We start from the raw sequence: 115343 nt of genomic DNA on the forward strand, positions 1-115343 counted from the left end.
AAACTCATCATTGTTGACCAGTTCAATAATATGTGAGACCCTACTCTCATCTAGCTTGTCAAAAATATCATCTAAGAGCAAAATTGGTGTCACATTGCATTGCTGTTTGATAAATTCAAATTGCGCTAATTTTAAAGCAATTAAATATGATTTTTGTTGCCCTTGAGAACCAAATTTTTTAATAGGATAATCCCCGATTTCAAAACTTAAATCGTCTTTATGAATTCCTGAAGTGGTATATTGAGTAATTTTATCTTTATCTATAGATTTCGCCAGAAGATCTATCATTGAAAAATCCTGAAGCTGACTTCGATATTTTAAATCTACGTGTTCTTTATCCCCAGAAATTATTTGGTATTTCTCATTAAAAATAGGGATAAAAGCTTCTAAAAATGAATTTCTAACTTCATAAATTCTCGTTCCAAAATCGGCTAACTGTTCATCATAAACACTCAGGTTAAGAGCATCAAAAGTTCGATTGGCTGCAAAATACTTCAACAAAGCATTTCGCTGACTCAATACTTTATTATAAAAAATCAAGTCTTTGAGGTAACTTTTATTTTGTTGAGAAATTACACCGTCGATAAATTTACGTCGAGTCTCACTACCTTCAGTCACTAAGTCTCTGTCAGCAGGAGAAATGATCACTAATGGCAATTGTCCTATATGCTCGGAAAATTTCTCATAGCTCTTTCCATTTCTTTTTAAAACTTTTTTTTGACCTCGCTTCAAGCTACAAACAATCTTCTCAATTCGATCATTTAGAAAATAATCTCCTTCTACCATAAAAAAACCTTCACCATGCTTGATATTCTGTATTGCAACAGAATTAAAGTAACTTTTAGCAAATGACAAATAATAAATGGCATCTAGAACATTGGTTTTCCCCACACCATTATCACCCACAAAACAATTTATTTTCTCTTGAAAATCAAAGGATTGGGAATCAATATTTTTAAAATTAACTAAAGAAAGCTTCTGTAAATACATCAATAATAATTGGGTTAGAAAAGGATTCGCAAATTATTGAAAATTTAGCGAATTATACGCTTTTAAAATCCAATTAAAAAAACTATTTTTGTCGGCACTAATTTATTAAGCAAACATGGCTACATACAAGAAAAAAGGACACAAACCTACAGATAAAGGAGACCAACAAAGAGTTGATGAATCACAAAGTACTACTGCAGAAGTATTCAATATCTTAGATGATACCGCTAGTAAATCGGAACAATGGATCGAAAAAAATAGTAAACCATTATTTTATGGTTTGGTAATCATCGTTGTTTTGGGATTAGGGTTATTGGCTTATAATAAATTTGTTACAGAGCCTGCTGAATTAGCAGCTTCCAATGAATTGGCTTTTCCAAGAAAATATTTTAACGATGCCTCTGTTGCAGGTTCATCAATCGATTCTTTATTGAATTTAGGGTTAGAGGGTGCAGATGGAAAATATGGTTTTGTAGACATTGCCGTAAAATTTAGTGGAACAAAAGCCGGAAACTTAGCCAACTATTATGCAGGAGTTTCGTATTTACAATTAAAGGAATATGACAAAGCCATCGAATATTTAGAGAAATTTAATTCTGATGATGCGCTATTAGGTCCTGTTGCTTTAGGTGCAATGGGTGATGCATTTGCAGACATCAACCAGCCAGAACAAGCACTGGAATACTATACCAAAGCAGCAAACCTCAGAGACAACGAGTTTACAACTCCTTTATTTTTAGAAAAAGCGGGCTTTATTGCATTGGAATTAAAAGAATTTGCAAAAGCTGAATCGTTGTTTTCTAAAATTAAAGCAAAATATTCAAAATCAGAGCAAGGCACCAATGTAGACAAATACATCAATGCTGCAAAATATGCTGAATAGTCGTTCAGAAACAATTGCAAAAGTAATTGTGACAGAGTACTAGAAAACTTAAAAAATGGCAACAACCAATTTATCATCCTACGATAAAGCAACCATCCCAAATGCGAAACCATTTCGATTTGGGATGGTTGTTTCTGAATGGAATCCAGAAATTACTAAAAACCTCGAAAAGGGAGCTTTGGAAGCTTTTATTGACTGTGGTGTTTTAAAAGAAAATATTATTTCTTGGGAGGTTCCCGGAAGTTTCGAACTGGTGTATGGATGTAAAAAAATGATTGAATCAGAAAAGGTAGATGCAATCATTGCAATTGGAAATGTGATTCAAGGAGAGACAAAGCACTTCGATTTTGTCTGTGAAGGAGTTACCCAAGGAATTGTGGATCTAAACCTCAAATACGATGTCCCTGTGATTTTCTGTGTTCTTACTGACAACACCAAACAACAATCTATTGATAGATCTGGAGGGAAATTGGGAAACAAAGGAATTGAATGTGCTGTGGCAGCAATCAAAATGGCAGCAATCAAAAATGGAACCCTAAAAGGGAAGCCAATCGGTTTTTAACAAAACCCAAAAAATCCTCGCTTTCTTTTCTCAACATTTTCTGAAAAATCGCTTTTAATTCTGTAAATTTGAAAAGCACTTTCAATTGGTATAAAAATTGATTCAGGTCAATGAAGTATAGCAATTAAAACAAAGATTATGGGATTTTTCAAAAGAACAAACAAAAAATTTGACTATCAACCTCGGTACTACAAAGGAGAAGGAAATCCTTTTAAGATTGAGCACAAACTAGATCAATTTAGAAATACAACAGGTAAAAACAAAGGGTTAAAATCAAAATTTTCTGATGCTCTCGAAGAACTAAAATCTCCCGACAAAAGGGTAAATAAAAACCTCATCATCATTATTTGTATTTTGACTTTTATCTTTTTGTATATTATCGATTTCGATTTATCAATTTTTCTAAAAAATTAATGTCAGATATAATTCAACTTTTACCAGATCACGTGGCCAATCAAATTGCTGCAGGAGAAGTAGTACAAAGACCTTCCTCTGTTGTAAAAGAGTTGTTGGAAAATGCGATTGATGCTGGTGCAAATTCAATAAAATTACTCTTAAAAGACGCAGGCAAAACCCTCATTCAAGTGATTGATGATGGAAAAGGAATGAGTACTACCGACGCTCGTTTGTGTTTTGAACGCCATGCAACCTCCAAGATTCAAAAAGCAGAAGATTTATTCAACCTAAATACCAAAGGGTTTCGCGGGGAAGCTTTGGCTTCTATAGCAGCAATTGCACATGTAGCTCTTAAAACCAAAGAAGATAGCGACGAACTAGGAAGTGAAATCAAAATTGAAGGAAGTAAGATCGTTTCACAGGAATTTGTTGCCACAGCTACAGGAACCAGTTTGGCTGTAAAGAACTTATTTTACAACATTCCTGCAAGAAGAAATTTTCTGAAATCGGATACGATAGAGACGCGTCATATTATTGATGAATTTCAGCGAGTAGCTTTGGCACATCCTGGGATTTCTTTTTTACTACATCACAACAACAATGAAGTATACAACTTACGAGCAAGCAATCTAAGAAAACGGATTGTAGCCATTTTTGGTTCGAAAATGAATGAAAAATTGGTTCCCATTGAAGAAAAAACTGACCTAATTACCATTCAAGGTTTTATTACAAAACCCGAATTTGCAAAGAAAAAAAGAGGGGAACAGTTCTTCTTTGTCAATGAGCGTTTTATCAAGAGTTCCTATTTAAACCATGCTGTTGTCAATGCATTTGATGGACTTTTAGAACACTCAAGTCATCCCTCCTATTTTCTGTATTTATCGGTCCCCCCGAGTAGTATTGACATCAACATTCACCCAACCAAAACAGAAATTAAGTTTGACAACGAAAAAGCCTTGTACGCTATTTTAAGAGCCACTATAAAGCACAGTTTAGGGCAATACAATGTGGCACCCGTTTTGGACTTCAACAGAGATGCAAACTTAGACGTTCCCTACAAATTTAATGGAAAAACGGGCACTTCTACTCCAAAAATCACTGTAGACCCCGACTTCAATCCTTTCAAGGAAGAAGTACATAAAGAGCAAAAAAAACCTTATTATAAAGAAAAAACTACCGAAAGTTGGGAATCTTTATACACTCATATAGAGGTTGAAAGTAAAGAATCCAATCAAGAGACTTTATTTGTTGGGGACTCCCAAAAAGAAACGGGTAAAACCATACAAATACAGCGAAAATATATTTTAAGTGCCATCAAATCGGGTGTGGTACTAATCAGTCAATCCTATGCACATCAACGGATTTTATACGAAGATTTTTTAGAGAGTATTACGGTAAAGGAAGCCAACAGTCAACAGCTACTATTCCCTGTAAACATTCAATTAATTTCCTCAGAAATTGAAATTATCTATTCTTTAAAAAACGAATTAGAAAACGCAGGTTTTTCTTTTGGTGAATTTACAAAAACAAACGTAATCATTAAAGGAATTCCGGTTTCAGTGACCGAAAGTCAAATCACCGTGATTCTAGAAGAACTCATTCGCGATATCGATTTGGAGGTCCCTGACGCTAGTTTTAGTCATTTTGACCTGATGGCAAAATCATTTTCAAAAACATTGGCAATCAAAACAGGAAGCATATTATCGGAAGTAGAACAAGAAAATCTTGTGAACGATCTATTTTCTTGTAAAGAACCGAGTATTTCTCCTTTTGGAAAATCAACTTTTAAAACCTTGACTCTAAAAGAAATTGATATCATTTTCAATAAGTAAACTATGGGAAACGTTACAGATGCAATCAAACACATCATCATTATCAATGTCATTTTATTTGTTGCACCGCAGCTTTTAAATTTAGACCTTACCAACATGCTTGCCTTGCATTTTCCAGATAACGAACATTTTGGTTTTTGGCAATATGTAACAAGTATGTTCATGCATGGGAGTATTGGGCATATTCTATTTAATATGTATGGTCTTTGGGCATTTGGAACACCTTTAGAACAAATGTGGGGAAAAAAGAAGTTCATTTTCTTTTATTTTTCAGCGGGTATCGGAGCAGGAATCATTTATACCTTAGTCAATTATTACCAATTCAATACAGCCTTTGAAAAGCTGATCGAATTGGGTTCTAGCAAAGCTGAAATTATGGAATTGATGAACCCAACACTGATCTATCAAAATGAATACTTACAAACGGTAAACTCTCTCTACAATACCTCTGCCTTGGGTGCTTCAGGTGCTGTATATGGGATATTAGTTGCTTTTGGTTTGTATTTTAAAAATGCTAAATTGGCTTTGATCTTTTTCCCTGTTCCAATCGCTGCAAAATATTTTATCCCCTTGATGATTTTTGGAGATCTATTCTTTGGAATGACCAAGTACTCTGTTGGTAATATTGCTCATTTCGCTCATGTTGGGGGAGCTGTTGTTGGATTTGTAATTGCCTTGGTATTGGAAGAAAAATCAATTTAAAGTATTTTAAAATGAGCTTGATAGACAATTTGCAACAAAAATATAAAGAATCAAATACCTTAGAAAAACTCATTTATTTACATGTAGGTGTTTTTCTTTTTTCAATTTTTTTTGATGTAGTTCAAGGGTTATACAATGGGCAAACGAATTGGCTCATTCAATGGTTTTCCTTAGACTCGAGTACCGATACCTTTCTGTCAAAACCGTGGTCGATTGTTTCTTACGGCTTTTTACATGCCGATTTCATTCATCTTTTAATGAATATGATCGTATTATACTACATCGGAAATCTTTTTGTCGAATATTTTACCCAAAAACAATTGCTTACTTTTTATCTTTTGGGAACTATTTTTGGCGGATTATTATTTATCGTTAGCCACAATTACTTTCCTTTTTTTGAGGGAAGACAATCCGTCCTAGTAGGTGCTTCCGCAGGAATTTCTGCAATCTTTATAGGAATCACAACTCATATGCCAAATTATCAATTAAAACTAAGGTTTATCGGTTTTGTAAAACTGTGGTATTTGGCAGGGTTTTGGATTCTTTTGGATTTTATTGGTTTGACTGGAGACAATGCTGGTGGACATTTTGCACATCTTGGCGGAGCTCTTTTCGGATATGTATACATCAGTCAAGCATCAAATAAAAGTGGGGGAATGTTGAATTTACTTTGGGCTATCTTTCAGAAGAAAGACAAACCTTTAAGAACTGTATATAAATCCGATAAAAAAAAGAAAAAAACAGCAAGAAACACCTCCTTCAATCAAAAACAAATTGATACAATTTTAGATAAAATCAGCAAATCGGGATATGATACGCTTTCAAAAGCTGAAAAAGATTTTTTATTCAAACAAGGAAAACAATAAATCCTCATGAAAAACTTATCCTTTTTCGACAAACTCATTTATTTACTCAATTCAATCTTAGCAATACTGTTGCTATTGTCGTATCTCCTTCCCTTTATTTCCCCAAAAAACATTCCTGTTTTGGCTGTTTTAAGTCTTTTAGTTCCAGTGTTCATAATCATCAACCTCTTGTTTGCAATTTATTGGTTGGTAAAACTTAAAAAACAAGTCTTACTCTCCACAATCGCTTTGATAATTGGACTTGTTTTCTCGGCTCCCTTTTATAAAATTTCTGAAAAAAATTCAGCTTTTAATTCGGATATAAAAGTGATGAGCTATAATGTAAAATCTTTTGATTGGTTTTATTCAACTAAAGAAAAGAAGGCTGAGAAAAACGGATTTGAGTTTATTTCCAAAGAAAACCCTGATCTTCTTTTAATTCAAGAATACTATCAATCGAGTAAAATTCAACTTAAATTTCCTTATAAGTATATCAAAATACACCAAAATAGCAGCAATTTTGGAATGGCGATCTATTCAAAATTTAAAATCATCAACTCAGGTTCTTTAGAATTAAAAAACACCAACAACAATATTATTTTTGTAGATGTACTAAAAGAAAAGGATACGATTCGAATCTACAATCTACACCTAGAATCATTGAAAATAAAGCCAAATGAGGAAAACTTTGGAGAAGAAAATTCAGAAAAACTAATTAAAAGAATTGAAACTTCATTTGAAAAACAAGCCGATCAAACAGCGTTGTTTTTAAGTCATCAAAAAAATTGGAAGGGGAAACAAATTATTGGTGGCGATTTTAACAACACCGCTTATTCATGGGTCTACAATCAGATCGTTAAAAACAAAAAAGATGCATTTGTTGACGCTGGAAAAGGCTTTGGAAAAACCTACAATTATTTTTTTCCAACAAGAATTGACTTTATAGTTACCGATTCAACAGCAATCATTAATAAATTTGAGACAGCTTCTGTAAGCTATTCAGACCACTTCCCGATTCTATCTAAAATTAGTTGGCCTAATTAGTTCTTTTTTTTGAACGCGTTTTAAATGCAAATGATTGATTGGGTTGATTCCTAGTCCAGAAATGTTTTTGTTGGTAAAACGAACTGCTTCGTCATAGTACAAAGGGATCACAGGTGCAGACTCCATCATTAAGCTGTCCATTTTCTGATACAGTCGATGGCGATTTTTGGTATGGATGGTTGCTACAGCCTTTTCATACAAGGAATCAAAAGTATCATTTTTATAATGGGTATAATTCGGTCCGTTTGGTGAAAAGTTTTTACTGTGATAAATGAATAAATAATTTTCTGCATCAGGATAGTCGGCAACCCAACTTCCTCTGAATATACTCAATTGCCCATTCGCTTTTTGTTCTCTTAATGTTGAAGGAGGCATGACGTCTATAGCCACTTCCAATCCTACTTTTTGCATTTCCCGTTGAATAAATTCACACAAATCTAAATATTGACTATCGGTGCTTATGGTGATCTTAGGATTTTGATTCCCCGATTGCAATTTATAAGCATCAATCAATTGCTTTGCTTTTTGGGGCTGATAGCTATATCCTTCCATATGATTGAACGAAGGCAAGCCTTTAGGGATAAAGCCATTTAAAGCAGGTGTTCCAATTCCATTTCTCAGATATAAAATCATTTTTTCTTTATCAAAACCATAGTTCATTGCTTTTCTTATGAGCAATGAATTGGCCTCTTCTTCTTCAGCATCCATATACACTCCTAAATATTCTGTGTTCAAATAAGGGCTTCTGAGCATATCTATTTGTGCTGCGTAATTGGGTTGTAATATTCCATTTTTAGTCAACAAATCATCTTTGTAAGAATTATCGATACTATTTAAAAAATCGAGATTCCCCTGGATAAATTGTAAAAACTCACTCTGTTTGTCAGGCAAAAAAGTGATAGCCACCGCCTCTAGATATGGCAACTGAACTCCTGTTTCACTATACTCAAAGTAATGATGATTCTTCCTAAATACCAATTTGATATTTTCTTTCCATAGTTTGAAACGAAAAGGACCTGTTCCTATTGGGTTAGCTCTAAAAGTATCTCCAAAAAAATCAATCGCTTCTTTGGGAACTACCGAACAATATTTCATGGTCAATAGACTTAAAAAAGGAGGAAATGGTTCTTTGAGTTGAACCTGAAATGTACTATCGTTTTTTGCAGAAAAATCAGTGACAAATTCTAACACCCACTTCCCTGGTGAAGCTATTTCTGGATCGAGTAATCGTTGAAAAGAATACTCAAAATCTTTGGCAACTACATTTCTAGTACTGTCTTTACCAAATAAGGCATGTTGATGAAAAAAAACATCCTTTCTCAAGTGAAATTCATAATTCTTCCCGTCTTCAGAAATGGTCCAATTGGCAGCAATATCAGGAATTACTTGTAAGGAATCGTCTAACTGAACCAATCCATTAAAGAGCTGATTAGTAGCCCAAATCGTCCTTAAATCTTTAGAAAATGCGGGATCCAAGGTATTGATGTTTCGGTGTTCATTGTATTTAAACACTTGCGAATCATTAAATTTTTGTGACTCCCGCTCACAAGAAATCAAACTGATAAGAATTGATATTAAAAATACCGTTCTATTTTTCAAATCCATACCCTCTTTCTACTTTACAAATTCTTAATTGGTATTTCTGATACCACTTCTCTCTTCCTACTAATCGTACTTCAGTATGTTCTACATTATTTTTCCATGCAGTAATGGCCTCTAAGCTTTCCCAATATGAAACCGTAATCCCAATTTCACTTCTAGCTGACTCAATACCTAAATACCCTTTTTGTTGCTTTGCAAGTTGCTCCATTCGTTCAGCAGTCACGGCATAACCTTCAATATCATCGGACATCAACGTAGAAAAAATTACTGCATAATAAGGTGGTTTTAAATGATCTACAAGCATAAATTGAAGTAGGTTTTTGTTTCAGTTATTAAAAACGCATGAGCAAAATATTGCATCCCTTTTAAGTTCTTTTTTATTGCACACATAAATGATAGCACTTTAAAAATTAATTCCCTACAAGTGGACTTTCCGTTCTAAAAATCATCAATAAAAGTGTAAATTTGCAAAGCATAAATGTACACCAATGGATGCAGATAAAAAAGTAGCATTTTATACTTTAGGATGTAAATTAAACTTTTCTGAAACTTCTACTATAGCTAGAAATTTTATTAGCGAGGGTTTTAAGCGCGTAGAATTTGAAGAAAAAGCAGACATCTATGTGATCAATACCTGCTCCGTTACAGACAATGCAGACAAACGTTTTAAAGCGATTGTTAAAAATGCATTGAAGAAAAATGAGGAAGCTTTTTTAATTGCAGTAGGCTGTTATGCACAGCTCAAACCCAAAGAATTAGCCGCTGTAGATGGTGTTGATTTGGTGTTGGGCGCAACCGAAAAATTCAATGTAACGAGCTATATCAATGATTTGACAAAAAATCAGGTGGGCGAAGTACATTCCTGTGAAATTTCTGATGCCGATTTTTATGTAGGTTCCTACTCCTTTGGCGATAGAACCCGTGCCTTTTTGAAAGTTCAAGATGGTTGCGATTATAAGTGCACCTATTGTACCATTCCTTTAGCTCGAGGTATTTCAAGATCTGACACCTTAGAAAATGTTGTCCAAAATGCTACAACCATTTCCAAAAAAGGGATCAAAGAAATTGTTTTAACAGGAGTCAATATTGGTGATTATGGAAAAGGAGAATTTGGCAATAAAAAACACGAACACACCTTTTTAGAACTCGTACAAAAGTTAGATACAATCGAGGGAATTCACCGTCTCAGAATCTCTTCTATAGAACCCAATTTACTTACAGATGATACCATCGATTTTGTTTCAGAATCACAGAGTTTTGTTCCTCATTTTCACATTCCATTACAATCGGGGAGCGACGAGCTTCTTAAGAAAATGAAACGTCGCTATCAAACAAACCTCTATACTAACAGAGTCACAAAGATCAAAAAAACCATGCCCAATGCCTGTATTGGAGTAGATGTAATTGTGGGCTTCCTAGCGAAACAGAGGAATTGTTCTTAGAAACTTACAACTATCTCAATAGTCTTGATATTTCTTATTTACATGTCTTTACCTACTCGGAAAGACCCAATACAGAAGCTGCCGAATTTGAAGGTATTGTACCCAAAAAAGTTCGCGCTAAACGCAGTAAAATGTTACGCGGTTTATCGGCAAAAATGAGAAGAGCTTTTTATGAATCTCAATTAGGAAACACATTAACGGTCCTTTTTGAAAGTGAAAACAAAGAAGGCTACATCCATGGCTTTACAGAAAATTATGTAAAAGTAAAAGCTCCTGGGATCCTGAATTGGTCAACACTCTGCAGGAAGTTTATTTAACTGAAATTGACGAGGACGGATTGGTTCGTTTTCAATTTGTAGAAAAAAAGGTCAATTCACTGATTTAAAACCAACTACTAGACACTTTCTGTTAAAATAAATCTTAGATTTTAATAAAGTAACACTTGTATCTCCAAACATCCACGAAGAAATCTTTCTAAAAGTTTAACTTTTAGGTAGACTGATTATTTTGTAAGTTTATGTCATCAAAAAAAAACTAAAATGCAAAAATCAACGCGTCTTTTTTCCTTTTTGGGAATTCTTCTTATCGGCTTTTTATGTATCAAAGCTGTTGAAAATAAAGAACCTAAAAATACGAGTGAAAAATATGAAATTCAGGCTTTAAAATTACCCAAAAATCTAAATCTTGCAGGAGAACGAGTTCCCATAGAACGCCAGGATATTAGAGAGCGAATGGACAGAGAATTATTGGTGAATACCTATTGGCAATCCAATGGGTTGTTGTTACTAAAAAGAGCAAACAAATACTTTCCAATATTGGAACCCCTGTTAAAAAAATATGGCATCCCAGATGATTTTAAATATCTAGCGGTAGCAGAAAGCGCGCTCATTGACGAAACTTCTTCAGCAGGTGCAGCAGGCATGTGGCATTTTATGAAAAGTACTGGAAAAGAATATGGCCTCGAAATTAACAGCAATGTAGACGAACGCTACAATATTGAAAAATCGACAAAAGTAGCAGCAGAGTACTTACTAAAATCAAAAGAAAAATTAGGCTCCTGGACTTTAGCTGCTGCAGCTTATAACGCAGGAAATCAAGGAGTTTCAAGAAGATTAGAAACTCAAGGAGTAACTAGTTATTACGATGCATTGTTGCCTGACGAAACAGAACGATATGTTTTTAGAATAATAGCTTTAAAAGAGGTGTTGTCTCATCCAAAAAAATACGGTTTTAAATTTGAGGAAGAAGATCTTTATCCCTTAGAAAAAACAAAAATAGTACAAGTAGATACTGCAATTACAAACATCGCTCTCTTTGCCAAAGGGTTTGGCACCAATTATAAAGAATTAAAAAAACACAATTCTTGGTTGAGAGAAAACAAGCTGAACAATAAGTCTAGAAAAATATACCAAATTAAAATACCCCAAAAGTAATGGGCATAAAAAAGCCTGCAAATTGCAGGCTTTCTCATTAAAAATTAACTAAGTATATATTAAATTACTTTTACATTTACTGCGTTTAATCCTTTTCTTCCATCTTGTAAGTCAAATTCAACTTCGTCATTCTCACGAATTTCGTCAATTAAACCTGAAACATGTACAAAATGTTCTTTGTCTGTTCCTTCTTCTGTGATAAATCCAAATCCTTTAGATTCATTGAAAAATTTTACGGTACCTTTATTCATTATAAAAAATTATTGTGTTGCTAATTTAATTACTAACAACGTTTTATTAAGTTGCAAATATAATATCAAAAAAATTAATAACAAAAAAAATATTCTTAATATTTCAAAAACACCTCTTAAAACCTACTAACTAGGGCTTTAGCCTCTAAAAAATCGGCAAGTATCGCTTCAAAAATATCTTTTACAGACGCAATTTGATCAATAATTCCAGCAATTTGTCCAATTTCTAACTCGCCGTTCTCCAAATCACCTTCAAACATTCCTTTTTTAGCACGTGCTCTCCCTAAATATGTTCTAAGTTCTTCAACACTTGCGTTTTGCTCATAGAGACTTTGAAGTTGATTGTAAAAAGCATTTTTAATCAGTCTTACTGGGGCTAATTCTTTTAAGGTCAATTGAGTATCTCCGTCTTTAACATCCAAGATAGATTGTTTAAAGTTTTGATGTGCAGAGGACTCAAAACTTGCTGCAAACCGACTACCAATTTGAACACCATCGGCACCTAAAACCATTGCCGCCAACATTCCTTTCCCAGTCGCAATTCCTCCTGCTGCAATCACTGGGATATTCGTTTGTTGTTTCACCATCGGAATTAAGGCAAACGTTGTGGTTTCTTCTCTCCCATTATGTCCTCCAGCTTCAAAGCCTTCACAGACTACAGCATCAACTCCTGCATCTTCTGCCTTCATCGCAAACTTTACTGAACTTACAACATGGACAACCGTAACTCCTTTCTGCTTTAAAAAAGAAGTCCATATTTTTGGATTTCCTGCGGAAGTAAAAACAATCTTCACCTCCTCATCAATCAAAATATCCATAATTTTTTCGATGTCTGGATAGAGCATCGGCACATTAACTCCAAAAGGTTTATTAGTCGCTTTTTTACATTTTTGAATATGCTCTCTTAGCACTTCTGGATACATAGAACCTGCACCAATCAATCCCAATCCTCCTGCATTGGAAACTGCCGAAGCCAATCTCCATCCCGAAATCCAGACCATCCCTCCTTGAACTATAGGATATTGAATGTTAAATAATTGAGTGATTGCTGTATTCATTATTTTTTACCAATTTAAGATGTCATCGTTGCTAAAGGTTTGAAATTTTCTAATTCAAATAACAACTAATTGAAGAGCAATAAAGAATAAAATTATATAAATTTTCACTATTGAATCTTAAAAAACATGGGAAATCTCCTACAAAATTACGAAATTACTCCAGAACCTAACAATTCTTCTTGCTGGTACCAAGCCACAAACTGTCCTTCCTGAATAGCAGACTGGTTGTTTTCAAAAGAAACAAATAATCCTTTTTCTGCCTTATACAAAAAGGCTTTTTCCAAAGCTTGTCGATAGCGAATTCTCGCTTCTACAACCATGGTCTCCCCTTGTTTCAATTGCAAGTCTTCTCGAATCCAATGAATTTCTTCGTTAGAAACAAACAACACCTTACGATAGAGTCCTTTATGATTTTTCCCCTCACCGGTATAAATCACATTTTCTACCACATCGGTTTCTATCACATACAAGGCTTCCTTAGTACCTCCCACATTCAAGCCTTTTCGTTGTCCTTTGGTAAAATAATGCGCCCCTTGGTGCTCCCCTACTCGTTTTCCGTCTGATTGTTGATACGAAAACTTGGTCGCCAAATAGGTCAACTCAGCTTCTAGATCTTCAAAAATTGGAATGGATGCTGAATAGGCGGGATGTTCTGAAGGAATTTGAAGGATTAGCCCTTCTTTAGGTTGTAATTTTTGTTGTAAAAAATCAGGCAAGCGGACTTTCCCAATAAAACACAACCCTTGTGAATCCTTCTTTTCTGCCGTAATCAAGTCTGCTTTTTTTGCAATTTCTCTCACTTGAGGCTTGGTCAATTCACCTATTGGAAACAGTGCTTTTGTAAGTTGCTCTTGAGACAATTGACATAAAAAATAGGATTGATCTTTGTTCTTATCTTTTCCTGCCAAAAGTTTGTAGATCGGTTTTCCATCAATGTGTTCTTCTCCTTTTCTACAATAATGACCTGTAGCCACATAGTCAGCACCCAACTTTAAAGCAATGTCCATAAAAACATCAAACTTAATTTCACGATTGCACAGAATATCTGGATTTGGAGTTCTCCCTTTCTCGTATTCATCGAACATATAGTCAACAATTCGTTCTTTATATTGCGCGCTTAGATCCACTACTTGAAAAGGAATCTCCAGTTTTTCTGCCACAATCATTGCATCATTACTATCTTCTAGCCATGGGCATTCATTGGAGATGGTTACAGAATCATCATGCCAGTTTTTCATAAAAAGGCCGATCACTTCATATCCTTGTTCCTTTAATAAATAGGCAGTAACACTACTGTCTACCCCACCAGAAAGACCAACTACAACTCGTTTCATTCTCTATTTTTATGGTTGCAAATGTACAAAGAACTATCTATTTTTATGAGAAGAATACATGCAACTTTGACCTCAAAAAAAGCAAGCACAGTACCCTGATAATTCTGAGAAATCTTTTTATATTTATCTGTAGAATGGGAATCCATTGAATCATGTCGAAATTAAAGTCTCTTTTTTTAGTTGATCAACTCAACAATATGAAAACTCCGAAAAGGGTAAACCGAGAAAGAGTTTCTCATTTGGTATTAGAAAATCCAGAGTTATTTAAGGAATTGATTGCTATTACTTTTAAAGTCGACAATCAGGTTTCTATCAAAGCCGCTTGGATTTTAGAATGGATTTGCAAGCATCATCATTTAGAATGGATGCTTCCTCATTTAGATGAATTTTCAACGAAAATTTCAACTTTGCGTTTTGATAGTTCAATACGAGCTTGCGCTAAAATTTGCGAACTAATTGCAACAGCCTATTTTTCAAAGAGCAAAAATGCCTTTCAAGAAAAACTTACCCAAACTCATATAGATTCAATAATTGAGACTGGATTTGACTGGCTGATAAGCCCACAAAAAATTGCTGTAAGAGCCTATACAATGACCGTATTGTATTTATTTGGGTTGAAAAATGATTGGATACATCCAGAACTTTCTCATCTAATAAGCACCAAAATCATCCATGAGGGCAAGGGATGTAAAGCTCGTGGAAAACAGGTGTTGGATTTGATAGAAAAGCACTCAGCCCTTTAATCTCAATTATGATTTAACTCATAAAAAAGAAAAAATTTTGTGTATAAATTTGTTTTTAAATATCATAAAATGAATACAAATACAACAATTAAAAACCCATTAAATGTTAATAAAACTTCAAAATTAGCCTTTATAAACTGCGTCAATACTTATGTTGAAAAAGAAAAAGAAAATTCAATTGGTATTTCACTTTTTTATATCATGGTCGGAAGTGGAATTGCTTCAATAACTGCAGCATTGGCAGTTGAAGGAGATGTTTCGATGCCAATTCTTATCACAGCTGCTGTTTTATCCATGGGAACAAATGTATGTGTACTGGGGCAGCTTCCTTTTAAAATTTCAACTTGGTCTTTTATCGTCAGTGTGATTGTTAATGTTTTCTTGCTGGTGTATCAAATCGCTTAACAAAGGTCAGATGCTAATTTAGCATCATTTTTTCAAACTACAGAATTGGGCTTATTAGTTAATATTTTCAAAAAAAGCATAAAAGAGATGTTACGAGCACTCTCTTTTGCTTTCAATGCTTTTTCTCCAACAAAAAGTTCATCCAAAGTAGACATCCATAATTCTAACCATTTTTCAAAATGCTTTTGAGTGATGGTGTAATTATTTTTGACATCTAGCTCTACATGTACTTGCATCGGATTTCCTTTGTATTTTTTTTTAAAGAATAAATTTGTTTCCCAAAAATCAGTTAATTTTTCAAGATGAACCTCCCACTCATGCTCTGGAATTGCCTTCAGAAAAATGGGCCCTATGAATGCATCCTCTTTAATCTTATTGTAGAATGTTTTCACTAATACTGAAATTTCAGTTCTATCTTCAATAGTATTCATAATCCTATATCTATTTTTAAAATTTAAAAATATATCTTTGAAACATAGAATTTCATGACCTGAATCATAATGATCAACGAACAGCTTTTACTCAAATTTGGGGCTCAAATAAAAGAGTATTCAAAAAATGAACTTATTTTTTCTGAAAATGAAAATGCCCGAAACTATTTTCAAATATTAAAAGGGATCGTGAAAATGAATAACTACAATGACCGTGGTAAAGAGTTTATACAAGGGATCTTCTACAAACAACAAAGTTTTGGTGAGTCTCCGCTTTTTATCAATGTAAAATATCCAGCTAATGCTACTGCAATATCAGACACACATATTTATATTTTACCAAAAAAAAAATTATTTGGTCTCCTGTATGAAAAACCTGAAATTCATCTTGAAATCACCAGAAGCTTAGCGAAAAAACTGTATTATAAGGCAATTATAGCGTCAGAAATATCTAGTCAAGAACCTGAACATAGAGTCCTTCGATTTTTTGATTACTTGAAAAATGATGTCTATAAAATAGGAGGAAAATTTACTTTAAAAATTGAATATACACGACAGCAAATTGCAGACATATTGGGCTTACGCGTTGAAACAATAATCCGGGTTATAAAAAACTTAGAAAAGAAAAATGAACTACAAATTATTAAACGAAAAGTTTTTAGATAAAACATAGTTATATACGCTTTCAAATTTTTATTTTTGCCTCTAACAACAGAATTAAAAAATGAGTCTTACACAATTAAATGCCATCTCTCCTATTGATGGCCGTTACAGAAATAAAATAGCACCCTTAGCAGACTACTTTTCAGAAGAAGCGCTTATAAAATACAGAGTTCGTGTCGAAGTCGAATATTTTATTGCACTCTGTGAAATTCCATTGCCTCAACTAGCAGACTTCGAGGTGTCACTTTTTGGTGAATTGCGAAAAATTTACACCGATTTTACCACAGAAGATGCGCAAAAAATAAAAGACATTGAAAAAGTAACCAACCACGATGTAAAAGCGGTTGAGTATTTTATCAAAGAAAAATTTGACGGCCTTCAGTTAGAAAAATACAAAGAGTTTATCCATTTCGGGTTGACTTCTCAAGACATTAACAATACTGCCATTCCCCTTTCTATAAAAGAGGCCATGGATGATGTCTATACACCTCATTATTTAGAAGTTGTTGAACGACTAGAGAAATTGGTCATTGAATGGAAAGACATCTCTATGTTGGCAAGAACGCATGGTCAACCAGCATCTCCAACTAGATTAGGAAAAGAGATTGAAGTATTTGTTGTGCGATTGAAAGAACAATTCAAGTTTTTAAAAACCATTCCTAATGCGGCTAAATTTGGAGGAGCAACAGGAAATTTCAATGCCCATAAAGTCGCCTATAAAGACATCGATTGGAAAGCCTTTGGAAGTGCTTTTGTTCAAGAAAAACTTGGCTTACATCATTCTTTTCCAACGACCCAAATAGAACATTACGACCATATGGCAGCAATGTTTGACACTCTAAAACGTTTGAACACCATTATCATTGATTTAAATCGAGATTTTTGGACCTATGTTTCGATGGATTATTTCAAACAAAAAATCAAAGCAGGTGAAGTTGGATCTTCTGCCATGCCGCACAAAGTAAATCCAATTGATTTTGAAAATTCTGAAGGGAATTTAGGAATTGCAAATGCAATTTTCGAGCATCTTTCTGCAAAATTACCTGTTTCTCGTTTGCAAAGAGACTTGACTGATAGTACTGTATTGCGAAATGTTGGGGTGCCTTTTGGACATACCATAATTGCCTATACTTCTACTTTAAAAGGTTTGAATAAATTGTTACTAAACCAGGAAAAGTTTGCACAGGACCTAGAAAATAACTGGGCTGTAGTTGCAGAAGCCATTCAGACTATTTTACGAAGAGAAGCGTATCCAAATCCATATGAAGCTTTAAAGGGATTGACCAGAACCAATGAAAGAATCAATCAGCAATCCATTGCTAATTTTATTGATACCTTAGAGGTTTCAATAGCTATCAAAGAAGAGTTGAAAGCGATTACACCCGCAAATTATACCGGAATCTAATGAAAACAATAAGTCTCTTTTTAGCATTCTTAACTCTCTTTGCGGCATGTAAATCGGATATCAAGGACAACTCTGACCAATTTAAAATAGGTGTTTTTGAAATTCCTGCAGGCAAGGGGTTTGTCAAAGAAACTATTATTCGAAAAGACAGCATCCAAATTAGTCAACATGGGACTGAAATTGATACATTATCCATCGAATGGAAAAATAATTTTTTCTATACCTTACGCTACCTAAATCCAAAGACAGATTTACAGAAAGATCCAATGTTTATTCAAATAAATAAGATTTACGAAAATGCATATGATTTTACAGTAAAAATTGGATTTTCGAAGTTTTCTAAAAAAGGAACCCTCTATAAAATAAAATAAAATGGAGCTATTTTTACAAGCAGATACTTGGATTGCACTTTTAACTTTAACCTTTTTAGAAATTGTTCTAGGAATCGACAATATTATTTTTATTTCGATTGCTGCCAATAAACTTCCCAAGGAGAAAAGAAAAAGAGCCACCAATATTGGACTTGTATTAGCAATGGTCTTACGGATCATTTTGTTATTTGGAATTTCATACATCATTGCAATGAAAGCGCCATTCTGGACCATCGACCTCCCTTGGATTCAAGCTGGTATTACTGGCCAAAGTTTGATCTTATTTGTCGGAGGAATTTTTCTACTCTACAAGAGTACTCAAGAGATTCATCATAAAGTAGAGGGAAAGCAAGAGGATCTCGAAAACAGCAAGCCCCAAAAAGGCTACACCTTAAAACAAGCGGTTCTTCAAATCACCCTCATCAACATTGTCTTTTCATTTGATTCAATTTTAACAGCAGTGGGTATGACCAACGGAATCAATGGTGCAATGCCCATCATGGTGGTTTCCGTCATTTTATCTATGGGAATTATGTTGTTGTTTGCAAATCCTGTTGGAGAATTCGTTAGCAAACATCCTACCATACAAATGCTAGGTTTGGCATTTTTAATTCTTATCGCCTTTATGCTTATTGCTGAAGGAGCACATCTCTCTCATGCCAATATTTTAGGACAAACTGTTGGAATCATCCCAAAGGGGTATTTGTATTTTGCAATTGCCTTTTCGTTGGGGGTTGAAATGTTGAACATGAAAATTCGAAAAAAATAGGATTATTAGAACATTCAAAAAACATAGCGTCCTTTTCTTACTATTGGTATTATTTACTCCAATAGCAATTCAATCGTTTCATGCTTTTGAAGACCACGAACAAGAGGTTTGCATTTCTAAAATTGACCAACACCTACATCAAGAAAAAAATGATTGTCATGATTTTCATTGGAATTCGATAACCTATACTAGTCTTTTCCATGACCATGAAAAGGAGCTTCCAATAAAATTTTACCGTTCTGTCTTTACAAACAAGAATTCACATTTTCATCCCGTAGGTCTTTTTAAAAGAAAATCCAGAGGACCACCGTATTTTATTGTTTAGTCACACTTTTTTTACTAATACAATACAATAATATTTATGAAAACATATCTACAACTCCTATTCATACTAGGATATATTTCTTTGAATGCTCAAAATAGTATTTCAGGAACAATAACCGATACCCACAAGAGTCCTCTTTTTGGCGTTGAAATTTACAGCACGCTATTACACAAAGGGACAACAACAGATACCCAAGGAAACTTTAGTTTTAAAGAGATTCCACATGGAAATATCGATCTAACGATTCGATATTTAGGATACAAAACTGTTCAGAAAAAAATCAGCACTACGAATCACAATAAACATCTAGACATCATCTTAGAAGAAAGTCCCTTTGAGATTGATGAAATCATCATCGCTACACCATTCAATAAGTTACAATCAGAAAATGTAATGAAAGTAGAACGATTGACTGCGAAGTCACTTCAGAAAATGGGAGCCACTACCCTAATCGAAGGGCTCTCTCAAATTGCAGGTGTGTCACAAATTTCAACAGGAAGCGCAATTGGGAAACCGGTTATTCGAGGTCTAAGTGGTAACCGCGTTTTAGTTTATACACAAGGGATACGACTAGAAAATCAACAATTCGGAGACGAACATGGTTTGGGAATTAATGAAGCTGGAGTGAGCAGTATTGAAGTCATCAAAGGCCCAGCATCTCTACTTTATGGTTCGGATGCTTTGGGAGGAGTATTATATATAAATCCTGAAAAATATGCGTTCGCCAATCAAACAGAATTTTTGGCAAATAATCGCTTTTTCAGCAATACACTTGGAGCAAATACTTCTTTAGCAGCAAAGCTTTCCAAAGAAAATTGGAAGTTTTTAGCAAGAGGAACCCGTTCTATCCATTCCGACTATGCAATTCCAAATGGAAAACGGGTTACAAATACTCGTTTTCAAGAAGTCGATTTCAAATCGGGTATAGGATATGCAAAGAATAGATTTTCTACTGATTTTAGATACAATTACAACCGATCAAAGCTAGGCATCACGGAAGGGATTTCCCAACAATCTAAAAGTAGAACCCTTTTGACTCCTTACCAACAAATAGACAATCATATTGCAAGCTTGCACAACCATGTCTTTTTCAAAGATTCCAAATTGGACATCGATCTTGGATACACAAATAATATCAGAAAAGAATTTGAGGCAGAAGGCGAAAATGCTGCCCTCGATATGAAACTGAGCACACTGAGCTATCATCTTAAATATCACTATCCAAAAATTGGAAATGTAGAACTACTTACTGGTATTCAAGGACTGCAACAAACTAATAGAAACTTTGGCGAAGAACTATTGATTCCAAATGCTGATGTCAATGATTTTGGAATCTTTACAACAGGAAATTATTCTTGGAATACAAACACCCTCCAAGCTGGAATTCGTTTTGACAATCGAAATATCAGTACCGAGAGACATGAGGTTGTTCATGATGATGAAGTGCACGTGTTTGCCCCTATTCAAAACTCCTATGATAATTTCACAAGTTCTGTTGGGTTTAAAACAAATCTTCAAGAAAACACAATCTTGAGAATCAACTTGGCTTCTGGTTTTAGAGGCCCCAATTTAGCAGAGTTAACCTCCAATGGAATTCACCATGGAACCAACCGATATGAAATTGGGAACGCAGAATTGAAGAAAGAAAAAAACAGACAAATAGATGTATCGGTGGCATATACATCAGATCATTTTGAATGGTTTGTCAACGGATTTCACAATAGTATCATCAATTATATTTTCATAGCCCCTACTGGAGAAATAGAAGATGGAAGTCCCGTATTTACTTATATTCAAGAGGATGCCAACTTGTACGGTGGAGAAATCGGCTTTCATTTACATCCACATCCGGCAGACTGGCTACATTTGGAAAGCAATTTTGAAACCGTTATCGGAAAACAAAAAAGTGGGGTATATTTGCCACTAATTCCTGCAAACTCATGGACCAATACTTTTCGTGTAGAATTTACAGAAACCAGAAGAGTGAAAAACACCTATGCTTCCATAAGTCTTCAAACGGTATTTTCTCAAAAAAATAGCAATACTTTTGAGACATCAACTTCTGGATATGATCTTTTAAACTTGAGTTTTGGAGGAGATTTCACCATTCATAAAATCAAATTCAACTCCTCGATTGCAATTAACAATGTTTTTAACACATCCTATATCAATCATTTGTCACGATTGAAAATTGATAGAATTCAAAATCAAGCTAGGAATCTTGTTCTCAGTATCAATATCAACTATTAGCTTTAGTCATACGTATTCGTTGTAAACACACAAAATAAATTAAAGTACAACGTTTATTACTTTGTACTTTAATTTCTTTTTATCAATTTTTAAATCCAAAAAGGTTATTTTTGTAATTGTAAAAATATGTGCTATTTTAAGCTAGTTTTTAACTCTTAAACATGCTCAATACTAAAGCATTTTAATGTCTAAACTACCCAAAAAGCACCAATTCATAGACCTCTCCGATTATGGGAGGCCAATCGCTAGAGTGATTGCAAATTCATTAAAAAACACCAAATTTACACCCGTCGATGTAACCATCGCTTTTGTCATTTCGGGTTTGATAGGGATCTACTGTATTACTAAAGAATATTTCTGGCTGGCTGCTTTTTTCCTAATTTTCAAATCCATTCTAGATGCTGCCGATGGAGAATTGGCTCGTATTAAAAAAACACCCTCTTATACTGGTCGTTTTTTGGACTCGGTTTCAGACATCATTCTCAACTTTATTATTTTTATGACACTTTGGATGGAAACTGAAGTCAGTATCTTTATGACTTTACTCGCATTTTTCGGGATTCAATTGCAAGGAACCTTATACAATTATTACTATGTGATATTGAGAAACCGATTTGAGGGAGATACAACCAGTCGTATCTTTGAAGATAAAACACCAAGTGCACTCCTGGAGAAAAACAAAAAAATGTAACCATTTTATTCTTTTTGTATAAGCTCCTTTATGGAGTTTTTGACAAAATTATTTATGCCTTAGACAAAAATGCATCCAAAGGAGAACCATTTCCAAATTGGTTAATGACCTCAATTTCTACTTTTGGACTGGGCTTTCAGTTACTTCTTATCAGTTTAATGTTGGTCATGGGACTCAAAGCATTGATCATTCCGTTTTTTATAGGATATTCAGTGTTGGTCTTTGTGTTTATAGGAATTCGAAAAATCTTCTATTAATACACATACTTTGTTTTTTTCAAGCGACTCAATACAATAAAAGAAGCGACAAAAAAGAGTGCCAAAGACAGCACACTCCATTGCATAGAACCCGTTAAAGAGTACAAAAACCCATAGACAAAAGTTCCCAAGACAATCGCGATTTTTTCTGTCACATCATAAAAACTAAAGAAAGTTGCATGATCTTCCGTTTTTGGCAACAATTTTGAATAGGTGGATCTAGTTAAAGACTGAATAGCCCCTAAAACCAATCCCAATAAACCTCCTAATCCATAGAAATACAAATCTACATTTGGGAGTTCTTTATGAAGTAAGAAGGCACAAAAACAAACGAGAATCCATATGGAAATGGTAATTTTTAAAGCGGTAAAATTTCCATATTTATTTGAAATTCTAGAAAAAATAGTGGCTCCCAAAATAGCTATCACTTGAATTAAGACAACAGTAACAATCAAACTTATCGCTCCCAATCCTAATTCTGAGGAACCAAAAATAGTAGCTAATAAAATAATGGTTTGTACACCGATGCTTAGCAGAAAAAAAGCAATTAAAAACCCCTTTAAAGTAGGTAAGGTTTTAATTTCAGTCCAAACAATTTTTAACTCTTTGAAACCTTTCCAAATATAATCTTTCTCTGGTTTTTTTTGAAAGGTGTTGTTGGGCAAAACCTTAAAGGTGATTTGAGCAAAACCAATCCACCAAAGCCCTACCATGACAAAAGATATTCTTGAAGCATAGGCCTCAGTGATTCCAAACATGTCATGATACAAAATCATGATTAAATTGATTACCAATAAGATAACAGAGCCTGTATAACCATAAACAAATCCTTTGGCACTAACTCGATCTTGATCTTCAGGAAATGCTACTTCGGGCAAATAAGAGTTGTAAAACACCACACTAGACCAAAAACCAATACTCGCAAAGAAAGTAAATACAATACCGATCCAAATAGTGTCTATACTTTCAAAAAAGTAGAGACTCATTACAGAAACAGCACCTATGGTACAGAATATTTTTAAAAATTGCTTTTTATTTCCAGTATAATCGGCGATTGCAGACAAAATGGGTGACATAAATGCCACCACCAAAAATGAAAAAGACAAGGTATAACTGTATAAGGCATCTGGATGCTCCCAATCAATCCCTAAAAAAGAAACTACTTTATCGCTCGTTATTCCTGAATAATACAGGGGAAAAACCGCAGTGCTGATGACTAACGAATAGACTGAATTTGCCCAATCGTAAAAAGCCCATCCGTTGATTAATTTCTTATCTCCTATTTGTAACATATCCTTTGCTTTAAAATAAAATGCCGTTCAAACTATCTTGAACGGCATACAATATAGTGAAAGTATTTTTCTTATTTATTTGAGAATCCTTTCGCTTGTGCGTTGTACTTCTCAGCCAAGACTTTTGCAGTGGGTAAATAATTTTTCAACGTTTGAATTCTTGTTTCATTTGAAGGGTGTGTACTTAAAAATTCTGGAGTTGCGTTAGCGCCTTCTTGTTTGCTCATTCGCACCCAAACCTCTGCAGCTTCAGCACCTTGATATCCCGCCATCAACATAAACACCAAGCCTAATTTATCAGCTTCTGTTTCGTGTGTTCTACTAAAAGATAACATCCCTACTTGTGAACTGATACCATAAGCAGAATTCCATATTGCTTGTTTTTTTGGATCATCTTTTGAACTTGCTAAGGCTACTAAAACCGCTCCTATTTGTTGACCGTAAGTAGACGTCATTCTTTCTTGACCATGTTTTGCAAAAGCATGTGCTACCTCATGCCCCATAACAGCTGCAATCCCATTTTCATTTTCACAAAAGGGTAAAATACCCGTATAAAAGACCACCTTTCCTCCTAGCAAACACCATGCATTGACCGTTTTATCTTCAACTAAATTAAATTCCCATTGATACGAATTCGCTTCGGCAATCATATTGTTTGCACGCATAAAACGATCTACAGCCATTGATACTTTTTGACCAACATCTTTAATTTGTTTGGTCATCACAGTGTTATTTGACACTTTGTTTTCTTTTAAAAAACCTTGGTATTGCGAAAAACTAGCGGGCAAAACCTGAGCATCACTAACTAAATTTACCCGACTTCTTCCTGTAATTGGTACAGTAGAGCACTCGCTAAAGAGAAAGAGGGTAAGAAGTAAAAAAAGATTTTTATTCATTTTATTATTTTTCAAAGATTAATTTTTATAAAAATACATATTCTCTAGATTCGCTAATAATTATTCATGTTAAAATCTTATATTGGTTGAATCAATTTGACTGATATCATTGTTTTTGTAATTTGTAAACAGCACAAACGACAGATTGTAAAACGCAATCCATTTGATCGCAAACCTTTTAAAAAAGTATCATGAAGAACAGCATCATCCTAGTATTCCTTATCTCATTAATGAGCTGCACAACAACTGCTCAAAAAAAAGAAACTCACAAAACCTATCCAATTCAAAAAACAAATTCAGAATGGAAAAAAGAACTGACCGAAATGCAGTATTATGTATTGCGTCAATCAGGCACAGAAAGAGCTTTTACGAGTCCGTTAAATAAAGTCTACAAACAAGGAGTCTATCTGTGTGCTGCATGCAAAACACCTTTGTATGCATCCGAACATAAATTTGATTCAGGATCTGGGTGGCCCTCTTTTGACAGAGCGATTGAAGAAAATGTACGTTTCGATGTAGACTATAAAATTGGCTATGCAAGGACAGAATTAAAATGTGCAACATGTGGTGGACATCTAGGACATTCTTTTGACGATGGTCCCCAAAAAACTACAGGAAAAAGACATTGTATCAATGGAGCTGCATTGGAATTTATACCAAAAGAATAATAAATCTTATTTTTGAAAAAAACTCGTGAAAAAACTAATTAGAAAACCCCAGAGGTTCTTTTTTGGATGCATACCGATATTTCTATTAATTGCTATTTTAAGTGGAGATCGTTCCATTAGTGTTCATTTATTCGACTTGTATTTCATGCTCTCCATTAGGAGTATTAGCCTCTTTTCTTCTTACCTTTTTTTATTAATAGGATTGGATTATTCGGTATTGTATTGGATCGAAAGACCTCCCCAAAAAACACTCTCAGCCCTCCATATTTTTCTGCAAATTATCGCAATCATTCCTTATCTAATTGCCGTATATTTTACCTATAAAAATGTGGACCTTACAGACCATCCGTTGTTTTCATTCGTAGATTTCAATACTGTACTACTTCTATCATTCACTGTCTTTTTAGTCTCAATTTTGGTACATCTCCTTAATTTTTTGATCAGTATTTTTGTAAAGAAATGAGTGCCAAAAAACTGCTTTTAAATTACAAACAACTAAACACGAATTCTTATATTTGTGGTTCCAAAAAAAGAAGACCCATTATGTTTAATAATTTAAGCGATAAGCTAGATAAAGCCTTACACACCCTTAAAGGGCATGGTAAGATTACAGAAGTAAACGTTGCAGAAACCTTGAAAGAAGTTCGAAGAGCTCTTTTAGATGCCGATGTAAACTTTAAAATCGCCAAAGAATTTACCAAAAACGTACAAACAAAAGCCCTTGGTCAAGATGTCCTAACCACATTAAACCCAGGACAGTTAATGGTCAAACTTGTCAAAGACGAGTTGATTGATTTAATGGGAGGTGAAACTGTAGGACTTCATATGGGAGGATCACCAACGGTGATTTTAATGTCTGGTTTACAAGGCTCTGGAAAAACCACCTTTTCTGGAAAATTAGCAAATTACTTAAAAACAAAAAAATCAAAAGAGGTACTCTTAGTAGGTTGTGACGTATATAGACCTGCGGCAATCAATCAGTTACAAGTAGTTGGAGAACAAATTGGTGTTGAAGTATATGCTGAAGTTGGCAACAACAATCCGATAGAAATTTCTCAAAACGCCATCAAACATGCAAAAGCGAATGGAAAAAATGTGGTGATCATTGATACCGCCGGACGTTTGGCTGTTGATGATGAAATGATGACTGAGATTTCCAACATTCACAGCGCCATTAGTCCACAAGAAACTTTATTTGTTGTTGATGCAATGACGGGTCAGGATGCTGTAAATACAGCCAAAGCCTTTAATGATATCTTAAATTTTGACGGAGTTATTCTAACAAAATTAGATGGTGATACTCGTGGTGGTGCAGCATTAACGATTAAAACGGTTGTCAATAAACCTATCAAATTTATTGGGACTGGAGAAAAAATGGACGCCATTGATATTTTCTATCCAGAAAGAATGGCAGATCGTATTCTTGGAATGGGAGATGTAGTCTCTTTAGTAGAAAGAGCCCAAGAACAATATGATGAGGAAGAAGCGAGAAAAATTCAGAAAAAAATTGCTAAAAATCAATTTGGTTTCGATGACTTTTTAAGTCAAATTCAGCAAATCAAAAAAATGGGGAGTATGAAAGATTTGATAGGCATGATTCCCGGTGCTGGTAAAGCAATGAAGGATGTAGATATCGATGATGATGCTTTTAAAGGAATTGAAGCAATTATCCACTCGATGACACCTTTGGAAAGAAGTGTTCCTTCAACCATCAATGTGAGTAGAAAGACAAGAATCGCAAAAGGTTCTGGAACCACAATTCAGGCTGTAAATCAGTTAATGAAACAATTTGATCAAATGAGCAAAATGATGAAAATGATGCAAAGTGGTGGTGGAAAGAAAATGATGCAGATGATGAAAGGCATGAAATAATTGTACTTTCAACTTTTTAAAAAAGTTCATTTCAAAAAGAACATAAATAGTAATTGGTAGTTCATAACTACAATTGAAAACGATACAGAATGATTTTATTAGACGGAAAAAAAACAGCAGCAGACATTAAAGAGGAAATCGCATTGGAAGTGAGCGCTCTCAAAGACAATGGTAAAAAAACACCTCACTTGGCTGCTATTATTGTTGGAAACAACGGCGCAAGCATCACCTACGTTAACGCTAAGGTAAAAGCTTGTGAACGTGTTGGTTTTAAATCTACCCTGATCCGTTTGAATGAAGACACTACCGAAGAAGAATTGTTAAATGAAATTGGCATTTTAAATATTGATAACGACATTGATGGCTTTATTGTTCAATTGCCCTTACCGAGTCATATTGACGAACAAAAAATATTAATGGCAGTAGACCCAAACAAAGATGTAGATGGGTTTCATCCTACAAATGTTGGTAAAATGGCTTTGAATTTACCTACTTTTATTTCTGCCACTCCATATGGAATTTTAGAATTATTAGAAAGGTACGAAGTTGAAACTTCTGGAAAACATGTAGTCGTTTTAGGTAGGAGCCATATTGTTGGTAGCCCAATGAGTATTTTACTGGCTCAAAAAAGAAAAGTTGGTAACGCTACCGTGACCATGTGTCATAGTAGAACTAAAAACTTAAAAGAAATTACGCTTCAAGCAGACATTATTGTTGCTGCAATTGGAATTCCTGAATTTTTAAAGGCTGATATGGTCAAAGATCATGTAACGGTGATTGATGTTGGAATTACACGAGTGGCCGATACTTCCAAAAAAAGTGGATATCGATTATTAGGGGATGTCGCTTTTGACGAAGTTTCTAAAAAATCAGATTTTATCACTCCAGTTCCTAGTGGTGTAGGTCCTATGACTATTGCTATGTTATTAAAAAACACTTTACTGGCTTGCGAAAGAGCTCATAATTAACAATCAAATCATTTTTCCTATATTGTGACAAACAATATATCTGAATCTTGAGTGATTTTTTTTTAAAAGAAAACAGCAACTTTACGCCATTTACTTCACAGCATCTGTGGATGATTCTCTTATGCATTGTCTTAGGGGCTGTCCTCATCCTATGGACCAAAAAACAAAAGGAAGCCAACCAAATACGGATTGGAAATATCATTACATTCTCAATTAGCCTTACGGTGATTTTTGGGACATTGTTAAAAATATATCAAAAAGACTTTAACTATCAAGAAGATTTACCTCTGCACTTATGTAGTTTTTTAGCCTTAATTATCCCGATACTTTCCATCACTAGAAAATATGTATTGTATGAAATTTTCTTGTTCCTTATTTTAGGGGGCACCTTACAATCAATTATTACACCCGATGATTACAATTATTTAAACTTTCCGTTTTTTAGATACTGGTTTGTTCATGCCGGATTGGTGATTTTTATGTTTTTTGCAACCGTTATTTATAAAATGAATCCCACTATCAAAAGTGTGGGGAAATCATTTTTAGGAATGCAAGTCTATATGATTTTGATGTTTGTGCTGAATTTCTTTTTAGGTTCCAATTATTTTTTCACCAACAGGAAACCAAATGCAGCAACCGCTTTGGATCTTTTTGGCGAGTGGCCTCAATACGTTTTTGTAGTAGAAGCATTGGTAATTCCGTACTTTTTATTGCTGTATCTTCCCTTTTATTTGACCAAAAAAAGGTCAAACGCTTCTTGAGGGAGCAAAATCACAACAAAAACACATGTAAGCTTCCCCTCCAAAAAAACACTACAGCACACTCATTTTTCAATAGAGCATCCCGCAGATCTGCTTAAAAAGGAAGGTTTTTTACTTTTTTTCGGGCTTGTACAAGGGTTACCGGTGTTATGCCACGTTATTTCAATTTAATGTTTCCTTCTTTATAAGATATTCCCTTACTTTTATTGCTACTAAAAAGACTAGAATTAAAAAAAGAATTATACTAGAAATAATTTCAATAGAATTCATTGAATTATACCCATTTTTGGAAAAAGAAATTAAACCACCAATAATAAAAATACCTAGCATTATTGTTCTTGGAATTGTTAATATGTATTTATTCATCATCTCTAAAATTATACCAATCCATACAATCTCCAAATTCATACACAGCTATTGCTGCACCAATCCATCCTAAAGTTCTAGAAGCAATTTTTCTAATTGCTTTTTTTGCTATTGCTTTAGTTACTTTTCCTTTTAACAATTCTACTACTGCATCAATACCTACTGAACGAAGCATACAATCGTACCAATCTGGTTCCATATCCATATTTGTTGCGTAAGCAGAAGCTACAAAAAAACTAGCATAATTAATTGAGACCAAATTGTCTTTTTCTTTTTTCTTATTTGCCGAAAGTATCCCCGCTGCCGCACGAATCCTTTCGTGTGGTTTTTGTTTATTATCCATCATACTTTAAACAGATTAAAGACTACTATATCTTCCAATAAGCCTTGCTCTCCTGCATAATCTTTTGCACTACTATACACATATTCTTCTGCTTTGTATACCAATCCTGATTCGACAGGATTTTGATGTATATAATTTATCTTTTCTTTTATTACTTCATTACTCCATAATTCTATTGGTTTATTATCGTGTCTCCAAAACTGATGATGCTCAACATTAGAAGACTTTTTTGCTGCTTTTTTAAACTGCTCCAACAAAAACTCTCTTCTGCTTTCTTGCAAATTTTCTTGTATTGCTTTTACAATTTTATTACTCGTAAATCTTTTAAAATCGCCTAATAATTGTTCTGGTTTTTCTCCCTTTATACTTCTAAATATCAAATGCACATGATTTGTCATAATACACCATGCTATAATTTCCATTCCTTTCTTGGTTTGACAAAATGCTAAACTCTCTATCAAGATGTCTTTGTATTGAGTTCTTGTAAATACATCTAACCAATCTACCACTGCAAAACTTACAAAATATAAACCTTCTGGATTATGAAATTTATAGTTTCTACTCATTTTTTATTCTTTTTTCATTCTTCTCTTTTACCTTAACATTTTTGCACTTTTGCCACTTTACCACACGAAAGGATTCGTGCGGCAGCGGGGTCATGCACTTGGCAGCAATGGCTTATAATCTGAAAAAGTACCTGAAATTCACTCAAAAACTGGCAAAATCTAAGGCAAAAGCCCTTGGTTTTGTGTTTTTTGAAATTACAGCCTTCACAAAGGGCATTGGGTCCTATATACCCCCCTCCAAAAAACAAAACAGCACACTCATTTTTTAGTATGGCATCCCGCACATCGGCTTAAAAAGGAAGGTTTTTTACTTTTTTTCGGGGCTTGTGCAACGGTTACCGGTGTTGGCAATAGTATTTTTAATAATTCAGATATTTTGTTTTTCCACATTGAGCATATTGTTCCGAACGTTTTAAATCAAGTTTTACTTCTTTACTAAGCTTTTGAAGTAACTTTTCATATTCTGCTTGTTTTTCGTCAGAAACTGAAGGGTTTTTAATTCTAAATGTATAATAATCTATAGTTCCATTTTTGTCGAAATAGATTCTGTTAAAAATAGTAATCGTTGAGTCAGAAACTTCCCATTTAAAGTTTTCTTCTTTAATAAATTGAGAAACTTTTTTATGAAATTCAGACCAAGATTTCGCAATAATTTTATATTCAGATTCACTTACGTTTCTTGGGTCAAGTAGATTTGTATAAGTACTGTCTAAATTCAATTTTTTTATTTCGTTGTAAGCCATTTCATTATTTCCACTTACAATTTTAGGCTCTTTTATGATTTCGATTTCTTTTTCTGTCGATTTTTGTTTACAACTTATTAATCCGATAATTAGTAAAATCCAAATGCTGCTTTTTATTCTCATAATGTTTGTCTTAATATTATTGCCAACGGACAAGTATATGCAAAGTGGGCGATTGCGGGCTTCAAACTTATCAAACCGTTACGATTTTGAAGCGGACTACAACCTTTGAATTTACTACGATTCCGCCCATTTTGTATATACAGTGTTACCGCCTTATTTTTATTCATTTTTCATTTTATCAATCCGAATCTTTTGATTAACAATCGTAAACTCGAAATATTTGTCATTGTTTTCAATCAGTTTTACGTCTCCGTAATGCAACTGTCTATGATGGTTTGCACAAACAGTCAGTAAATTCAAAGTTCCAAGAGAACCTTGTTCCAACTCTGATACAGGAATTATATGATGAGTCTCAACATAAAATTCTCCGTTTCGTTTTTTGAATCCATGAGGATTAAGTCCTAAAGCTTTACAAATCTGACATTCGTAGTTATTTGCTTTTTTAACTGCTTTTGAAATATCTCCTCGCTCAATTCTTCGACTTACAATTTCTTTTACTCTTGGTGTTGCATTAAAATACTTTGCTTCAAGCTTTTGTAAATCTACAAAGTCATTAAGTTCTGAATTTGTTGCTTCACTTACAATTTCAATATTACTGTTTGCAATTTCAATTATTTTATCAAATGTATCTTTCTCAATTGACCACGAGGAAGCTTGACGACCATTTAGCAATGGTTTTTCATTTTGAAAGTCCGTTAGATTTTTCAAATCGCTTAAAAGTATCGGATTATCCAAGAGTTTCTTTACATACCGAATTTTAACTCTTAAACGTTCTTCTCCATATTTTTCGGGGTTTATCCAAAATTGTCCGTCAGAATCAGGCATTGGTTGTGCTGAACTCACAATTTCAACAATCCCGTATATTCCAGCCTTTAATCTGTCTTTTCCTGCTAACTCGTCTTTTGTTCTTGAATCATTACCTACTCGAATAACAGCTAATTGTCCTTTTTGAAAATGTTCACTTTGCCAATCAGTTATCCTCCACGTAGAGTTTATTTCTTCAGTTTCAAGAAATTCGTCAATTTGCCAATATTTTGGATTACAAAAGAAAATCCAATATCCAGTACTATTAAATGAGGAATCGCCAGAAATTTCAGTTTCTTTATATTCAGGAAAAGGCAAGGATGGCGAAGTATTTTCCCTCAAATAATTGAGCATTTCAAACGAAGTGTCTTTTTGACTATCTGTCCTTAACTGTACATATTTTTTTGATGCTTTTTCAATTGTACCAAAATGGAGATGTTTAATCTTTTCCCATTTTGCTTTTGAAATGTCCCGATAAAAATAATTTCGTGTTTTTACAGCCGAATATTCTGCCCAATCTCCAGAATCCCAATCAGATTCTAACATTTCATTAATATCGGTAGTATTGTCTTTTAATAGTTCCTTATCTAAAGCAATCCAAATTGAATCTTCGTGAATCGTTGTTGTTATTAAACTTCCAATCTTTAATCGTATTCCGTCTCTTTTTACACTCAATCCCCATTTTTCAGAACCAAACGAATCCGCATATCTGATAATTTCGCAAAGAATCTCAAGGTAGTTTCTTCGTCGGTTTTTATCAGGCAGTAAATCAGATATTATTTGTTCAATCTCAATCATGTTTCATTGCTTGCAGTTCGTTTCTTAAACTTGGCGGTAACTAGTGTATATCGGTAATAGTACCGATATTTCCATTATGGTTGATGGTTAAATTATTTATTTAAAATTTCTGTTTATCAAGGTTTTGAGCTCTAATTAATGTGTCAGTTGAGCTCTCTATCATACGCAAATGCCGTTTACTAACACGTGTATATATCTGTACAGTTACCCCAATTACCAATGCAAGTTAAAATTATTTTATAAAAAATACAAAATAAAATAAACATACAATTGTACAATGAAGCTGTTTTACTAGAAAAATGAGGTAAAAATTAAGGATTAGAGGTTCGGGTTGATAAAAAGAATCCCATAGCGCAAGGAGTTTTTAGCATGAAGTCATTGGGGAAGAAATTCAATCTTCCTTCCCTGCTCGGGCAAGCTTTGACTGTATCTATTTCGAAGGATTTTTTTTCAACCTTCCTGTCAACTAAAAAAAGTAGTTTTCTACTTTTTTTGAAAGCTTGTAAAACAGCTACCATTGTTGGTAGCTGTTTACTATTTAACTAACACAAACACTTCATCTCTAAATTATAGCTATATTTCATACCAATCTATGCTTCCCAAAAAAAAATCCTAATTAGAGGAAGCTTAGACTATGACCAAAGCCTATTTCGAAAGCAGCGGGTAAAAAAGCAAAAATCCATCCAAAAAAACACTACAGCATACTCATTTTTTAATAGGGCACCCCGCACAACGGCTTAAAAAGGAAGGTTTTTTACTTTTTTTCGGGCTTGTGCAAGGGTTGCCATTGTTGTAAACAGTTTATTTATTCAGATAATATTCTTTTGTACTTGTCATAACATCCTTCATCACAAGTTGAAGGGGATAAAGTTAGCTTTAATTCATTATTTTCAATGCTGAAAGAATATTTTATTAAATCAGATGTAATACACGGTATTGAGATTTCAATAATTGAGTTATTAATACTATAAGTACCATCACATTGATATGAATTATTTGAGTATAAATTTTCACTTGAAAAAGTAATAATCTCTCCATTTTCAAAGTTTTGATTTGGAATAGGAGAACCACCATCAAAACGATTTATTAATTGCCAAGTTCCATATATAGTGTTTTCTTGTTGTTCGGTTTGTTCATCACTAAACTTGAAATAATGAAGAAAATTGATAAGATTAAATACATATTTTTCATGATATTTTGATTTTAAGATTTTACCATTCAAAACCAGCTACGCAAAGTTTGACTTCGTCGAATCTTCGATTTCCCGACTTTGAGCTTATATAATTCTCATTATTTTTAAGTATAAAATTTATTTTAACACTTCAAAATTTACATTTCATTTTATGCTTTTTTTAGTTCCGCGAAGTCGGGAGACTTTGCGCAGCGGGGCTTGTGCAACGGTAACCATTGTTGTAAGCAGTTTTTTAATTAGTATGTGGTTCAATATCCGCAATATAATTTAGTTCAGCCCAATCTACAATATCATAACTTGTAAATTGGTTTCTCCATTCTATTTCTTGACCAATAGGAACATAAAATCGAATAATTCCGCTATTCAATTCTGAATTGTGCTTTTCGTTCAACTCTAATTCGTTCATTGAATTAAGCCAGTCAGTTTGATAGTCAATATTTTCTATTCCAAAAAGCCGAGGGAAAATCGTTATCTCATTTGTTTGAGAATGTAAATATCCTGTTACAAACCAATTCACTCCATCATTTGTATAATTTTTGTCATTAAGAATATCTAAAACGTATTGCAAATTGTCTGATTCCAAATTTGACGTAAAAGTTAATGAGTTTACATTATCAACTTGACGGTCAAATAAATTAATAAAGTCAAACAAATCATTTATGTCAGTTCCACTTTTAATTCCAACAGATACTTCTCCAGCTACAAACTCTCGTGTATCGGTTTCAGAATCATTTTTCGAGCACGATGATAAAATCCCTATGAATGATATTAGAAGAATTATTTTTTTCATAATTACAGTTTTTTAAAAGATGCTAAAACTCCGAAATAGTTGCTTCAAATTGCTTACAACTAGTGTATATCCCCGCTGCCGCACGAATCCTTTCGTGTGGTTTTTGTTTATTATCCATCATACTTTAAACAGATTAAAGACTACTATATCTTCCAATAAGCCTTGCTCTCCTGCATAATCTTTTGCACTACTATACACATATTCTTCTGCTTTGTATACCAATCCTGATTCGACAGGATTTTGATGTATATAATTTATCTTTTCTTTTATTACTTCATTACTCCATAATTCTATTGGTTTATTATCGTGTCTCCAAAACTGATGATGCTCAACATTAGAAGACTTTTTTGCTGCTTTTTTAAACTGCTCCAACAAAAACTCTCTTCTGCTTTCTTGCAAATTTTCTTGTATTGCTTTTACAATTTTATTACTCGTAAATCTTTTAAAATCGCCTAATAATTGTTCTGGTTTTTCTCCCTTTATACTTCTAAATATCAAATGCACATGATTTGTCATAATACACCATGCTATAATTTCCATTCCTTTCTTGGTTTGACAAAATGCTAAACTCTCTATCAAGATGTCTTTGTATTGAGTTCTTGTAAATACATCTAACCAATCTACCACTGCAAAACTTACAAAATATAAACCTTCTGGATTATGAAATTTATAGTTTCTACTCATTTTTTATTCTTTTTTCATTCTTCTCTTTTACCTTAACATTTTTGCACTTTTGCCACTTTACCACACGAAAGGATTCGTGCGGCAGCGGGGGTGTTGCCACCTTTTGTCTCGTTTAATTACAAAGTATTTATTCATTCAAATCTTAAATTATTCTAACATCCAGCTCCTATTCTTTCCCGTAAACAGAAATATGATTTAGACGAAAAGAAGCATTATCTTCTGCAATTAGCGATACTTTAATGAATCTGATGTTCACGCCGGGCAAGTCAATACCAGCATTAAATTTATCGACAGTTATTTCCCATGGATTATTGGAATCTTTGCTTTCTCCTACAACCTTCCACGACGAACCATTTTCGGAAATTGCAACTGTAAATGTTCCCTTAGTTTCAGAAATAATATCTCGAATATCTATGCCGGTTACTAATTTAGCTTTACCTAAATCGATTGTTAAGTCTCCTTTGATTAAGTTTGGATTTTCGTATGACTTGATAATCCCTCCGTAAATCGGATCTGAAAATTTTGATAAGGTTTTTTTCGAAAATGCCATTCCTGAAATTTCATCTTGAAAAGTGAGTTCAATAATCACAGATAGTGATTCATATTTTACTTTTCTCAAATCCAAAATAATTCCTCGTGATGTTTGTTTAAATTCAATTTCTCCTCCGCTTAAACATTCTGCATTCAAAATTTTATTTGACAGTGCAGGTAACAACAGCTTGTTTTCTGTTTGACCTGTAATATGTACGTATACTTTATTGCCTTGATAAGTGCTTCCTCCCCAGTTCTCAGGATACCATGGCCCTCCTTGAGTATTGTATATCGTGTATCCATATTTTTTCATCCAACTGCCAACTTCTTCAAGTTGTGATACTTGTTTGGGATCAAATTCACCATCCCATTTCGGCCCCCAGCTCATCAGAGTATTTCCATTACCAGTGGCGGTTGCAGTAATTATTTTTACTATTGTTTTTGTTGACTTTACAGGAGTATCAGACCACGACCATGAATCACACAATGTCATACAACTTTCCCAAGGGCGCAACTGATGCATTCCGATCTTTTGTTCTGGTGTGTCAAAATCACCGGGTATACTTGCTCTGTTATTTATTATGATACCTGGCTGAAGTTCCCTTATCATCCGTGTTAACTGCTCCGATTTCCACATATCGGCAGTGAACATACCTCCCCACCAACAGGCATCGAACCAGAAAATGTCAACCTTCCCATATTTGGTGCACAGCTCTCGTACGGCTTTAAATTGATAATCAATATATTTGTCATGACTGGGTCCAGCAGAAATCTTTTCAACTCCGGCTTTTGCTTTGAAATAGGGAGGAGAAGGCATCACATCAATTAGAGATGTATCAACAGGAGCATAATCAGAGTGATACCAGTCGCGCTGTGAATAATAAATGCCGAATTTCATATCTGCTTCGTGACAGGCATCAGCAATTTCTTTCAGGTAATTTCGGCCAAAAGGTGTCTTGGTCACTTTAAAATTAGAATATTGTGTATCCCACATGTGAAACCCATCGTGATGTTTGGCAATGGTAACTATATATTTCATACCAGCTTTTTGAGCAATCTCAACCCACTTTTTTGCATCAAAATTCTCAAAATTGAATTGCTGCGGATATTTTGTCCATAATGAATCAGCGATAGGTCCATTTCCTATATCCGGTGCTTTTCTCGTATAGCACATCCCCCAGCTTAAGTCTTTTCCGATGTAAGTGGAAAGTCCAAAGTGGATAAACATCCCGTAGCGCGCATCGTTGAACCATTCTATTTCTTGCTCTGAAGCAAAATTACTGGCATCCCATTCTTCAGTGGTGAATTTTTGAAGAAAATACCACCGTTCATGTTTTGTTGTATCATCAGCATGAATTGACCATTGCGCTTTTGAGGGCAGGGAAAAAAGAAATGCGAAAAGAACGATTAGTATACAAATTTTATTAAGTGATTTATTCATAATTATCAAAATGTTATTGTTTTGGTTACACACAACGTTTAGAATATGGTGCGTTTGGTATTTCGAAACACTTACCTATTAAACCGCTATATGTTTTATTAAATATACTCACTATCAAATTTAGCACTATCCGCCAAATGACCTATATTTATTGTTGGCGGTAGTTATTAATTGAATCAGTTCCTTCTCATTTTTAGTTTCGGAATATTCTTTTATATCACTCTATAACTTATAGAATATCCATCTAACATTTATTTTTGCAATCTAATTAATCGTTCACAATCCTGTAAATAATTATATTCTAGAAACTATCACCAGTTTTTAAGATTGTTTGATCCCGTGACACAGCCATGTATAATTCTGAGAAATTAAAATTGGTTTTATTACCCTTAAGTATCGTAATTTGTAAAAAATAATTTCCAGCATCTTTTATAGGTACTTTACCCAAAGTAACAGGTTTATTTTTTATTGTTGATTTAGAAATATTTTTTATAAAATAAGGTCCTCCAATTCGTTTATCATCTTCACTATAAATCATTACTTCTAATTCAATATCTTCGCTTATTTTATCTAATACTCCTACCACTTCATAAGTACGATGACCATATTCTACATTTTTTGGTAAACTTATTTCTCCATCATAAAAATCTATCATATCGTTTTTTTCATCCTTAAACCAAATGGTTGAAGATAAATAATGATGACCAAGTGGATGCCATTTAATATCCCCTCCACTTATTTTAAAACACCATGCATAACCGACCTCATGTTTAGATGTATCAATTTTTGATAAATCCAACGTAATAGTTTGGTTTTCTTCAATAATAAAATCAATTTTATCATCTCCTAAAAGCTCTACTTTTAAGTTATTTTTTGGATTCTTGGCATATATTGATTTAATGTTTACTTTTTTGTTTTCTGGCCAATCGAGTATAAATGCATATAAGTTCTTCCCATCTTTGCTTGAAGTAAACCGGATATCTTTTGAAGAATATTGGCTCTCTTTTCTATTCTGCGAATTATGTGCACCATAATAATCATTTACACCACGTACATTACCTTCTCCATACGTAAGCCATGGGCGTGTATTGTAAATGCCTTCACCATTAACTTTTAGCCAACGTCCATATTCTTTCATTATATTTTTGAATTCAATAGGGATGCTTCCATCAGCTTTGGGTGCAAGATTTAGAAGTAATATGCCATTTTTAGATACAATATCAACAAATCTATCAATCATAGTGTTTGCCGGATTCAGCTTAATACCCGGATGGTAGAACTAAGGCAGTCAGGTGAATCGTCGCATACCCATGGGAAACTGGTTAAAAAGTCCATGCGCCCCCTTTCAAGATCCAGGGTTGAAAAATTTAATTGCTCTCCTTCCCTTTGTTTTTGGCTTACTGTTGGCTGAGTTTGACCATAAGCTATTGCAGCATTATAAAAGTCGGCATACATTTGTAATTTAATATTTTCATCATTCCATCCTAATCCAAAATCAAAATAAATCATATCAGGCTCGTAATTTTTCACAAACTCGTTCACCTTAGCTAAAAACGATTCTTGCATCACGCCTGGTATTTTTCTCCATGCAAGTGTGTTGTTAGTTTGATTTGACATTGGATTATGAGGTATACCATATAATTCAGGAGCTTCATTCCCATCGTATTTAAAAGCATGTTCGTAAAACCTATGCGTGAAACCATGATGAAAAGTACCAATAAATTTAATGCCTCTTTTACGTAAAGCCTTAACCATTTGACCACTAATGTCAATTTTTGGACCTATGTCATACGAGTTCCAAGGTGAAATATTACTTTTCCACATTAAAAAATTATCATGATGAACAGCTAATGGACCAGCGAATTTCGCACCTGAATTTTCAATTATTTCAGCCCATTCTTCAGCATTAAACTTTTCACCTTTAAATTCCTTTATTATATCTTTATACCCAAACTCATTATGGTTTCCAAAATGCTTTAGATGATAAGCGTGTTCGATTGTTTCTTCGTCATACATTCTTCCTGCGTACCATCCCATTTGTCTATCCCCATACTGGATTGCATGTGTTACAGGTCCCCAACATGTAAAAATTCCAAATTTCGCATCCATAAGCCATTCTGGGTACTCATAATTGTCTTTTAGTGATTTTACTGTTGGTTCAAAATGCTTGGAAATGTTGTCTTTTTGATTAAAATTACAACTTACTAGTGTAAACAATAAAACTGAGAAAAAAAGAAACTGTTTCATAATATTACCTTTATATGTTTTTAAATTATGTGATTTTTGCACCTTAATTACCGCCAACTACTGTATATCGTTACTGGTACCGATATTTCCATTATGTTTGATGGTTAAATTTTTTATTTTTAATTTCTGTTTATCAGGGTCTTGAGCTCTAATTAATGTGTCAATTGAGCTCTCTATCATAAGCAAATCCAGATCACTTACATGCGTATATATCTGTACAGATACCCCAATCACCAATGCAAGTTAAAATTATTTTATAAAAAATACAAATTAAAATAAACATACAATTGTACAATGAAGCTGTTTCACTAGAAAAATAAGGTAAAAATTAAGGGATTAGAGGTTCGGGTCGGTAAAAAGAATCCCATAGTGCAAGGAGTTTTTAGCATGAAGTCATTGGGGGAGAAATTCAATCTTTCTTCTCTGCTAGTGCAGGCTTTAACTATATCTATTTCGAAGGATTTTTTTTCAACCTTCATATCAACTAAAAAGAGTAGTTTTCTACTTTTTTTGAAAGCTTGTAAAACAGCTACCATTGTTGGTAGCTGTTTACTATTTAACTAACACAAACACTTCATCTCTAAATTATAGCTATATTTCATACCAATCTATGCTTCCCAAAAAAAATCCTAATTAGAGGAAGCTTAGACTATGACCAAAGCCTCTTTCGAAAGCAGCGGGTAAAAAAGCAAAAATCCATCCAAAAAAACACTACAGCATACTCATTTTTTAATAGGGCACCCCGCACAACGGCTTAAAAAGGAAGGTTTTTTACTTTTTTTCGGGGCTTGTGCAACGGTTGCCATTGTTGTAAACAGTTTATTTATTCAGATAATATTCTTTTGTACTTGTCATAACATCCTTCATCACAAGTTGAAGGGGATAAAGTTAGCTTTAATTCATTATTTTCAATACTGAAAGAATATTTTATTAAATCAGATGTAATAACGGTATTGAGATTTCAATAATTGAGTTATTAATACTATAAGTACCATCGCATTGATATAAATTATTTGAGTATAAATTTTCACTTGAAAAAGTAATAATCTCTCCATTTTCAAAGTTTTGATTTGGAGTAGGAGAACCACCATCAAAACGATTTATTAAATGCCAAGTTCCATATATAGTGTTTTCTTGTTGTTCGGTTTGTTCATCACTACAACTTGAAATAATGAAGAAAATTGATAAGATTAAATACATATTTTTCATGATATTTTGATTTTAAGATTTTACCATTCTAAACCTGCTGCGCAAAGTTTGACTTCGTCGAATCTTCGATTTCCTGACTTTGAACTTATATAATTCTTTAGTTGCGCGAAGTCGGGAGACTTTGCACAGCTGGGAAACCCAAACCTTTAGATTTAGCCTAAAACGCCCTATGTTTTTTACACGTTGTTGGCAAATCGTTTTTATTCATTTATTGATAAAATTCAATCAATTTGTCTCTTTCTTTTTTTCTTTTTTTTGAAGAGTTAAATAGTTTTAAAGAAAACCCTCCAGAAATCACACCAATTCCCAATGAAAAACCTCCAAGCGTATCCACAATAGCTTTTCCCATTCCATCTTCCTTCTTAGCAGATAGAGCTATGATTCCTAAACTTGAAGTTAATATTGAAACTGAACCTAGAATTATTCCAAATGTTTTATTTAATTTCTTTTTTTTATTCAGTCTCAGGATATTAGAAAAATCAGTTTGGATTTTATTATCATTCAAATCATATGAACTCGTTTGAATTCCAAAATAATTAATGTGTTTTATTTCTCTTTCATTAAAAGATTGAGAATAGCTTTTAAATGATATTAAAATTAATAAAATTAGTGTTCCTTTTTTCATTTTTTGTAATGTTTGCCAACGTTTAGTGTATGTGGCGTGCTGACCAAATGGGAGGCATGAACATCATACACATTGTTCTATGCCACCTTTTCATTTTCAATTATTTGTTCAACTTCTTCAATTCACCTGCTGCGCAAAGTCTCCCGACTTTGAGCTTATATAATTCTCATTCATTAATTTTTTGTTCAAATTCATTTTGATACTTCAAAATTTGCATTTCATTTTATGATTTTTTAGTTGCGCGAAGTCGGGAGACTTTGCGCAGCTGGTGCATCCCGATCAACGGCTTAAAAAGGAAGGTTTTTTACTTTTTTTCGGGCTTGTGCAAGGGTTACCGGTGTTATGCCACGTTATTTCAATTTAATGTTTCCTTCTTTATAAGATATTCCCTTACTTTTATTGCTACTAAAAAGACTAGAATTAAAAAAAGAATTATACTAGAAATAATTTCAACAGAATTCATTGAATTATACCCATTTTTGGAAAAAGAAATTAAACCACCAATAATAAAAATACCTAGCATTATTGTTCTTGGAATTGTTAATATGTACTTATTCATCATCTCTAAAATTATACCAATCCATACAATCTCCAAATTCATACACAGCTATTGCTGCACCAATCCATCCTAAAGTTCTAGAAGCAATTTTTCTAATTGCTTTTTTTGCTATTGCTTTAGTTACTTTTCCTTTTAACAATTCTACTACTGCATCAATACCTACTGAACGAAGCATACAATCGTACCAATCTGGTTCCATATCCATATTTGTTGCGTAAGCAGAAGCTACAAAAAAACTAGCATAATTAATTGAGACCAAATTGTCTTTTTCTTTTTTCTTATTTGCCGAAAGTATCATTAAGCCTACGAACGCTATTCTAGGGTCATTTGAATCTGCAAACTCTTCCAAAAAGTCACTTTCATTAATACCATATGATTTTAATAATTCTTTACTACCTTTCACTAAAGGTGTTAAAATTTCTTTCGATTTTTTTACCGTTTGTTTATCTAAAACATTTGATTTTGTACTTTTTTTACTCAAAATTAGATTTTGTTTATCAAAAGTATTCTCTATTTTAGGTTGAATTTCTAAAAAAAGACTTTCAAATTTTTGTAAAGCAATTTTTTGTTCTTGGTTTTCGAATATATCATCTTCTGTTTGACAAGATTGATTTATAAACATTATTCCGAAAAAATAATAGTTTAATTGTTAAGATTGCAAAAATTCCTTTTGCAAATTTGTTTAATCCATTTTTCATGATTTTTAATTTTAGAGGAAAAGCCTTTTACTTTTTCAACTTTTCTAAGTTAATAAAATTTCCATTTCTACTCTCTCGATTTTCAAAAAACTCGGTTTACTTTTTCTTTTATTTCGGTTTCAACTTTCACATTTCAGATTTTGGATGGTCAGTCCGTTTTCGACCGTTATATTTATTTAATGTAGCATAACTACTGTATATCGTTACTGGTACCGATATTTCCATTATGTTTGATGGTTAATTTTTTTATTTTTAAATTTCTGTTTATCAGGGTCTTGAGCTCTAATTAATGTGTCAATTGAGCTCCCTATCATACGCAAATCCCGATCACTTACATGCATATATATCTGTACAGTTACCCCAATTATCAATGCAAGTTAAAATTATTTTTTTAAAAATACAAAATAAAATAAACATGCAATTGTACAATGAAGCTGTTTCACTAGAAAAATAAGGTAAAAATTAAGGGATTAGAGGTTCGGGTTGGTAAAAAGAATCCCATAGTGCAAGGAGTTTTTAGCATGAAGTCACTTGAGAAGAAATTCAATCTTCCTTCCCTGCTAGGGCAGGCATTAACTATATCTATTTCGAAGGATTTTTTTTCAACCTTCCTGTCAACTAAAAAAAGTAGTTTTCTACTTTTTTTGAAAGCTTGTAAAACAGCTACCATTGTTGGTAGCTGTTTACTATTTAACTAACACAAACACTTCATCTCTAAATTATAGCTATATTTCATACCAATCTATGCTTCCCCAAAAAAAATCCTAATTAGAGGAAGCTTAGACTATGACCAAAGCCTATTTCGAAAGCTGCGGGTAAAAAAGCAAAGATCCATCCAAAAAAACACTACAGCATACTCATTTTTTAATAGGGCACCCCGCACAACGGCTTAAAAAGGAAGGTTTTTTACTTTTTTTCGGGGCTTGTGCAACGGTTACCCGTGTTAGCATACGTTTTTCTAATTTTCATTTACCCAATTCAAGAAATCTTCAAATACATCATTCCAATAATCCTTGAATTCTCCGTTTTCTAATTCCTTTTCAAATCCGTGGTCTAAATCAGGATAAGATTTAAAGGTTAAATTATCTTTTTTATGTCTAATAAATTCAATAGGTATTAGATAAGCCGATTCTACGGTTACAGCTTGGTCTTTTGTTCCTATTGCTACAAATAATGGCTTGTCAATTTGTAATAAATTTTCTATTGGTGGTTCTGAAAAATGACTCCATCTTTTATAACTATTATCATTTCCTTGCCAAAATTTGTCTGTCGCATTTGGATTGGACATAATATCTTTTAGGTCGTTAAATAATGAGTCAATTTTCATTTCAGCTTGCTCCTCTGTAATTTTTCCTTTATCAACATCTTTTCTAATGAATGTAACAAAGTCGATAAATTGGGTGTTTCCTCCTCCCGACCAATACCCAAAATGTGTTACTTTTTTGTTTAGAGTTCCCAATTTAGCAACAACATCACTACCTTCTGAATGACCCAACACAATAGTTTTGTCAATCTGTTTATTATACTTTTTATATAAATCATTAATAACTAAATCAGCTTGGTTTGCTCGATATTCAAGTGTTTGATTTTCAAAGTATGATTTTGGAATTGGAAAGGGCTTGTCCATTTCAGTAGAAAATGGAAATCCTTTTCGGGATATTACAACAAATAAATAGTTGTCTGGAATTGTGGAAAATTCAAATGGCACGGTAGTTCCAATTGAAATACTGCCTTTTTCTTTTTTGATTTGATATAGTGACTTTGCGCTTGAGCCTTGAACATATAAAAAAATGGCATTTATTGAATCAATGCTTTTTTGTGCGTAAGTATGGTAGTTTATAGTATCATTTTCTATAAAAATTGAATAGTGTTCATAGTTCTTTATTTCACTATATCGTTGTCCGAACAATGTCAGACTATTTGTTAGAATTAATAAAGTATATAGGAATTTCTGTTTCATTTTCAAATGTATGCTAACGGTTGCTGTATGGTTAGTGGCGTGTAAAAAGTAATAACTTTTCAGAAAACAATTATTTTTATAAAAAGAGCTAACCTTAAAGCTAGCTCTTTGTAGTCATTAACTATACAGATTGTGCCTGTTGCACAAGTATTTATCCAAATATAAGCAAATATAGATTGATAATAAAAATATTTTCTTTAGATTTAAGGATGCAAGGAAAAAAGACCTATCAAGAAAAGCTGTTTGCTTGTTTTAGTTTGAGCGAACGGGTACCAAAAGACAATTTTTACCGACAGTTAGGAAGCGTTTTAGATTTAGAATATTTGTATGGCTTGACTAGAGCTTATTATGGTACAAGTGGACAAAAAAGCGTGGATCCCCTTCCAAAAAACACTACAGCATACTCATTTTTTAATAGGGCACCCCGCACAACGGCTTAAAAAGGAAGGTTTTTTACTTTTTTTCGGGGCTTGTGCAGCTGGTTACTGGTGTTATAGGTAGTTACATTTCTTCAGCGTAATATTCTCCTCCTTTTTTGTAAACTTTTAAAGTTAAACCAGAATCAAGTGCCTTTCCGACACACTTTGCAAAACTGTAACCTTTTCCTTGGCAAACAATGTCTCCAGGCGCAGCTGCTTTTGCCAGAAAACCACTAATAAAAGCATCTTTTTTTATAAAAGAATATTCATTATCACTACTCAAACTAATTTCAATGATATTTTTATCATCAACTTTTTCAAGAATTAAAGATAGTTTATCTTGTTGAGATATTTGATTTTCATCATTAGTACAACTTATCACAAGAAAAGAAGCTGAAAAGATGAAAGCAATTACTAAAATTTGTTTTAAATTTTTCATTTATTTTTATGTTTAATATTTCACGCATTCAATTTTAATTTTAAGAGTATTAAACACTTGCAATTTTGCCTCCTTATTGAAAAAAATTCCGTTTATAGGCAATTCAAAGTTTTAACTCTTTTATTTTTTTCTTCCAAGCAGAGTTTATTTTTTATTTAGAGTTTCTTTATTCATTCATTTCTGTTTTTTTTATATCATAAAAAAAAAAAAAAAAAACAATCTCGTTATTATTCTGTGTTGTTGATTTTCTTAAATGGATTACAACATGTTAGTTCATAAAAGCAGCAAAATAAAAATGCTCTAATTTTAAGTTTAAAAACAAAAATAGTAGAAAGGCATGAACTTTGAAGCATGCACTTAACTGTTATTTTTTAATATAGGTGGTTGTGAGCATCTACTAATCTTTAGTTTCCATACTTGCAAAAAATAAGTTGGCAATAGGAATTAAAAATAATAATTTATTATACCCAGCATCATTCAATCTCCTAAATCCAAGAGAAATAAAAGGTATAAATGTTAATATTGAATATATAATCATTATATTATTTGATAAATCTATATAGGAAGTGGCTCCTTCAAAAAATCCAATTAATATGTATATTAAACAGTCTAGTAAAAAGAAAACCCAAAATTCTTTTTGTGAAGATTTTCCTTTAAAATCAAATGCTCTTTTAAAAGCTAGTAAATAATATTTCATATTTGTTGTTTTAATTTATCATCTACTTTTATACATTTTTCATAAGCGCAAGAGGCAACTTTTGTTAGTACACAACCTCTTCTAAATGCACACACAACTTTTTCCCCGCTAGCGCGAGCGTCCCGCTCGTGCCCTTAAACAAACTAAAGTTAGTATTTCTTCTCATATATCTATTTCTAAAACTGTTTGGTCTTCTTGATAATTTCTTGCACTACTATACTTCCAGTCTATTGGGTCGGTAACAAAACCGCTTTCAACAAGGTTGTTATGTATATAGTCAATTTTTTGTTGTATTACTTTTTCACTCCATAATTCTATTGGTTTATTGTGTTGTTGCCAAAACTGACGTTGTTTAACATTACTCTTCTTTTTACCTGCTCGTTCCATCATCCATAATAACCACTCTTTTCTACTTTCTTGTGGGTTTTCTTCTATGGGTTTTATTAGTTTTTTTGCTGTAAAACCTTTAAAATCTCTTATTAGACCAGAAGGATCTTCATTACCTGACCTAAATATTAAATGCACATGACTTGGCATAAAACAATAGGCAAAGACTTCCATGCCTTTTTCTGCTCTACAATAATCTATACTTTCTTCTAATACATTAAAATATATTTGACGAGTAAAAACATCTAACCAATACACGGTAGCACTTGAGCGTAGCGGATGCATGAACTCAACAAAACAAATTACTAAATTGTGAATAAAACTTATAAAGTATGCTCCGGATTCGTTATGAAATTTATATTTTCTACTCATTTTTTCTATTTCTTTTTTATCTTCTTACTCGCACTGGTCACGAGCGGGACGCTCGCGCTAGCGGGGTCTTGAACTCTAATTAATGTGTCAATTGGGCTCTCTAGCATACGCAAATCCCGATCACTAACACGTATACATATCTGTACAGTTATTCCAATTACCAATGCAAGTTAAAATTATTTTATAAAAAATACAAATTAAAATAAACATACAATTGTACAATGAAGCTGTTTTACTAGAAAAATGAGGTAAAAATTAAGGATTAGAGGTTCGGGTTGATAAAAAGAATCCCATAGCGCAAGGAGTTTTTAGCATGAAGTCATTGGGGAAGAAATTCAATCTTACTTCTCTGCTAGAGCAAGCTTCGATTGTATCTATTTCGAAGGGTTTTTTTTCAACCTTCCTGTCAACTAAAAAGAGTAGTTTTCTGCTTTTTTTTTTAGAAAGGTTGTACAACGACTACATTGGTTGTAGGCATTAAAAATGATAGTTTTGTGTAAGACTGTTTTATGTCAACATGCATGATGTCCAAGGGACGGATTCAATCTCATGTGATCAATAAAAATCGTTTCAATAGGTCTTAAAGGAATGTTATTTTAGTTAAACCAAACGACAAAAGACTTCATTTTTGCAAAATCAGGAATCTGATCTAAAGTTACTTTTCCTGTACTAAATTCTTTCAAACCTAGTTCTTCTTTGTCAATTGCTAATGTAGCGTTTAAATCATCGATAAAGAGGGTTGCTGAAGAGAATGAAGTTTCTACTTTGGCAATATTGGTATTCAATCTAATTTCAGAAAAAGTTGAATTTAAAGAGAGCCCATTTTCTGTAGTGTATCTTGAATCTAAAATTTCAATACTTTGAATTGTAGATGTAGAATCTAGCTGTTCTTTAGGTACAATGGTCAATAAATGCTTCCCTCCTTTTTCAAAGATTAAATATTCGTCATCATCTTGAAAGTAATTATTTCCAGTAGCTCCTTCACTTAAATTTTTCACAATAGAATCTGAAGCAAATATATGCTCCAAATCTTTGATAGTAGTTTCTGTAGTGATATCTCCTACTTTTCCTTTGGAAATCTCAAATTTACTGCTCGTACAACTCATGAATAAAGATAAAGTTGCGATGCTAAAAAGTGTTAAAAATCTTTTGTTCATTGGTTGTATTTTGTTGATTTGTATATGAAACGTAAAATTGTATGAGTAATTGTTTTTTGTGTACATTATTTTAACATAAATAAAAAAATAGTATTGCAAAAAAAAGGATTGCTATCGTTCTAATAAGCTACTTTAAAAACAACCCCTTCTTATTGAAATCAAAACTTTTATTTTTTTGATAAAAATAATCATAAAATGAGAAACTGTTTCAAAAAATTTTGTCTTTATCCATTTTTGTAAAGAAATAATATGGTACTCAAAAGAGCAAACACCTATAATCAAAATAAAAAGTAGCTATTCGTACTGCCCTACTTCTTTGTCATAAAAAGCACCCGCTTTGTCCATTAAATCGGCCAATTCAGTCGCAATATCTTCTTCTTTTTCACCGGTTAAATCCTCGAACCACTCTATTTGATCATCTTTTAAATTGATTAAAAAACGTGGGTATTCGGTATGAAGTATAAAAATATCTTCTGGGTAATTGCTGTTGTCTGCTAATAAAAATTTTGGAATTTCCATAACTTGTGTTGAATATCGTTTGAAAGGCAAATGTAGGATTAATTATGATGCGCTCTTATTAGTTTTAACGTTAAATAATTAAAACGAAAACACAACAAAACTGCTGCAGAAGACAAGCCCGCTAGCAAACCTAACCAAATACCAAAACTCCCATACATGTCTTCTTTTCCAAAAAAGTAACTCACTGGAAAACCGATCACCCAATAGGAAAAAAAAGTAATGATCGTTGGTATTTTTACATCTTGCAAACCCCGTAAGGCTCCTAAAACAACTACTTGAATGGTGTCGGAAATTTGAAAAATTGCTGCTGCAAATAACAATTGGGAGGCAATTGCTACCACTTCTAAATTATCTGTATAATTATTGACATCACTCAAATCTACATAAATTTTAGGCAAACTTTTATGAAATAAAAAGAAGAGAGTTCCAAAGAAAATCGCCAACAAAAGTCCTAATAAAAAGATGGAAAAAGCAATTCTTCTCAATTCTTTAAAGTTTTGCAATCCCTTCTGATTTCCAACACGTACCATAGAGGCAACACTCAATCCCATAGCGACCATAAAGGTCATCGAAGATAAGTTGAGTGCAATTTGATTTGCAGCTTGAGGATTTTTACCGAGCAAACCGCTCAACCAAATCGCAGCTGTAAAAATCGCTACTTCAAACAACATTTGCATAGCACTTGGAGCCCCTAAATTGATCAGCTTTCGCAACATTAAGGTATCGAGTACAAAGAGTTTCACATTGGTAACCAAAGCCTTAGATCGTTCCTTTTTGGCCAACAACCACCACAAATAGGCGAGCATTACAAAACGAGACAATAATGTACCATAAGCAGCACCCACAATTCCCAACTCTGGAAAACCAAATTTCCCAAAAATTAACAAATAGTTTAAAATTATATTGAGAATATTGGCCAATAATGTAGCATACATGGGGAAACGAGTCATCGAAAGACCATCACTAAACTGCTTTAGAGCTTGGAAAACAATCAACGGTATAAGAGAAAAAGCGACCAAATCTAAATACGGAATTGCTAACTCTACGACTTCTTTGGGCTGTTTCATGAGGTACATCAGTGGTTTTGCAAAAAAGATGCCTAAGAAAAGAACAATTCCCAAAACAGTGCATAAAAACAATCCATGCTTAAACGTCGATTTTGCTTGATCAAACTGATCGGCACTATCAGCTTCAGCGATTAAAGGGGTAATCGCGGTAGAAAAACCAATCCCAATAGACATGGCAATAAACATAAAACTATTCCCTAATGAAACTGCCGCCAATTCTGCAGTTCCCATTTGCCCAACCATAATATTATCAACAAAACTCACAAAAGTGTGCCCTAACATCCCAAGCATGACTGGAGCTGCAAGTTTCCAGTTGTATTTAAATTCTGAAGTATATTGGGAAATATTCACGATTAATTTGAATTTTTGTGGGTGCTAAGATATTTATAATAACTGAAGAATATTAACAAAATAGAAACCATTTAAATTCAGCAAAAAAATGTATTTTTGAAGCTAACAAAACTACAAAAATGGCAAACATCACACTTGGAGGAAATCCAATAGAAACATCAGGGAATTTACCAAAAATAGGCGAGAAAGCTCCTGACTTTAAATTAACCGCAGTCGATTTGACTCAAAAAACCTTATCAGATTACGCTGGTAAAAATTTGGTTTTAAACATCTTTCCTAGCATTGACACAGGTACTTGTGCAGCCTCTGTTAGAGCGTTTAATACAAAAGCTGCCAATTTAGACAATACAACGGTTGTGTGTGTTTCAAGAGATTTACCCTTTGCACAAAAACGCTTTTGTGGCGCCGAAGGAATTGAAAATGTAGCAATGTTATCTGATTTTGCAACAGGAAGTTTTGGAAAAGACTATGCATTGGAAATTACCAACGGTCCTTTAGCCAATTTGCATTCAAGAGCTATAGTGATTATCAATACCCAAGGGGAAGTTATCTATACAGAGCAAGTAGGAGAAATTGCCGATGAACCTAATTATGAAGCAGCATTAAAGGCACTTTAACCCTAAGAAAGACGTATGAAAAATCCCAATGATGGTTTTTTAAGAGGAAGGCTTCGGAGTATGAAATTTGCCCTCAAAGGAATGTGGCTTCTCATCGCTACAGAAGACAGTATCAAAGCGCAATTGTTCTTTGGAGCACTGGTAACAGGTTTAGGGTTTTATTTCCAAATTTCAAACACTGAATGGATGCTTCAGTTCATTGTAATTGGACTGGTCTTGGTTGCAGAGGCATTGAATACTGCTGTCGAAAAAATGGCTGACTTTGTTCACCCTGATTATCACGAAAAAATAGGTTTCATAAAAGATATTGCCGCAGGAGGTCCTAGTTTTGCGGGAATCATTTCTCTAATTGTGGCGTATCTTATTTATGGAAGTAGAATATTCAATTTATTTTAACACATTTTAATGGTTCAAAAAGCAACGAAACGCAGTAATAAGAGTAGTCATTCAGAGAAAAAAACAGCTGTTTTTTCTTATCTGAAAACGAGACAAGCACAAACAATTATTGCTGCTTTTCTACTTCTCTTTGCAGTCTTTTTGGCGATTGCTTTTGTTTCTTTCTTTTTCAATTGGCAAGACGACCAAAGCACCCTAACAAGACTGACTGATAAAACGGTTTTGAGTAAGAATTTACTGGGGAAAATTGGAGCAAAACTGAGTCACTTCTTCATTTATAAGGGTGTTGGAATTGCAGCTTTTATCATTGCAATTCAGTTATTCAAAACAGGATTGTATTGGCTTCTACAGAAAAAAATAGGCCGAATTATAATTTCTTGGAATTGGGGATTATCAATAATGCTTTGGATTTCGGTTGCTTTTGGGTTTATGCAAAAAAAATCAGCCCTTCTTTCTGGAACTATTGGATACGAAATCAATGATTACCTTCAACGCTTTTTAGGAAAAACAGGGTTGGTTCTAGTATTAGCTTTCTTTTTTATTGCCTATTTGGCACTTCGATACAAATTGACTGCCGACCGAATTATTGAAAAAATAAGAACAAAAAGAGCTGAAAACGCTGCTTTGCATACAGACCCTGAAGAAGCACCTCATCCAACTGAAATTGAGGATGAAAATTCAACCGAAGAGCCCATAAGGCCTTTGAATACAAAATCGGAATTTGAATTGTCTTTAGAAAATCTTCAACCTACCATTGCCAATCATTCTGAAACTCCTATCAAAAAAGAAGAAGTCCCACTGGAAGTAGATCCCAAAAAATCAGCTCTTACAGAAGATGAAAAGGATTTTGTAGAGATCGAAGTCGAAAAAATTGAAGAAGAAAAAAGTGTTACGGAAAATTTGTCAGATAAAATTCTAAAAGATTTTGGAGAGTTTGATCCTACTTTAGAACTGTCCAACTTTAAATTTCCAACCTTTAACCTTTTGAAACAATACAATGAAACCATTTCTATTGATCCTGAGGAATTGGAGGCCAATAAAAACAAAATTGTAGAAACCTTAAAAAACTACAAAATTGGAATTGCAGAAATTAAAGCAACAGTAGGACCGACGATTACCCTGTATGAAATTGTGCCAGAAGCTGGAATTCGGATCTCAAAAATCAAAAATTTAGAAGATGATATTGCGCTATCCTTGTCTGCTTTAGGGATTCGTATTATTGCGCCTATACCGGGTAAAGGAACCATTGGTATTGAAGTACCCAACAAAAAATCGACCATTGTTTCAATGCATTCAGTGATCGCATCTAAGAAATTTCAAGAATCTCCAATGGAATTGCCAATTGCTTTGGGAAAAACAATCTCAAATGAAACCTTTGTCATTGACCTGGCGAAAATGCCTCACTTGTTAATGGCAGGAGCCACAGGACAAGGAAAGTCAGTAGGTTTAAATGCCGTTTTAACATCCTTATTATACAAAAAACATCCTGCAGAAGTAAAGTTTGTTTTGGTAGATCCCAAAAAAGTAGAACTGACCTTATTCAACAAGATTGAGCGTCATTATTTGGCAAAATTACCCGATACCGATGATGCCATTATTACCGATACAACCAAAGTAGTACATACACTCAATTCACTTTGTATCGAAATGGACAATCGATATGACCTGCTGAAAAATGCTATGGTTCGAAATATTAAAGAATACAATGTAAAATTCAAGGCACGGAAATTAAATCCAAATGAAGGACATCAGTTTTTACCCTATATCGTCTTAGTCATTGATGAATTTGCCGATTTAATAATGACTGCAGGCAAAGAAGTTGAAACTCCAATTGCGCGTTTGGCTCAACTTGCGAGAGCAATTGGAATTCATTTAATTGTTGCAACTCAAAGACCTTCTGTTAACGTAATAACAGGAATTATCAAAGCCAATTTCCCAGCAAGAATCGCTTTCAGAGTTACTTCAAAAATAGATTCTAGAACAATTTTAGATTCTGGTGGAGCCGATCAATTGATTGGTCGTGGAGACTTATTGTACACCAATGGAAATGAAATGGTACGGATTCAGTGTGCATTTGTCGATACGCCAGAAGTAGAAAAAATAACCGATTTTATTGGTTCGCAAAGAGCCTATGCAGATGCCTATTTATTACCTGAATACATCGATGAGGAAGGTGGCACAACTATTGATATTGACATTTCCGATAGAGACAAACTCTTTCGAGAGGCCGCAGAAGTCATAATAATTGCACAACAAGGTTCTGCCTCTTTATTGCAACGAAAATTAAAATTAGGATACAACAGAGCAGGGCGATTGATTGATCAGCTAGAGGCAGCAGGAGTTGTGGGCGGATTTGAAGGGAGTAAAGCTAGACAGGTTTTAGTAACCGATTTAGTTGCTTTAGACCAATTATTAGAAAACGAAAAAGAGAATTAATTCTCCATACATCGAGAAACCAAAAAAGATCAAATGAAAAAAATTTATATATTGTTTTTAAGCTGTATTATTTCGCTCAATTTATTGGGTCAAAATTCCGAAGAAGCAAAATTACTCCTTGATGAAGTTTCAGAAAAAATGGGTGCCTATGAGAATATGTATATTCAATTCAGTCAAACCTTAATCAATGAAGATGCTGGAATTAAAAAAGGAGACGAACCGCCTATTGTCGGAAACATAACGTTACAAAAAGAAAAATACAAATTAAACTACCTTGGAAATATATTTATTTTTGACGGGAAGAAAATGGTAGTCATTAATAATGATGATAAAGAAGTTACTATCTCTGAAGGAGACATCGACGGTGACGACGGGTTCATTTATCCTTCGAAATTATTAACCTTTCACAAAGAAGGATATAACTACGAAATGGGAAAACTAAAAACTGTCAAGGGGCGAAAGATCCAATTTATAACCTTATATCCAATGGATAGCGAATCCAATATTGTAGAAGTAAAGTTGGCAATCGATTTGAATACAAAACACATTTATCAGTTAATTCAAACTGGAGAAAATAGCTCACAAACAACCTTTACGATTACAACATTTAGGAGCAATCAACAATTATCTGAAACCCTGTTTTCTCTAGATACAGAAAAGTATTCTGAGAAAAATGGATATTCAATAGACTAACCCCCAATTAACAGAAAATTAGTAGCTTCTTAGCGTTTAAGAAACTACTTTTGTACCGATGAAAATTCTTGACAGATACATACTCAAAAGTTTTTTAGTCCCATTTTTCGCAACATTTCTTATTGTCTTATTTGTCTTGGTAATGCAAGCATTATGGCAAACATTTGAGAACATTGCAGGAAAGGGGATTAGCTTGACATTTATCTTTAAGTTTTTATACTATACCGCCTTGATGATTATACCACAAGCATTGCCTATTGGTGTTCTCCTCTCCTCTATTATGGCCTTGGGAAGCCTAGGTGAAAACTACGAATTTGCAGCCGCAAAATCTGCTGGAATCTCATTGCAACGCATGGTTAGACCATTGGCAATCTTAGCAATCTTTTTGAGTGGCATCAACTTTTTATTTCTAAACAACGTATATCCCTATGCGGTTTTCAAGCAATTAAATTTAAAGCAAAACATCAAAAAGAAACAGCCAGCAATGGCACTAATTCCAGGAAGTTTTAACACCGAAATTCCTGATTATCAAATCAAGTTTGAAGAAAAATACGGAGAGGATGAAAATCTACTTAAAAAGGTATTGATCTACGATTTGAAAAGTAGAAGAGGAAATCAGAAAGTCATTACCGCGAAAAATGGTAAAATTGTTTCAGAAGAAGGAAGTAAATACATGACCTTTGTGCTCTATGATGGCAACTACTATGAAGAACACATTCGAACTGGCTCTTCATTGGCAAAGCGAAAAAGAATGCCCTCTTCAAACGCGACCTTTAAAGAATATGAAATGAATATTGATATCTCGTCCTTATCTGAAGAAGATCTAGAAGACGAGAAATACAAAGGACGGCACAACATGTTGAGTATTCAACAAATTAAGGATACCCTACCAGATTTAAAAGCAGACTATGACGAATATGTGCTTTTGAGAACAAAGAGCTTAAATTCTATTCTAAAAGCAAACAGCCTATATAAATATCAAGATTCTGTAAAACCCAAAATGATTACACCTGCAATCTTAGATAATTTTAGTTTGAATGATCGAATTAATATTTTGAACACCTCTATTACCATCGCCGGAAGGGCTGCTAACAATATCACTTCAAACAAGAGTGTTTTTAAATTCAAACGAAAGAATTTGAACTTATACGATACCGAATTTTACAACCGAATTGCTTTTTCATTGTCTTGCTTGTTATTGTTTTTTATTGGTGCTCCCCTTGGATCCATCATTAGAAAAGGTGGATTTGGGTTGCCCATGATTTTAGCAATTTCCATCTATGTTATTTACTTTTTTAGCAATACTTTTGGAAAAAATTTAGCAGAAGAAAGTTCTGTTTCTGCATTATTAGGAGGATGGATTGCAATTTTCGCATTGTTCCCTATTGCATTTTTATTGACCCGAAGAGCAACCCGAGACAAAGGACTTTTCAATATCGATACATTTACACAACCAATAATTACAATTTTTAAACGACTCATGTCTAAAAAGACACCCCAAATATGACACTAGGTAAAACTCAAAATAGCACCCAGCTCAATTCGATTGCAGATGCCATCGAAGACATTAAAAACGGAAAAGTAATCATCGTTGTGGATGATGAGAATAGGGAAAATGAAGGTGACTTTTTAGCCGCAGCAGAGATGGCAACGCCAGACATGGTGAATTTCATGGCGACTCATGGTCGTGGATTGATTTGCACCCCACTGACAGAAAACCGCTGTAAAGAACTCGCTTTAGGAATGATGGTGCAAAACAATACCGATCCTATGGAAACAGCTTTTACCGTTTCTGTAGATTTACGGGGAAAAGGAGTTACCACAGGAATTTCTGCAGCAGACAGGGCATTAACCATAAAGGCACTAGTAGACAAAGAAACTAAACCCTTCGATTTAGCAAGACCTTGGTCATATCTTTCCGTTAAGAGCAAAAGAAGGTGGTGTTTTGAGAAGAACAGGGCATACCGAAGCAGCTATTGATTTTGCTAGACTTGCGGGCTTGCAACCGGCTGGAGTGATTGTTGAAATCATGAACGAAGATGGAACGATGGCAAGATTGCCTCAATTACTAGAAGTTGCCAAAAAATTCGATATTAAAATTGTTTCTATAGAAGATTTAGTGGCATACAGAATGGAACATGATTCTTTAATTGAAAAGAAAGAAGACTTTATGTTGCAAACTCGCTTTGGTGAATTTCGTTTAAGAGCCTACCAACAAACCACAAACAACCAAGTGCATCTTGCATTAACGAAAGGAAGTTGGACCAAAGAGGACAGTGTATTGACTCGAGTCAATTCGACCTTAGTAAACAATGATATCTTGGGAACGCTAACGAACAATGCTGATAAAAAGTTAGATCAAATGTTTAACGTAATCAATACCGAAGGAAAAGGTGCAATTCTTTTTATCAATCAACAAAACCAATCTCAGAATTTATTAGGTCGGTTAGAAATCTTAAAAGAAAGTCAGACCAAAGGAGAAATCAAAGCACCTGGAATTGAAATGGATAACAGAGATTTTGGAATTGGAGCACAAATATTGCACGACCTGAATGTGAGCAAACTCAAATTAATTACCAATACCGAACAATCAAAACGTGTTGGAATGATAGGATATGGCTTAGAGATTATTGACTACGTAAGATATTAGCTTCATCTTTTTTTATTGAAATCGCTAATTTTTGGAAGCCTCAAATTTAGGTTTCTTAAAATATTTAAAAGGCACAAACAACATTCCAAAACATTGGCTTTCTGTCTTTCCCATATTTTTGTGGTGAATCTTATGTGCTTTTCGAAGTCCTTTCAGATAAGCATTGTTGGTGTTTTTGAACCATTTAAAACGCTGATGAATCAAAATATCATGCACTAAAAAATATGCCAACCCATAGCACAATATCCCTAAACCTATAAAAAACAAATAGGTATGCGGAGTATAGGTTCCAAAATAAAACAGAGCAATACTCGGAATTGCAAACACCACAAAAAAGGCATCATTTTTTTCAAAACCATTGTATTTTGGTTGATGATGGTCTTCATGTAGAAACCAACCAAAACCATGCATGACATATTTATGTGTACACCATAGGTAACACCTTCCATTGTTAAAAAAACACCTAAAGTAATTAATGCGTAACTCATTATATTATATTCAATTTGTATTTTACGTAACTTCTTGCTAAAAGATTAATTTTCATCGGATCTGAAATTCGAATCCGAGTATCCATAATTTTTTCTGAAGGAATTTTATGCAATTTCTTCAACAATCTTCTGTAATATCTGTATGCCATATACACCCCAAACTTAGCTTCAACAGGGAGTTTTAAAACACCATTCGAGAAGGCATATTCAAAATCGTCTTCGATCTCTTTAATAATTAAATTCTTAGAAGCAGTATCTAGTTTTCCCAAATCAATATTTGGAAAATAAGAACGGTTCAACAATTCAAAATCATCTTTTAAATCTCTTAAAAAATTCACTTTTTGAAAGGCAGATCCCAATCGCATGGCAGCCTCTTTCAAATTGTCAAACAACATGTCGTCACCATTCACAAAGACTTTTAAACACATCAATCCTACCACATCTGCGGACCCATAAATATAGGCATCGTACTCTTCTTTTGTAGAATATTCTGTCTTGTACAAATCAGCCTTCATACTCTTTAAAAAAGCTTGAACCATTTCATCAGGAATTTGATACCTAGTGATGGTCTGTTGAAATGAATTTAGAATCGGGTTTAAACTGATTCCTTGTGCTTTTGCACTGTAATAATCTTTTTCAAAGTGAGCCATCAGCTCTTCTTTATTGTATTCGTGAAAGCTATCAACTATCTCGTCTGCAAAACGAACAAAAGCATAAATATTATAGATATCCTTTCTAATTTTTGGAGACAACATATGTACTGCCAACGAAAATGATGTACTGTATTTTTTAGTTACTAGTTTACTGCAATCATTTGAAACATCATCAAATAGTTTTTTCATGCTACAACTGATTTTTTATGATTAATTCTGAGGCTATTTTTCCTGAAATCAATGCAGGAGGCACTCCCGGTCCAGGAACAGTTAACTGTCCTGTAAAATATAAATTGTTCACTTTGCTACTCTTTATGTTGGGTCTTAAAAAAGCGGTTTGTAAAAGTGTATTTGCCATTCCATAGGCATTTCCTTTGTACGAATTGTATTCTTCTATAAAGTCATTCACACAAAAAGCTCGTTTAAATAAAACACTACTACGAACTTCTTGATTGGTTAATTGTTCAAATCGATCCATTATTTTATGAAAGTAAGCTTCTCTCAATGCTTCTGTATCTTCAATTCCTAGTGCCAAAGGAATCAAGAAAAAACCTGCTTCTTGTCCTTTTGGAGCTGAAGTGGGATCGGTCATAGAAGTGAAATTGGCATAAAACAAGGGGTTTGTAGGCCATTTCGGATGATCGTAAATTTCTTCTGCGTGTACATCAAAATCGGTATCAAAAAACAAGGTATGATGACTTACATTCTCAATTTTTTTATCGAAGCCCACATAGAATAACAAGGAAGAAGGAGCGAAGGTTTTTTTGCTCCAATAGGTTTCCGAATATTGTCTTACTGTTGAATCAAGCAATGTTTCTGTATGATGATAATCGGCTCCACTCAAAACCAAATCTGATTCTATAGTCTCTCCGTTAACAATTAATCCCGTTATATTTTTATTCGCATCAACGTGTATTTTTGAAACATTTGCATTGGTTTGAAATTGCACTCCCAATGAGGTTGCCAAAGAGACCATTCCCTCGATAACAGTATACATCCCTCCTCTTGGATGCCAAGTACCCAGGCCAAAATCTGCATAATTCATAAAATTGTAAAAGGCTGGAGTATTACTCGGTTTAGCACCTAAAAACAACACTGGGAATTCTAGAATTTTTATAAGTTTAGCACTTTTAATATTTTTTCGAACTTGTTTTCTAATGGTTGAAAAGAACTGGGTAACTCTAGCAATGGTTGTTGTAGTGACCAATTCTAATGGGGAAATTCCTAGCTTGTATACTAAATCTTTGATTGCAGTATCATAGTTTTCTTTTGCAGAAGCTAAAAACGATTGTAAGTGTTTGGCGCTTCCCTTTTCTTCAGATTCAAATAGCTCGTAAATTGCTTCTAGGTTACTGGCAATTTTTATGGAAGAATTTTCTCCAAAATACACTTCATATCCTGGGCTCAATTTGTCTAAGGTATAGTAGTCAGACGGTTTTTTTCCAAAATCAGCAAAAAAACGTTCAAAAACGTCGGGCATCCAATACCAAGAAGGACCTAAATCAAAAGTAAATCCATCTTTTTTATATTGCCTTGCACGGCCTCCTAGAGTTTCATTTTTCTCAAGTACAGTAACTTTATAGCCTGCTTTGGCAAGATAACATGATGCAGAAAGTGAGGAAAATCCAGATCCAATTATATATATATGTCTTTTCATTGTTTCATTTGTATAACAAATATAAGAACATAATAGGCAATACTCGTAATTTGGGTCTTTAAATTACAGCTCCTTTAATAAATCTTTTACCGATTCATACAAATAAACATTGGACTTAAAACTGACCTCTTTTACCTCGTTTGTTTTTTTTCCAATAGCTATTAAACTATGTTTGGAACCTTCTAAAATAGTATCGATTTCTTGGAAATATTCAAACACTTTGTCTGAATACGGCATGATAGTCATCGAAGTTACAAATCTGATTTTTCGATCACTTTCAAAAAAGTAACTTAAATTATTCAAAGGCAAGCTTTGTCCAAGGTAAATGGTATGATTTCCTCTAAGAACAAGCTCATAATTTAGATACAATAAACCCAATTCATGAATTTCATTTTCTGGTAAAAACAATACATAGGTGTTTTTAGCATTCACTACACTAGATTGTAATTTTTCGGTATTAATTTGAATTTTTTGAGCAATTAAATTTGAGATGAAATGTTCATGTGCAGCCAGCAATGTCTCTGTCTGCCAAAGCATTCCAATTTGTTCTAGAAAAGGAATAAATACATCTTTAAAAATATCTCTAAAAGTAATTTGATGAAGTAATTTGGTGTAGGTATCGTTGAACAGGGTTTTGTCAAACTGAAACATTGACAATGTAAACGAATTAATCGCTTCGTCATTTACCGCTACATCAAAAGCGAGGGCTCTCGAATTTTCAATAATTTCTTCCTCAGTCATTAAAGCAATTTTTGAAATCTTAAAATTGTTTTTGTTAAGCAAAGAAATATTTAACAGCTTGGTTAAATTTTGATGAGAATAGTACCTAATATTCGTTTCAGATCGTTTTGGTTGCAACAAATCATATCTTTTCTCCCATATTCGAATTGTATGTGCCTTAATACCAGAGATATTTTCTAAATCTCTAATCGTAAAGTCTTGTTTTATATTGTTCAACAGAATTTGATTTATTTTAAACAAAGATACTTGTTTTTAATAAAAAAGCATGTTTTGTTTTAAAACTTGTAACATTTTTAACACATTTGTTACTTATCATAAAAAGAGCTAAGAAAGTGCACAAAGATTTAGAAGCTAAATTTTTAATGGACTTTGAGAAAAATCAGAATATTGTTCACAAGGTTTGTAGAATATTCACTAGCGATAGAGATGCGCATAATGATTTGTTTCAAGAAGTTACCATTCAACTTTGGAAAAATTATTCTAAGTTTCGTGGCGATTCAAAATTTAGCACTTGGATGTATCGAGTTGCTCTAAATACGGCAATTTCTTTATATCGAAAAACGACCAGAAGAATACAAACAACACCGATAAGTGATTTTAGTTATAAGATTCAATCTATAGATTATGATGACTCAGAAGAAATTCATTTAAAAGCTTTGTATGCAGCAATTCACCAATTAAGTGATATTGAAAAGGCAATCATCTTCTTGTATTTAGAGGACAGACCCTACAAAGAAATCTCAGAGACTTTGGGAATATCTAATGTAAATGCAAGAGTGAAAATGAATAGAGCAAAAGAAAAATTAAAAACCCTTTTGACCCCTTAACTGATGGATGGATTAGAACATTATAAAAAAGCATGGGGCAATCAACCTCAAGAAAAACATCAAATTTCTGCTGTAGAAATTCACAAAATAAGCCAATCAAAATCCTCCTCTATTGTAAAATGGATTTTTGTCATCGGTCTTTTCGAGTTTATTTTTATGATAGGCTCTAATTTTATGATTGATACCTCAAAGCAAGAAAAAATGATGGAAGAATTGGGTGTGCATACCATTGTCCAGTTCTCTCAATATCTAACCCTCCCCGTGATGCTCTATTTTCTATACTTATTTTATAGAAATTATCAAAATATATCAATTACAGAAAACACCCATAAGTTAATGGGGCAAATCATCAAAACTAGAAAAACGGTTCAAAATTATGTCATCTTCAATCTACTCTACATCGTTTTCATCTCTTTTACGATGACTGTAGCAATGGTTGTAGACCCACAAGGAGGATATCAAAATGCCCCAGGTTGGTTCGTCATTGTTGTTATGCTAGTTGTGACAGCCATTATGTTGTTGCTATTTTGGTTGTTTTACCAACTTCTTTATGGTATTCTATTAAATAAACTCCACAGAAATTATAAAGAAATGGAGTATTTGAACAAATAGCACACACCATTTTCTACCATTTTTTGATGCTTCAATTGTGTGCAGAGGTCTTTTAATAGCTAAATTCACGCAAAGTTGTTAAGACAATTTCATGCATTTCACTCGTGTAATCCAAATGTGTTACTATTCGAATTCTCCCCTCCCCCATTGGAGTCAAAAGAATGTTTTTGTCCTTCATTTTTTGGATAAATGCATCTGCTCCTATTTCCTCTATCACATAAAAAATAACAATATTGGTTTCAATGGGTTCAATTTTAGATACAAAAGCTACCGATTCTAATACCGTTCCAATTTCTTTTGCTTTGCGATGATCCTCAGCCAATCGTTCTATGTGGTGATCCAAAGCATAAATTCCAGCAGCTGCTAAAAAACCTGCTTGACGCATTGCACCACCAAAAAGTTTCCGAATACGTAAGGCTTTTGCTATGGCCTCTTTAGAACCCAACAGAATTGAACCAATTGGTGCTCCCAAACCTTTTGACAAACAAATAGAAATAGTATCAAAAAGTGCCCCATATTGCATCGGTGTTTCCTTTTTGGCCACCAAAGCATTGAACAAACGAGCTCCATCGAGATGAAATGCCAAATGATGTTCTTTAGTAATTTTTTGAATTTTTACTAATTCAGAAAAATTCCAACATGCTCCGCCACCTTTGTTCGTCGTATTTTCGATACAAACCAATCTCGAAAATGGCACATGAATATCGGAACGACCGGAAACCGCCTCCTGCAATTGGGCCGCAGAAAACATACCTCTAGATCCATTAATTAATTTGCAGGTCACTCCCGAATTGAAGGCTGCGCCTCCTCCTTCGTAATTGTACACATGTGCGTATTGATCACAAATGAGCTTATCGCCAAGGCTGTGTATGCAATTTGATAGCAGCCTGATTCGCCATGGTTCCTGAGGGAAAAAACAAGGCATCCTCCATTCCAAACATCTTGGCTGCTTTTTCTTGTAGAGCGTTTACGGTAGGATCCATTTTAAAAACGTCGTCTCCCACTGAAGCAGTTTGCATTGCCTGCATCATTTGAGGAGTAGGTCTGGTTACTGTATCTGAAATTAAATCTATAATCATCAATTGTTTTTTTTAGTAAGGACTTGGGCAATAAATAAAGTTCCTAAATGAATTTATCGGAACAAAAAAAACCCGCAAATCAAAAAATCCATAAAATGAATGCTTTTTTAAGAATCAAAGTATTTTTTGCTAAAACTATGCAATATCTATGAACTTTTAGAAGAAGAAATCTTAAAAATTCATTTATTTTTGCGGGACGGCCTTTTTTAATTCAAAACAAATGGGCATGAATTCACTTGTTAAAAATCAGATCGATTTTTTTATAATTAGTCAATTACAGGCTTAATTGCCTATTGAATAGTGTAATAAAATTATCTGTATTGCTAAAAGCTATGATTACACAAGACCACCTAAAAGACATCTCTGCTCGAATTGAAAAATTAAAATCCTACTTAGAGATTGATAAAAAACTGATTGAAATCTCCAACGAAGAAGAGGAAACTGCAAATCCAGATTTTTGGAATGATCCCAAAAAGGCTGAGCTTGTAATGAAAGAGCTTCGTTTTAAGAAGAAATGGGTTGAGGATTATCACAAAGCAATTGCATTGAATGAAGATATTCAGGTCTTGTACGATTTCTTTAAGGAAGGGGAGGTTCAAGAAAAAGAGCTCCTTGAACAATTTGAAATTTTAAGTACTTTTTTAGAAGATATTGAATTTAAAAACATGCTTTCTGAAGAAGGAGACTCCTTGTCTGCAACGATACAAATTACTGCAGGAGCAGGTGGAACCGAAAGCTGCGATTGGGTAGAAATGCTCTCTCGCATGTATACTATGTGGTCAGAAAAACAAGGATTTAAGCTCAAAACGCTCAATTACCAAGCAGGAGATGTAGCAGGTATTAAGACAATTACCATAGAAATAGAAGGCGATTATGCTTTTGGCTGGCTGAAAGGAGAAAACGGAGTACATCGATTGGTAAGAATTTCTCCTTTTGACAGCAACGCGAAACGACACACCACCTTTGGTTCTGTCTATGTTTTTCCAGTGGCAGATGATTCGATAGAAATTGACATCAATCCCGCAGACATCGAAATTATTACCGCAAGATCTAGTGGTGCAGGTGGACAAAATGTAAACAAAGTAGAAACCAAAGTACAACTGACACACAAACCAACAGGAATTCAGATTTCTTGTTCCAATTCTCGTTCTCAACATGACAACAGAGCTACTGCTATGAAAATGTTGAAATCACAATTGTATGAAATTGAATTGCAAAAACAACAAGCTGCAAGAGATGACATTGAAGCAAACAAAATGAAAAATGAGTGGGGAAGTCAAATCAGAAATTACGTTATGCACCCTTACAAATTGGTAAAAGATGTAAGAACAGGTCATGAAACAGGAAACGTGGATGCTGTAATGGATGGGCAGATCAACCCCTTTTTAAAATCATATCTAATGCTCAATGGGCAGAAAAAAGCAGAACAGTCTTAAAATATCGGACTCTTCAATATCTTATATGAACTTTCAAACCTAATGATCCATGATAAAAATTTACCATAATCCTCGTTGTTCTAAATCGAGAGAAGGAGTTCAAATTCTAGAAAATTCCAAAGTAGACTTTGAAATTGTAAAATACTTAGACGATAACCTATCCGAAAAAGAACTGACTCAAATCATTCACTTATTAAAGATTTCTCCTTTGGACTTGGTTCGAAAAAACGAGAAAATTTGGAAAGAAAATTTTAAAGGGAACAATTATACTGAACTAGAGCTCATTGAAATACTAACTAAAAACCCAAAACTAATTGAACGCCCTATTGTGGTGAACAATAAAAAAGCTCTAGTAGGTAGACCTCCTTCAGTAATTTTAAGTATTCTTTGATTATCAATTTAAACCTTTAAGACTTCGGAGAGTCTAATAACAAAAAAACAAAACTTTGATACAAAAATTATCCCTACTTATCTGTTGTCTTTTTACGGCAACATTTTTATTTGCACAAAAAACACCAAGAACTTCAACAATCTCTATAAACGGAGTAGTACAGGAAGCCAAAACAAAAACAGCACTAGAATATGCCACCATCATTCTAAAAGAAACTCAAACAAAGCTGATTTCTGGAGGAATTACCGATGAAAATGGGATCTTTAACATCAATGTACCCAAAGGAAACTACGAGATTAGTGTAGAGTACATTTCTTTCAAGAGAAAAAAATTGCCAACACAAAACCTAACTTCAGACACCAATTTTGGTGTCATTCAACTATCAGAAGACGCAAGTAGCTTAGACGAAGTTGTCATCATTGCTGAAAAATCTACTGTGGATATTCGCTTAGACAAAAGAATTTACAATGTAGGAAAAGACATGACTGTTAAAGGAGGAACAGCGTCAGACGTTCTGGACAATGTTCCTTCAGTAAGTGTCGATGTAGAGGGAAATGTAAGCTTGAGAGGAAATGAAAACGTTCGTATTCTAATTGACGGAAAGCCTTCTGCTTTGGTTGGTTTGACAGGTGCAGAAGCGCTAAGGCAATTGCCCGCAGACGCAATAGAAAAAGTTGAAGTCATTACCTCACCTTCTGCCAGATACGATGCAGAAGGAACCGCAGGAATTTTAAATATTATTTTAAGGAAAGGGAAAGCATTGGGTTTTAATGGGTCTATAAACTCCTCTATTGGAGTTCCAGATCAATATCAAATAGCAACCAATCTCAACCAACGAAGCAAAAAAACCAACCTTTTTTCAAACTTTGGGTACAATTACAGTAAAGGACCAGGAAATTCATTTACAGATTTAAAGAATTATTCAAATGATGTGGTTACTAGCTCTCGAATTGAAGACAGGGTATGGCAACGAAAAAGAAATAGTTTTAACGCTAATGTGGGCTTAGAATATTTTCTTAGCACAAAAAGTAATCTAACTGGAACCATTTTTTATCGCAATACCAAAGGTGGAAATTTCTCAGAAAATACGATTCAGGAATTTGATGCCAACAGCAACCTCACAGACAATGCCCTTCGAATTCAGGAGGAAGATTCTGACGACGAAACTATCCAATACGCTTTGAACTACACCAACAATTTAGGTAAAGATGGTCACAAATTAACACTAGATCTTCAATACAGTGATAGTAAAGAAAATGAAACAGCGATCAATAAGGAAACTGGATTTTCAAACGAATCCAACATTACAAACGAAGCTTCAAAAAACACTTTAGTTCAGGCTGATTACGTATTGCCTATTGGTGAGAAATCACAATTTGAAGCAGGCTATCGAGGGGACTTTCAAGATTTAACCTCCGATTTTTTAGTGTCACCTATTTCTGACCCAGATTTCGATCCTTCCAATAATTTAGAATTCAAACAGGACATCCATGCTTTTTATACCCAATATGGAAATAAATTCAATAAATTGTCTTTTTTATTAGGACTTCGTTTAGAAGTAACGGATGTCAAAGTTCGCTTACTTAATACCAATAAAAATAACGATTTTAGTTATAAAGAATTGTTTCCTACATTGAATATTGGATTTGAAGCAACCGAAGACCAAAGTATTACCATTGGTTATAGCAGACGTTTGCGAAGACCTCGTTTTTGGTATTTAAATCCTTTTGAATCTAGAAACAGTCAAAATATTATTTTTAAAGGAAATCCAGGATTAACACCTACTTTTACCAACTCCTTCGATTTGGGATACTTAAACAAAATTGGCAAACTGACTTTAAATGGATCGGTTTACTATCAACATTCCACCAATACAATCAGTAGAGTTACCCGGCAAGAGATTCGAGAAATCAACGGAAATGATGAATCGGTATTGATTCGAGAACCCATCAATTTGGCTTCAGAAGACCGATATGGGTTTGAATTTACTTCCAATTTCACTGCCTCGAAAACAGTGCGTTTAGATGGAAGTTTCAATGTCTTCAACTCCAAAACAGAGGGCATATATACCTATGATTTCTTAGACCCAATCACAAATACCACAACGACCATCTCAGAGGATTTAAGCAATAGCAATACGAGCTGGAGAGCACGTTTCAACACAAGAATTAGGTTGCCATATCAAATAGAGTGGCAAACAAGGTTGTCCTATCGTGGTCCTAGTGAAAGTGCGCAAGATGTTTCGGAAGGGATTTTCTCTGCCAATTTAGCTTTTAGCAAAGATGTCTTTAAAGAGAAAGGAACGTTGGTCTTGAATGTGAGTGATCTTTTCAATTCTCGAAAAAGAGCGTCGGTAAACTATGCACCCAATAGAGATACCCCTACCAACATTTCCAATCAAACCTTTCAATGGAGAGAGCGTCAAATCTCACTAAATTTCACTTACCGTTTCAATCAAAAGAAAAAACAAGAAAGAGGTGGACGCAACCCCAATGATGGCGGAGAAGGATTTGAAGGATAATGGTTTATTTCTTCTTTCGGAGCATCAACCAAAAACCAATACACACTAAGGGAATGCTAAGTACTTGACCCGTATTTAATGGACTAAAAAACCATTCATTTCCTCTTTGTTGTACTTGTGGCTCTTTTATGAACTCAATCAAAAAACGCAAAGACCATAATACTACAGTAAAAAGTCCAAATAAATACCCCACTTTTTGTTTTTTATCGGTTTTCCAATAAAGAAACCACATGACAAAGAACAACGCCAAATAACTAAACGCTTCATACAGTTGCGTCGGGTGTCGGGGCAATGTTTCTCCTGCTGCTGTAAAAACAACTCCAAAAATAGAATCCGTTTCTTTTCCATAAATTTCTGAATTGAAAAAATTTCCAAAACGGATGAAAAATGCTGCTAAGGCTACTACAATCGCCATTCGGTCTAAAATAAAAAACCATGATTTTTGGAGATGTTTTTTTGCATAAAAGTACAAGGCAATTGGGATTCCGATTGCGGCACCATGACTTGCAAAACCAGTAAATCCGGTAAATTTCCATCCTGTTGCAGATTCTTTGATGGGCAAGAAAATTTCCAACAAATGATTTTGATAATAGTCCCAACTATAAAACAGCACATCTCCCAGACGCATTCCTATCAGCATAGAAATAAACGTATACATAAAAAGAGGATCCAACTTCTCCAGGGAATTTGATCTTCTTTATAAAATTTTTTCATCAGATGAAGGCCCAATAAAAAGGCAGTTACAAACATCATGCTATACCAGCGTATAGTAAAAAAACCTAAATCAATTCCTATGGACGGGTTCCATTCTATTGCTAAAAAACTCATATATTCTTTCTTTGTGTTAGTCCGAAAGAGATCGGAACCTAATTTCTAAATATCGATAATATCTCCCTTTTAGAGATTCGTTTTACTTCTTTTTCTTTTCAGGAACGGGATCATATCCAGCTCCTCCCCATGGATGACAACTTACTATTCTTTTCAGGGCCAACCAGCCTCCTGCTATGAGTCCTTGTTTTTGAAAAGCTTCAATAGCATAATGTGAACAAGTTGGTTGATACCTGCAGGTTGACGGTGTATAGGGCGATATCGCAGTTTGATAGAAACGAACCAACAAAATAAATGGATATGTGAGGATCTTATTCAAACTTACTGTATCGAAAAACTAGTCCCTTCTCGCCCATCTTTCAACTGAATTCCAGGGCTATCAGTTCATCTCTTATTTGGTCAGACAAAGCCCAATCTTTATTCTCTCTTGCTTCTTTTCGCAATTTTATCAGCAAATTCACCACCCCATTCATCTTTTCTGAATGATCTTGTGTTCCCTCGTTCATCAATCCTAGCACATCAAACACAAATGCATTCAATACAATTTTTAATGCTGCCAAATCATCTGCTGTTAAGCTAGCTTTTTGTTCCTTAATTAAGTTGATGGTTTTTACTGCCTCAAAAAGATGAGCGATGAGTATGGGAGTGTTAAAATCGTCATTCATTGCTGCATAACAATCCATTGACCATTTTTGAACATCAAATGTAGAAGTGTTACCTGCTTCAATTTTATCAAGATATTCAAGGGCCTCCATTAATTTGGAATGTCCTTTTTCAGAGGCTTCCAAGGCTTCTCCAGAAAAATCTAAAATACTTCTATAATTGGCCTGCATATTGAAAAACCGAACGACACTTGCTGAGAATGGTTTTGGTAAAATGGAATTTTCACCTGTTAAAATTTCATTAGGTAAAATAAAATTCCCAGTAGATTTGGCCATTTTCTGACTGTTCAACAACAACATATTGGTATGCATCCAATATGATACAGGCTCAAGGCCACTACAGGTTTTTGATTGAGCAATTTCACATTCGTGATGTGGAAATTTCAAATCCATTCCCCCTCCGTGAATGTCAAACTGTTCGCCTAGATATTTGGTACTCATCACTGAGCACTCTAGGTGCCAACCTGAAATCCATCGGACCAAGGAGATGGCCAACGCATAATATGTCTGTCATCTGCCTTTTTCCAGAGTGCAAAATCTTGTGGATTTTTCTTATCTGATTGTCCGTCTAAAGATCTGGTATTGTGAATTAAGTCTTCGACTTTCCTTCCCGATAAAATTCCGTAGTGACTCTGCTTATTGTATTGTAAGACATCAAAATACACCGAACCATTTACTTCATAAGCAAAACCTTTTTCAATGATTTCCTTAATCATTTCTATTTGCTCTACAATATGCCCCGTTGCAGTAGGCTCTATACTTGGAGGTAAAAAATTGTAATTTTTTAAAACATCATGAAAATCGACTGTATATCGCTGAACAACTTCCATGGGTTCAATTTGCTCTAATCGTGCTTTTTTAGCAATTCGATCTTCCCCTTCATCCGCATCATTTTCCAAGTGTCCCGCATCCGTAATATTTCGCACATACCGGACTTTATAGCCCAAATGCAATAGATATCGATAAACCACATCAAAGAACATAAAGGTTCTTACGTTGCCCAAGTGTGCATTGCTATACACGGTGGGACCACAAACGTACATGCCTACATATCCGTCTGTTAGGGTTTTGAAATCCTCTTTCTTTTTTGAGAGAGAATTGTATACTTTTAATTGATTTTCTTTGTAGCGTTCCATTAAAAAAAGTGCCTGTTTACAGTTGATAAATATAGGTACTTTATACAGAATAGCGAAATAGAATTTTAGGGAAGTAGAATGTCTTTTTTAAAGGAGCAGCTTCCGTTTCTATTTAGAACACGAAGATCATCCTTTACCAAATATTGAAGGAATGTGCTTCTATGAAAGTCGAAGTTTTAATTTTATCCTTAAATTTACCACATACATTTTTAGAATGAAATTGAAAAAATCTGCTTTACACGAAAAAAAAGGCGTTTCTGCTCCAGAAACGACCAACAAAACTGCAGCTGAAAAAATAAAATTGAACCGGGCAAAACATAGTTCTGTGGATGAATTTGTTTCAAAAATTACAGCTGGGGATATTCCTTTTTTAAGCAGAGCCATTACCTTGGTCGAAAGCACGAATGAAGTTCATCAAGAAAAAGCAAATGCCATTTTAGAGCGCTGTTTACCCTATGCCAACAAATCTGTTCGTATTGGTATTACAGGAATTCTTATGTTGGAAAGAGTACTTTTATCGAGGTCTTTGGAAAGCAGTTAACCGCTCTTGGTAAAAAAGTTGCTGTATTGGCTGTAGACCCTAGTAGTTCTATTCACAAAGGAAGTATTTTAGGAGACAAAACGCGTATGGAGCAATTGGTAACCGATCCGAATGCGTTTATTCGACCTTCCCCCTCTGGAAACTCCTTGGGAGGTGTGGCTCAAAAAACACGAGAAAGTATCATTCTTTGTGAAGCGGCTGGATTTGACACGTTGATTATTGAAACCGTAGGTGTTGGACAGTCCGAAACGGTAGTCCATTCTATGGTCGATTTCTTTTTACTTTTAAAGTTAGCGGGTGCAGGGGATGAATTGCAAGGAATAAAACGTGGAATCATAGAAATGGCAGATGCCATTGTCATTCACAAGGCAGATGGAGACAATATGCAAAATGCGAAAATTGCAAAAAGAGCCTTTCAGAATGCCTTACACTTATATCCTTTGAAGGAAAGCAAATGGCAACCCAAAGTACTAACTGCAAGTGCAATCAATGGAACTGGAATTTCTGAAATTGAAGAACTTCTTACAAAGTACATTACACTAGCAACCGAAAACGGGTATTTTGATCATCGAAGAAATGAACAAAATAGTTTTTGGCTTCGCGCCACCATCGAGCAGCAACTAAAAGATGATTTTTACAAGGATCCAACAATCAAAGCCGCACTATCTATTGAAATCAAAAATCTAGAAAGCGGAAAAACAACTCCTTTTACCGCTGCCAAAAGACTTTTGAACCTAAAATAACCCTGCTTTTTTTAGCATAAAAAAAATCGCCTAAATACATTTAGGCGATTTTATCATGTCTTAAAAATTGGTATGCTTATTCTTTTACAAATTTCATGGTACCAACTGCATTGTTAATCGTATATTTTAAAATGTAAACACCAGTATCTAAAGAAGATACATTGATCATGTCTTCTTTTTTATTGATTTTCGCATTTAAAACAGTTTTACCCAAAATGTTGTAAATGGTTACATTTTCAATTATAGATTGAGCGCTAATTCTTAAATCATTAGCAGCAGGACTCGGAGACAAACTCACATTTAATAAGTTGTTTTTGTCTACGCTAGCCGTAGCTGCTCTATAAAAATATAAGTTATCATACCAAGCAATATTATTTAAATTACCAGAGGTCACACCAAATTCATTCAAAGTAGTGAAAGTAGACAAATTAACTGGCACGTCTATCGAAACCCAACTTCCCGCTACTAAGGGCGGATTTGATGCTATATTATTATTTACTTCTAAAAATATATTATTTGCCGTATCTACAAATTTCAGATTGAATACCTTAGAAGTTAAATCTGTTCCAGCTTCAATATAAAGATCAACATGCATGTTAGTGAATGCTGAAGCATCTACAGCAGGAAAAGTAATTCCCTGACAAGGATTGCTCAACCAAGCAAGTGTAGAGTTACCATCAACTTGAACTTCTGAAACAGAATTTGGACCACACCATCCCGCATCAAATTGGGTTATTGCTGTTTGAGTATAAGAATCGCTGTAGAGAGAAATCACATCCCAAGCATTTCTAGCAGGAGGAACTGGAGCAGCCGATGGAGGTGTCGCAACTGGTGGAGCTACAGCACCAATACCAGAAATATTATCAACATAAAAAACTCTGTCTACTGCAGGATCTAAAAAATTAGAAGCTGTAGCATCCCAATTGTAGTATATTACAAATTGAGAGTATACACCGTTCGCTGGAACTGTGTTATCATACCCTTTGTCAAAGGTTACGGTTAAAGTTTCCCAGCCACTTCCAGTATGAGTGGCAGAAGACGTAGAAGCAGGAGCAGATTCTAAACCTCCTAAAACTTTTGGAGCAAATGTAATTGCCGCATCAGAATACACATCAATTTCCATCGTTTTTGAGGAAGTTAATTGAACATTTTTATTCAAAACGATATTGATTCCCTGGTAAACAGCACCCGATGAGGAAGCGGTAAGCATCGCAACATCACCTCTAGAACCTCCAGTTTCAGGATCAGCAACAATTGAACCTAAAGCACCTGCAAAAGCTTCTCCAAGACCTCCATCTTCAAAGTCTTGTAATACTTCAGGGGTACCAGCGGGGGGAGCAACGTTTTCAACCAAAGAAACATTATCGATACCAACAAAACCAACAGCTGCACCCATATCAAATAGAACACGACTATTTGCTAATCCAAAATTTGCTGTGAGCGTTAATACATATGATTGAGAACTGGACGTTAAATTAACAGTTTCAATTGTATTTGTCCATGGTGATTCATTAAGACCAATTCCAGCTATTAAAGTTCTATCTCTATCTGACCAAGCATCAAATCGCAACGTATAAGTCTGCCCACTTGTTATCGATAACACTTGACTTAAATTAACATCGTATGGGTTTCCAGCAGTAGTAACATCGGCTGAATTGTAACTGTTATCTCCATCTGTTACAACATAAGCAGCATCACCGGACCATCCAGTAGTGTCTCCAGTTTCAAAATCTCCATTGGATACCAAATTTTGTGAATAACCCAAAGAGGTGATTAACAGAGCAAATAATAAAGTAATTTTTTTCATAATATTAAGGGATTTATAAATTAGTTGTTCAAGTATACTTTTTTATTTAGCTATTTTAAGAAAATTGACCTATATATTTAGCATACAATATATATATATTTCATCGAAAAAAAGAATAAGTGGTGTTTTTCTAGGTATAATAGGGTGAAAATCAGGATAAGTGTAATTGTTTTGCAAGGAGATAAGCAAAATTGTATAGGTGTTGTATAGATAATTATCAAAAAAATTAACACTTTTACAATCGTATTCACAAAAACTCCCTTGCTATATTTCTATATTCATGGCATTTCTTTTCTTTTTTTTCAAAAAAAGAGACTGTTTAGTACCCCTATCAAGTTAAAAATGTAAAAATAAGTGATGGTAGCACAACCTAGAAATAAATGAATTTTTGAAAATCAATTCGAATTAAGGAAGTAAGAAATGGAAAGATAGAATTCAACTAAAAGAAAACAAAACAGCTATTGAAAACTCGGAGAGGGTTTCGTTTATAAATTCACAAAAAAAATCGCCTAAATACATTTTAGGCGATTTGACAATAATAAAATGAAAGGGTTACTCTTTCACAAATTTCATGGTACCAACAGCATTGTTGATCGTATATTTTAAAATGTAAACACCAGTATCTAAAGAAGATACATTAATCATGTCTTCTTTTTTATTGATTTTCGCATTTAAAACAGTTTTACCCAAAACATTGTAAATGGTTACATTTTCAATTGTAGCTTGGGCACTAATTCTTAAATCATTTGCAGCTGGACTCGGAGACAAACTCACATTTAATAAGTTGTTTTTGTCCACGCTAGCTGTAGCAGCTCTGTACATATAAATATTGTCTGCATACACCACACTAGGAGGAACTGCAGAATTTGTATAAATTAAAATTATTTCCGCAATTTTTTCCCTTGCATCTGTATCCAAAGGCAAGTCAAGAGATATCCATTTTTCAACATCTGTTGCACTAGGAACAATTTCTTTAATTATAGCATTGATTTCACTACCAGCAGTATTATGATTTGATAATTTTATTTTCAAAACCTGACCCGTAACATAACTACCTTTCACCCAAAAGTCAACATGTACATGTGTCATATTTGTTGCATCAACATACCCCTCAGTATTAGCAACTTCAAAACCGACAAAATCTCCATTTCCATTTATGATTTTTAAAGCTTTATTATTTGCATAAGTTCCTTCTACTGCTTCTGAACCACTATCCCATGAAACACCATTAAAACCTGTAGCAGTTCCATAAGCATCTCCATACAAAGAAATTACATCCCATGAATTTCTAGCTGGAGGAGTAGTAGGCGCATTAGTAGGAGCAACTTCTGTTATAAATGAAACAGTATATGTTTTTGTATCACTTGAGTTTACAGAAACAACTTTTATAGTTGTATCTCCAGGAATTGCAGTAGCAGGTGTAATTGTTACAGTTGCGTTCGTATTTGATGCGGTTGCTGTAATAGTAGGGACTACACCTCCTGAGGCAACTTCGTATTCATATGTTTTCTTAGCTGCATCAAAACCAACAATAGAAGTACCATCTACTTTCAAATCACTTAATCTAGCGTCGTCCTCCGGATTTAATACTTGTAAAGACACATTGTCAATACCTACAAATCCAACAGCTGCACCCATATCAAATAGAACACGACTATTTGCTAATCCAAAATTTGCTGTGAGCGTTAATACATATGATTGAGAACTGGACGTTAAATTAACAGTTTCAATTGTATTTGTCCATGGTGATTCATTAAGACCAATTCCAGCTATTAAAGTTCTATCTCTATCTGACCAAGCATCAAATCGCAACGTATAAGTCTGCCCACTTGTTATCGATAACACTTGACTTAAATTAACATCAAATGAGTTTCCAGCAGCTGCTACATTGGCCGAATTGTAACTGTTTCCTCCTTCTGTTACAATATTAGCAGCATTACCAATCCATCCAGTAGTGTCTCCAGTTTCAAAATCTCCATTGGTAAGTAGTTCTTGCGAAAACCCAATTGAAGAAATCAATAAAGTTAATAATAAGGTAATTTTTTTCATAATATTTAAGTTTTAGAATTACAAACTAATATTACAAATACATATACTTATGTACATGAAAAATACCCATACAAAAAACAAACAAGGAAATTTTAACACAGTAAAAGAATAACTGTAGTTGATTTTAGAACAAGTGGTAAAATTTAAATGATTTCTAAAATCTAATTAACTAACTAAATACCAATGGTATAGGAAGTGTATTGGTGAGGTGAGTTTTTCCTTAAAACTTCAGCATCTCATTTTTATCCCAAATCCCCCAATAAGCGCCAACATCGCCTTCATCTCCTACTTTCCATGATTCATCAAAAGAGGAAAAATAGAAAATATCAATCTGCTCGTTTGCAGACCAAAACTGGGTATTGATAAAATATTTAAGTGCATTTTCTTCAGAAGCAACGGCATCGCCTTCGTTTCCTCCCTGACTTGGCCATCCTGTTTCGGTAATGATCACTGGTTTTCCATTTGCAGCGGCAAAGGCTTGCTGGTGCATCTGTTGCATATGATTCAGAGAGACATCGATTGGACAAGATTCCCAATACGGATAACAGTTGGAAAGAATTACATCGCTAAGAGCAACCAACTCAGGATGTTTTGAAAACTCGTAGTAAGCATCTACGTAACCAATAGGAATTCCAGGAAGTGCATTTTTAACTCTAGTCATATATCCTAACAACTGTTCTAATGTCAATTCATTTCGATACAAAACTTCGTTACCAACCGCAGCTATATCGACACATCCTTCCTTTGCAAGTTGAATAAGCGCCTCTATTTCTTGTTCATTTTTTGCGAAATCATCGCTGAGCCAAGCGCCCACCATATTTTTCAATAAATGCTTTTTAGCCATTCTCGGGATATGCTCATTTCCTTCTATACAAGAAAAAGAACGAATCCATTGGGTATGTGGTTTTAGAATCTTAATTCTTCGTTCTACTTGTTCTTCTGTAATAGTATCACCTATGGCTCCTGTCCATCTTCATACAAACTAAAACAGATACCATGCATGCCTTTCTCTAAAGTAGCGTGCCATTGTTTTTTTAAATCTTCCAATGAAGATTTGCTAAAATCGACTCCACTATATTGACTGAAATCGATTTCTTGTTTTGAAACTTTTTTTCCTTCTCTATAAGACATCGTTCTGCAATTTTATCGTTTATGTTTTATGATCAATATTTTAAGTTTTCATTCGTATCCCAGAGCCCCCATCGTGCACCAACATCTCCTTCATGATGTACTTTCCAAGATTCATCAAAAGAAGAGAAATAGAAGATTGGAATTTCATTTTTCTGAGCCCAATTAGCGGTATCAATAAAATATTTCATCGCATTGTTTTCAGAAGGTTCAGCCTTTTTGGTAGCGTCTCCTTGGTTTGGCCATCCAGTTTCGGTAATGATTACAGGTTTTCCATTGGCAGCTTTTTGGGTAACGGCGTACATTTGCTTTAAATGAGTTGCAGATTTCTCAATACTTGATCCTTCCCAGAATGGATAACAGTTGACCAAAATAACATCACAAACATCCATCAATTGCGGCCTTTCAATTAACTGATAGTATGCATCTACATAACCTACAGGAATTCCCGGCAAGGCTTCTTGTACTCTTTTGATATAATCAATCAATTCATCTTCTGTTAATTCCTCACGCATTAAAGTTTCATTTCCAACAACAGCAATATTGACCAAGCCCGATTTCCCAAGTTCAATAAGTTTCTTGATTTCTTGTTCGTTTTGGGATTTGTCTCCGCTGATCCAAGCACCTACCATGGTATTAATATGTTTTTCTTGTGCAATTTTTGGAGTATGTTCATTTCCTTCTGAACAAGAGAAAGAACGCACCCATTGGGTATAAGGTGCTATCACATCCATCCGTTGACGAATTTGTTTTTCTGATAATTGATCTCCAATATTTTGTCCTTCTAAGTAGGGACTAAAACACAAGCCGTGAAGCCCTTTGCTTAAACTTTCTGAAAACAAAGCTTTAATATCTGCATCTGATTTTGAACTGAAATCAGTATCGGAAGAACTGTCAATTTTTATTCCTGATGCGAGTAAAGAAGCCAATTTATCAGTCTGATATAGAGGTCTTGAGGGTAGTTGAGATTTGCGACTGTCCAATTGAGCACGAACTTTTCCAGCACTTTCTTCAGTTACATTATAATTACGCATTACTATCATGGCGATCACTGTTCCTAATATTGGAATTCCTGAGAACGCCATTCGTAACCCTTCCACTGCACCTTCGGGCTGAACGGTAACCCCCGAATCAAAACCGATCATACTCATGATTGCTCCACTCAATCCTCCTGCAATAGCAAAACCAAATTTGACCATCCACCAGTAGATCGCTCCAAAAGTACCTTCTCTTCTCAATCCTGTCTCTAATTCATCGAGGTCAATTACATCTGCGGTCATAGACATCATTAGTACAAACAAACTTCCGATCCCAAAAGAGAAAAATGGCAACGCAAAGATGAACATATAAGGTTTTCCTGGAATAAAGAGAAACCAAAGCATCAAATACCCTAAAACAGAAATTCCTTGTGAAATGATAAATGCTTTCTTTTTACCCAATCTCCTTGACATCCCCGATACAATAGGAATTACCATAAAAGTAGTTCCAAGAGCTCCTAAACATCCAAAAAGAGTTGGCCAGATCCCAGCAGCTTCAGCATCTCCGTCAAAAAGATGATATACAATAATGAAAAATGAAAAAGAAGCAATTGTCATAAAAGCGTTGTACACTAAAAATGTAGCAATACACAACTGTCTAAATGGTTTCATTTTAAAAGCACTTGCAAAACCAGCTCCAATTTCTTTTAAACTATTTCCAATATTTTTTAGGTTCAGAGGAGAATAATCTTCATTTAAAGTGGGTTTGCTTTTGATAAATATCCCGGGTACAAGTGCGCAAATTGTAAAAATAATCCCTACCCAAACAGCTAGTGATCGAGTAGCTACTTCTGCTGATTCAAACCATGCTGGATCATACATAATAACCCAAAACCAAGGTGCGATGACCCAAGCCCATTGGCCGATCCATTGTGCAACTGCCATGATACTTGTTCGCTCGTGAAAATCATCACTCATCTCATAGCCCATAGCAACATAAGGGACACTGAAAATAGTAAGCCCCAAATAAAAGATAAAAGACCAAAACATAAAATATGCGAAATTGTAATCCACACCGCTCTCTCTAAAAAGTTGCCACATGATCATAAATGAGATCCCCATCACAAGTCCTCCAAGAATAACATATTGTCTTCTTCGTCCCCAACGCGATTTGGTATTATCAGAAATAAAACCCATTATTGGATCTGTAAAACAATCAAAAAGTCTAGGAAAAAAATAGATCACTCCCCACATCCAACCTGGGAAACCTAAATCCTGGACTAAGACTACCATAAATATCCCCAATGCGGCAGGAAACATTTGATTGGCAAGCATACCGATTCCAAAGGCAATTTTTTGTCCCATGGGTACTTTTGTAGAAGTGTTTGTATTCGACATAATTTTTTTTTAATTAGTGGGTATCAATATGGTCTGCAATGCTTGTGCATTTATAAATATTGATGTTTCTTTTTCGCCTAAACGAATCTTAAAATTCTTTGCAATTTTTCCTTCATTAAAAACCACTACGGCGATTGTACCGTCGGGGTTTTTAGCTGCAGCTACTTGTAATTCTTTGTCTGAGTTATCTAGACCAATGACGATTGCATTGGGTCTGATATATTTGCTAAAGTGAGCCATGGTATAATACAAGGGTGTAAAATACACTTCGTCTTTTTCTGGATCGACAATGATTGGAGCTACACACCAATTTTTAAACCAGTTAGGACCACCTTGAGTATCTAAAACCATATTCCAATCGATCCAACCGTCTACCCAATTGTTTAAACAACCAATAATATCTCTGGCATATCTATTTACAGGTGCATATTTTGGATGAAGATATTTGTCTTTTTCTGGGGCCCAATCCCATCCCCAATCGGTAGATTCTTTGGACCAATACCATGCATCGTTTTGCCATTCAGGGACTTGTGAATCGACACAACCTTCGGTTTCGATCAAGTATTTATTGGGTGCTTTTTGATGAGCATATTGCAAAGCTTCTGGAAAAACCTCGTAAGTACTTTCGTACCAATGTATGGCCGTTCCGTCAAAATATTTGGAAGTTTCAGGAGTTGCAAACATTACATCTACCCATTCCTTGATACCAGCTCTATTTTGATCGTAGCCTAAAATAATTTTATCTCCATAACCATTCAATTCTAGATTGGGACCTAAATGGTGCTGAACGAAATTTGTCATTTCAGCAGGAGTATAATGCATACTTTCCCAGTTGTTGCCATTACCATGAGGTTCGTTTTCAACGGTAAAGCCCCAAATATCAATTCCTTCTTTTGTGTAAGCATCAAGGTATTTTGAAAAGAACAATGCCCAGGTATCATAATATTTTGGCAATAATTTTCCCCCCACCCATGCATTGTTGTCTTTCATCCAAGGGGCTGCAGTCCAAGGAGAAGCAAGAATTTTAAATCCATCTTCAGATACTTTTAAAGCATCTTTAATCATTGGAATAAGATCGGCTTGATCTTCTTCAATAGTAAAATGATCCAATGTTAAATCATCAACTACTGGAGAGTAGGAATAATGAGATAAAGAAAAATCACAAGAGTTCATGTGAGTCCTTGTCAACGAGTAATTGGCGCCTTCTTTCGAAAAATAAGCTTGTAATATGCTATCTCTATTTTTCTTACTGAGTTGGTTTAACAAATAGGCAGAAGATTCGGTAAATGCCCCACCAAATCCTGTTATCGTTTGAAATTCTAGGGTTGGATCCAATATGATAGAAGTCGCGTTTTCAACCCGAGAAAAATCAGAAACTTGAGTAAGTTTATTTCCGTTGGCAGCGGTTTCAAAAACTGAAACCTCTAATTGCTTTGTTTCTTGATTACAACTTATCATTATAAGAAAGAGGGCTAAGTGAAAAATATGTTTTACGGTCTTCATAAAAATTATAATTTATCTGGGATATGCAGTGTTGGGAAGCAAACTTGTTTCCATCAACGTCTTTAAATCTCCTTGAAATGTTTTTGTAATGGGCTTTCCGTTTCGAGTCAAGCCCTTAAAAACATGTTGGTCTACCAAATTCCAAAGGGGATATTTTGCTTCTCCCTTCAGATTGATCAACCCAAAATGATTTTCAGAACCTTTCGCATTGTTCGCATCCTTCCATTGCTCATCGAAAGCTTCGAAATAGAAACAGGAAATCCCTTCAGAGTTTGTCCACTTACGAATCGAAGCATAAAACACTCCTTGTTTGTACTCATCGGTTGCACGTGAACCGTTAGGCCCATAGTGTCCGTTTGAAGTACTAGCCCATCCTGTTTCTCCAATATGAATCGGTTTCTGTATGCCTAGACTTTTCATATAGTTTGCCACACCTTTGTATTGATTTTTTGCAAAATTTAATGCTCGAGACATGGCGGCATTAATTTGTTCTTTATCGCTTAGATTTTTTAGATGATTGGGAGTTTTCCAAAATTCTGGATTGTAATGCGTGTTGTGATAAGGATACGTATGCATAGAAACATAATCTACCGCTTTCATTAATTTCTCTAAATCTTCTGTATGATAACTAGGATCTCCTCCACCCCAAGACGAAAAATCATCCGAACTCGTAATCCATAGGTCTTTGGGCAATTGGCCTTTTTTCTTTAAATCTTGTAAATGAGTTACCCATTTTAAAATAACAGCGGGTTGAACATAATAACTCGCAGCCCATTTTACCATCGCTTCATTTCCAACAGCAATTACTTTTACAATCTCAGGATATTCTTTGGCCAGTGCAACTGCTCGATCTATTTCTCCAGCATTTTGAGGGCTTTCAAAATTATGATCGGGAAGTGTTTCAGTCCACGCGTTCAAACAATCAATCCAAGCACCTAACATTACATACATTTCAAAATTAGGGTCTTCTCTTTTCAACTCTCGAATGGCTTTCAACACATTTGAAGCATGCGGCAATGTTGGCTGTACATTATAGGTTCGAATAATTTTGATACCCATTGCAGATAGAATTTTTAAATCTTCTTTCAATTCTACTATCGTAGGCTGAATTGCTCTGGATGTTTCTCTATAGCCTCCATAGGATATTGCCAAATACTTAGGATTTCCTAAAATTGTTGCTGCTGTCATTGCTCGTTTTTGTGAAATTTCTACATTCTTTTTGTTTGTACATGCAAAACAAAATACCAAGACAGAAAAGGCAATCATAAAAATATATGCCTTTCTATCTTGGTTGGTATGTTGCATTGTTTCTTTCACTCTTATTTATTAATGAAAACGATGATTTTTTTAATCTCTCCGGATCTTTCGAAGATTTTTTTACTGGTTGTACTGTCTAAAATTAAATTGTGAAACTCCTTATTTGAATCATTCTCAAAAAACACTTTCATTCCCTTTTTCTCTGATTTCTGATAAATAACTGGAACTTGACAATAGGTAAAACAGAACGCATCCGATTCTAAAATCAAAGTCTTTTTGTCCCCGTTGATATCAATATATACAAAGTCTTTTGCATTGGTTAAGAACTCTTCACCTCGTAATAATCTTGGATTGAATTGGATGAGCCCTTCTTTGACAAAAACACCAATTTCATAAAACCTCGCTAAAATATCTTCTTTTACTTGACCTGTCATACCTTGGTTGTTGCGCACCTTTCCCTGCTGGAGTATGAGAATAAGGATCTGTTGGAAAAGCACCGTATAACTCTGGTGACTTATGCACACCAATTCCTTCATTGATCTCATAATAATGCTCTAGTAATCGTCCAATAGTCTCTTCACTTTCATTGGAACTGATCGCTAATAAACAATTTTCTTGAGCGGCAACTAATAATTTAGAAACCATGTGCCAGTAGATAGATCCTAGCCCTTCATATCCGAAAAATGTTCCCGATCTTCCTGTAAAAGATTTATGGTCGAACATGGCTTCATAAATGTCTAAAATCTGTTTTTCCTCCTTTTCCAATAAAGGCTGATATTCTTCTGATAGAGACTCTAAAGTTTCTTTTAAACGGTTTGCGTTGTTAAAGTTTGCATTGAAATGATACACGCCAGTAATGTCTTTTTCTAGAACTTGTGTATTCTTGTCTGCCAAAAGTTGTTGCAACAATTTAGAATTCTGAACAGCTTTTGACGGAATAATATTCTTATCGGTAAATCTTGGTAATTCCTTATTTGGATACAAGATATAACTGTACTGATCTTCTCTAAACAAGGCACTTGCTTTTAATCCGTCTAAAACAGCCAATGCTTCCTTTGGAGACAAATGTCCTGAACTCAATACTGCAACCTGACCTTCTAACATTTCTGGTAAATGAGAAATGGAAACTTCTTGGCCGTTTTCAACAGTCATTAAATTGTATGCGTGATATAAATTATCTGAACGCTTATTGGCTGCGATTGTATGCGCTGTATATTTTTTGGTAATTTCAAAAAAGGCAAGCAAATCACTTTTCGCAATTGTTACTTTTTTGTTTTTGAAACCATTTGTATAAATTGTTGTTCTAAAAGTACTTCCAGCTTGCCCCACACCGTCTAAAATTGTTTTCCGATCGGCATCAGAGACCTTTCGTAAAAGCATTTCTTGATGATCCGTTAAAGTCGAAAGAGTACTGTTGAAAAACGCAGCCAACTCTTCAGAAATAGAGACCGTTTCTAGGGTAGATTTGGTAACTACGTCTTCAAAAAAGTCTAAAAAGCGTTGAAGATAGCATAGTGTTACCATAGAGACTCCATTCCCTACCAATGCATTGTTGGCATCATTCCATTCGGGTCTTTGCGTATTCATCCATATTCCTCCCTCAGGAATAAAGTTAGAAACCTTTGCCAAAACTGTAGCTAATAATTTTTCGATTAAATTGACTCTGTAAATATTTTTTTGTTGATCTCTTAATAAGGCACCATCTGCTCCTAATTTAGCTCTTCTTAGATCTATTTCCTCATTCAACTTATAGTCAAAATCAATAGTGTCTTTCGGATTGGAAAGTGTATCTTGATAACTCTTTATCTTGTATGGGACATTGGCATACACATAAAGATCTTCAGTAACATTTTTTAGAAGCTGATCAGGGTAGTAATTTTCAATAAATTCTAAAAATTTCAGCAGATATACAATCTGATGATCACCCCAATAGCCAATATATGACCAAGGATCATGTTCTTCAATCACTTCCCAATCGAAACCACCTTTTGTAACTCTGTAAGGGTTGTACCCATCAAAAGTAGTCGCGTTTAAGAACTTGTGAATCATTCCCTCAATAAACTCTGGATAGGAATGAGCCAGTGCTTCCCAGTTTTGAAAAATATCTCTCCAATTCCCTTCGTAGTCTAATATTTTAGACCCGTCTATTTCACTTCGTGTATTGATGGAAAACTTATTCCAAGGTCTGCTGGGATCTCCATGCCTTCTGCTAAATTTTAATGGCAAATATTCAAAACATAGTCGTTTAAAATCTTGATTGTTATCTAAATTCGCCAGTTTCTTGATCGTTTTCACAGAAAACAATTCAGGCAACTCTGCTAATAATTTCTTTTTCGCAGCATATACTTCACTGTTTGCTTTCGAAAAGTAGCTAATAAAGTCTTCCTTTTCAATTTGATAATTATTGTCAAAAATTCCACCTCTCATAATATTGAAAAGGGTATTGGCAAAGTGTCTAGTTGTTCTGGGTTGATTCTCCCCCAATTGCAAACCGTCTGAAGCCGCCACAAGTTTTACTAACTTTTCTGTACCTGCCTGAATTGAATATTCAATCGTTTCTGAAAGATCTTGGTTGTTTTTAATTTGATTCTTGACCTCTTCAATAGAAATGATGTTTTGATTTACATTGGCAATCAACATCCATTCTTGTTTTTGATTTGGTGCGATACTTAAGTTTTGAATGGTAAAATAAGCCCCTTTTTCTGCTTTGACATCCTCTTCTTGCAAAACTTCTTCTCCTTTTCTAAAGGCATCTAACTGCAAAGAAGAAATTAAATAGGTAGGATTTTTAACTCCTAAAGACCATACCGTATTTGCTTTTAAGGCTTCACTTGGCTCTGCTTTGTCTACAATCACAGCACTTAAGGCAAAGATTCCCAATCCAGTTTCTTTTTCTAATTCGCATTTTTTGTATGCATCGACTAAATTACTCGTACTGTTTTGGAAATCTGCTGCGATTCCATAAGGTAGAATATTTTGAATTCCATCCAAAATCGTTATCTCTACTTTCGAATCAGATGTATTTTGTAAAGTTGATTTTTTAACAAAACCGAATTGATTGCTCGTATTCCACTGGTATTGAAAGTTTAGTCCTAAATCTTCATTGATTTCTTCGAAAATGATTTTGTTCCCGTAATTATTTTTATATAAATTCCTTTTGATTGCATAGACACCCTCATATTTGTTTGAAAATGGCTCCCAAAGAAATGTTTTACCCTCTTTATGAACTTGAACAATGGTTTTACTTCCCGTAATTTCAGACGATTCGGTTATTTTATCATCTGTATAATAGGGAAAAAATGAGTTATCCGCATTTTTTCTACCTGCTGATAAGCCACCATTACTCGAAACAAACATCCAATGGTTAGAATTGCTCACAAGACTTATAAAAAAAGGTCTCATTTTGTTGCTGTTCGATATTTTGTAATAGACCTCATTTCCAATGTGGACCTGTTCTCCTTTCACCTCTAATGAAGGGTGATAAGCTTCGTTTTTACCTAAAAAAATGGTATTCTTCGTCATAAAAAAGATTTCAAAATATATTGTGACCAATATATTTTATTGATTTAAAATTGTGGGAATGTATTATATGTTACTTTTAAAATAATATTAAAAAGTTCCTTTTCAAGAAAGGAACTTTTTAATGCTTTTACTGATATACCCTTACGTAATCTACCAACATGGTTTGTGGGAATACAGTTTCATTATTTGGGTTTCCTGCAAAAGAACCTCCAACAGCTACATTCATGATAATATAGAATTTATTGCTATTGAAAACCCATTCACCTGATACGTCTGCAGGTGTGATTTGGTTGTACAAAACATCATCAACATAATAATTGATATATTCCGGACCCCATTCTATTCCAAAGACGTGGAAATCGGTATCAAATCGATCATTAAGTAAGTTGAAACTTTTTGTAATTGCCTCGCCTCCTGAATATCCTGGACCATGAACACTTCCATGGACGATGGTTGGCTCTTGACCACGGTATTCCATAATGTCAATTTCACCAATAGAAGGCCATCCTGCTCCTGAAGAATTGTCTCCTAAAAGCCAAAAAGCGGGCCAAATACCTTGTCCCCAAGGTAATTTGATTCGTGCTTCATATCTTCCATAGGCATTCTCATACAACCCTTTGGTAAGTATTCTACCTGAAGTATAATTGGCACCCATATAGAACTCTTTGACAGCTGTAATTTCTAACATGCCTTCAGTATTTAAAACTACATTCTCAGGACGAGCAGTATAGTACTGCAACTCGTTATTTCCCCAACCATTATCTCCTGTTCCTTCGTTATAGGTCCATTTGGTTGTATCTGGCAAACTATCAGTTGCTGAAACTCTGTCGAAATTGTCTTCCCAAACTAAAGTGTTTAAAGTGGTTACAGTTTGTGTTTCATCTGTTGAACAAGCAATGTTCAAAAAGAATAGAACTGCAATCATTGCACTAATAAATAGGCTTGTATTAGGTATATATTTAGAATTAATTTTCATATTTTCTTGAGTCTAAAGATTATTTTTTATTTATAAAAGTAAATATTATCTAAGTAAAAATTGTTTAAAGGAGAAAAGTTAATATTTTCAAAAATAATTAAACCTACATTGTTTTTCGTTGTCATTGCTGCTAATGAAAATTCAATTGTCATCCATGAATCTGCAATAATTCTCGGAGATTTTCTTACAAATAATTGTTGCCTTAGTGTCGTCTCCTCCCCCATTTACTTTATCTGGACCGAAATCTATAACAGTAACTAAAAAATCAAAATTTGAAGGTACCGCATCTGGAATATACATATTGAAATGTAAATTAGATTTTTCAGTAGCGTCTACAGTTGGATTCGCAAATTGGATCCCAACAAAATTAAAATTGGTATAATTTAAAAAGTCATCTCCATCTATACTAAAATCTGCAGATTGAGTAGTTTGGTATGGTTGCCAATATCCGTTGAAAAAGTCTACAGGAGTATTGGTATAATGATTGCTAAATATGGACGTTACATCCTCTGGACTTCTTGAGGGAGTTGGAGCAAAAGAAAAAGAACCAACAGAATTAATTGTTAAAGATCCTTCCGCTTCAATTCCGTTTAGGCTTGCTGTTATGATTGTCTGACCATCAGTTTCAATTAATACTTCTCCAAATTCAGAAACTGAAGCCACACTAGGATCAGACGATGTGAAAGTGAAATATCCTGGAGCAGCTGAAACAGTAGTGTTTTGACCAGAATCAAGATGAAAAGTTTGATTCAGATCTGTAATATTTATTTTGACTCCAATAAAAGAATTCACAACGATATCATCTCCATTTAAAATTGAAGGTCTTGGCTGCGCAATAGTTCCTAATTTTTCATACTTTAATTCATCAATCCAGAAGGTATATCCATTGTCATTTTCTGGTCCTTCAGCATACCAAAACATACCGCTTTCTTGGTGAAGTTCAGATGGATTTGGAATTGGAATAATATACTTCACCCAATTAGTTGACAAACGGAGTCCTCTTTTGCTCACTTGAAATTTATTTTCGCCAAAATCTTGACCAAAACCAATATCATTAATCGTTGCAGCAGTTGATGATTTTGCCCAAAAAGTGAGGGCATCATAACCTGATAAATCTCTACCTCCATTATCATCTCTAAAAATTGCGCCTGCATAGGCTCCTGAAGGGTCTCCAACATTAGGAACATCAAATCGCATCGATGAAGCACCTGAATATTTTACTTCAGTGTCTACAGAAAAAGCATCAAATTTAGAATCTAAATACGGATAGTATTCTAATCCAGCACTGAACCCATCAATATAAACTTCTGGATTTAAAGTAAATGTAGCCTCTACTACGTCTTCTGAAAGTTCTCGTTCACAAGCTATTGTTGTGAGTAAAATCAAACCTAATAGAAAGGTGATTTTTGATTGTATTTGTTTTTTAGTTTTCATGATCTAACTATTTATTATTTTCCAATATTTATGTGAATGTATGTACGAACCTCCCACTCTGATCCATTCGGAAAACCTACTGGACTAATAATTGGAGCACTTGCAAAAGGCAATGCAATATTTGGGGTATATCTTGGTGAAAACTCATTCAATGAACGCCATGTTCCACGAATTCCCATTTTTGTGTTTGGTAAAATAAACCAACCTGGTTTTCCTAATGTGGTTGAAAAATCTAGCATTAATTGTGTTGGATAGGTCAAGTTGAAATCTCTGTGGTAATCAAAAGGTCCCCAATCATTGAATTTTGCTGTAGCAGTAACTTTCAACTTGTTGTAAATCATCCTGATGTCTCCACCCGCTCTTTTGATCAACCTGTCATCGCTACCATTGGCTTGTCCATTTCCATAGTATAGGTTAGCAATAAAGCCAAATTCTGGACTCATTTTTGAAACTATTCTAGAATTTACTTCCCATAAATCCTCTGCGGGTGCAGAAGTAGGAAATGCAAATGAAGTACGATCTGCAAAGAATCCAATCCATGCATCCTGTGTAGTGGGCAAGTGCCTGTATACGAATCCTAAGCTCATTGCAAATTTTGCGTCTTCTGCTCGGTCATTATCCCATTCATACATCCAAGTCCCTGGAGTTGGATCATATGAAAATAAAATTTCTCCTGCTGTTGTTTCTCTATTTGCACGAACAATAAAAGGATCTGATTGAATATTTCTCAATCTACTAAGGCGCATTGACATCGTTTGGCATGGCAGCAACCAATGGCATTTGCCATAAAAAGTTGGGTGCAATTTGTAGATCTCCTACATTAAAAGTGAATCCCGTTAAAAAATTCGTTTGATTTCCACTTCCTGAATCTTTCAGCTTCCATCCTGTAAAGGTTTGGGTAGCATCTGCACCTCCAGTTGCAACCAATCCCATTACTGCAGATTGTGCATACCAGTTAAAAGTTCCTTGAGTATAGGTCATTTTAAATTTCCCTCCCCAATTGTCAGATGATTTAATTTTGTCTACAACCACTGAACTCGTGCCATCGGTATTGTATCGAACATCTTGATACTCTCTACCTACTAGCGGTTGACCTCCCCAAATACCTCCTAGTTGAAAACCAAAGTTTTCATACTTTCTTTCGATTGCAAGGGTTAATCTACGTGTTTTTGGCATCGGTATAAAACCCGATGTTTGTGCTTGTGTATTTTCTGAAACATCTTCATGGAACACTCCCGTGAAATCGAAATTCCCTAATGTCTTTCTGTATTTAAGCAATACTGCTGGGTTAGCTCCCCACCACAATTGTGGTCCAAAAGCGGCCTTTAAGCCATCCAAAACACCTTTTCCATCAACCTCAATCCCTGAAATTTCACCTTGATAGATGTCTAAATTTGGTCCATAATTCGCTTCAGGGTACAATCCAAATACATCTCCTTCATATTGCCAGTGATAATGCCCTGTTCTATAAAAACCTCTTACATTGAAGTCTTCTCCTTTCCAATCAAATTCAGCATTGTATACTTGCACTCTGTTGTTATCAGTTAACGTTACATTTCCGTTATCTGTATTTACAACTACTGGACGATTTCTGTTTTCATAGAAAATTTCATCGATTGGATTTTCTGCAACTCTTCCTAAAATATTAAAGTTAACTTCTGCACTCATGTTTGCAGAAGGCTGCCCTTTGACTCCTATAAAATAAGATTGCATATGATCGAATCCTGTTCTGTTTGGATATCCAATGTTTTCAGGATCTGCGACACTAGGTGTCGTAAGCAAACTCCCACCTGTATTAAAGGTTGTAAACTCTGCTCTTAAATTGCTTACACTAATTTTTTCATTCCCCCCTAAAGCAGCTTTATCACCTCGTGCTCTTAAAACACCATCCATTAAACTAATATTGGAAAAATGTTTTGCAACTGCATTCGCGGTAACTCCTTCTTGTAAAGGATTGATACTGTGTGCCTCTTTTAATGAATAATAAGCGGCTCTTGGATATAATGTATACAAACCTGCATCGTTGGTTGGCCCTTTGGCACAAATCCCAAACCATTCTTCATTCATGTTGTTACTTCCATTCTTGGTGTCAAAATAATACCCCCCGTTAGACCAAGATGCATTGTTGTCGTGTACGTCTAAATCTTTAGTTTGACCAAATTTCCACCATCCATCACTAAACTGGAATGTAAATCCACCAATGGAGTTTCCTGCTTTACCTAGTCCTGAAGCATTCTGATAAATTTCTTTCCAATTGTTCACCATAAAGAAAGATTGCATTTTTTGATCTTCTTGATTGGTTAATGCATTGAAGGCATCCGAACCAAACTCGGTAAACATTATTGGTTTGTTCAACTCGTTTTTCACTCTGGTAAAAGCATCGCCAAAAGATTTTCCTCTGTACATGTTGGTACCAAAAATATCCACATCCTTACATTCTTTTGCAACGATGTCTAAAAATCCTAAATCACCATTACACATGGCTACCGGATGTGAACCATCTCTTTTTTTATTTCCACAGCAGCGGTGTTAAACATTCTGTATAAATATTTAGCGGCCACTGAATAATCATTTTCATTGATAGGAATATCTTCTGTTTCAGCACCTTTCCACACCAATCCGTAGTTGTTTTCGTTACCTAATAAATACATTAGTAAACCAGGTGTGTTTTTATAGTTTTCAACTATCTGGGTTACTTCATCCAGTAACATTTTTTGTGTTGTAGCATCAGCATAGTTGGTTTTTGGAACCCAAGCACCATTGATAGTGAGTCCATATCTACCAAACGAATGATTCAACATTGTATAAATTCCATAAGTTTCATAGATGTAGGTAATCCATTTGGGTTGAATTCCAGTATACACACGAATGGTATTGACCCCCATGTTTTTAAGAAGTCCCATTTCTGCATCCAATGCACCTTTAATGACATCTTCTGACTGATTCCACAGGCTGTATGTATAATTAGTTCCAATTGGAAAATAGTCCCAATTCATTCCATTAATCATAAAATCTTTTCCATTTACGACTAATCTCATTCCGTCTGCATCATTATATACTTCTACCTTGTCAGCTTGCGCAGAAGAGATAAGAGAACCTAAAAAAAGGACAAAACTTAAAAAATAGTTTTTCATAATTTATAATTTATAATTCTTACATTAATAGCATTGATGGTTTTAATGCTAATTTGTTATTTTATAAATTTAGCTTTAATATATTGTCAAATCATCAAGAATGACCTCAATAAAAAACATACAACTCAAAAAATAGCATTTTTCAAAGCTATGTATGTAATTACAAACAAAAGAAAATGAAAAAAAATGATTGAAAATAACAATTGTAGGGGTGTTGTATAGCTATTTTAAAATATGATGTGATTGAAAAATACCCCTATCAGATTTGTTTTGTTTTAAAATAACTGAGTATGATTGACTATCGATAAGAAAATAGAAGAAAGTTAAATTTAAAAGCATCTTTTAAACATTCTAACTGTAAAACTAAATGGTAGGATTGTATGGTAACACTGTTTATTGACTTTCTTATTAATCAAAAAGAAAATATGGTTAAATACGAACTAATAAGTGGATGGATAATTTTAAAAAATCTATACCTAAATTATAAACACTCAAGTTTTTTTTTAAGATAAAGAGGGGAATGATACTTTAATGCGCTACAAATCTAGATTTCAGCAACTAAAGTTTAAAAGAGTAGAAAGAAGTTTGTATACTTTTGGGATACTTGAGATTCACTATTTGCCTTCAGCGGCCTTTTTAGCGTCTCTTTTCAATTTCATATTTTCCCAAATAGTTCCACCAATCCAGTAAGGCACGACAAATGTTAACAAGAAGATCAACAACCAAAAACCTGCTGTAAAAATAAACATGAATAAAACTAATCCTGAAAATTGAGAGAAATCTAACATTTGTTTCTATTTGAAAAATTATTATTGCAAAAATAATACATATTTTCATATTCTACTATGTAAAATCAAAATTTTTCAATAGTTTTTAAAAGCAATTGTTAATCGGATTTATCTTAGTTTTTGTAAATTTGCATTTTGAAACTTCATTTACATTATCATGACATACAGAATTGAAAAAGATACTATGGGGCAAGTAAATGTTCCCGCAGATAAATATTGGGGAGCTCAGACTGAACGTTCTCGCAACAACTTTAAAATTGGTGCTCCTGGTTCAATGCCTATCGAAATAGTATACGGCTTTGCGTACTTAAAAAAAGCAGCAGCTTATGCCAATTGCGAATTAGGAGTTTTATCTTCAGAAAAAAGGGATTTGATTGCACAAGTTTGTGATGAAATTTTAGCAGGAAAACACAATGACCAATTTCCACTTGTGATATGGCAAACAGGTTCTGGCACACAATCCAACATGAATGTCAATGAGGTAATTGCCAATAGAGCCCATGAAATTGCTGGAAAAATTATTGGTGAAGGTGAAAAAACGATTCAACCCAATGATGATGTAAACAAATCGCAATCGTCCAACGACACCTTCCCTACCGGAATGCACATTGCGGCTTACAAGAAAATTATAGAAACTACGATTCCAGGAATTGAACAATTAAGAGACACCTTACAAATGAAGTCAGAGGCGTTTAAAGATGTGGTGAAAATTGGAAGAACCCACTTAATGGACGCAACTCCTTTGACTCTTGGTCAAGAATTTTCTGGTTATGTAGCACAGTTAAATTTTGGTTTGAAAGCATTGAACAATACTTTGGCACATTTAAGTCAGTTAGCCCTCGGTGGAACGGCTGTAGGAACAGGACTGAACACCCCAGCAGGTTATGATGTTTTGGTTGCAAGTTATATTGCAAAATTCACCAAACTCCCGTTTATCACTGCTGAAAATAAGTTTGAAGCCCTAGCTTCTCACGATGCATTGGTAGAAACACATGGATCTTTAAAACAAATAGCTGTTTCTCTTAATAAAATTGCAAACGATATTCGAATGATGGCCTCAGGTCCACGATCGGGAATTGGAGAATTGATTATTCCTGCCAACGAACCAGGCTCTTCAATCATGCCTGGAAAAGTAAATCCAACACAAGCAGAAGCAATTACAATGGTTTGTGCGCAAGTGATGGGTAATGATGTTGCAGTTACCGTAGGAGGAACACAAGGGCATTATGAATTGAACGTTTTCAAACCGATGATGGCAGCAAACGTTTTACAATCTGCTCAATTAATTGGTGATGCATGTAAATCTTTTGATGAAAATTGTGCTGCTGGAATAGAACCTAATCATGCTCGAATTACAGAATTAGTCAATAATTCACTGATGTTAGTGACTGCATTGAACACTAAAATAGGGTATTACAAAGCAGCCGAAATTGCAAATACAGCACATACTAACGGAACTACCTTAAAGTTAGAAGCCGTTCGATTGGGCTATGTTACTTCAGAAGAATATGATGCTTATGGGTAAAACCAGAGGAAATGATTGGAGGACTTAAATAAACGCTCTAAATATAAAAATGCAAGGACTGCCTCATTAGGCAGTCTTTTTGTTGAGTTTAAATTTTGAATATTGAAGCTTACACCACGCTCCCACTTTCAATTTCAATAGGATGGGTTCCTTTTTGAAATAGTCTCGCAGTAAGGTTTCCTTTTAAAATAATTTTTGACCCCATAACTTCGAGCCAACTTCCTTCGCGCAGACCAACCACTGGAGTCTCATTGTAGAAGTGAAACTCTTGAATTCTAGTTTCTCGGGTTTCTCCCATGTGAGTAGATCCTTGAATGGGGTCTAAATAATGCGCATTGATATTGAATGGAATCAACCCCAGGGTTACAAAACTTGGTGGATAGACCACAGGCATGTCATTGGTGTTCATCATAGAAACTCCACAAATATTACTCCCAGCACTGGTTCCTAGATACGGAGTACCATTTTCTATAACCTCTTTTAGATCCACCAAAAGATCATTTGCATAGAGTTGATGCACCAACTCGAAAGTATTTCCTCCTCCAGTAAAAATAGCTTGCGCTTCTTGCACTGCCCTCTTAGGGTTTTTAAATTCATGAATTCCTTGTACTTCAATATCAATACTTGCAAAAGCTTCTTTGACTTTTTTGGTATAGGCCTCGTATGAAATCCCTCCGGGTCTTGCATAAGGAATAAATAACACAATAGTAATTCCTTTAAAAAAAGAAGTGAGTGCAGGCTGTAAATACTCTAAATAGCCACTTCCATAAACTGTTGAGGTACTAGCAATTAGCAATTTCTTCATGAGAGGGAGATTTTAAACAGCGAATTTAAAGAATAAAAAAGGACTTTAACAAAAGTTTACACATGCTTTAAAACATTTTTAACAGTCAATTGAATTTTATTTGTAAACGGGTAATAGAAATAATATTTCTACCAATGCAATGTACTCTATGAATAAAATACGCCCCTTTCTTCTTGTGCTTTTAGTTAATATCAACAGCCTATTTTCTCAAGAAAAAGAGCTCCTATTGATAGGTAAAGTCGTCGACTCATTGGGTTCTGTCCAAAATGTGACAGTCTTGAATTTAAATTCAATAAAAGGAACCTCCTCAGATGATGAAGGAATGTTTGAAATTCCCGTTCGTGTAGGAGACACTGTACGCTTCTCTTCGATTCAACATAAAACTCAAAAAATCTACATTGACAAAAAGACTTCTTCATTAAAACGAGTTCCTATTTTCTTAACAATTCAAACGACTCTTTTAGACGAATTTGAACTAATAAAACACGATTTCAGTGGTTTTCTTGGTGTCGATAGCAAAAAAACTTCCAAAAACCCTCAGGCTTTACTTTTGGCTAGTACCATGGATTTTTCGCAGATCAATTGGAATGCTCGTACAAATGACGATTACATCGACAATCATGTTCGACCTCCCATGGTAAATACAGTTCCAAATTTGTTTTCAGGCGTAGGAGTTGGAATCTCTATGCCTTATAAATCTTCAGAAAAATTATGGGCATTGCGCCGAGAAATAGCACTTAAAAAAGCAATTCCCTCAAAAATATTAGCAGAATTTGGTGAAGATTTCTTCTTTCAAAAATTACAAATTCCAAAAGAAAATTACCATCATTTTTTAGAATATTGCAATCCCTTAGGCATTGAAAAACTATTTGCAGAAGGGCACACTTTTGAAGTATTGATCATCCTACAAGAACAAAGTAAAAGCTATTTAGAAATCATTAAAAAAGACTAATTTGGCTCAATAATACATTATGAATTATTTATGAAACTTCAAAAGACCTTTTTACTCCTTCTATTCCTCCCCTTGGTAGCTTTTTCAACACACAAATATTATTTGAGTTTGACACAAATCAACTATAAAAGTGAGTCCAAATCAATACAAATCATCCTCAATGTTTTTATGGACGATATTGAAACTGCGTTGAATTCAGATTATAAAATCGATTTACAATTGACTACAGAAAAAGAACTCAAAGACAACGATCATTATTTTGAAAAATACTTGAACCAAACACTTCAATTCAAAGTGAATGATCGTATTGAAAAATATACTTATATCGGCAAGGAATATGATGGAGAGTTGGTTTATTTCTATTTAGAAATCGAAAATATCCCCGAAATTCGTCAAATCGAAGTTCATAACACAATACTTCTCAAACACTTTCCAAAACAAGAAAATTTAATCAAATCAAAAGTAGGCACTGTTCATAAAAGTGTTCTATTAAGTGCTACAAAAGATTCGGCTTTTTTAAAATATTAACAAATTAGACTTGGTCTTTACATGGATATTCCTAAATTGGTAACCATTTTTAAAATCAACCGAATCCAATGAAAAAACTAAGCATTCTACTATTTTCCTTTGTTTTTATTTCTGCATCGGGCCTTGCCCAAGAAAGCACCACCAAACAAGGTCATACCAATCAAAATAAGTTCAAGCAACTCAAAGAGGAGTTAGCAACCCCAAACAGCCAACATACAGCTTCTGGAGCACCCGGTGTAGACTATACACAACAGAAGGTAGACTATCAAATGGATATTGTCTTGGACGACGATACCCAAAGAATTTATGGAAATGAAACCATTCGCTATCACAACAATTCAAAAGATGATTTGGAATATTTATGGGTACAATTGGATCAAAATATGCGTGCTGCAGATTCAAAAACTCCAGACATTCAGCCTACTCGCATTCCAAAAAAGCTAAGTAAGAAGAGGTATGAAAATCGTTTTCCTGAAACTGCATTTGATGGAGGATTTAAAATTGAAAGTGTCACCAACCTAGATGGTTCAAATCTTTCCTACACCATCAATCAAACCATGATGCGGATCAACCTATCTTCGCCCGTGAATTCTGGGGAAACCTTTGAATTTAAAATCAAATGGTGGTACAATATTAACAACCACAGAACCCAAGGAGGACGCTCTGGCTATGAGCATTTTCCTGACGGAAACAACAACTATGTGATAGCACAATTTTACCCTAGAATGTGTGTCTATGACAATGTTGAAGGATGGCAAAATGATCAATTTTGGGGAAGAAGCGAATTTGCATTAGAATTTGGAGACTTCACCGTGAATATTACCACTCCAGAAGATCATCTATTGGGTGCAACAGGAGTTCTCCTAAATGAAGAAGAGGTTTTAACAAAAAAACAACAGCAACGTCTTGCTGAAGCAAAACAATCATTTGATAAGGTTGTCGTCATACATTCTCAAAAAGAAGCTGAAAAAGTAGAAAAGAAAAGAGCGACAAAAACCAAAACTTGGAAATTTAAAGCAACCAACGTAAGAGATTATGCATTTGCTAGTTCTAGAAAATTTATTTGGGACGGAATGGCTGTAGCTATTCATGGAAAAACCGTGATGGCATATTCGTACTATTCTAGAGAAGCAAATCCTTTGTATGGTGATCACTCAACTAAAGCCGTTGCACAAACCTTAAAAACCTATTCAGAGTATACCTTTGACTATCCCTATCATAAAGCAATTTCTGTAGATGGACAAATGGGAATGGAATATCCACAAATCTGTTTCAACCTAGGAAGACCTGATGCAGATGGAAGCTATTCAGACAAAGTGAAATACCGAATGATCAAAGTAACCATTCACGAAGTCGGTCATAACTTCTTTCCAATGATTGTCAATTCTGACGAAAGACAATGGACTTGGATGGATGAAGGATTGAATTCTTACATGGAAATGTTAGCCGAATTGGCCTATGACAAAGATTTTCCAATTACCAGAGGATATCCAAAAAATATTGTAAAGTATATGAGTGGAGATCAGTCAAAAATTGCACCAATCATGTCTAAGGGAGACAACGTCTATAGTTTCGGAAGCAATGCCTACGGAAAACCAGCAACAGCTTTATGGATACTTCGCGAAACTATTATGGGAAAAGAATTGTTTGACCATGCCTTTAAAACTTATTCACAGCGATGGAAATTTAAACACCCTACCCCAGCAGACTTCTTTCGTTCTATGGAAGATGCATCTGCCATGGATCTAGATTGGTTTTGGAGAGGTTGGTTTTACACCACAGACGTTACGGATATCGGGATTAAAGGAGTGAAAAAGTATCAAACTAAAACAGGGGAACAAGACACTATTGAATTCGTAGAAGACACCTCGGAAGGATTGAGTTTTGCAACTTCAAATGCTAGTTCTAAGTTTCATTATGAAATTACCTACAACAAACCTGGAGGCTTGGTCATGCCCGTTATTGTGGAATTCACTTACAAAGATGGCACTACCGAAAGAAAAACATACCCAGCAGAAATTTGGAGATATAATGATCAAGAAATTACAAAGGTCTTTTCTTCTGATCAAGAAATCATCAATATTGCTTTGGATCCAGATTTAGAAACGGCAGATGTAGATACCTCAAACAACAACTTCCCAAAGAAAAAGGATACAAAATTCAGTAATTTTAAGAAGAACATTAAGGGCTAAAGAATCCTTTTAGGAGTTCAAAGGCGAAATCTTATTGATTTCGCCTTTTTTTTGATAAAAAACTGTTAATTTATATGCTTTTTTGAAAACAATTAAAAACGTTTTGTTAATTTAGACCGCATATTTAAAATACTATATATCCTATGAGAAAATTATCTTTATTCGTGTTTTCAATACTCTTTGTGGTTTCAGCATCATTTGCGCAAGAACCTGCAAAAGATAAAAAAGAGACACAACAAGGACACACAGACCAAAACAAATTTAGACAACTAAAGGATGTTTTGGCAACACCAAACGACCAACACACAGCCTCTGGCGCTCCAGGTCATCAATACACCCAGCAAAAAGTGGATTATGTGATGGACATTCGTTTGGACGAGGAGAACAATCGGATTTATGGGAGTGAAAGAATTACCTATCACAACAATTCTAAAGATAATTTAGACTATCTGTGGGTGCAATTAGATCAAAATATGAGAGCCGACGATTCTAAAACTCCTTTAGCCGTCTCTGGAGGAGCTTCTCTTTTTGTTACTCCAGACAATTTTAAGAGTACCTATATGAACGAAAAGAAAGGTTTTGGTTTTAACATTTCTTCTGTAGAAAGTAATGGAACACCATTGTCTCATTTCATTAACAGAACAATGATGCGTATAAATTTACCAAAACCCCTTCAGCCGGGCGAGAAATTTAACTTCAGTATTCGTTGGAATTATAAAATCAATGACATCAATAAAGACGGAGGAAGATCGGGACTAGAAAGCTTTCCAGATGGAAATAATAACTATACGATTGCACAGTTTTTTCCAAGATTGGCTGTCTACAACAATGTAGAAGGATGGCAAAATATGCAGTTCTGGGGACGTAGTGAGTTTGCTTTAGAATTTGGAGATTATGAAGTGAACCTAACAGTTCCTGAAGATCATATTGTAGATGCGACAGGTGTTTTACAAAATGAAAAAAATGTATTAACCAAAGAACAACGCAAACGTTGGGAAAAAGCACGAAAAAGCTTTGACAAACCTGTGATGATTGTTACTCAAGCAGAAGCAGAAAAAGCAGAAAAAGGAAGAGCTACTGGCACAAAAACATGGAAGTTCAAAGCAGAAAACGTTCGCGATTTTGCCTTTGCAACTTCAAGAAAATACATCTGGGATGCCATGGCTACGAATATAAATGGAAAAACAGTGATGGCGGTTTCACTGTATCCAAAGGAAGGAAACCCTTTATGGGAAGAACACTCTACTAGAGCAGTCGCTACCACATTGATTGAATATTCAAAATTGACGTTTGACTATCCGTATCCAAAAGCCATTTCAGTACATTCTGAACGACAAGGAATGGAATACCCTATGATTTGTTTCAACTTCGGAAGACCTAATCCAGACGGAACCTACTCAGACAGAACCAAAAAAGGGATGATCGGAGTCATTATTCACGAAGTTGGCCATAACTTTTTCCCTATGATTGTCAATTCCGACGAAAGACAGTGGACTTGGATGGATGAAGGTTTAAACTCTTTTGTAGAAATTTTAGCAGAGGATGTTTACGATGCAGAATTGTTTGCGTCCAATCCAACCAAAGAAATTACAAGATATATGGGTGGTGATCAGAGTAATATTTCACCAATCATGTCTCAAGGAGACTATGTAAAGCAATTTGGACCAAATGCCTACTCAAAACCCGCTGCAGGTCTTTATCTATTGAGAAAAACCATTATGGGGCCTGAATTGTTTGACCATGCTTTTAGAACCTATTCACAGCGTTGGATGTTCAAACACCCAACTCCTGAAGATTTCTTCCGATCTATGGAAGATGCATCTGGAATGGACTTGGATTGGTTTTGGAGAGGATGGTTTTATACCACAGACGTCACAGACATTGGAATTAAAGAAGTAAAGCCATTGTACCTTACAGACAAACCTAATGAAAGAGTGATTGCTTTAAAAGAACAATACAAGCAATATTTCGATAACTTGGGTGACCTAGTCTATATTACAGATAAAAAAGAAGATGCCAATGCAAAGGCTATGGATCAATATGCCAATGGAAAAGAAGTTCCATCCTATATTTATTCTGTAGAGTTTGAAAAACTAGGAGGTTTGGTAATGCCAATTATTGTTGAGTTGACCTATGCAGACGGCACAACAGAAAGACAAACTTTTCCTGCTCAAATTTGGATGAAAAATGACACTTCTGCAAAAAGAGTCTTTTCTTCAACCAAAGAAATTAAGAGTATCCAAGTAGACCCAGACGAAGAAACTGCGGATGTAGACACTTCAAACAATAGCTGGCCTAAAAAAGAAGCTGATAAATTTGAAGATTTCAAAAACAAAGTAAAAGGATAAAACTCCTTTCCATACTTAAGAAAAACTCCAACAAATTTCGTTGGAGTTTTTTTTTGCCTTCAAGTTTCTATCAAATAAATAGATCCCAGTTTCAATTACTGTAATCAAAGCTTTTAGTATTGCTTTACATTGGATCGCATCAAAATAAGCGTAACGCTATACTTTATAATAAAAAAGGCTCACAAGGAGCTAAAACATCCCACTACAGGCTGCGACCTCCCTATTCATCGATCTTTACAAAGAGACTAAAGAGTATAAAAAAACTCAGAATTTTACAATTCTGAGTTTTAATATTTAAGCAATACTGTTCGTTATCAAAACAGTTGTAATTATTTGGTGTACTTTATTCTAAAGTAATAATGAACCACCAATCTAATTGACCACTACCATCGGTAGTTCTTAAATACAATTCATTAGGAACAGCTCTATCAATGATTTCATACTTGTGAGTACCACCACTATAGTAACCAATGAATCCATTTCCAGAAAGACTAATTGTCTCTACACCTCCTGGAGCGATTAATGAATAGGTTGCTGTAAAATCTTCAAATACATAATTTTCAATATCTGCACCGTTTACGATTCCTGTTGAGTTCGGTCCTAAATCATTTATGACAAAAGGGTCTCTACCCAAAATTGTTCCTCCCGTTACATACGTAAAAGAACCATCTGAGCTAAAAGTAAAACGATCGTCATACATTCCAACACCATCTTTTTCATTTACACCCGCAGTATAGTATTCTGGCCAAGTTCCACCTAAAGGTCCCACTCCAAAATGACCCGCTTTTCCCGAGTGAATTTTCCATGTTCTAGAAGTCACTGCTGTTGGATCTGCAGGGTCAAAACCATATAGTTTAGAAATCAAATTTACAGGGGGTGCATACGTGGACAATACATCTACTTGAATCGATTTGCTAGATGTCGTTCCAGCTATTCCAGATGCGACTACTGTAACCGTATACGTATTCAATCCTAAAGTACTAAAGCTAATGGTATCTTTACCCGATAAAGACACCTTTTCTACCTCATTCAAAACGTATTTATAAGAAACTGCGTTGTCTGCTGTTGCAGAGAAATTTACAACTCCACTTCCATCTCCATTTGGATTGTCGTCGTCTGCTCCAACTATTTCTGCAGTGATTACAATATTTGAAGGTGGTATAATTTCTCCAAAAGAATACTCATTGTCTTGACAACCTAAAAAGGTAAAAACAGTAGCAAATAAAAATGCTTTTATATAATTAATATTTTTCATTGTTTTAATTTTAGTTTGTTAATATTAATTCATCATAGTAGTACACAGAATCATCTCCTGAATTCCCAAAGTCAAAGAAGACAACTACTTTTACATAATCTGCTGCAGGAGCTCCACTAAAGTCATAGGTAAGGTCTTCCCATGAACTAGCTACTGTTGTTGATTGATCTATTTCGTGTACAATACTAGCATCAGCATTTTCTAATTTCACTTTGACTATGGCTCCTGCTTTTGGAGACCAGGTTTTAATCCCTATTTTTGAATAGTTAGCAAAATCTAAAGGACTTGTAAGATCTAAGGTTACACCTGCCCATACTTCTGCTCCCGATGTTTTTGTAAACTCAACAACAGTCGCTGTAGTATTTGCTCCGGTTGCATCAGGATTCGAAATGATTTCAGCTGCTGCATTCCCAAAAGGGGTAATGGTAGGGGCTGTTCCTTCAAAATCTTGAAAGCTTAAACCAGCAAGTACACCAGAATCATCTATAAGATTTATTTCATCATAGTAATATACCGAATCATCTCCTGAATTACCAAAATCAAAGAAGACAACTACTTTTACATAATCAGCTGCAGGAGCTCCACTAAAGTCATAGGTAAGCTCTTCCCATGAACTAGCCACTGTTGTTGATTGATCCAGTTCGTGTACTATACTAGCATCAGCATTTTCTAATTTCACTTTGACTATGGCTCCTACTTTTGGAGACCAGGTTTTAATGGCTAATTTTGAAAAATTCTCGAAATCTAAAGGACTTGTAATATCTAAGGTTACACCTGCCCATACTTCTGCTCCCGATGTTTTTGTAAACTCAACAACAGTCGCTGTAGTATTTGCTCCGGTTGCATCAGGATTCGAAATGATTTCAGCTGCTGCATTCCCAAAAGGGGTAATGGTAGGGGCTGTTCCTTCAAAATCTTGAACAAGACTTGTAACGATGCTAGAAGGTGCTTTGTGAAAATAAATATTATCTAAAAACACGGTTCCAGCACCTGTAAACTTTAACTGCTTCAAAGCATTCGTAGGTAATCCTTGACTTGTAAAATCTTCCATTGGAATATCAAAACTATTCCATTGATCGGCAATAAGAGTTTTGGTAACAAATCTTTCATCAGCAGGAACAACTCCATTTGGTAAAGGATAAATATTGATGCTAGTCGCATCTGCAGTCCAAATATCAATATGAAGCATCTCCATTGAAGAAGCATCAATTTCAGAACCAATGTCTATTCCTTGGTAATTCAAATTACTATACTGAAGAATTGCATCTCCATTTAAATCGAAAGCGGTATACTGTGTCGATTGTCCCCAGTTTGGGTAAAAATTAGAATCAGCAACATCTGAATACGCATCACTAAAAATTGAAATAACATCTGTATCATTTCTAGCTGGAGGAATTGTTGCTGAAGCAATCGGTGCTAAAATTTCAGTCACTTCAAAATCTACCAAATATTCTGTAGTTTCAATTGCTCCACCTTTCGCAATAACTTTTACAGAATAAGAACCCGCCGTTGCATATTGATAGCTCAAAGCCTCTCCAATAGTGGCAGTTGCTACAGGCTGTGTAACTGTTTCTTCTCCTGAATAAAATTCATAAATCGTTGCAAATTCTGCAGTTGCATTGACATTGACTTGTTTAGAAATTGCAGCATCATTGTCTATGGTAACCACCAAATTTTCAGGTGCTCTAAAAGACACTGTCAATGGTTTAGACATTTCTGTAGCATCACCATTGGTGTTGTATGCAATTACTTTAACTTCATACTGACCTTCAGCATACACATGATTTGCATTCTCTCCTTGAGGAATTCTCATAGGCTCAGGAGTTGAATCTCCAAAAAACACATCAAAGGTTGCTGCTCCATCTGCATTAGGAGTGATGGTAACCGACCCAGTATTGTCTTGGGTGATATTGTAAACCATCTCAATATTTGAGGGTGCAGACATACGATCTAAGAAAGACAAGTCCCTTAGATCAGAATCTGTACAGGCTGCTATTAGAAGCAGGACTGCTAAAATTTTGTAAATATTTTTTAATTTTTTCATCTGTAATATTTTTTATTAGTACCTGGGTTTTGTAACCAACGATTTCCTGTTAATTCTATTTCGATAGTTGGAATCGGAAACACTTCGTGTTTGTTTGCCACAAATCCATCAATCTCTTGAGCTGCTTTTCCAGTTCTTACTAGGTCGAAAAAACGGTGTCCTTCACCAACTAATTCTACCCTTCTTTCTTGATAAATGAGTTCTGTAAGTGCACTTCCAGTCGAAGAAATATTATGAAGCTGATCTCCAAAAGCTCTCTGTCTTACTCTATTTATATACAACTGTGCTTTGGCATCGTTTGGAGCGGTCGTACTTCTATTGTGAGCCTCTGCCGCCATTAACAAAACATCTGCAAAACGAATTGCTCTGTAATTGTTTGGGTTCGTTAGGTTTCGGTCTCCTTGTGCACTGGTACTTCTTTTTCTTGGAAGGTACTTTCTATTGAAATATCCTGTATGTTCAAAACCGGTACCATAAGTAATTCCTGTTTGTGAAGCCCAAGCTTCAATATCTAAAATTGCAACTTCTTTTCTTAGATCTCCTGCTTCGAATGCATCGACAACTTCTTGAACAGGTACATTAAAACTAAACCCTGAAGAAAAAATATCACCAGAAGAATCTGGAGTCGCCGTGTAGTTTCTTACACCACTAAAACCTACCGCTACATTTCCTTCACTACATTGTAAACAATCAAAACCAGCACCTTCTGCCTCTGAATACTGAACTTCAAAGACCGATTCGATATTGTTTTCTCCAGCATCTTCAAAAATACTGTTGTAATCTGAAACTAAGTCATAATTAGCATCTGCTATTAATTGGTCTAAAACGGCAGCAGCAGCATCAAACTTCTCTTGATATAAATAGGCCTTTCCTAATAATGCTTGCGCAGCGCCTTTAGTCACTCTACCTTCTTGTGAAGGAGTCACTGGCAAATTGCTAGCAGCATAGATCAAATCCAATTCAATTTGTGCGTATACGTCTGCTTTTGGAGTTCTATCTACAGTAAATTGATCCCCAAATAAAATTCGTTGGTCTACTACTAAAGGAACATCTCCAAACCATTTTACCAATTCGAAATAGTAATACGCTCTTAAAAAACTAGCCTCTGCAAGAACGACTTCTTTTCCAGTAAAATTGGTTTTGTCTTTAAATTCTAAGATATAGTTTGCTCTGTTAACTCCAGAGAACATCCACCCCCAAATATCTCTTAATTGTGCATTCATAGGAGTGTGAATCATGTCGTCTACTTCTTGAATCCCAACAACGTCGGTTGCACTCTCTCCACCTGCCAATGTATTGTCCGAAGCAATTTCGCCCATTAAAACGTTTAGGTAAGTTGCTTGCAATAAATCATAGGCTCCTACTAATGCATTTTGATAATCTGCTTCTGAGTTGAAAAACTCTTCAGAATTTTCTGAATTTGATTTCACATCAACAAAATCATCACTACAAGAAACATTGAGTGTTATAAGGATGATGATTGCAGATATTATTTTTATGTTTATTTTTTTCATTTTATTATCTTTTAAAAATTAACATTCATACCAAATAAAAATGTCCTTGGATTTGGATAAAATCCTTGATCGATACCTCCTCCAATTGGATTTCCATTTGAAGTGGTTGGATCATATCCTCTGTATTTTGTAAGCGTAAACAAGTTGCTTGCAGACACATAGAAACGAACCTTGTCCAATTGAGATCTTTCCAATCGGCTTCCTTCAAGTGTATATCCTAATTGCACATTTTGCAATCGCACAAAAGAACCATCTTCTACATAGAAGTCAGAAAAGAGATTGTTTCCAGTAGCTCCAGTCGTTACTCTAGGAGTAGTTGTACTGGTTCCAGGCTCGGTCCATCGGTCTAAGAAATAGGTCGCTCGGTTGGTCAGAGGCAATGTTCTTTCGTAATTTCTTACAATTTCATTTCCGATAGAAGCAAATGCATAGGCATTTAAATCAAAAGCTTTGTAATTTATAGAAAGATTCAATCCCATGGTAATGTCTGCAATCGGGTCTCCGATATACGTCTTATCATCAACATCAACAACACCGTCGTTATTGGTATCAACAAATCTCAAATCACTAGGAGCTGCATTGGTTTGTAAAGCATGTCCATCTACTTCTGATTGTGTTTGAAAAATCCCATCAGTTTGATATCCATAAAAATATCCAATTGGAAAACCAGCTTCCATTCTCGATGGGGCGTCTTGTCCAACTCCAAAAGAACCTCCTTCTAAAATTCCAGTACCACTGTCAACAAACAATACGTTGTTCTCTAATGTTGTAAAATTATAATTGGCACTAAAGCTAAAATCATTTGAAACTTGGTCTTTATATCCTATAGAAAATTCAAATCCTTTATTCTCAACAGTACCTGCATTGATGATTGGAGATCCAGAACCTGGTGCAGAGACTCCTAATAAACCAGAAGCTGTAGGTTGTACTAATAAATCTTCTGTCTTTTTATTAAAGTAATCTAGAGTAATATTTACTTTATTGAATAACTCTAAATCAGCACCAATGTCCAAAGGAATTTGCTTTTCCCATTTGATTTGTGGATTGGAAACATTTCCAAAAGCAGCATTTCCTCTGACAATTTCATTGTCAAAAACGTAGTCTCCTTCACCACTTAAAAGTGAAATAAATCCAAAATTAGCAATTCTATCGTTTCCTAAAACACCATAACTTCCTCTAATTTTCAAAAAACTCAAAACTTCAGAATCTTTTAAGAATTCTTCTTCTGAAGCCACCCATCCTAAAGATGCTGTTGGGAAGTATCCAAATTTATTGGCAGGTCCAAATTTTGAAGAACCATCTCTTCGAATAACTGCAGAGATCAAATATTTACTGTCATAGCTGTATTGAAGTCTTGCAAAGTAGGACAACAATCTACTGTCAAATGTCAGATTTTTTCCATTGTTTTTATTTCTAAAAATTTGTAAAAAATCTTCATTTAAATCTAATTCGACTACATCGGTTAAATCGTTTCCTTCTGCAAAGTTTGATTGATTTCTAATCAAATTTCCTTGTGTTTTAAAAACAGAAGTTCCAACCATTGCTTTCACAGCATGCACATCGTTAAATACTCTTTCATACTTTAAGAACGCATCAAAGGTATAGTCATTAAAATGTTCTTCGTATTGAGATAAGGTACTATTATCTACATTAAAAACATTTGAGTTACCATAACTATATACGGGTGAAAAACTTTTTGAGCTTGCGGAAGCAGAGTTAAATTGAATTCTTGTTTCTGCAGTGAAATAGTCTAAAAACTGAAAGTTCAATCCATAACTACCAGAAATCTTATGCACCCAAGCTCTGTTGTGTGCATTGTCTATTTGCGCCAAAGGATTGGCAACTTCAATCCCAGTTCCAATAGATGGAGGGGTAGAAAAGTTTCCATTTGCATCATAAACAGGCGTTGTTGCTGGCATGTTTAATGCGTTGAATAAAATAGACCCTAAGGTATTTTCGACAAGGCTCTTCTTATTGGTATTCGTATAAATTGTAGACGAAGTAAATTTTAAATTCTTGCTAATGTCTGTGTTAAAATTAAACCTCGCATTGGTTCTATTAAAGTTTGCTTTGTCACCTCCAACGATACCATCTTGATCAAGTACAGACATTCCAAAAGAATAGGTAGACTTCTCAGTTCCTTTGTTAACTGTAAAGTCAATACTCGAAATAGGTGCTGTCTCAAACACTTTGTTTTGCCAGTTGGTTCCTTGCCCTAACCCGTTTGTATTTGGAAAAGGCACTACTTCTCCATTTGCAGCATAAGCCTCATTTGCCAATAGAGCATATTCGGTTGCATTTAATAGAGGAATTTTACGAGTGGTTTCTTGAAAACCATAATACATATTTAATGTGGTTTTAAATTCTGTATTTTTTCTTCCCGATTTGGTTGTGACTAAAATCACACCATTGGCCCCACGAACCCCATAAATACCAGCAGTTGCATCTTTTAAGACGTTGATGGTTTCTACATCGGAAGCGTTGACCACACTCAAATCTTCAATAACGTTCCCGTCTAATAAGATCAAAGGTCTACTATCTCCGTTGGTTGAAATTCCTCTAATACGAATATTTGAAGCAGCACCCGGTGATCCTGATGTAGATGAAATACTAACCCCAGCAACTTGTCCTTGTAAGGCTTGCTCAATACGAGTCGGCTTCAATTGTTCGATTGACTCGGAAGAAACAACAGAAACGGCTCCCGTAACTTCCTTTTTTCGTTGTGTACCGTACCCAATAACAATCACTTCATCTAAAGTTTCCGATGAAACTTCTAAGGAAACATTGATCGTTTCTAGTCAACTACAATTGCACTTGATTTGTACCCTAAGTAGCTAAAGACAAGTGTTGTCCCTTTGGCTACATTATTCAAATTGTACATACCGTCGAAATCTGTATCGGTTCCGGTAGTACTGCCCTTAACGGCTATACTTACCCCCAAGTCGGTCTCCAGTAGTAGCATCTTTTACAACACCCTTTACATTTATTTGCTGTGCTGATGCACTCAAAATGAAAAATGCAAAAAGTAATAATGTGAATTTTCTAAGCATAAATTGTTTTTGAATTATTGATATGGTAAATTTAACACCAATAAATTATAATATATTTTAATAAAACCTATATAATAAACATACATCGTAAAATCTCCTCTAAAAACGAGCGTGAATGGGTACATTAAAAAAAACCACAACCTTGAATTTCTTCAAATGTTGTGGTTCGGTATAGGTCTTAATAAGATCAGAGGGAGGTATTAGATCTCTAGAATGTAATTTGTTAAGTTAGAATCATGTGGTAAGGACATCTTTTTACGCAATCGATACCTTTTTACCTCAACGCTTCTTGGTGAGATATTCAGCAGTGGCGCAATCTCTTTAGAAGAAAGGTTTAACCTCAAATAGGCGCACAAACGAAGGTCATTGGGGGTTAAGTTAGGATGCTTACTTTTAACCTTTTTAAGAAAGTTTTTATCAGCATTATTGAATGCCTCCTGAAACATTTTCCAATCGTCTGTATTGTTTAAATTTTTATCAATGATCTTAACGACACTTGAGTTTTGTTTCAAATCTGAATTGATTAATTCTGATTTAATCGAATTTAAAAATTCATTCTTCTTAATTATATTCATCGTTGAAATCGCTAGCTCACGATTCTTATTTTCAATATCATTGCGCAACTTTTCATTATTGATTTTTATAATTTTTTGGGTACTCTCCAACTCCTTTAATTCCAATTCTTTTTGAGCCCTTTCTAATAATTTCTCTCTTTGGTTCTTATAATATCTTTTAGAAGCAAGATGGAAGAAGTATAAAAATAATAAAAATGCAAATACATACACTGAGATTAATGCATTCGAAAAATACCAAGGTCGTTGAATTTCAAATTGATAACTAGCTATATTTTCACTTAGCTTTCCCGAAACAACTCCTCGAACCTTGAAAGTAAAATTTCCATAAGGAATGTTTTCAAACAACACAGAAGAAGATTTGGAAGGAAGACTCCACTTTTTGTTTTTCCCAAGCAACTGGTATTGATACTTCGTAGCAGTTACACTATTAAAATTGGGAACACTAAAAAAGAATTCAAGATTGTTTTCACTATTGTGAAACTCTTGATCCATCGTTAAGTCAACTTCCTTCTTTTGCCCATCATATTTAAAACTATTTATTTTATTGATATGAATCTCAAAGTCAATGGGTTTTTTTAGTGAATTCAAATCCATTTCCAAAAACCCGTCAGAAGTACCAATAAGATATTTTTCATTTTCCAAATGAATAATACTCTCATATCCAGAAACAGCTTTCGGTAAAAATTCTGAAATGTAAATGGTTTGAACCTTTGGTTGATTGTTAAGCTTCCCCAATGTTAAGTAATTGATTTGATCTTTAGAAAATGACCACAAACGATTTTGCAAAGGATTGTGGATTAGCTTCGCAGATATAAAATTTTCTGAATCAATTAGCTGACTGTACACACTGTCTTTTTGAAATAGATCTTTTTCTTCGTTATAGAAAAAGACTCCTTTCTTATTAGCATACAAGAGATTGTTCTGATACTTTAAAATACTAGAGTGGATTCCTTTTTGTAAAGAAGTATCTTTCACAACACTCAGGACTTCTGTAAAATCCTTATCTACACTAATTTTAAAAACTCCCTTGTATTCGTGGTCAACGAAGATTTGACCATTGTGAAGCACTACATATTTGCTCGAGTTTTCAAAACCTTTAATTTTATTTTTCAATTGCCACGATCGATTCTTGTTTTCCAAAACATATAATCCGTCATAACTTCCTAACAAAAGTGTCGAATCTGTCAGCTTTTGAATATTCCAAGTACCTTGATTCGGAAAAATGTTTTTGGCAACTCCGTTATCAATAATAAAGGTCCCCGAATTGTGTCCACAAAACAAAACACCGTCAATTTCTGTTAAACTCCATACTTGCCCTTGAGTATTCTTAATCAATGAGAAGGGTTTAACAGAGTTTTTAGCTCTATAAAACAAGCCTTGATTGGTTCCTAAATAAAGGTTTTGATTGTAAATAATAGAGGCATAGATCGTTCCTAAATAATAATTTTTCGTATTATTCTTTTTAAACAAAGATTTGTTGTTGATACAGTTGATACCATTATCTAACCCCAACCAAATATTTTGTTCACTATCTTCAAAAACAGACAAAATCGTATTATTACTAATCCCTGAACTTTTATTTACTTGATAATCAACAGCCCCATTCTCTTTTAAATTGATCAAACCATTTGAAATAGTTCCTAATAAGAAATTCTTGTCTTTTAACTGAATGGCACTATAAATAATTTTGTTCTCTAAAATCTCAGAAGGCAAACTCCACTTAATAGGCTTTTTATCTTTCAAATAGTAAAAACCTTCTTCTTGTGTTAAAAATAAAAGTTGGTTTTCTCTTTCAAAAATCTCAACAATACTATTTTCTTTAAAAATTGGAGCATCAGAAATTAATTTCGGAACCCCATTTTCGATTTTAAAAATCCCTTTTTTATCTTCTTGGAAGTAAATTCCACTTTTAGTACTTGAAAGTTTGTGTATTCTATTCTCTGCATTGATAATATTGACTTCCTTGGTTTGTAAATTGTACAAATAAATTCTTTGCAAGGACTTGAATAACAACCAACCATCTACCTCCAAAATACTCCAGATTTGCTCATCATCTAGCATTTGAATCTGCTGATTTTTAACAATGGATGAATACTCTAAAGTACCAAAATTGTTTTTCTCCCAAAAACCAAAATCCATATAAAAACCTGTAAAAATCTTGTTCTTATACGCCCTAACAGATCTCATAATAGTACTATTAGGTGTTTCATACAATTGCCAGCTGGCTCCATTAAATTCCAACAAACCTAAATTGTTTGCTACATAAATAAATTTAGTCTCGGATTGAGATATCCCCCAATTCTGATTTTCTGCACCGTAGTCCTCTGTAGTGTACGTAGTAATGGGAGGAAGCTCTTGTGCAAAGGAAGAAAAATTACAACAAACCAAAAATAAAAGAATGGCAAATTTTGAAAAAAATCTATACATATTACGTCCTTGTTTGGTTACTAAATTAGTAAAATTTCTTGTATAATAGGTACTTATTGTAAAAATGTAACTTTCTGTATAGTTTATAATCCAACAAAAAAAAGCACTACTCTAGGCTATTATTGACTTTATAGAGAAAAAAAATAGTAGGAACAAAAAGAGGCTACTGTATAGTGCATGTTCATACTTGAAAATATATCAGCGTAAAAAAGATCTCTTTCCTTTATGAAAGAGATTGAATGTAGCATCACTCAAACAGTCATTAACCTAAAAAAAAAGGTAATTTAAAATCACACTTAATAAAAATGATGATGCTTCTTGATGTAATTTTGGCAGAGCTATTGTCATCAAAAAATTTCTCATTTCAGTAAAATAAATGAGAATACAATAGTAAATGAATCCGTTGAAAATTCAGCAAACGATATGCTACCCTCAAATAGATTTTAATCCACTTGCATATGGTTTTGAAAGCAACAACTCCAAAGCTCAATTTTGACTTGGAAGGTTGAGTTTTCTTTAATTGAGAAAGGTTATTTTAATTTGGCACTTCAAATATGTATTTTCAAAGCTTCCCCGAAAAGTAATTGATTGAGAATAAAATTCTTAAAATGGCGTATTGAAATCTATGCTATTCATCTAAAGGAGGATGCCCGTGAATTTTTTCGAAATCTGAATCAAAATTTTCTCTTAGGTAGGTGTTTAATTTCTTACGATAATCATCTTTTAGCCAAGTAACAAAGTTGTGGGTACTTTTGGAGATACATTTTGCATATCGATTGATACGATCATCGATCTCCTCTCCAATTTTCTTTGCTAAAATTAAGGCATCAAAAACATCCTCGCTGTTCTCTATACACATTTTTGCATGATGAACGATGGACTTCTCCAACACTCGTTTTGAGGACTCCCCTGCTCGGATAGTGTCGATATAAACTTTTTTAACATCAAAATAGGTATCCGTAGATTTTTCAAAATCTTTCTTTAGATTCGTTGGGAATTCGTATCGAAAAGTACTTTCAATATCTTCATCTGAAAGAATTGCATCTAGGTAATAATCTGGAGATTTAAACATTTTTTGCCAGTCTAAATCTGCTCCCCATGCTCCAAAACGATGAAAATTGTTCCCTAAATCTATCACTGTAAAAGTATCTTTATTGTCTAAGATTCGAGATCCACGACCAATCATCTGATAATACAAAGTCAACGATTTTGTTGCTCTATTCAAGATAATAGATTCAATAGTAGGTTCATCAAAACCCGTGGTCAAAATACTTACCGAAGTAATGATTGCATTCGGTGTTTTTTTAAACCATTTTAAGATGAAATCACGTTCCTTTCTGGTATTTGTATTGTCTAAGTGAGCAATTGGATATCCTGCTTTCTTAAAAGCTTCAAACACTTGAATGGAAGTATTGATTCCATTATTAAAAATTAGTGTTTTCTTTCCTTTGGAACTCTCTTCATAGGCCATAATCAACTTACTCAACATATCTGAATTCGTGTAAAGATCTTCTGAAGACTTTACCGTATAGTCTCCATTGGCTCCAACTTCTAAGGACGTTAACCCTACATTGTACGAATGTAAATCTGCACTTGCCAAATAATGGTTATCTATTAAATGTTGAATGGTTTCACCAACAAATAAATCTTGATAATTCTCATACATAGGTAATTTGATATTCGAACTCAAAGGGGTCGCTGTTACTCCCAAGATAAGTGATTTATCAAAAAACTTAAAAATTTTGGTAAACGAATTGTAATGTGCCTCATCAACAATAAGCAAACCGATATCCGAAATATCTAGTTTTTCGTCATTCAACCTGTTTTTTAAGGTCTCTACCATCGCTACAAAACAGTCATAATTGTCTTGATCGTCCAATTGTGCTGTGCTATTGATGATTTTATTTTCGACTCCAAATTCTGTAAGCATATTGGAAGTTTGCTTACTCAACTCAATTCGGTGAGTCAATACCAAAACTTTCTTTTGATATCTTGAAATATAGCGTCGTACTATTTCAGAGAAGATAACCGTTTTCCCACCTCCTGTTGGAAGCTGGTATAATAAATGATAATCTTCGGGAGCATTTTCAAATCTCTGAAAGATTTCTGTAATGGCATCCTTTTGATAATTGTATAATTCTTTCCCTGAAGTGTTTTTTAACGTGCTAATTTCTGCCAAGATTTTGAAAATTTTGAAATACAAAAGTAAGGCTTAAAATAGGTTTTACACTACTTTTATTTCATTTAAATATTCTTACATTTAAATAAAAATAAATCGCTAGATTTCAAAACGATGTAACAACCTCAAAATAGCACAAAAAAATACGCTAAATACTGAGAAATTTTAAAGCTAACAAATTCCTTTTGAATGTTATATTTTGGAATACTTTTTGATGTATATTTATTAAAAATAAATGTTATGAAAAGAGTCTTTTTACTATTATTTTTAACTTTTATCAACCTTACTTTTTCACAAAGCACTTCTCAGGAAAAAGTGACTAATTTTATAAACAGTTCTCCTTATTTCACGAATAATCATGAAGAGTTATTTTTCCTTCACACCAATAAATCTGTCTATTTTTCTGGAGAAGACATCTGGTTCGCTGCTTATGTTTTAGACAAACTAAATGAAGTCCCTTCAGAAATTACAAAAAACCTACATCTCAATTTATACAACTCCTCTTTTAACCTTGTGGACAGCAAGCTATACCATGTCAATAAAGGAAAGACATTCGGTCAGTTTGGATTGTCTGAAAATCTCTCTTCTGGAATTTATTATATAGAACTAGATACAAATTGGAATAAAAATTTCAAAAAAGGAACGGTTACCAAAATTGAAATCATCAACTTAAAGGCAGTAGAAAACAACCAGTCCATCAGTAACGATTCGATTGAGGAAAATCAAAATTTTAACGAATCACTTCCCCGCTCTCAAGATGATCCAAAGATTACTCGAAACCTAACAGAATACAATTCAACACTTTTTTACCTCACAATTAACAAGGAATTGTATCAAAAATACAATGGAGAACCTCTTTTTGTAGTATTACATAAAGATAGAAGCATCAACTCTTGTGCTCTCATCGAAGTGGGCAATAAAAAAAGATATCCCATAAAATTTGCTCCAGAATTTTTATCAAATGGTGCAAATACAATTACAATATTTGATACTGCTCATACCATTATCACTAAAAAAACTTTTTGGAATTACAATTCTAAATTGGGTACCCTAGAAATTACTAAAAACAAAAAAACAAAAGACAGCCTCTTTTTAAACCTACGGGTTTTGAATAGTAGCGCTGAATCGAGACTCAGCATTTCGATACTGGATACTGACAGTGAAATCAATACTGAAGACCAAACGATTTTGAGTTCTTTTTTAGATGCTGATTATACAGAAATTTTATTGCACCAAAAAAACAACACTCTTGACGCATTTTTAAATAAAAAAGCATTTCCCCTTTCTTCGTTTCATCCAACCCATCAATACCGCTACAAAAATGAAACAGGAATCCGAATCAAGGGCAAAGTAAATTCAACTACCAAAAAACTGGAGAAATATAAGATAATGCTTTCGTCAAAAGAAAATGAACTTTTTGAAATTCAAGAAATCAATAAAGACCTTTCTTTCGAATTCGAAAATTTATATTTGACACACCCTAGCAATTTTACATTAAGCCTCATCAATAAAAAATCAGAGACGATAAAAGGTAGCTTTTATATCTTTCCAAATTACTATCATTATAAACCCAATAAGACCTTAGAAGGTGTCCGAGAGGAGAAATTAAAAATTGATAAAGACGATCCTGTTCCCGACGCAGTTCACTCAATTCGTTTGGAAGAAGATGTAGTTGAACTTGAAGCAATAGAATTCAAAACAGTTGTTGACAAAGAAAAGGAAATTAGAAAAAAATATGAAAATACCCTAGGGGCTGGCTTTACAGAATTTTATATCCCAGATGAAAACTTGGCTGCTGGAACCGATATTTTTGAATATCTCGGAAATGTACCAGGTTTAAGGGTCGTCTATGTTCCGCTTTCAAATGCACCTTTAATATTTAGTACAAGAGGTGCAAAATCGATAACTGGTTCTCAGATTGTCAATGTAAAATTAAACGGAATTCCTCTAGGAGAAGAACTCGATCCTTTAGTTGGCTTTAGAACATCCGATTTTGAAGTCATCATGGTCAATCTTTCAGGAGCTGGAGAAGGACAAAGAGGAGCGAATGGAGTTGTAAATTTAATTCAAAAAAATGTAACGAATAGCAAGAAAAGGGCAATCAGTCATGAGGTAAATCAGACCGTTATGGGCTATGAAAAATCATTACCAACCTTTGTCCAGTCTAGGATAAAATTCAACGACGAGAAATCATTAAAAACCTATAGTGTTATTGACTGGATTCCAAATTTTAAGCTTTCTTCCAATACAACAGCAGTATTGAAAATTCCATTCAATACAAATCAAAAAAATACAAAACTTAGTATTAATGGTTTTAATGATGATGGCCTGCTCATCCACACAATCATAAACATTAATGATGCTTTTAAATAAAGCGTGATAGATTTATTTCAGTAATTTCATAATGAGAAGCATGTGCAAAGGTAGCTCCGTTTCTAAGAACAATCAATTGTGGAGATTGGTGATGCACTTGAAATGAATAGCCTACTTCATCAGAGACATTTCGATAATTCAGAAGATCTAAATAGTAGATTTTTAGATTTTTGGTTTCTTCAGTCACTAATTTTTCAAATTGTTTGAGTACCATTCTACTAATTCCACAACGTGTAGAGTGTTTAAAAATAAGAACAGCTTCGTTTTC

The 115343-nt window shown here is 34.3% G+C and carries 87 protein-coding genes and 12 pseudogenes (2 of these 99 running past the window's edge); 40 read left to right on the plus strand and 59 right to left on the minus strand.

Annotated features, from left to right (window positions below):
• On the minus strand, positions 1 to 990 hold the 5' portion of the coding sequence (gene recF / locus RRF69_RS00585) for a DNA replication/repair protein RecF (protein ID WP_316940069.1). The gene continues 90 nt to the left of window position 1, outside the view; only the first 990 of its 1080 coding nucleotides appear in the window; the start codon lies at positions 988 to 990; its stop codon lies off the left edge, out of view.
• 115 nt (positions 991 to 1105) lie between these two features.
• Between recF and RRF69_RS00590 the strand changes: the two genes are divergently transcribed.
• From RRF69_RS00590 to RRF69_RS00620, 7 genes and pseudogenes are all read left to right on the plus strand, one after another.
• Positions 1106 to 1873, plus strand: a complete 768-nt coding sequence (locus RRF69_RS00590; RefSeq protein WP_316940070.1) for a tetratricopeptide repeat protein — start codon at positions 1106 to 1108, stop codon at positions 1871 to 1873.
• Between the two features lie 55 nt (positions 1874 to 1928).
• Positions 1929 to 2435, plus strand: a complete 507-nt coding sequence (ribH, locus tag RRF69_RS00595; RefSeq protein ID WP_316940071.1) for a 6,7-dimethyl-8-ribityllumazine synthase — start codon at positions 1929 to 1931, stop codon at positions 2433 to 2435.
• Between the two features lie 138 nt (positions 2436 to 2573).
• Positions 2574 to 2849 carry a riboflavin synthase subunit beta gene (locus RRF69_RS00600; protein ID WP_316940072.1) on the plus strand — a complete coding sequence of 92 codons (276 nt, stop codon included), beginning with the start codon at positions 2574 to 2576 and terminating at the stop codon, positions 2847 to 2849.
• Positions 2849 to 4663, plus strand: coding sequence for a DNA mismatch repair endonuclease MutL (mutL, locus tag RRF69_RS00605; protein WP_316940073.1), 1815 nt, complete (start codon positions 2849 to 2851; stop codon positions 4661 to 4663). The genes RRF69_RS00600 and mutL overlap by 1 nt, the downstream gene beginning before the upstream one ends.
• A gap of 3 nt (positions 4664 to 4666) precedes the next feature.
• A pseudogene (locus RRF69_RS00610) lies at positions 4667 to 5375 on the plus strand (rhomboid family intramembrane serine protease).
• Position 5376: 1 nt separating this feature from the next.
• Entirely contained in the window at positions 5377 to 6231 is an 855-nt protein-coding gene (locus RRF69_RS00615; protein WP_316940074.1) for a rhomboid family intramembrane serine protease, read from the plus strand.
• A gap of 6 nt (positions 6232 to 6237) precedes the next feature.
• Positions 6238 to 7254: an endonuclease/exonuclease/phosphatase family protein gene (locus RRF69_RS00620; protein ID WP_316940075.1), complete on the plus strand. Its 1017-nt coding sequence runs from the start codon at positions 6238 to 6240 to the stop codon at positions 7252 to 7254.
• Here RRF69_RS00620 and RRF69_RS00625 read toward each other — a convergent pair.
• Both RRF69_RS00625 and RRF69_RS00630 read right to left on the minus strand, forming a co-directional pair.
• Positions 7228 to 8859, minus strand: coding sequence for an ABC transporter substrate-binding protein (locus RRF69_RS00625; protein WP_316940077.1), 1632 nt, complete (start codon positions 8857 to 8859; stop codon positions 7228 to 7230). The two genes, RRF69_RS00620 and RRF69_RS00625, sit on opposite strands and share 27 nt — an antisense overlap.
• Positions 8843 to 9160, minus strand: a complete 318-nt coding sequence (locus tag RRF69_RS00630; protein ID WP_316940078.1) for an antibiotic biosynthesis monooxygenase — start codon at positions 9158 to 9160, stop codon at positions 8843 to 8845. The genes RRF69_RS00625 and RRF69_RS00630 overlap by 17 nt, the downstream gene beginning before the upstream one ends.
• Positions 9161 to 9344: 184 nt before the next feature.
• Here RRF69_RS00630 and mtaB point away from each other — a divergent pair.
• Positions 9345 to 10683: pseudogene (gene mtaB / locus RRF69_RS00635) on the plus strand (tRNA (N(6)-L-threonylcarbamoyladenosine(37)-C(2))-methylthiotransferase MtaB).
• A 154-nt stretch (positions 10684 to 10837) separates the two neighbouring features.
• Entirely contained in the window at positions 10838 to 11731 is an 894-nt protein-coding gene (locus RRF69_RS00640; protein ID WP_316940079.1) for a lytic transglycosylase domain-containing protein, read from the plus strand.
• 59 nt (positions 11732 to 11790) lie between these two features.
• On the opposite strand, the gene RRF69_RS00645 is transcribed toward RRF69_RS00640, so the two are convergent.
• From RRF69_RS00645 to mnmA, 3 genes are all read right to left on the minus strand, one after another.
• Positions 11791 to 11982 carry a cold shock domain-containing protein gene (locus RRF69_RS00645; protein ID WP_316940080.1) on the minus strand — a complete coding sequence of 64 codons (192 nt, stop codon included), beginning with the start codon at positions 11980 to 11982 and terminating at the stop codon, positions 11791 to 11793.
• Between the two features lie 116 nt (positions 11983 to 12098).
• Complete coding sequence (locus RRF69_RS00650) at positions 12099 to 13040, minus strand: NAD(P)H-dependent flavin oxidoreductase (protein WP_316940081.1); 942 nt, start codon at positions 13038 to 13040, stop codon at positions 12099 to 12101.
• Positions 13041 to 13186: 146 nt separating this feature from the next.
• Positions 13187 to 14374: a tRNA 2-thiouridine(34) synthase MnmA gene (gene mnmA, locus RRF69_RS00655; RefSeq protein ID WP_316940082.1), complete on the minus strand. Its 1188-nt coding sequence runs from the start codon at positions 14372 to 14374 to the stop codon at positions 13187 to 13189.
• A 152-nt stretch (positions 14375 to 14526) separates the two neighbouring features.
• Here mnmA and RRF69_RS00660 point away from each other — a divergent pair, with 152 nt between their 5' ends.
• Positions 14527 to 15117, plus strand: a complete 591-nt coding sequence (locus tag RRF69_RS00660; protein WP_316940083.1) for an adenylosuccinate lyase — start codon at positions 14527 to 14529, stop codon at positions 15115 to 15117.
• Positions 15118 to 15186: 69 nt separating this feature from the next.
• Positions 15187 to 15522: a hypothetical protein gene (locus RRF69_RS00665; protein WP_316940084.1), complete on the plus strand. Its 336-nt coding sequence runs from the start codon at positions 15187 to 15189 to the stop codon at positions 15520 to 15522.
• A gap of 32 nt (positions 15523 to 15554) precedes the next feature.
• On the opposite strand, the gene RRF69_RS00670 is transcribed toward RRF69_RS00665, so the two are convergent.
• The gene (locus RRF69_RS00670) at positions 15555 to 15953 is read right to left on the minus strand and encodes a group III truncated hemoglobin (RefSeq protein WP_316940085.1); all 399 of its coding nucleotides are present in this window, start codon (positions 15951 to 15953) and stop codon (positions 15555 to 15557) included.
• Between the two features lie 69 nt (positions 15954 to 16022).
• On the opposite strand from RRF69_RS00670, the gene RRF69_RS00675 reads away from it, so the two are divergent.
• The 7 genes and pseudogenes from RRF69_RS00675 to RRF69_RS00705 all read left to right on the plus strand — a co-directional run bounded on the left by RRF69_RS00675 (position 16023) and on the right by RRF69_RS00705 (position 22684).
• On the plus strand, positions 16023 to 16619 hold the full coding sequence (locus RRF69_RS00675; RefSeq protein WP_316940086.1) for a Crp/Fnr family transcriptional regulator: 597 nt from the start codon (positions 16023 to 16025) through the stop codon (positions 16617 to 16619).
• A 58-nt stretch (positions 16620 to 16677) separates the two neighbouring features.
• The gene (gene purB, locus RRF69_RS00680; RefSeq protein WP_316940087.1) at positions 16678 to 18021 is read left to right on the plus strand and encodes an adenylosuccinate lyase; all 1344 of its coding nucleotides are present in this window, start codon (positions 16678 to 16680) and stop codon (positions 18019 to 18021) included.
• A complete protein-coding gene (locus RRF69_RS00685; RefSeq protein ID WP_316940088.1) occupies positions 18021 to 18392 on the plus strand; it encodes a hypothetical protein in 372 nt (123 codons plus the stop codon). Before purB ends, RRF69_RS00685 begins: the two co-directional genes overlap by 1 nt.
• 1 nt (position 18393) lies before the next feature.
• On the plus strand, positions 18394 to 19161 hold the full coding sequence (locus RRF69_RS00690; RefSeq protein ID WP_316940089.1) for a TerC family protein: 768 nt from the start codon (positions 18394 to 18396) through the stop codon (positions 19159 to 19161).
• A 43-nt stretch (positions 19162 to 19204) separates the two neighbouring features.
• Positions 19205 to 19486, plus strand: a complete 282-nt coding sequence (locus tag RRF69_RS00695; protein WP_316940091.1) for a hypothetical protein — start codon at positions 19205 to 19207, stop codon at positions 19484 to 19486.
• A gap of 36 nt (positions 19487 to 19522) precedes the next feature.
• On the plus strand, positions 19523 to 21736 hold the full coding sequence (locus RRF69_RS00700) for a TonB-dependent receptor (RefSeq protein WP_316940092.1): 2214 nt from the start codon (positions 19523 to 19525) through the stop codon (positions 21734 to 21736).
• Between the two features lie 184 nt (positions 21737 to 21920).
• A pseudogene (locus RRF69_RS00705) lies at positions 21921 to 22684 on the plus strand (CDP-alcohol phosphatidyltransferase family protein).
• Here RRF69_RS00705 and RRF69_RS00710 read toward each other — a convergent pair.
• Positions 22681 to 23976 carry an MFS transporter gene (locus RRF69_RS00710; protein ID WP_316940093.1) on the minus strand — a complete coding sequence of 432 codons (1296 nt, stop codon included), beginning with the start codon at positions 23974 to 23976 and terminating at the stop codon, positions 22681 to 22683. The pseudogene RRF69_RS00705 and the gene RRF69_RS00710 sit on opposite strands and share 4 nt — an antisense overlap.
• Before the next feature lie 71 nt (positions 23977 to 24047).
• Entirely contained in the window at positions 24048 to 24872 is an 825-nt protein-coding gene (locus tag RRF69_RS00715) for a M48 family metallopeptidase (RefSeq protein ID WP_316940094.1), read from the minus strand.
• Positions 24873 to 25063: 191 nt separating this feature from the next.
• Between RRF69_RS00715 and msrB the strand changes: the two genes are divergently transcribed.
• From msrB to RRF69_RS00735, 4 genes are all read left to right on the plus strand, one after another.
• Positions 25064 to 25540, plus strand: a complete 477-nt coding sequence (msrB, locus tag RRF69_RS00720) for a peptide-methionine (R)-S-oxide reductase MsrB (protein WP_316940095.1) — start codon at positions 25064 to 25066, stop codon at positions 25538 to 25540.
• 543 nt (positions 25541 to 26083) lie between these two features.
• Positions 26084 to 27412 (plus strand): signal recognition particle protein, encoded by a 1329-nt coding sequence (gene ffh, locus RRF69_RS00725; RefSeq protein WP_316941150.1) that lies wholly within the window; start codon positions 26084 to 26086, stop codon positions 27410 to 27412.
• A gap of 89 nt (positions 27413 to 27501) precedes the next feature.
• Positions 27502 to 28380 carry a bifunctional 5,10-methylenetetrahydrofolate dehydrogenase/5,10-methenyltetrahydrofolate cyclohydrolase gene (locus RRF69_RS00730; protein ID WP_316940096.1) on the plus strand — a complete coding sequence of 293 codons (879 nt, stop codon included), beginning with the start codon at positions 27502 to 27504 and terminating at the stop codon, positions 28378 to 28380.
• Positions 28381 to 28490: 110 nt separating this feature from the next.
• On the plus strand, positions 28491 to 29141 hold the full coding sequence (locus RRF69_RS00735; RefSeq protein ID WP_316940097.1) for a TIGR02206 family membrane protein: 651 nt from the start codon (positions 28491 to 28493) through the stop codon (positions 29139 to 29141).
• Positions 29142 to 29499: 358 nt separating this feature from the next.
• Here RRF69_RS00735 and RRF69_RS00740 read toward each other — a convergent pair whose 3' ends face one another.
• The 20 genes from RRF69_RS00740 to RRF69_RS00835 form a co-directional block, all read right to left on the minus strand.
• Positions 29500 to 29853: a hypothetical protein gene (locus tag RRF69_RS00740; protein WP_316940098.1), complete on the minus strand. Its 354-nt coding sequence runs from the start codon at positions 29851 to 29853 to the stop codon at positions 29500 to 29502.
• A complete protein-coding gene (locus tag RRF69_RS00745; RefSeq protein ID WP_316940099.1) occupies positions 29850 to 30416 on the minus strand; it encodes an REP-associated tyrosine transposase in 567 nt (188 codons plus the stop codon). Before RRF69_RS00745 ends, RRF69_RS00740 begins: the two co-directional genes overlap by 4 nt.
• 359 nt (positions 30417 to 30775) lie before the next feature.
• Positions 30776 to 31282, minus strand: a complete 507-nt coding sequence (locus tag RRF69_RS00750) for a hypothetical protein (protein WP_316940100.1) — start codon at positions 31280 to 31282, stop codon at positions 30776 to 30778.
• Positions 31283 to 31441: 159 nt separating this feature from the next.
• Entirely contained in the window at positions 31442 to 32884 is a 1443-nt protein-coding gene (locus tag RRF69_RS00755; protein ID WP_316940101.1) for an EVE domain-containing protein, read from the minus strand.
• 805 nt (positions 32885 to 33689) lie between these two features.
• On the minus strand, positions 33690 to 34106 hold the full coding sequence (locus RRF69_RS00760; protein ID WP_316940102.1) for a hypothetical protein: 417 nt from the start codon (positions 34104 to 34106) through the stop codon (positions 33690 to 33692).
• Between the two features lie 202 nt (positions 34107 to 34308).
• Positions 34309 to 34866, minus strand: a complete 558-nt coding sequence (locus RRF69_RS00765) for a hypothetical protein (protein ID WP_316940104.1) — start codon at positions 34864 to 34866, stop codon at positions 34309 to 34311.
• Positions 34867 to 34983: 117 nt separating this feature from the next.
• Positions 34984 to 35550, minus strand: coding sequence for an REP-associated tyrosine transposase (locus tag RRF69_RS00770; RefSeq protein ID WP_316940099.1), 567 nt, complete (start codon positions 35548 to 35550; stop codon positions 34984 to 34986).
• A 166-nt stretch (positions 35551 to 35716) separates the two neighbouring features.
• Positions 35717 to 37522, minus strand: a complete 1806-nt coding sequence (locus RRF69_RS00775; RefSeq protein WP_316940105.1) for an alpha-L-fucosidase — start codon at positions 37520 to 37522, stop codon at positions 35717 to 35719.
• 301 nt (positions 37523 to 37823) lie between these two features.
• A complete protein-coding gene (locus tag RRF69_RS00780; RefSeq protein WP_316940106.1) occupies positions 37824 to 38762 on the minus strand; it encodes an alpha-L-fucosidase C-terminal domain-containing protein in 939 nt (312 codons plus the stop codon).
• A 14-nt stretch (positions 38763 to 38776) separates the two neighbouring features.
• Entirely contained in the window at positions 38777 to 39826 is a 1050-nt protein-coding gene (locus tag RRF69_RS00785) for an alpha-L-fucosidase (RefSeq protein WP_316940107.1), read from the minus strand.
• A gap of 873 nt (positions 39827 to 40699) precedes the next feature.
• Positions 40700 to 40978, minus strand: coding sequence for a hypothetical protein (locus tag RRF69_RS00790; protein ID WP_316940108.1), 279 nt, complete (start codon positions 40976 to 40978; stop codon positions 40700 to 40702).
• Between the two features lie 208 nt (positions 40979 to 41186).
• Entirely contained in the window at positions 41187 to 41603 is a 417-nt protein-coding gene (locus RRF69_RS00795; RefSeq protein ID WP_316940109.1) for a hypothetical protein, read from the minus strand.
• Between the two features lie 551 nt (positions 41604 to 42154).
• Positions 42155 to 42784, minus strand: coding sequence for a hypothetical protein (locus RRF69_RS00800; protein ID WP_316940110.1), 630 nt, complete (start codon positions 42782 to 42784; stop codon positions 42155 to 42157).
• Positions 42785 to 43818: 1034 nt separating this feature from the next.
• On the minus strand, positions 43819 to 44820 hold the full coding sequence (locus RRF69_RS00805; protein ID WP_316940111.1) for an alpha/beta hydrolase: 1002 nt from the start codon (positions 44818 to 44820) through the stop codon (positions 43819 to 43821).
• A gap of 501 nt (positions 44821 to 45321) precedes the next feature.
• Positions 45322 to 45678, minus strand: a complete 357-nt coding sequence (locus tag RRF69_RS00810) for a hypothetical protein (protein WP_316940112.1) — start codon at positions 45676 to 45678, stop codon at positions 45322 to 45324.
• Positions 45679 to 46075: 397 nt separating this feature from the next.
• Entirely contained in the window at positions 46076 to 46375 is a 300-nt protein-coding gene (locus tag RRF69_RS00815) for a DUF805 domain-containing protein (protein ID WP_316940113.1), read from the minus strand.
• Positions 46376 to 46537: 162 nt separating this feature from the next.
• Complete coding sequence (locus RRF69_RS00820) at positions 46538 to 47134, minus strand: transposase (RefSeq protein ID WP_316940114.1); 597 nt, start codon at positions 47132 to 47134, stop codon at positions 46538 to 46540.
• 596 nt (positions 47135 to 47730) lie between these two features.
• Complete coding sequence (locus tag RRF69_RS00825; protein WP_316940115.1) at positions 47731 to 48291, minus strand: hypothetical protein; 561 nt, start codon at positions 48289 to 48291, stop codon at positions 47731 to 47733.
• Positions 48292 to 48585: 294 nt separating this feature from the next.
• Positions 48586 to 48810 (minus strand): hypothetical protein, encoded by a 225-nt coding sequence (locus RRF69_RS00830; protein WP_316940116.1) that lies wholly within the window; start codon positions 48808 to 48810, stop codon positions 48586 to 48588.
• 38 nt (positions 48811 to 48848) lie between these two features.
• Positions 48849 to 50228: an MATE family efflux transporter gene (locus RRF69_RS00835; RefSeq protein WP_316940117.1), complete on the minus strand. Its 1380-nt coding sequence runs from the start codon at positions 50226 to 50228 to the stop codon at positions 48849 to 48851.
• 119 nt (positions 50229 to 50347) lie between these two features.
• Between RRF69_RS00835 and tpx the strand changes: the two genes are divergently transcribed.
• The 6 genes and pseudogenes from tpx to ribB all read left to right on the plus strand — a co-directional run bounded on the left by tpx (position 50348) and on the right by ribB (position 57020).
• Positions 50348 to 50845 carry a thiol peroxidase gene (gene tpx, locus RRF69_RS00840; RefSeq protein ID WP_316940118.1) on the plus strand — a complete coding sequence of 166 codons (498 nt, stop codon included), beginning with the start codon at positions 50348 to 50350 and terminating at the stop codon, positions 50843 to 50845.
• A 15-nt stretch (positions 50846 to 50860) separates the two neighbouring features.
• Positions 50861 to 51241, plus strand: coding sequence for a diacylglycerol kinase family protein (locus RRF69_RS00845; RefSeq protein ID WP_316940119.1), 381 nt, complete (start codon positions 50861 to 50863; stop codon positions 51239 to 51241).
• Between the two features lie 9 nt (positions 51242 to 51250).
• On the plus strand, positions 51251 to 53677 hold the full coding sequence (locus RRF69_RS00850) for a DNA translocase FtsK (protein ID WP_316940120.1): 2427 nt from the start codon (positions 51251 to 51253) through the stop codon (positions 53675 to 53677).
• 33 nt (positions 53678 to 53710) lie between these two features.
• Positions 53711 to 54370: an outer membrane lipoprotein carrier protein LolA gene (locus tag RRF69_RS00855; RefSeq protein ID WP_316940121.1), complete on the plus strand. Its 660-nt coding sequence runs from the start codon at positions 53711 to 53713 to the stop codon at positions 54368 to 54370.
• A 58-nt stretch (positions 54371 to 54428) separates the two neighbouring features.
• Positions 54429 to 55877: an LptF/LptG family permease gene (locus RRF69_RS00860; RefSeq protein WP_316940122.1), complete on the plus strand. Its 1449-nt coding sequence runs from the start codon at positions 54429 to 54431 to the stop codon at positions 55875 to 55877.
• Positions 55874 to 57020, plus strand: a pseudogene (ribB, locus tag RRF69_RS00865) (3,4-dihydroxy-2-butanone-4-phosphate synthase). The gene RRF69_RS00860 and the pseudogene ribB overlap by 4 nt, the downstream one beginning before the upstream one ends.
• 24 nt (positions 57021 to 57044) lie before the next feature.
• Here ribB and RRF69_RS00870 read toward each other — a convergent pair.
• The 4 genes and pseudogenes from RRF69_RS00870 to RRF69_RS00885 form a co-directional block, all read right to left on the minus strand.
• Positions 57045 to 57508 (minus strand): annotated as a pseudogene (locus tag RRF69_RS00870) (sterol desaturase family protein).
• Positions 57508 to 58350, minus strand: a complete 843-nt coding sequence (locus tag RRF69_RS00875) for a phytoene/squalene synthase family protein (protein ID WP_316940123.1) — start codon at positions 58348 to 58350, stop codon at positions 57508 to 57510. The pseudogene RRF69_RS00870 and the gene RRF69_RS00875 overlap by 1 nt, the downstream one beginning before the upstream one ends.
• 1 nt (position 58351) lies before the next feature.
• Positions 58352 to 59818 carry a phytoene desaturase family protein gene (locus RRF69_RS00880; RefSeq protein WP_316940124.1) on the minus strand — a complete coding sequence of 489 codons (1467 nt, stop codon included), beginning with the start codon at positions 59816 to 59818 and terminating at the stop codon, positions 58352 to 58354.
• A gap of 63 nt (positions 59819 to 59881) precedes the next feature.
• A complete protein-coding gene (locus RRF69_RS00885; protein WP_316940125.1) occupies positions 59882 to 60775 on the minus strand; it encodes a MerR family transcriptional regulator in 894 nt (297 codons plus the stop codon).
• A 116-nt stretch (positions 60776 to 60891) separates the two neighbouring features.
• Here RRF69_RS00885 and RRF69_RS00890 point away from each other — a divergent pair, with 116 nt between their 5' ends.
• Positions 60892 to 61386, plus strand: a complete 495-nt coding sequence (locus tag RRF69_RS00890) for an RNA polymerase sigma factor (protein WP_316940126.1) — start codon at positions 60892 to 60894, stop codon at positions 61384 to 61386.
• 3 nt (positions 61387 to 61389) lie between these two features.
• Positions 61390 to 61998: a hypothetical protein gene (locus RRF69_RS00895; protein ID WP_316940127.1), complete on the plus strand. Its 609-nt coding sequence runs from the start codon at positions 61390 to 61392 to the stop codon at positions 61996 to 61998.
• Between the two features lie 52 nt (positions 61999 to 62050).
• On the opposite strand, the pseudogene RRF69_RS00900 reads toward RRF69_RS00895, so the two are convergent.
• A pseudogene (locus RRF69_RS00900) lies at positions 62051 to 63077 on the minus strand (threonine aldolase family protein).
• Between the two features lie 332 nt (positions 63078 to 63409).
• On the opposite strand from RRF69_RS00900, the gene prfB reads away from it, so the two are divergent.
• The 3 genes from prfB to RRF69_RS00915 are packed head-to-tail and all read left to right on the plus strand — an operon-like array spanning position 63410 to position 67425.
• Positions 63410 to 64513, plus strand: coding sequence for a peptide chain release factor 2 (gene prfB, locus RRF69_RS00905; protein ID WP_316940128.1), 1104 nt, complete (start codon positions 63410 to 63412; stop codon positions 64511 to 64513).
• A 49-nt stretch (positions 64514 to 64562) separates the two neighbouring features.
• The gene (gene arsC / locus RRF69_RS00910) at positions 64563 to 64904 is read left to right on the plus strand and encodes an arsenate reductase (glutaredoxin) (RefSeq protein WP_316940129.1); all 342 of its coding nucleotides are present in this window, start codon (positions 64563 to 64565) and stop codon (positions 64902 to 64904) included.
• Between the two features lie 55 nt (positions 64905 to 64959).
• On the plus strand, positions 64960 to 67425 hold the full coding sequence (locus RRF69_RS00915) for a TonB-dependent receptor domain-containing protein (RefSeq protein ID WP_316940130.1): 2466 nt from the start codon (positions 64960 to 64962) through the stop codon (positions 67423 to 67425).
• Positions 67426 to 67429: 4 nt separating this feature from the next.
• Here the strand turns inward: RRF69_RS00915 and lgt are convergent.
• The 3 genes and pseudogenes from lgt to cysS form a co-directional block, all read right to left on the minus strand.
• Positions 67430 to 68253, minus strand: a pseudogene (gene lgt / locus RRF69_RS00920) (prolipoprotein diacylglyceryl transferase).
• An 82-nt stretch (positions 68254 to 68335) separates the two neighbouring features.
• On the minus strand, positions 68336 to 68572 hold the full coding sequence (gene yidD / locus RRF69_RS00925) for a membrane protein insertion efficiency factor YidD (RefSeq protein WP_316940131.1): 237 nt from the start codon (positions 68570 to 68572) through the stop codon (positions 68336 to 68338).
• A 2-nt stretch (positions 68573 to 68574) separates the two neighbouring features.
• A pseudogene (cysS, locus tag RRF69_RS00930) lies at positions 68575 to 70051 on the minus strand (cysteine--tRNA ligase).
• 214 nt (positions 70052 to 70265) lie between these two features.
• Between cysS and meaB the strand changes: the two are divergent.
• Positions 70266 to 71335 (plus strand): annotated as a pseudogene (gene meaB / locus RRF69_RS00935) (methylmalonyl Co-A mutase-associated GTPase MeaB).
• Positions 71336 to 71411: 76 nt separating this feature from the next.
• On the opposite strand, the gene RRF69_RS00940 reads toward meaB, so the two are convergent.
• The 13 genes and pseudogenes from RRF69_RS00940 to RRF69_RS01000 form a co-directional block, all read right to left on the minus strand.
• Positions 71412 to 73142, minus strand: coding sequence for a carbohydrate binding domain-containing protein (locus tag RRF69_RS00940; RefSeq protein WP_316940132.1), 1731 nt, complete (start codon positions 73140 to 73142; stop codon positions 71412 to 71414).
• A 552-nt stretch (positions 73143 to 73694) separates the two neighbouring features.
• Positions 73695 to 75191, minus strand: coding sequence for a carbohydrate binding domain-containing protein (locus RRF69_RS00945; RefSeq protein WP_316940133.1), 1497 nt, complete (start codon positions 75189 to 75191; stop codon positions 73695 to 73697).
• A gap of 220 nt (positions 75192 to 75411) precedes the next feature.
• Positions 75412 to 76322, minus strand: a pseudogene (locus RRF69_RS00950) (glycosyl hydrolase family 17 protein).
• 32 nt (positions 76323 to 76354) lie between these two features.
• On the minus strand, positions 76355 to 78694 hold the full coding sequence (locus tag RRF69_RS00955; RefSeq protein WP_316940134.1) for an MFS transporter: 2340 nt from the start codon (positions 78692 to 78694) through the stop codon (positions 76355 to 76357).
• Between the two features lie 9 nt (positions 78695 to 78703).
• The gene (locus RRF69_RS00960) at positions 78704 to 80197 is read right to left on the minus strand and encodes a glycoside hydrolase family 30 protein (protein WP_316940135.1); all 1494 of its coding nucleotides are present in this window, start codon (positions 80195 to 80197) and stop codon (positions 78704 to 78706) included.
• A 12-nt stretch (positions 80198 to 80209) separates the two neighbouring features.
• The gene (locus RRF69_RS00965) at positions 80210 to 81502 is read right to left on the minus strand and encodes a glycosyl hydrolase family 17 (protein ID WP_410479462.1); all 1293 of its coding nucleotides are present in this window, start codon (positions 81500 to 81502) and stop codon (positions 80210 to 80212) included.
• Between the two features lie 14 nt (positions 81503 to 81516).
• A pseudogene (locus RRF69_RS00970) lies at positions 81517 to 84976 on the minus strand (hypothetical protein).
• Between the two features lie 127 nt (positions 84977 to 85103).
• Complete coding sequence (locus tag RRF69_RS00975) at positions 85104 to 85952, minus strand: glycoside hydrolase family 16 protein (protein WP_316940136.1); 849 nt, start codon at positions 85950 to 85952, stop codon at positions 85104 to 85106.
• A 141-nt stretch (positions 85953 to 86093) separates the two neighbouring features.
• Positions 86094 to 87386: a glycosyl hydrolase family 16 gene (locus RRF69_RS00980; protein ID WP_316940137.1), complete on the minus strand. Its 1293-nt coding sequence runs from the start codon at positions 87384 to 87386 to the stop codon at positions 86094 to 86096.
• 14 nt (positions 87387 to 87400) lie between these two features.
• Positions 87401 to 88132 carry a hypothetical protein gene (locus RRF69_RS00985; RefSeq protein ID WP_316940138.1) on the minus strand — a complete coding sequence of 244 codons (732 nt, stop codon included), beginning with the start codon at positions 88130 to 88132 and terminating at the stop codon, positions 87401 to 87403.
• Complete coding sequence (locus tag RRF69_RS00990; protein WP_316940139.1) at positions 88122 to 89867, minus strand: hypothetical protein; 1746 nt, start codon at positions 89865 to 89867, stop codon at positions 88122 to 88124. Before RRF69_RS00990 ends, RRF69_RS00985 begins: the two co-directional genes overlap by 11 nt.
• Positions 89868 to 89869: 2 nt before the next feature.
• Positions 89870 to 90520: a glycoside hydrolase family 2 TIM barrel-domain containing protein gene (locus RRF69_RS00995; protein WP_316940140.1), complete on the minus strand. Its 651-nt coding sequence runs from the start codon at positions 90518 to 90520 to the stop codon at positions 89870 to 89872.
• Between the two features lie 614 nt (positions 90521 to 91134).
• A complete protein-coding gene (locus RRF69_RS01000; protein WP_316940141.1) occupies positions 91135 to 91308 on the minus strand; it encodes a hypothetical protein in 174 nt (57 codons plus the stop codon).
• Positions 91309 to 91465: 157 nt separating this feature from the next.
• Here RRF69_RS01000 and fumC point away from each other — a divergent pair.
• A pseudogene (gene fumC / locus RRF69_RS01005) lies at positions 91466 to 92865 on the plus strand (class II fumarate hydratase).
• Between the two features lie 77 nt (positions 92866 to 92942).
• Here fumC and pepE read toward each other — a convergent pair.
• Positions 92943 to 93638: a dipeptidase PepE gene (pepE, locus tag RRF69_RS01010; RefSeq protein ID WP_316940142.1), complete on the minus strand. Its 696-nt coding sequence runs from the start codon at positions 93636 to 93638 to the stop codon at positions 92943 to 92945.
• Positions 93639 to 93786: 148 nt separating this feature from the next.
• Here pepE and RRF69_RS01015 point away from each other — a divergent pair, with 148 nt between their 5' ends.
• From RRF69_RS01015 to RRF69_RS01030, 4 genes are all read left to right on the plus strand, one after another.
• A complete protein-coding gene (locus RRF69_RS01015) occupies positions 93787 to 94590 on the plus strand; it encodes a hypothetical protein (RefSeq protein WP_316940143.1) in 804 nt (267 codons plus the stop codon).
• Positions 94591 to 94620: 30 nt separating this feature from the next.
• On the plus strand, positions 94621 to 95118 hold the full coding sequence (locus RRF69_RS01020) for a DUF6702 family protein (RefSeq protein ID WP_316940144.1): 498 nt from the start codon (positions 94621 to 94623) through the stop codon (positions 95116 to 95118).
• A 68-nt stretch (positions 95119 to 95186) separates the two neighbouring features.
• Positions 95187 to 97310 carry a M1 family metallopeptidase gene (locus tag RRF69_RS01025; RefSeq protein WP_316940145.1) on the plus strand — a complete coding sequence of 708 codons (2124 nt, stop codon included), beginning with the start codon at positions 95187 to 95189 and terminating at the stop codon, positions 97308 to 97310.
• A gap of 143 nt (positions 97311 to 97453) precedes the next feature.
• Positions 97454 to 99658, plus strand: coding sequence for a M1 family metallopeptidase (locus tag RRF69_RS01030; protein WP_316940146.1), 2205 nt, complete (start codon positions 97454 to 97456; stop codon positions 99656 to 99658).
• Between the two features lie 343 nt (positions 99659 to 100001).
• On the opposite strand, the gene RRF69_RS01035 is transcribed toward RRF69_RS01030, so the two are convergent.
• The 7 genes from RRF69_RS01035 to RRF69_RS01065 form a co-directional block, all read right to left on the minus strand.
• Complete coding sequence (locus tag RRF69_RS01035; protein WP_316940147.1) at positions 100002 to 100913, minus strand: glucan endo-1,3-beta-D-glucosidase; 912 nt, start codon at positions 100911 to 100913, stop codon at positions 100002 to 100004.
• A 10-nt stretch (positions 100914 to 100923) separates the two neighbouring features.
• Positions 100924 to 102957: a PKD domain protein gene (locus RRF69_RS01040; RefSeq protein WP_316940148.1), complete on the minus strand. Its 2034-nt coding sequence runs from the start codon at positions 102955 to 102957 to the stop codon at positions 100924 to 100926.
• The gene (locus RRF69_RS01045; protein ID WP_316940149.1) at positions 102954 to 104471 is read right to left on the minus strand and encodes a RagB/SusD family nutrient uptake outer membrane protein; all 1518 of its coding nucleotides are present in this window, start codon (positions 104469 to 104471) and stop codon (positions 102954 to 102956) included. The genes RRF69_RS01040 and RRF69_RS01045 overlap by 4 nt, the downstream gene beginning before the upstream one ends.
• 11 nt (positions 104472 to 104482) lie before the next feature.
• Complete coding sequence (locus RRF69_RS01050) at positions 104483 to 107218, minus strand: SusC/RagA family TonB-linked outer membrane protein (RefSeq protein WP_316940150.1); 2736 nt, start codon at positions 107216 to 107218, stop codon at positions 104483 to 104485.
• A gap of 47 nt (positions 107219 to 107265) precedes the next feature.
• The gene (locus RRF69_RS01055) at positions 107266 to 107433 is read right to left on the minus strand and encodes a carboxypeptidase-like regulatory domain-containing protein (protein WP_316940151.1); all 168 of its coding nucleotides are present in this window, start codon (positions 107431 to 107433) and stop codon (positions 107266 to 107268) included.
• Between the two features lie 288 nt (positions 107434 to 107721).
• On the minus strand, positions 107722 to 110523 hold the full coding sequence (locus tag RRF69_RS01060; RefSeq protein WP_316940152.1) for a triple tyrosine motif-containing protein: 2802 nt from the start codon (positions 110521 to 110523) through the stop codon (positions 107722 to 107724).
• A gap of 628 nt (positions 110524 to 111151) precedes the next feature.
• Complete coding sequence (locus RRF69_RS01065; protein WP_316940153.1) at positions 111152 to 112702, minus strand: DEAD/DEAH box helicase; 1551 nt, start codon at positions 112700 to 112702, stop codon at positions 111152 to 111154.
• Between the two features lie 240 nt (positions 112703 to 112942).
• Between RRF69_RS01065 and RRF69_RS01070 the strand changes: the two genes are divergently transcribed.
• A complete protein-coding gene (locus RRF69_RS01070) occupies positions 112943 to 115075 on the plus strand; it encodes a hypothetical protein (protein ID WP_316940154.1) in 2133 nt (710 codons plus the stop codon).
• Here the strand turns inward: RRF69_RS01070 and ytxJ are convergent.
• Positions 115068 to 115343: the 3' portion of a bacillithiol system redox-active protein YtxJ gene (gene ytxJ, locus RRF69_RS01075; RefSeq protein WP_316940155.1), read on the minus strand. Its footprint extends 120 nt past the window's final position; 276 of the gene's 396 nt are visible here — the last part of the coding sequence; its start codon lies beyond the right edge, outside the window — the gene reads right to left on this strand; it ends in the stop codon at positions 115068 to 115070. The genes RRF69_RS01070 and ytxJ overlap by 8 nt on opposite strands.

Origin of the sequence: Polaribacter sp. HL-MS24, assembly GCF_032758595.1 — a bacterium.
Taxonomy (GTDB): Bacteria; Bacteroidota; Bacteroidia; order Flavobacteriales; family Flavobacteriaceae; genus Polaribacter.

What these genes read in the sequence shown, in the direction of transcription:
- RRF69_RS00590 (WP_316940070.1), top strand. Translation starts at nt 1,106, where the DNA reads ATGGCTACATACAAGAAAAAAGGACACAAACCTACAGATAAAGGAGAC.
- ribH (WP_316940071.1), top strand. Translation starts at nt 1,929, where the DNA reads ATGGCAACAACCAATTTATCATCCTACGATAAAGCAACCATCCCAAAT.
- RRF69_RS00600 (WP_316940072.1), top strand. Translation starts at nt 2,574, where the DNA reads ATGGGATTTTTCAAAAGAACAAACAAAAAATTTGACTATCAACCTCGG.
- mutL (WP_316940073.1), top strand. Translation starts at nt 2,849, where the DNA reads ATGTCAGATATAATTCAACTTTTACCAGATCACGTGGCCAATCAAATT.
- RRF69_RS00615 (WP_316940074.1), top strand. Translation starts at nt 5,377, where the DNA reads ATGAGCTTGATAGACAATTTGCAACAAAAATATAAAGAATCAAATACC.
- RRF69_RS00620 (WP_316940075.1), top strand. Translation starts at nt 6,238, where the DNA reads ATGAAAAACTTATCCTTTTTCGACAAACTCATTTATTTACTCAATTCA.
- RRF69_RS00625 (WP_316940077.1), bottom strand. Translation starts at nt 8,859, where the DNA reads ATGGATTTGAAAAATAGAACGGTATTTTTAATATCAATTCTTATCAGT.
- RRF69_RS00630 (WP_316940078.1), bottom strand. Translation starts at nt 9,160, where the DNA reads ATGCTTGTAGATCATTTAAAACCACCTTATTATGCAGTAATTTTTTCT.
- RRF69_RS00640 (WP_316940079.1), top strand. Translation starts at nt 10,838, where the DNA reads ATGCAAAAATCAACGCGTCTTTTTTCCTTTTTGGGAATTCTTCTTATC.
- RRF69_RS00645 (WP_316940080.1), bottom strand. Translation starts at nt 11,982, where the DNA reads ATGAATAAAGGTACCGTAAAATTTTTCAATGAATCTAAAGGATTTGGA.
- RRF69_RS00650 (WP_316940081.1), bottom strand. Translation starts at nt 13,040, where the DNA reads ATGAATACAGCAATCACTCAATTATTTAACATTCAATATCCTATAGTT.
- mnmA (WP_316940082.1), bottom strand. Translation starts at nt 14,374, where the DNA reads ATGAAACGAGTTGTAGTTGGTCTTTCTGGTGGGGTAGACAGTAGTGTT.
- RRF69_RS00660 (WP_316940083.1), top strand. Translation starts at nt 14,527, where the DNA reads ATGTCGAAATTAAAGTCTCTTTTTTTAGTTGATCAACTCAACAATATG.
- RRF69_RS00665 (WP_316940084.1), top strand. Translation starts at nt 15,187, where the DNA reads ATGAATACAAATACAACAATTAAAAACCCATTAAATGTTAATAAAACT.
- RRF69_RS00670 (WP_316940085.1), bottom strand. Translation starts at nt 15,953, where the DNA reads ATGAATACTATTGAAGATAGAACTGAAATTTCAGTATTAGTGAAAACA.
- RRF69_RS00675 (WP_316940086.1), top strand. Translation starts at nt 16,023, where the DNA reads ATGATCAACGAACAGCTTTTACTCAAATTTGGGGCTCAAATAAAAGAG.
- purB (WP_316940087.1), top strand. Translation starts at nt 16,678, where the DNA reads ATGAGTCTTACACAATTAAATGCCATCTCTCCTATTGATGGCCGTTAC.
- RRF69_RS00685 (WP_316940088.1), top strand. Translation starts at nt 18,021, where the DNA reads ATGAAAACAATAAGTCTCTTTTTAGCATTCTTAACTCTCTTTGCGGCA.
- RRF69_RS00690 (WP_316940089.1), top strand. Translation starts at nt 18,394, where the DNA reads ATGGAGCTATTTTTACAAGCAGATACTTGGATTGCACTTTTAACTTTA.
- RRF69_RS00700 (WP_316940092.1), top strand. Translation starts at nt 19,523, where the DNA reads ATGAAAACATATCTACAACTCCTATTCATACTAGGATATATTTCTTTG.
- RRF69_RS00710 (WP_316940093.1), bottom strand. Translation starts at nt 23,976, where the DNA reads ATGTTACAAATAGGAGATAAGAAATTAATCAACGGATGGGCTTTTTAC.
- RRF69_RS00715 (WP_316940094.1), bottom strand. Translation starts at nt 24,872, where the DNA reads ATGAATAAAAATCTTTTTTTACTTCTTACCCTCTTTCTCTTTAGCGAG.
- msrB (WP_316940095.1), top strand. Translation starts at nt 25,064, where the DNA reads ATGAAGAACAGCATCATCCTAGTATTCCTTATCTCATTAATGAGCTGC.
- ffh (WP_316941150.1), top strand. Translation starts at nt 26,084, where the DNA reads ATGTTTAATAATTTAAGCGATAAGCTAGATAAAGCCTTACACACCCTT.
- RRF69_RS00730 (WP_316940096.1), top strand. Translation starts at nt 27,502, where the DNA reads ATGATTTTATTAGACGGAAAAAAAACAGCAGCAGACATTAAAGAGGAA.
- RRF69_RS00735 (WP_316940097.1), top strand. Translation starts at nt 28,491, where the DNA reads ATGATTCTCTTATGCATTGTCTTAGGGGCTGTCCTCATCCTATGGACC.
- RRF69_RS00740 (WP_316940098.1), bottom strand. Translation starts at nt 29,853, where the DNA reads ATGATGGATAATAAACAAAAACCACACGAAAGGATTCGTGCGGCAGCG.
- RRF69_RS00745 (WP_316940099.1), bottom strand. Translation starts at nt 30,416, where the DNA reads ATGAGTAGAAACTATAAATTTCATAATCCAGAAGGTTTATATTTTGTA.
- RRF69_RS00750 (WP_316940100.1), bottom strand. Translation starts at nt 31,282, where the DNA reads ATGAGAATAAAAAGCAGCATTTGGATTTTACTAATTATCGGATTAATA.
- RRF69_RS00755 (WP_316940101.1), bottom strand. Translation starts at nt 32,884, where the DNA reads ATGATTGAGATTGAACAAATAATATCTGATTTACTGCCTGATAAAAAC.
- RRF69_RS00765 (WP_316940104.1), bottom strand. Translation starts at nt 34,866, where the DNA reads ATGAAAAAAATAATTCTTCTAATATCATTCATAGGGATTTTATCATCG.
- RRF69_RS00770 (WP_316940099.1), bottom strand. Translation starts at nt 35,550, where the DNA reads ATGAGTAGAAACTATAAATTTCATAATCCAGAAGGTTTATATTTTGTA.
- RRF69_RS00775 (WP_316940105.1), bottom strand. Translation starts at nt 37,522, where the DNA reads ATGAATAAATCACTTAATAAAATTTGTATACTAATCGTTCTTTTCGCA.
- RRF69_RS00780 (WP_316940106.1), bottom strand. Translation starts at nt 38,762, where the DNA reads ATGATTGATAGATTTGTTGATATTGTATCTAAAAATGGCATATTACTT.
- RRF69_RS00790 (WP_316940108.1), bottom strand. Translation starts at nt 40,978, where the DNA reads ATGAAAAATATGTATTTAATCTTATCAATTTTCTTCATTATTTCAAGT.
- RRF69_RS00795 (WP_316940109.1), bottom strand. Translation starts at nt 41,603, where the DNA reads ATGAAAAAAGGAACACTAATTTTATTAATTTTAATATCATTTAAAAGC.
- RRF69_RS00800 (WP_316940110.1), bottom strand. Translation starts at nt 42,784, where the DNA reads ATGTTTATAAATCAATCTTGTCAAACAGAAGATGATATATTCGAAAAC.
- RRF69_RS00805 (WP_316940111.1), bottom strand. Translation starts at nt 44,820, where the DNA reads ATGAAACAGAAATTCCTATATACTTTATTAATTCTAACAAATAGTCTG.
- RRF69_RS00810 (WP_316940112.1), bottom strand. Translation starts at nt 45,678, where the DNA reads ATGAAAAATTTAAAACAAATTTTAGTAATTGCTTTCATCTTTTCAGCT.
- RRF69_RS00815 (WP_316940113.1), bottom strand. Translation starts at nt 46,375, where the DNA reads ATGAAATATTATTTACTAGCTTTTAAAAGAGCATTTGATTTTAAAGGA.
- RRF69_RS00820 (WP_316940114.1), bottom strand. Translation starts at nt 47,134, where the DNA reads ATGAGTAGAAAATATAAATTTCATAACGAATCCGGAGCATACTTTATA.
- RRF69_RS00825 (WP_316940115.1), bottom strand. Translation starts at nt 48,291, where the DNA reads ATGAACAAAAGATTTTTAACACTTTTTAGCATCGCAACTTTATCTTTA.
- RRF69_RS00830 (WP_316940116.1), bottom strand. Translation starts at nt 48,810, where the DNA reads ATGGAAATTCCAAAATTTTTATTAGCAGACAACAGCAATTACCCAGAA.
- tpx (WP_316940118.1), top strand. Translation starts at nt 50,348, where the DNA reads ATGGCAAACATCACACTTGGAGGAAATCCAATAGAAACATCAGGGAAT.
- RRF69_RS00845 (WP_316940119.1), top strand. Translation starts at nt 50,861, where the DNA reads ATGAAAAATCCCAATGATGGTTTTTTAAGAGGAAGGCTTCGGAGTATG.
- RRF69_RS00850 (WP_316940120.1), top strand. Translation starts at nt 51,251, where the DNA reads ATGGTTCAAAAAGCAACGAAACGCAGTAATAAGAGTAGTCATTCAGAG.
- RRF69_RS00855 (WP_316940121.1), top strand. Translation starts at nt 53,711, where the DNA reads ATGAAAAAAATTTATATATTGTTTTTAAGCTGTATTATTTCGCTCAAT.
- RRF69_RS00860 (WP_316940122.1), top strand. Translation starts at nt 54,429, where the DNA reads ATGAAAATTCTTGACAGATACATACTCAAAAGTTTTTTAGTCCCATTT.
- RRF69_RS00875 (WP_316940123.1), bottom strand. Translation starts at nt 58,350, where the DNA reads ATGAAAAAACTATTTGATGATGTTTCAAATGATTGCAGTAAACTAGTA.
- RRF69_RS00880 (WP_316940124.1), bottom strand. Translation starts at nt 59,818, where the DNA reads ATGAAAAGACATATATATATAATTGGATCTGGATTTTCCTCACTTTCT.
- RRF69_RS00895 (WP_316940127.1), top strand. Translation starts at nt 61,390, where the DNA reads ATGGATGGATTAGAACATTATAAAAAAGCATGGGGCAATCAACCTCAA.
- prfB (WP_316940128.1), top strand. Translation starts at nt 63,410, where the DNA reads ATGATTACACAAGACCACCTAAAAGACATCTCTGCTCGAATTGAAAAA.
- arsC (WP_316940129.1), top strand. Translation starts at nt 64,563, where the DNA reads ATGATAAAAATTTACCATAATCCTCGTTGTTCTAAATCGAGAGAAGGA.
- RRF69_RS00940 (WP_316940132.1), bottom strand. Translation starts at nt 73,142, where the DNA reads ATGAAAAAAATTACTTTATTATTTGCTCTGTTAATCACCTCTTTGGGT.
- RRF69_RS00945 (WP_316940133.1), bottom strand. Translation starts at nt 75,191, where the DNA reads ATGAAAAAAATTACCTTATTATTAACTTTATTGATTTCTTCAATTGGG.
- RRF69_RS00955 (WP_316940134.1), bottom strand. Translation starts at nt 78,694, where the DNA reads ATGTCGAATACAAACACTTCTACAAAAGTACCCATGGGACAAAAAATT.
- RRF69_RS00960 (WP_316940135.1), bottom strand. Translation starts at nt 80,197, where the DNA reads ATGAAGACCGTAAAACATATTTTTCACTTAGCCCTCTTTCTTATAATG.
- RRF69_RS00965 (WP_410479462.1), bottom strand. Translation starts at nt 81,502, where the DNA reads ATGCAACATACCAACCAAGATAGAAAGGCATATATTTTTATGATTGCC.
- RRF69_RS00975 (WP_316940136.1), bottom strand. Translation starts at nt 85,952, where the DNA reads ATGAAAATTAATTCTAAATATATACCTAATACAAGCCTATTTATTAGT.
- RRF69_RS00980 (WP_316940137.1), bottom strand. Translation starts at nt 87,386, where the DNA reads ATGAAAACTAAAAAACAAATACAATCAAAAATCACCTTTCTATTAGGT.
- RRF69_RS00985 (WP_316940138.1), bottom strand. Translation starts at nt 88,132, where the DNA reads ATGCGCCTTAGTAGATTGAGAAATATTCAATCAGATCCTTTTATTGTT.
- RRF69_RS00990 (WP_316940139.1), bottom strand. Translation starts at nt 89,867, where the DNA reads ATGTGTAATGGTGATTTAGGATTTTTAGACATCGTTGCAAAAGAATGT.
- RRF69_RS00995 (WP_316940140.1), bottom strand. Translation starts at nt 90,520, where the DNA reads ATGAAAAACTATTTTTTAAGTTTTGTCCTTTTTTTAGGTTCTCTTATC.
- RRF69_RS01000 (WP_316940141.1), bottom strand. Translation starts at nt 91,308, where the DNA reads ATGTTAGATTTCTCTCAATTTTCAGGATTAGTTTTATTCATGTTTATT.
- pepE (WP_316940142.1), bottom strand. Translation starts at nt 93,638, where the DNA reads ATGAAGAAATTGCTAATTGCTAGTACCTCAACAGTTTATGGAAGTGGC.
- RRF69_RS01015 (WP_316940143.1), top strand. Translation starts at nt 93,787, where the DNA reads ATGAATAAAATACGCCCCTTTCTTCTTGTGCTTTTAGTTAATATCAAC.
- RRF69_RS01020 (WP_316940144.1), top strand. Translation starts at nt 94,621, where the DNA reads ATGAAACTTCAAAAGACCTTTTTACTCCTTCTATTCCTCCCCTTGGTA.
- RRF69_RS01025 (WP_316940145.1), top strand. Translation starts at nt 95,187, where the DNA reads ATGAAAAAACTAAGCATTCTACTATTTTCCTTTGTTTTTATTTCTGCA.
- RRF69_RS01030 (WP_316940146.1), top strand. Translation starts at nt 97,454, where the DNA reads ATGAGAAAATTATCTTTATTCGTGTTTTCAATACTCTTTGTGGTTTCA.
- RRF69_RS01035 (WP_316940147.1), bottom strand. Translation starts at nt 100,913, where the DNA reads ATGAAAAATATTAATTATATAAAAGCATTTTTATTTGCTACTGTTTTT.
- RRF69_RS01040 (WP_316940148.1), bottom strand. Translation starts at nt 102,957, where the DNA reads ATGAAAAAATTAAAAAATATTTACAAAATTTTAGCAGTCCTGCTTCTA.
- RRF69_RS01045 (WP_316940149.1), bottom strand. Translation starts at nt 104,471, where the DNA reads ATGAAAAAAATAAACATAAAAATAATATCTGCAATCATCATCCTTATA.
- RRF69_RS01055 (WP_316940151.1), bottom strand. Translation starts at nt 107,433, where the DNA reads ATGCTACTACTGGAGACCGACTTGGGGGTAAGTATAGCCGTTAAGGGC.
- RRF69_RS01060 (WP_316940152.1), bottom strand. Translation starts at nt 110,523, where the DNA reads ATGTATAGATTTTTTTCAAAATTTGCCATTCTTTTATTTTTGGTTTGT.
- RRF69_RS01070 (WP_316940154.1), top strand. Translation starts at nt 112,943, where the DNA reads ATGAAAAGAGTCTTTTTACTATTATTTTTAACTTTTATCAACCTTACT.